Source organism: Bradyrhizobium forestalis (assembly GCF_002795245.1).
GTDB classification, from domain to species: domain Bacteria; phylum Pseudomonadota; class Alphaproteobacteria; order Rhizobiales; family Xanthobacteraceae; genus Bradyrhizobium; species Bradyrhizobium forestalis.
In genome coordinates this window covers 56,476-151,757 of the sequence record NZ_PGVG01000016.1, presented here as the reverse complement: position 1 = coordinate 151,757, position 95,282 = coordinate 56,476, and the positions used below count along the sequence as shown (strand labels likewise).

Genomic DNA, 95,282 nt, shown 5'->3' with positions numbered 1-95,282 from the left:
CGCCCCCCCGCCCACAACACCCGCTGCCGGGGGCGAGCCCCGGCGCCCGCCGCGCCCCCCCCGTTCCGACCCCCCGCGCCACCCGGCCCCCCCCCCCCCGCCGCCCCCGCCGGAGCCGCCGGCCGGCCGCGATCGCCAAGCGGCGCGCCGCCCGCCCGATATGGGACCTCCACCGCCGCTGCCGCCGTCGCCCGGCGTGCGCGGCTTCCGCGACATCACGGCCGATGCCAATGATCTCGGCGGCGCGGCCGCGCAGGCCAGCCGCGCCGCGCGGCGCACCTATGCCAACGTGCCCTCGCCCTCGCCGGAATTCGACCGGCTGGAGCCGAGCCTGGAAAACCGCGCCGGCGAGTCCGAGGCGCCCTATTCCTACGACGAATCGATCGAGGAGGCCGAGCGCTACGCGCCGCCGTCGCCGCGTCCGCGGATCGCGGCCGAGCGCGAGGCCAAGAAGCGCGCCCGCACCGGCTCGGCCTTTCCGTTCAAGAGCGCGATCGCCGTCGGCATCGTGCTGATCCTGGTTGGCGCCGGCATTCTCTGGGGCAAGCCGCTGCTCCAGACCGCCACCAACCTGTTCAAGTCCTCCCCAACCCAGGTGGTGGAGGCGCCCAAGGACACCGCGCAGCCGCAGAGCAAGCCGAAGATTCCCGATCGCGTCGGCCAGCCATCGGCCAGCGATCAGCCGGTCGCGCCGGTGGCGCAGAAGGTCGTGCTCTACGACGAGGATCCGTCCGATCCGAAGGGCAAGCAATATGTCGGCTCGGTGGTGTGGCGGCTGGAGCCGATCAAGGCCTCGGGCAACCAGAAGGCCGACCTCGCCGTGCGCGCCGACATCGAGATCCCCGACCGCAAGTTCAAGATGACGATGTCGTTCCGCCGCAACACCGACTCCTCGCTGCCGGCGAGCCACACCGCGGAGCTCACCTTCATCCTGCCGCAGGATTTTCCGGGCGGCAGCGTCTCCAACGTGCCGGGCATCCTGATGAAGTCGAACGAGCAGGCGCGCGGCACCCCGCTCGCCGGCCTCGCGGTCAAGGTCACCGACGGCTTCTTCCTGGTCGGCCTCTCCAATGTCGATGCCGACCGCTCGCGCAATGTGCAGCTCCTGAAGGAGCGCTCCTGGTTCGACGTGCCGCTGGTCTACGCCAACCAGCGCCGCGCCATCATCGCCATCGAGAAAGGCGCCCCCGGCGAGCGCGCCTTCAACGACGCCTTCGCGCAGTGGGGCGATTGAGCTAAGCGAGCACCATCCTCGTCATTCCGGGGCGTGCGAAGCACGAGCCCGGAATCCATCGTGCAGCGTGTGATGAGCGGAATGGATTCCGGGCTCGACGCTTACGGGCCGCGCTCTGCGCGGTCCAGTCGCGTCGCCCCGGTATGACATCCCCGGATCAGTGCTACTGCGCCGCGGCTTCCCGCTTGCGCGCTGCTGCGGCGGCTGCGTGCTCGCGGTCCATCACGGCGCGGCAGCCGGGGCTGACATGGTGCTTGTTCCGCACCATGCAGGCGGTGATCCTGGGGATGTCAGGAATTTCACTGGAGCACAGCCGCATCGCATCACCCGAGCACATCTGCTGGGCTTCTTGCGAGAAGGCGAGGCCGGGTGATGTCTGGAGTGCGAGGCTAGTGATAGCGAAAGCGAAGAGCGAAGCGATCGTCTGAAGGCGTGTCATGTGGAATGGGTCCCCGAGTTCGGTGGGCTTGAGCCACTTGGTTCTTGGGGCGCCGCACGCGGCTTGATCTGCCGCATGTCACAGCCTTCACGTCGGGAACTTTGGTCCCGCATGTGGTCGCTCGATTACTTGTGATGTCGAATCGAAAGTGCTGCGCCGCCCGAGCGAAGTATGCGCCATTGTCACGAGCCTGCAATGGTCGGCGCAAAGGAATTCGCAATTGTTGCACGCGAGTCACGTCGCGCGATCAGGTCAGCGATCGGAGGATGCGCTCGCTGGTTCCGCGTCGCTCACGCCGAGCGCGGCGGAGTGTTCCTCGACGGCGGTGACGCCCTTGGCCGTGAGCTCGAACAGATCGCCGTCCTTCATCACGTAGCCGTCGGCGATCAGTTGCCCCACCTTGCCCTGCCGGTCGTCCGCAAACGCAACGGATTGGCTGATGTCCCGCAGGATCGAGAGCTCTTCGTCGCGCAACATGGCTTCACTCTCCATTCGCGGGGATGGGTCCGATCCTCACATGCCGTGGCTCTGGAAGACCTTGCTGCAAGCGCGCGACAGCTTGGCCCGATTGGCTTGCAGGCAGCTTTGCACCGCGCCGTCATTGCCGAGGTCCTTGCGGCAGAAGCGCGAGGCATCGCGCGAGCAGGCCTGCTGCTCCTGCGGCGTGCCCTGATGGCCTTGGGCAAGAGCGGGCGCGTCGGACAGGCCGCTCAGGGCCGCCAGCGCGATCGTCGCCAGCAGAAATTTGGCCGGGAGAAATTTGCGGGCCATCGGGCCCTCCAATCCGACAGGGAAAATTCTGGTCCTGTCTGAACTCGTCGCCCTGCCACTTGTTCCCCAAGGACAGCACCCGCGCCCCGGCTGTTCAAGGTTCCCGCTGCACTGCTATAACGCTGCCAAAGTGTGAGGTGCTTGATGAAACGCTATCTGGTGTTTGCGCTGGTCGGCCCGTTCGTCGGCGGGTTCCTGCTGCTGCTGACGACGACCTACCAGTCCGGCTATTGGGCCCAGACCAATCTCGGCGAGGTCGGCAAGCTGTTCGCGGTGTTCTTCAAGACCCTGCAATACAGCTATCTGTTCGGCTTCCTGCCCTCGCTGATGATCGGCGCGGTCGACGACATCCTGATCCACATCCGCCGGGTCGGCCCGGGTTTGCGGATGCTCCTGGTCGGCCTGTTCGCCTTTGTTCTGGCGTCGCTCACCTACAGCTCGCGCGGGCCGGATTCGGGCGCGGTGCAGTTCATCCTGTATGGCCTCGTCGGGTTCGTGCCGGCGGTGATTTCATCCTGGCTCGTGCATCGCTATGTCGAGGAGCCGCAAGCGGCGGCGGCGCCGACCTGACGCGCGGCGTCCGGTCGCGGCAGCAACCTCCGCCGCGCTGGCGCGTTCACCGAAGGCCATGATCATGTCCGAGGACGACATTCTTGCTCCGCGCAAATCCCGTTCCGGGGACCGCTCGCGTGCGAGCGGGCCGATCATCGATCAGGAAGGCCACGAGATCAGGCCGGAAAGCCTGGAGCAGGGGTTTCGTGAGTTTCGCTTCGAGTTCGGCCAAGCGGGCCCGTTCGGCAATCTGACGCGCGAACAGCGGATCGCCCGTCTCGAGGCGATCGCAAAGCTGCTCGACGTCGCCTTCATCCTGCCCGGCACCAACATCCGCTACGGCATCGACGGGCTGATCGGCCTGATCCCCGTCGTCGGCGACATCATCACCACTGCGATCTCGCTGTGGCTGGTGCGCGAGGCCCGCGCGCTGGGGGCGCCCTGGTACATCACCGCGCGCATGCTCGGCAATGTCGCGCTCGACGGCGTGGTCGGCATGGTCCCGTTCGCGGGCGACGCCTTCGACGTGATGTTCCGCGCCAACATGCGCAACGTGCGTCTCTTGCGCCGCTGGCTCGAGAAGCAGCCGCGGATGTAGGGTCTCTTTAATTCCTCCGCCGTGCTCTCGCGTGTCCCGGACAAGGTGCGGCGCGTAAGCGCGGCGCCGCAGAGCCGGGACCCAGGGAACCACGGGGGATGTCGATCCGTGGGCCCCGGCTCTGCAGCGCACCGCTGAAGGAGCGCTGCCATAGCGCGTCGAAGACGCGCGTAAACGCGCTAATGGCGTCCTGGGCACCAGAGTCGCAAACGCAAAAAGCGCGATGACCTTTCGGCCATCGCGCTTTCTGCGCATATCGTAAGGCTCAGCGAAAAGCTTACGCCGCGTCGGCGTCGGGCTCCGCGGCCGGAGCCGGCTTGGGCCGACGGGGCAGCGGGAAGGCATCGCTCTCGTACAGCGAGCGGATGCCGTTCTGGTCGAAGCGCGCTTCCTCGACCTGGAGATAGGCGCCGTTCAGCGAATCCGTCGGCAACTGCTCCATCGCGAACTGCACGGCCTCGGCTGCAGTGCCGAACCGGCGATAGGTGAAGCCCGCGCGCTTCTTCTTGCGGATCGCGGCGGGGAAGAGTTCGGCGGAAGTGTTGAAGTTGAACGGACGCAGTGGACGCATGGTCAAAGACCTCGTGATCTTCTCTGGGGCTTTAAGCGCGTGGGGTTGGGGAGGGCAGGGGCCGCAATCAAGCGGGCCCGCCGCATGTCATCTTCGACCACTAATATAGGCCGATTTGACAAAAATGCGACCCCTGCGATGCGAGATGATGAATCCGCGCATGGCAGCTCCGCCGGCGAAATAAATCTAGTAATATCAAATAGTTAAATCGTTTACACTTTGCCAAGAAGCAGCAGCACGATCAGCACCACGAGCACGACCCCGCCGATGCCCATGCCGGAATGGCCGAGGCCATAGCCGTAGCCGCCGAACCGGCCGGACAGGCCGCCGACCAGATAGATGATCACCAGGATGATCAGGATGGTCCCAAGCGTCATGGCATCCCTCCCTGGCGGCCGCCGAAATGCGATGATCGGCCGCACCGCCAAAGGAGAAAAGCACATCGGAGCCCCGGGTTCCACGGGGGAACCCGGCCGCATGCGCTGTTTATTTCGGCTCCAGCTTCAGCGCCGCCGAGTTGATGCAGTAGCGCAGGCCGGTCGGCCCGGGGCCGTCGGGAAAGACATGGCCGAGATGACCGCTGCATTTGGAGCAGAGCACCTCGGTGCGGATCATGCCGTGACTCGTATCCCGCTCCTCGTCGATATGGCTTTCGACGGCAGGCGCGGTGAAGCTCGGCCAGCCGCAGCCGGAATCGAACTTGGCGTCGGATTCGAACAGCACATTGCCGCAGCCGGCACAGACGTAAGTGCCGGCGCGCTCGTCGTGCTCATATTCGCCGGAGAAGGGACGCTCGGTCGCCTTCTCGCGCAGCACCGCGTACTGCATCGGCGTCAGCTCGCGCCGCCACTGCTCTTCGCTCTTGATGACCTTGTCGTCGGTGATTTTCGCCTTGATGTCGGGCATGGGTCTCCGGTTTCTTCAGTGATCTTGCTTTCGGTGATGTCGCGATCAGTTGGTGGCCTTGCCGGCACTCACCAGCGTCGGCTTTTCAATGTAGTCGTCCGCGAACAGCTTTTTCAGGTTCTGGACCTTCGGGATGTCGTTATAGGCGATGTAGGGCTGGTTCGGGTGCAGCGTCAGATAATCCTGGTGGTAGGCCTCCGCCGGGTAGAACGCCTCCAGCGCGCCGACCTTGGTCACGATCGGCTTGCTGAACACCTTCGCGCTGTTGAGCTGAGCGATATAGGCCTCCGCCACCTTCTTCTGCTCGTCGGAGGTGGTGAAGATCGCCGAGCGATATTGCGGGCCGGTGTCGGGACCCTGGCGGTTGAGCTGGGTCGGGTCATGCACCACCGAGAAGTAGATCTGGAGGATCTTGCCGTAGGAGATCTTCTTGGGGTCGTACTTGATCTCGACCGACTCGGCGTGGCCGGTGCGGCCGCTCGAGACCGTCTGGTAGTCGGCGGTCGCCTTGGTGCCGCCGGCATAGCCGGAGACCGCGTTGACGACGCCGGCGGTGTGCTGGAAGACGCCCTGCACGCCCCAGAAGCAGCCGCCGGCGATCACGGCGGTCTGGATGCCGCTCGCGGGCGCTGCGTCCAATGCGGGGGCGGGGATCACAACCGCATCCTCCGCGGCCCGGGACGGCATCGTGAAAGCCAGCGTCAGGGCAGTGGTTGCGGCGAGCAGGGAGGCGAGGGCGGTTCGGCGCATGGCAATCCTCTTTCGGAAGGGCTGACAGTCTAGGGCGGACGAGACCGGGCGAACAGCCTGCCCGGGGTGATTCCGCATCATCCGAGATACGGGCGCCGCCGGTGATTGTTACGGCGGGGCGGACACGAGGCCGTGAAGACCGCCGGGGCGGGCAGCGCGACTTGGAGCCGACTTGGAGCCGACTTGGAACGCGGCTTGGCGGGATGCGGAACTCCGCGCTAGATGAACCGGCGCGATCGACGATCGACCATACGAAATGGTGGCTGGAGCTGACCTGACAACATGCTGCGCGTCGTTTCCCTGACCCTCGCCGCCCTGGCCGCCTTTATCGCGACTGCCGCGGCCGATCCCCAAACCGGCGACGATCTCGCCATTTGCCGCGACCGCCAGGCCGAGATGCAGGCCCGCGCCGCGGCCTGCGACAATCTGCTGAACGCCGACCGTCTCACCGGCAAGGACAAGGCGATCGCGCTGTCGGTGCGCGGCAATACCCAGCTCAACAAGCGCGACCATGTCCATGCGATCGAGACGCTGTCCATGGCCGTCGACCTCGATCCGGACAACGTCATTGCGCTCAATTTGCGCGGCCTTGCCTATGAGCGCAGCGGGCAGGACGACCTCGCGATGGCCGACTACAACCTCGCGCTCCAGAAGCGCCCGGCCTACGGCGTTCCCTACAACAACCGCGGCGTCATCCATGCACGCCGCGGCGCGCTGCAAAGCGCGATCGACGATTTCAGCCTGTCGATCAAATACACGCCGAAATTCCTGCTCGCCTGGACCAATCGCGCCCGCGCGCGAACGCTGATGAAGGATTTCGACGGCGCGATCGCGGATTTCGCCGAGGCCGAGAAGATCGATGCGGCCGCGCCGCAGATCGCCGGCAACCGCTGCGTCACTTACGGCATGATGGGCAAGTTCGACCGAGCCCTGGCCGACTGCAACGGCCTGATCGAGCGGCAGCCCAAGAACGTGTTCGCGATCAACAACCGCGCTGACGTCAACATGATGAAGGGCGATCTGGAGGCCGCGCTGAAGGATTACAACACGGCCATCCAGATCAACCCGAACAATGTCCGCGCCCATTCCGGCCGTGGCCAGATCTACGAGCGCCGGAAGGATCTCGCGCAGGCCCGCGCCGATTATCGCGCCGCGGCCTATTCGCTGACGAGGTTCGACGAGACCGAGGTTGCGCGCGCCCGCGCCATCGCGCAGGAACGGCTCGCCGCCCTGACGCCGCAGGCGCCGGGGTCCGCGCCCACCGGTCGCCGCGTCGCGCTGGTGATCGGCAACGGCGCCTACAAGAACGCCCAGGCGCTGCCCAATCCGCCCCGCGATTCGAAGCTGATCGCGGGTGTGCTGCGCGACCTCGGTTTCCAGACCGTGATGGATACGAAGGACCTCACCCGCGACAAGTTCTTCCAGACGCTGAAGGTCTTCGCCGAGGAGGCGGAAAAGTCCGATTGGGCCGTGGTCTATTATGCCGGCCACGGTTTCGAGATCGGCGGGGTGAACTATCTCGTCCCGATCGACGCAAGGCTCACCGCCGACAAGGACGCCGAGGCCGAGGCCGTCGCGCTCGAGCAGGTGATCGCTGCCGTCGGCGCCGCGCGAAAGCTGCGTCTCGTGGTCCTCGATGCCTGCCGCGACAATCCGTTCGCGCCGACCATGCAGCGCACGCTGGCGCTGAAGCTGGTCGACAAGGGCTTTTCCAACATCGAGCCCGGCGCCGGCTTCATGGTGGTCTACGCCGCCAAGCACGGCGAGACCGCGATGGACGGCGACGGTGCCGCCAACAGCCCGTTCGCCACAGCGCTGGCGCGCGAGATCAAGCAGCCGCGCGTCGAGATCCGGAAATTGTTCGACATCATCCGCGACGACGTCTGGGCCGCAACCCAGCACGCGCAGCAGCCGTTCACCTACGGCTCGCCTCCGGGGCGGGAGGATTTTTATTTTGTCGCGGGGAAGTAGCTGCGTAATGTGCGGAGCGCCGGCACCACACATCCGGTGTCGTCCCGGACAAGCGTAAGCGCGGATCCTGGACCCATAACCCCAGGGAGGAGTCGCAGCGCGAGCTGGTGACCACGAGTCTTCGCCAAACAACTTCCTGTGGATATGGGTCCCGGATCAGCGCTTCGCCCTGGACAACGCTTCGCGTTGCCAAGAGCTGCGCTTGTCCGGGACGACGGCAGTTCGTAGCCCGCATGAGCGTAGCGACATGCGGGTTGTTCTGTCCCGGATTTCGCTGCGCTCATCCGGGCTACGGCAGCCTCACACCACGACGCTTGGCCGTTTCGCCCGCTCACGCCAGCGAATTGAACCAGTCGAATGCCGTCGAGTGCCCGTTCAGCACGGTCGGCTCGCCATAGAGGCTCGACAGGAACGTGCCGCGATGGCTTGCGCCATTGACCGGAACGCCGGCGGCGAAACGTCCCCCGGCGGCGATCGCGGGCCGGACCAGCCGTGGATGCAACGCCTCGTCCGCCAGGCCGTGATAGAACCGGATCGGGGAATCATAATCCCAGAAGGTCGCGCCATTGGCGCCGAGACGGCGCAGCAGGGCGCTGTTCGTATCGTTGGTGAAACGATCGAAGAAGCCATCGACGAGGAAATCGCCGGCGGGAGGAATGCTCTTCACGATCTCGCCTTCGAGGCTGTAATCGGACCAGTATTTCTCCGCGAACGCCTGATATTGCGGCTTGATCGCGGTCTCGAACAAGTCGCTCAGCCCGTAATAGCGCCGATAGCTGCCGAGCAGGACGATCATGCAGGGCGTGATCCAGGCCGGCGGCATCGGATATGAGCTCTCCGAGGCCGGAATATAGGCTGCGGGGTTCGCCCAGTAGTGAAAGCTCTCGGCGAGATCATTGAACGGGCTCTGTGTCGCGGTCGCCCGCACCTTGATGCCGCGGCGCTGCAGCGCCTGCTTCAGCCATTGCGTGTTCAGGGCGCCCTGCGACCACCCGTTCAAGAACAACGATGATGGGCGCAGGCCCAGCGTCCGCAGTTCGAGCAACCCCGCCGTCAGGATGTCGAGGCAGCATTGCACGGTCGCGCCCTTCACCGCATAGGCTTCGCCCCGGCCATTGCGATAGGGGCCCTTGCCGACATAGTCGGCCGCGACGACCGCGTAGCCGTTGCCGGCGAAGCGCTGGATGTTGAACAAGGTCTCGATCGAGTCGACATTGTCGCGCGGCTCGTACTTCTCGTCCTTCAGCCGCAGCAAGTTCGAGGGGACCTGGTCGAACGACAGGATCGTGCCGTGCTGCCAGGACAACAGCGGCAAGGCGCCGCGCGCGCCGGCCGGCACCGCAAGCAGGCCGCTGACCTTGATGCGTTCACCCGTGTCCGGGATGCGCGTGAAGGTGACGATGCGCCTCAGCTCGACGTCATTGCGCGCCGCATGCTTGTCCGGGAAGGCGGCCGGCAGGATATTGCCCTCGTTGAAGACGGCATAGAACTTCGCGGCCAGCGCATTGAGCCGTTCCTTCGAGACGCGCACCGGCCTGCCGGGCGCAGCAAGGGCAACTTCTGGAGCTGCGATCGACATCGCGAGTGAACCCGCTGCCGCGCTCGCCGATTTCAGGAAGCCCCGACGGCTCGTTGCAAGATCGTCCAGACGGTTATCGTGGTGCTCAGGTCTTGTAGCACGCGCAGTCATACGTTCCGCTCCGATGCAGATGGCGGGCTTGATACACCGCAAACCCTAGCGCCTGGTGAATGCACCTCGGTATGGCCGCTCATCCGCGTACGTTGTCGCCCGCATGAGCGTAGCGACATGCGGGTCGTTCTGTCCCGGATATCGCTGCGCTCATCCGGGCTACGACAGCCTCACACCACGATGCTCAGCCGCTTCGCCGCCCGCGTGATGCCGGTATAGAGCCACCGTGCCCTGGAGTCCTGAAACGCAAAGCTCTCGTCGAACAGCACGACGTCGTCCCATTGCGAGCCCTGCGACTTGTGCACGGTCAGCACATAGCCGTAGTCGAACTCGTCGTAAGGCTTGCGCTGCTCCCAGGCGATCTGCTCGATGCCGCCTTCGAAGCAATCGGCGCGCACCGAGACCTTGGTCACCTTGTGGCCGAAATCCTCGTCCGGCGACAGCCGCATGGAGAGGATACGTGACTTCGAGCGCGAGGTGTTGCGCGACTTGACGCGCCACAGGCCGCCGTTGAACAGTCCCTTCTTGCGGTTGTTGCGCAGGCACACCAGCTTGTCGCCGGCGACCGGAAAGGTGTCCTCGATGTTCTGGCGCTGGCGCACCCGCATGTTGTAGGCGCGGCGGGTGTTGTTGCGGCCGACCAGGACCTGGTCGGCGCCCATGACGCGATCGGGATCGAGCTCCTTGCGCGAGACGACCTCGCTCTCGCCATAACGGCCGATATCGAGCTCGCGGCCTTCGCGGACGTCCATCGACATCCGCACGATCGGGTCGTCCTGGGCCTGGCGATGCACCTCGGTCAGCATCGCGTCCGGCTCTGAATTGGTGAAGAAGCCGCCGCCCTGGATCGGCGGCAGCTGCGCGGGATCGCCCAGCACCAGCAGCGGGCAGTCGAACGACATCAAATCGCGCCCCAGTTCGGCGTCGACCATCGAGCATTCGTCGATCACGATCAGCTTCGCCTTCGAGGCCGGCGCATCGTCCCACAATTCGAAGCTCGGCTGCTCCTCGCCGGATTCGCGGGCGCGGTAGATCAGCGAGTGGATGGTGGAGGCGCCGTCGCAGCCCTTGTTGCGCATGACGAGGGCCGCCTTGCCGGTGAACGCGGCGAACTTCACCTCGCCATCGACGCCATCGGCGATGTGCCGCGCCAGCGTGGTCTTGCCGGTGCCGGCGAAGCCGAACAGGCGGAAGATCGGCGGCGTGCCGCCCCGTCCCGGCTTGGCTTTGAGCCAGTCGCCAACGGCCTTCAGAGCGGCATCCTGATGCGGGGTGAAAGTGGCCATGTCTATCTTGAGAAAGGGCGAAAGGCGGCGATTCGCCACGCTCCAAGTTAACCATTCGACTTCTGCTTTCAAGACGGATGCAGCAGCGAAGATCGGCGCCGGTAACCGTGGTCCGGCGTGGCTTCGAGTCGCTGGAGCGGAGGTAAAGCCCTGGTAAACATCTGGGCCAGCTGACGCAATTTCGTATGGCGAACGACATGCAGCTTGATCGTTGCTTGCGCGCCGCAGCGCTAGCGCTTGATCTAGCGCAATGCGATCTGGACTGCGCGAACCTATCGTCCGCAGCGGTGACAATGGCGTCGACCGAGATGTGCCCGATGGGGGCGCAATCTCTTAGGTTATTCCTGAAGCGGGTATGCCCGCAGGGATTCGGATATGCCGAGACCATTGTCGCGACGCTCGTTATTTTCAGCCGTTCTTCCTTTCGCATCCGGCCGCGACGCGCTTGCGCCGCGCCTGGAACAGCCGTGCGCCGAACAGGTGGCGACCGTCTCCAGCGCGACCACCTGCGTCGAAAGGCATGGCGTGGTCTGTCGCCGTTGCGTCGAAGCCTGTGAGCATTCCGCCATTCGCATTCTCGCGCGCGAGAAGCTGGGCGCCGTGATCGATGCCGCGGCCTGCACCGGCTGCGGTGACTGCATTCCGGTCTGTCCGGTCGAAGCCATCGCGCTCGCGCCGCGGGACCGGATCGAGCTCGTCTCCGAATTTGCAAACCTGATCGTCCACAATGGCTGAAGTCACCAACATTTGCGGCGTCGCCGTCTATCTGGCTCCGGATGCCGGGAGCGATCTGACGGATCGCATCCTTGCTCTGCCCGGCGTCGAGCTCGGAGCCGCATCCGGCGAGCACCGGCTGGCGCTGACCGTGATCGACACGCCGGCCTCGCTCGCGATCGATCAGATCGCAGCGATGCACCGCCTGCCCGGCGTCGTCGCGGCATCGCTGATCTTCCATGCATTCGATGCGCTCGACGACGAAGACGTTGTCGAGAGCGACGGGGCCGAGTGCTGCGGCGGCCTCTGCCAGAATTCCGGCGCGCATGCGCGCCCTTCAGTAGATTGAGATTCGTTGAGCCGGAGAGACCGACGATGGTTACGAAATTGACGAACGGGAATGAAGCCGCGACGACCCGCCGCGATGCGCTCAAGGCGGCCGCTGCGGTTGCTGCCGCCTCGACGATCGGCGTCACGCTGCCGGATGTGGCCGCCGCGCAGCCCGGCAAGACCGACGGCATCCGCTGGGACAAGGGCGTGTGTCGCTTCTGCGGCACCGGCTGCGGCGTGATCGTCGGCACCAAGAGCGGCAAGGTCGTGGCGACGCAGGGCGATCCCGATGCGCCGGTCAATCGCGGCCTCAACTGCATCAAGGGCTACTTCCTGTCGAAGATCATGTACGGCGAGGACCGGCTGACCCAGCCGATGCTGCGCATGAAGAACGGCAAGTTCGACAAGAACGGAGAGTTCGCGCCGATCTCCTGGGACGACGCCTTCAAGCTCATGGCCGAGAAGTGGAAGGCGGCGCTGAAGGCCGGTGGCCCCTCGACCGTCGGCATGTTCGGCTCGGGCCAGTGGACCATCTGGGAGGGCTACGCCGCGGCCAAGCTCTACAAGGCCGGATTCCGCACCAACAACCTCGATCCGAACGCGCGCCACTGCATGGCGTCGGCGGTCGCGGGCTTCATGCGCACCTTCGGCATCGACGAGCCGATGGGCTGCTACGACGACATCGAGCAGACCGACGCCTTCGTGCTCTGGGGCTCGAACATGGCAGAGATGCACCCGATTCTCTGGTCGCGCATCACCGACCGCCGGCTGACGCATGAAGGCTGCGAGGTCCACGTGCTCTCCACCTTCGAGCACCGCTCGTTCGAGCTCGCCGACAATCCGCTGGTGTTCACGCCGCAGAGCGACCTTGCGATCCTCAATTACATCCAGAACTACATCGTCAATTCCGGCGCGATGAACAAGGACTTCGTCGAGAAGCACGTCGAGTTCGCGTCCACCGTCACCGACATCGGCTACGGTTTGCGCCCGACCCACGCGCTCGAGGTGAAGGCGGTCAACGCCTCGCACAAGGCCGGCAAGGACGGCGCGCTCGATCCGGCCGGCTTCAAGGACAAGATCGGCTTCGAGGAATACAAGAAACTGCTCGAACCCTACACGCTCGATTATGCCCACAAGGCCTCCGGCGTGCCGAAGGAGAATCTCGAGCGGCTTGCCAAGCTCTATGCCGATCCCAAGAAGAAGGTCATCTCCTACTGGACGATGGGCTTCAACCAGCATGCGCGCGGCACGTGGGTCAACAACATGATCTACAACGTGCATCTCTTGATGGGGAAGATCTCCGAGCCGGGCAACGGCCCGTTCTCGCTGACCGGCCAGCCTTCCGCCTGCGGCACCGCGCGCGAGGTCGGCACGTTCTCGCATCGCCTCCCCGCAGACATGGTCGTCACCAACCCGAAGCATCGCGAGGCGACCGAGAAGTTGTGGCAGGTTCCCGAAGGCACCATCCCGGGCAACGTCGGCTACCATGCCGTGCAGCAGAACCGCATGCTCAAGGACGGCAAGCTGAACGTCTATTGGGTCCAGTGCAACAACAACATGCAGACCGGGCCCAACATGAACGAGGAGGGCTATCCCGGCTATCGCAATCCCGCCGCCTTCGTCGTCGTCTCCGATCCCTATCCGACCGTGACCACGCTGGCGGCGGACCTCATCCTGCCGACGGCGATGTGGATGGAGAAGGAGGGCGCCTATGGCAACGCCGAGCGGCGCACGCAGTTCTGGCGGCAGCAGGTGAAGGCGCCGGGCGAGGCGCGTTCCGATCTCTGGCAGATGATGGAGTTCTCGAAATACTTCAAGATCGAGGAGGTCTGGCCGGAGGAGCTGATCGCGAAGAAGCCGGAGGTTCGCGGCAAGACCTTGTTCGACGTGCTCTACGGCAACGGCGAGGTGAACAAGTTTCCGATCACCGAATGCCAGAAGGGCTTTGAAAACTCCGAGAGCGCGGCGTTCGGCTTCTACGTGCAGAAGGGCCTGTTCGAGGAGTACGCGAAGTTCGGTCGCGGCCACGGCCACGATCTGGCGGATTTCGAGCAGTACCACCAGGCGCGCGGCCTGCGCTGGCCGGTCGTCAACAACAAGGAGACGCTCTGGCGCTTCCGCGAGGGCTACGATCCCTACGTCAAGCCGGGCGAGGGCGTCTCGTTCTACGGCAAGCCGGACAAGAAGGCGCGCATCATCTTCTGCCCGTTCGAGCCGGCGGCCGAGACGCCCGACAAGGAGTTCGATCTGTGGCTGTGCACCGGCCGCGTGCTGGAGCACTGGCACTCCGGCTCGATGACGCGCCGCGTGCCCGAGCTGCACCGGGCCGTGCCGGCCGCGACGCTGTTCATGCATCCGGATGATGCGGCCGAGCGCAAGCTCCTGCGCGGACAGCCGGTGAAGATCCAGACGCGACGCGGCGAGGTGATCACGCGGGTCGAGACCAAGGGTCGCAACAAGCCGCCGCGCGGCCTCGTCTACTTCCCGTTCTTCGACGAAAGCCAGCTCGCCAATCAGCTCACGCTCGATGCGACCTGTCCGATCTCGAAGGAGACCGACTTCAAGAAGTGCGCCTGCCGCGTGACGTCGGCCTAAACCTCTCGATGGACGAGCCATGTCGGATTCGAGCTCAAGCATCCCGCGCGATCCGCGGCGCCGCAAGGCGCTGCAGGATATGACGCGGCTCAGTGGCGGCGCAGCCGTCGCCGCCGCGATGCTGACGGGATTCGGCGTGTCGTCGCGCGCGAGGCCCGCGCAGACGCTGCGGCCTCCGTGCGCGCTGCCCGAGAAGGATTTCCTGGCGGCCTGCGTCCGCTGCGGTCTTTGCGTTCGCGACTGCCCTTACGACACCCTGAAGCTCGCGGACTGGGCGGATGGCCCGGCCGTGGGCACCCCGTTCTTCGTCGCCCGCAGCGTGCCGTGCGAGATGTGCGACACGATTCCCTGCGTCAAGGCCTGCCCGACCGGCGCGCTCCAGCACGCGCTGACCGACATCGCCAAGGCCAAGATGGGCGTTGCCGTGATCACGAGCCGCGAGACCTGCCTCAATCTGCAGGGCTTGCGCTGCGACGTCTGCTATCGGGTCTGTCCGGCGATCGACAAGGCGATCACGCTCGAGGTCTCGCATAACGCGCGCACCACCAAGCATGCGATCTTCGAGCCCGTCGTCCATGCCGAATATTGCACCGGCTGCGGCAAGTGCGAGAAGTCCTGCGTGCTGACCGACGCCGCGATCAAGGTGCTGCTGGTCGAGGTCGCCGCGCTGAAGCAGGACGAGCACTACAAGCGCGGCTGGGAGGAGAAGACCAAGGCCGGCGGCGCCCTCGTCGATGCGCCGCTGAAGCTGCCGGTGCGCAGGCCGGAAGGAGGCGCGCCATGACGGCGAACGCCAGGCCATATGTCGACGCGCGCGCCGCGAAGGGTCTTTGGGCTTCCACGCGGTTTCTCGTGCTGCGGCGGGCGAGCCAGCTGTTCTTTCTCGCGCTGTTTCTGTCGGGACCGCTTCTGGGCATCTGGATCGCGAAGGGCACGCTGGCCTCGTCCATGACGCTTGGCACGCTGCCGCTGACCGATCCTTTCGTCTTCCTGCAATCGCTCGCGGCGCGCCACTGGCCTGAGGGGCTCTCAGCGGTCGGTGCCGCCATCGTGCTCGCCGGCTACCTCCTGTTTGGCGGCCGCAGCTATTGCTCCTGGGTCTGCCCGGTCAATCCGGTGACCGATCTCGCGGCCTGGCTGAGGCGGCGGCTGGGCATCAATTTCACGGCCAAGGTCCGCCCGGACCTCAGGCTCTACTTTGTCGGCGCGGTGCTCGCGGCCTCGGCTCTGTCGGGCTCGATCGCCTGGGAGCTGATCAATCCCGTGACGGCGCTGCACCGTGCGCTGGTCTTCGGTCTCTGGTTCGGTGCCGGCGGCACGGCCGCAATCTTCGTGTTCGATCTCCTGGTCGCCAAGAACGGCTGGTGCGGTCATCTCTGTCCTGTCGGCGCATTCTACGGTCAGATCGGCAAGGTCGCGCTGCTGCGCGTCGCCGCCGACAACCGTGCCGCTTGCAACGACTGCATGGATTGCTTCGCCGTCTGTCCGGAGCCGCATGTCATCAGCCCTGCGCTCAAGGGCGAGCGCACCGGTGCCACGCCCGTCATCACCGCGGGCGATTGCACGCTCTGCGGCGCCTGCATCGACGTCTGCTCCAAGCAGGTCTTCCATCTCGGTCTGCGCGGCCGCAACGCCGTGCGTCCGGACCCTTCCGCAACCGCGCCGGCGCCAGCGGCGCGCGTCGTGTCTTCCCAGCCGGCCGTCCTTGAAAGGGACCTCCCATGACGTTTGTTCGACTGATTCCGTTGATTGCGGCAGCAGCCGTGGCCGTCGCGCTCGTGATTCCGTTCGCGGCGTCGGGGCCGCTTGCGCAGGAGGCCAAGCAGCCCAAGGCGCTGCGTGAGGCCCCGCTGACCGAAATCTCGCCGCCGCCCGACGTGACCAAGCAGTCGGTGCCGGCGAGCGGCTTCGAGCGCGCCTATCGCCAGCAGCCGCCGCTGATCCCACACAAGGTCGACGGCTACCAGATCACCACCCAGAACAATGCGTGCATGGGCTGCCACGACTGGCCCGGCAATACGCGTGTGAACGCGCCGAAGATCTCGGAAACGCATTATGTCGACCGCCAGGGCGTCCGGCTCGATAAGGTCGCCGGCACCCGCTATTTCTGCCAGCAATGCCACGTGCCGCAGGCCGATGCGAAGCCGCTGGTCGGCAACATCTTCCAGAACGCGACGCAGGCGAAGTGAGGGGGACATGCAAGACACCAGCACTTCCGCCGCCGTCGCAGCCGCGCGGCCGGGTCGTCTGAAGCGGCTGTGGCGATGGTTCTTCTCGCCGACGGCACGCTATGCCTGGGGACTGATCGTCGTCGTCGGATTCGGCGCCGGCGTCGTGTTCTGGGGCGGCTTCAACTGGGCGATGGAGATGACGAACAACGAGCAGTTCTGCATCTCCTGCCATGAGATGAAGGAGAACGTGTATCTCGAGTACCGCAACACGGTTCACTATTCGAATCGCACCGGCGTGCGCGCCAGCTGTCCGGATTGCCACGTGCCGAAGGAATGGGGACACAAGGTGGTCCGCAAGATCCAGGCCTCGAACGAGGTGCTGCACAAGATCCTCGGCACCATCGGCACGCCGGAGAAGTTCAACGCGCATCGTATCGACCTCGCCAAGAGCGTCTGGCGCGGCATGAAGACGACCGACTCGCGCGAATGCCGCAACTGCCACAAGTTCGACCACATGGAGTACGCGGTGCAGGAGCCTCGCGCCTCCAAGCTGCACCAGACCGCGTTCGCACAAGGCAAGACCTGCATCGATTGCCACCAGGGCATCGCACACAAGCTGCCGCCCAAGGCGCAGGAGGAGTACCGCGACATGCTCGACCATATCGACGAGGCCGGCCCCGTGCAGCGCGTCATCGACTTCCTGCAGGATGCGGACGTCGCCAAGGCGAAGGCGGCGAGGTGATGGACATGCTTGCGCAAGGTCGCGATGCGACGGGCGGCGCGGCGGGACATTCCGCCGCCATCTGCGTTGCCCTGGTCTATGACACGAGCGCCGATCTCAACCGGTGGTTCGCAGGTCTCGTCGCCGAGCTTCGCCGCTCCGGCAAGAGCCTCGCTGGGCTGATCCAGGAGGACGTGCCTCAGGCGGGCCGGTCCCGCTGCGACATGGTTCTGCACGAGCTCGCCACCGGCCGGTCGATCTCGATCTCCGAGGATCTCGGAGCAGGGGCGATCTCCTGCCGTCTTTCCACGCCGCGCCTGCTCGAAGCGGCACAATTGGTCGAAGCCCAGCTTGCCGACGCCGAGATCGTCTTTCTCAACAAGTTCGGTAAGGCCGAGGCGGAAGGCGGGGGCTTGCGCGACCTGATTGCCCATTGCATCGAGCCCCGCAAGAGCCTCGTGATCGGCGTTCCCCGCAGCAACCTCGGGGCCTGGACCGAATTCTGCGGCGAGTTCTTCAGGACCGTTGAGGCAACGCCGGAGCCGCGCCGGGAGGTGATCGCGGCGCTTGCAGCTCTGCTTGGTCAGCCCAAGACTGGCAGCGAGCATCTGCACGTGGTCTGAGGCTGCGTTCGTCAGGAGCCGACATATTCGGGTCTCTTCGGGATGAGATGGCGAATCGGGACGGCACCCGGGCCGTTGCCTTACGGCGCTTCTGAAGCAGTCGGGCCGCCGCGGCGTTGATCTGGACCAACCTGTCGACTTGCGCGGATGCTTGCGCCGTGACCGCAAGCACAAGTTTAGATTGTGCATGCGCGAAAGCGATGCGAGAGTTGAGCTCCTGATGGAGACGACAGGTGTGATGGGGCTCACGGCCATTGATCTCGGTCTGCGCGGCGCAACGAGCGGCCTGTTCCTGCTGATCATTCTCGTGGCGCTGCTGCGTCATGCGACCAGCCAGCAGGCTGTGCTGGGCATGGCCATGTCTGCTGGTGGCGTATTCTACGCCATCGCGACGGCCCCGTTCTTCCCCAAATCGTCATGGTGGTGGGTGTTACCGATCCTGTCCGCCCAACCCGCCGTGTTCTGGCTGTGGGCGCGCGCAGCGTTCGACGATGATTTCGCGCTGAGGCGATGGCACGGCGTCCTGTGGCTGGGCATCGTGGCCTTCGGCTTTGCGCTCACGCTGGGCTGGGCTTACTGGCCCGCTTTGGCCGGGGTTGGCGGTCGCGGCCTGGCGTTGGTCAATCTGGTGCTGGCTCTCGCCGCCGCGGTCCAGACGGTCAAGACTTGGCGTGCCGATCTTGTCGCGCGCCGCCGCCGGCTGCGGCTGGCGATGCTGGCGATCAATGTCGGGCTCGTCGCGGTGGTCGCCGGTGCCGGTTTCGCGGCAATTCCCGTCGCGGTCCCCGGCGGGCCCGGCAGTCTCCCGACCGCGCTCGCCCTGTTCGTGGTGGCCATGATAGCCGGGCTAGGATCATTCGCCACGCAGCCAGCCGTGCCCGTCAACAGCGCCACGGCGGCGATTGCATCCAGCGACGCCCGTGCGGCCGATCGTGCTCCCGCGGGCCGGGTCATCGTCGACCCGATGCTGCTGCGGCGTCTCGACCATCTGATGACGGTGGAGCGAACCTACCGGCAGGAAGGTCTCGCGATCGGGGCGCTCGCTGCGAGGCTCGACGTCCCCGAGCACCGGCTCCGCCAGGCCATTAACGAGGGGCTCGGCTATCGCAACTTCAATGCGTTCCTCAACCACTACCGCATCGGAGATGCCAAGCTGGCGCTCTCCGACGCGACGCAGCGGGAAGTCCCGGTGCTGACCATCGCCATGGATGCGGGCTTCCAGTCGATCGGACCTTTCAACCGGGCCTTCAAGGCCGAGACTGGTGTAACCCCGACCGAATTCCGGCGCGAGGCCTTGAGCCGGCCGGACAGGGCTGAGATCAGCGAACCGCGTCGAGAAATCGGCTAGCCGATTTTTGGATCGGGCGAGAGGCCCCGTCCCCGATTGGCCAGACTATCCGGCAGCAACCTCTCGCCAGCCGGAATGAGTCCAGCCATGTCTCCTTCGACCGCCGACCCTGCATCAGAACGACTGCACGCCCTCGATGCGCTGAGGGGAGGTGCCCTGCTGCTTGGCATCGTCCTGCACGCGGCGATGTCGTTCGTGCCTGCCACGCCCCGGTTCTGGTTCATCCAGGACACTCATCCCAGCCTGCTCATGGGCCTGCTGACCTTCACCATCCACGTCTTCCGGATGACGACCTTCTTCCTGATCGCGGGCTTCTTCGCTCGCATGAGCTTTCATCGCCGGGGCATCCAGGGTTTCGTCCGGGACAGGCTCCAGAGGATTGGGTTGCCGCTCGTGATCGGTTGGCCGATCCTGTTCACGCCCATGAGCCTCATCCCGATCTGGGCGTCTCATTTCCCGAATGGCGGTTGGTCCCGCACTTGGCCGCCGGCGCTGCCGAATTTCCCCCTGACCCATCTCTGGTTCATCTATGTGCTACTCGAGCTCTATGTGGCCATGCTGCTGCTGCGCGCCGCATTTGTCTGGCTCGATGCATCAGGCACTTGGCGGGCAGCGATTGATCGCCTCTTCGCAGGAATGATGAGAAATCCGCTGGCCCCCTTGGCTCTGGCGATCCCGATCGGCATCGCGTTCTGTCTCGACCAACGCTGGATCAATGTGATGGGCGTGAGGACGCCGGACCAATCGCTCATCACCAACGTGCAGGCCTGGATCGGCTTTGGCACCGCGTTCGGCGCCGGCTGGCTGCTGCACCGGCAGATCGGTCTGCTGCGGACGATCGAGCGGCGCTGGCTGCCGCACCTGCTGCTCGCGGTCGTTCTGATCCTGATCTGCTTCGTGCTCTCGGGTGTGATGTTGTCCGCGCCGGGCGCACCAAAATTGCCGGTCAGTTTCGCGAGTCTCAGGCTCGTCTCCGCGATCCTCTACGCACCCGCGATCTGGATCTCGACCTTCGCGGTCATGGGTCTCGCGCTCCGCTTCATGTCGGGCTTCAGCCCGACCTGGCGCTACCTCGCCGACGCGTCCTACTGGCTCTATCTGATCCATCTGCCGATTGTGATGGCGCTGCAGGTCGCGCTGTCACAGCTCGACTGGCTCGGGCCGATCAAGTTCGCAATCATCCTCCTCGTTGCGTTGCCTCCGATGCTGGCAAGCTATCACCTGCTGGTGCGCTTCACCTTCATCGGCGTGGTGCTGAATGGCCGCCGTGCGCCACGCGAGGCGGCACCTGCCGCGGCGGTCGCGGGCTCCGCTACGCCATAACGCCAGGCACAGGGCGATTTTTCAAATTAGACCGCCAGCAAAAAGGGGCTCGAAATGGTCAAGCCAAGTGCCTTCGCGCTCTCCGGGCGTCATCGAAGTCGGTGATAGGAGGTCACCGGTTCTGAGCGAATTCCCCTCGCCAGTGGAATTGGCCAACTGTCGGCCCTAGATGGCCGCTTCGGTTTGCGCGTCGAAAACATGAAGCCTGGAAGGCCGCATGGCAACGCGAAGCTTGTCGCCCACCCTCACCCTCGCGGTCGGCTCGACGCTCGCCACCATGATACTCTCGCCGACCTTCATATCGAGCAGGATTTCCGAGCCGAGTTGCTCGACCACCTCAATCACAGCATCGAAGCATGGGTGGCCAAGGTCAGCGCTACCCGCCACGGTGAGGTCCTCCGGCCGCACGCCGAGCATGACCTCGCGTCCGATATGGCCGCGCAGCCGCTGCGCGGTCTCGTCCGGCAGCTTGATGCGCAGGCCGGAGTTCTCGGCGATCAGCGATCCGTTCGCCTCAGTCACCGTAACGGCGGTGAAATTCATGGCCGGGGAGCCGATGAAGCCGGCGACGAACTTGTTGGCGGGCTGATTGTACAGCTCGAGCGGCTCCCCCACCTGCTGCACCATGCCGTCTTTCATGACGACGACCCGGTCACCCAGCGTCATGGCTTCGACCTGATCGTGGGTAACGTAAATGGCTGTAGTGCCGAGACGCAGATGCAGCCTCTTCAGCTCGACGCGCATCTGCACCCGCAGCTTGGCATCGAGGTTCGACAGCGGCTCGTCGAACAGGAACACGCGGGGGTGGCGCACGATAGCACGGCCCAACGCAACGCGCTGGCGCTGACCGCCTGAGAGCTGGCGTGGCCTGCGCGTTAGCAATTCGCGGATGCCGAGGATGTCAGCCGCCTCCAGCACGCGCTTGTCAATCTCGCGCTTTTCGAATTTGCGCATCTTCAGGCCGAACGCCATGTTGTCGTACACGCTCATGTGCGGGTACAGAGCGTAGTTTTGGAACACCATGGCGATGTCGCGGTCCATCGGCGCCAACTCATTGACCACGTTGCCGTCGATGGAAATGTCGCCGGAACTGATCGCTTCAAGCCCGGCAATCATCCTGAGCGTCGTCGTCTTTCCGCAGCCGGAGGGTCCGACGAACACCATGAACTCCTTGTCGCGGATCTGCAGATTGACGTCGTTGACAGCGTGCACGCTGTCAAAGAACTTGTTGATCCCCTTGAGAACGACCTGGCCCATTCGCTTCCACCTGCCTTCCAAGGGTCTATGCGCAGTCTGCATGCGCGCTTTCGAATTCCCTTAATCCGTGGTGCTGTCAGCCCTTCACCGATCCGGTCAGTCCTGCGACGTAGTGCTCGACGAAAAACGAATAGGCGATAGCAACCGGTATCGATCCAAGCAGGGCCCCAGCCATCAGCGGTCCCCAGTAGAATACATCGCCGCGGATCAGCTCCGATGTGACGCCAACCGGTACCGTCTTCTGCTCAGGAGAGGACAGGAAGACAAGCGCATAGATGAATTCGTTCCACGACAGCGTGAAAGCGAAGATGCCGGCCGAGAGGATGCCCGGGATCGCCACCGGGATGACGATGTAGAGCATAGCCTGCCAGCGCGAGGCGCCGTCAATGCGTGCGCATTCCTCGAGCTCCTTGGGTACCGCCTTGAAGTACCCCATCATGAGCCAGGTGCAGAACGGAATAAGGAAGGTCGGATAGGTCAGAATCAGTGACCAAGGAGTGTCACCCAGCCGATAGTTGCGTATGATCTCTGCCAGCGGAATGAACAGCAGCGTTTGGGGCACCAGATAGGTAATGAAGATGCCGGTGCCCAGGCTGCCGGCAAATGGAAAGTTCAGCCGCGACAGAGCATAGCCGGCGAACACGCCGCACACGAGCGAGATAGCGGTTGACGCGAGCGCGATGAACGTCGTGTTCCACAGCCACGATGCGAACAGCGTCTCCTCGAACAGGTACCTGACATGGTCCAGGGTCGGTTTCCAGGTCCAGAACGGATTGTAGTTGACCGAATTCCAGGGCCGGTAGAGCTCGCCGTCCGGCCGCACCGACGTGATCACCATCCAGTAGAACGGGAACAGCAGGAAAAGCAGGAACAACGCCATGGGGACGTAGAAGAACATCCACTTTCGCCACCTTGCGCCTTCGATCATGGCTCAGCGGACCTCCACCCGGCGGATGTAGAGAAGCTGGATGATGACGACCAGAAACAGGACCGGAAACATTGCGAGCGAGATGGCGGCGCCCTCGCTCAAGAGGCCGGTGCCGATGCCGATCTGATAGGCGTAGGTCGCGAACAGGTGCGTTGCGTTGGCCGGCCCGCCGCCCGTCATCACATAGACGATCTGGAAGTCGGCGAACGTCTGAATCACCGAGAACAGCATCACGACCATGGTCACGGGCAGCAGCAGCGGCCAGGTGATATGCCAGAATCGCTGCCACGGCTTGGCGCCGTCGATCGCGGCGGCCTCGTTGAGTTCGGGGCTGATGGTCTGCAAGCCGGCAAGCAGGCTGATGGCGAAGAACGGTACCCCGCGCCAGATGTTGACGATGATAATCGAGATCATGGCGAGGTCCGGATCGCCCAGCCAATTGATCCGACCGGTGATCAAACCGAGATGGTAGAGAAGCCAATTGAGAACGCTGAACGTCGGGTCGAACATCCACTTCCAGGCGAAAGTCGAGAGCACGGTCGGGATAATGAAGGGCAGCAGGATGAAAGCACGGGTAAAAGCCTTGCCGCGGAAATTGCGGTTGAGCAGCATGGCGAGCCACAGCCCGAGCGCCAGCTTGAAGACGGTGGTCACGCCCGTATAGAGGAAGGTGTTGTAGACGGAGGTGCGAAAGATCCCGTCATTGAAGATCTTGTAGAAGTTGGCGAGGCCGACGAAGTCGCCGGGCATGCCGACGCGCGAGCTGGTGACCGACAGCAATATCCCTCGAATGAAGGGATAGGCAATGAACATGCCGAGCAGCACGATGGTCGGCACCAGCAGCACGAATGCCAGCCAGCGCTCGTCCTCGAGCAAACGGTGCCGCCGGGGAGGGGGCGCCTCGCGGAGCGTCGTGTCGGAAACCGCGCTAATCGCCATGTTCGATCCTCGTCGGCCGGAAGATCCCTTGCCCCAGGAAGGGGAGGAGACGGCTTAACCTCAGACGTAGACCTTCCTGAGCTCAGCTTCCGCCCACTTCACGGCATCCTCGGCGGGCATGCCTTGGACGGCCTTTGCGTACATATCAACGATGACGTACTTGGTTACGACTTCGGCTGCCCTGCGCGTTGACGGTCCCTCGTAGCCAGCGAAGCGCCCTGTGCGCGCGGCTTGCTTGTAGGGCAGCATGATCGGGTCGTCGCCCCACAGCTTGTGCTTTTCCCAATCCGTGGTCGGGCCGACCGAGAAGCCCTTCTGGGAGACGAACCATTTGTCGTACACGTCCTTGGAGTGAACCCAGCCAAGGAATTTCTTCGCCGCATCCTGGTTCCTCGAATAACCCATCAGGAGGTTCGAGAACGGGACGTGATAACTGAACTGTCCGCCGGGGCCCTTGGGCAGCGCGGCATGCAGGATGTCGTCCTTCAGCGGCGCGCCGGCCTCCGTCTTGTAGGTATCCGGCTTGCGCAGAGTCTCGATGTAGATCGAGGCGCCATTGAGCGTGGCGCTGCATGTCCCGGACAGAAAAGCGCGGTTGTTGTTGGAATCGTCCCAGGCGAGCCCGCCTTCGTCGAGGGCGTCCTTCCAGAAGGCCGCCATGAATTTAACCGACTCGACGGTTGCAGGGCTATTCAGCACAACCGTCTTGCCGTCTGCTTCGACCTCCTTGCCGCCCCAGGACCACAGGTAGGGGTAGGCGAAGGCGGGGGCATCGCCGAAGGTGTGGCCCAGTGTTTGGCCGATGGGCCGTCCCTTTGCCTTCAGCTTCTTGCCGGCCTCGCGATACTCTTCCCACGTCTGGGGAAATTTTCCATCGGTGTAGCCGATCTCGGCAAACCAGGACTTTCGGTACGCGATCTGCAGGCCGACGATGCACCACGGCACTCCAATCCATTTCTTGCCGTCATTGGCGACAGCGCGGGACGTTTCGTAGAAGCCGCCCTGGCTCTTGCCGAGTGCTTCAGCGATGTCGCTGACGTCTACGACGCTTTCGCCGTAAAGTTGCCCCCAATTGTTGAGGACGCAGACGACGTCGGGGCCGGACCCCGACTGGATCGCCGAGGTGATGCGGGCCTGGATGTCGTTGGCGTTGATGGTCTCGATATTGAGCTTTATGCCGAGCGACTTCTCGCACTCCTTGGCGATTTCGGTGCGCAGAAGCTGATCTGACGCCGGAACGAAGTCGGTCCAGCGCAGCCAGTGCACCGTGGCGGCTTGCGCATAGGCGGGCGCCCTGCCAGTCGCCAGAATGCCGGCCATGCCGCCCGCAAGCGCGGTACCGCCCTTGAGGACGCTACGTCGGGTTACTGTCGTCATGCATCCCTCCCTCGATGTGTTCGACCTGATGCCCCTGCGGCCAGTCTTTTGCCGGCTTGGAGCCCCGTTCAGTCTATTGCGTCTCCGTGGTTCGACGCATGCGCACGGCGTCGCCTGCGCAATACGTTGGCTCGATGATCATGTGGTGGTGCCACTTTTGCGGCGCTGCGGCGGCGAGCGCGCCGCGAAACAGGTTGAATTGTTCGCAGAGCGGCGCGATTGCATCGTTCGCAATCCTACTGCGATAAGACCGGCGGCCTGGATCATGTCGGCGCTGCAGCCAGCGCTCGAACCCTACCGTCATAACGATCCCTCCCGCGCAGCGACGGTATAGCCGTGGCCAAGCGGGTTTTCCCCGTCTTATATGAAGTTCGATACCGGAAGCTGGCGCGACGTCATTGTCGCCCGTCGCAGCAGGAAATCAAGTGCTAGCTTTGACGCGGCGGCCACGGTCTCGCTCCGCGAGATGGCCGGCGACCAACAGTATCGAACCTAGTGCGTGAGGAGATGCCGCAACGTCGTTGCGGGCTTGCTCTTAGCCCGTATTCCTGACCGCCTCAGCTAGCATGGCGTAAAGCTGGCGCTTGCTGAGCTCTTCGGGCTGCCGTTTCTCTATTGGTTTCGACACCTTCTTACCTACCGTGCGGGCACAAGCGGCGGACAGCGGCGGCTTTCGCTTAGGTGCCGACCTGATCTGGGGTTTGGCAGTTGATGGCTTGTGACCACGTTTCAGGCCCAATCGAGTCAGCCGCCCGCAAATCGCGTTACGACTACACCCGAGACGGCGCGCAATCTGCGTGGCGCTGTTCCCGACGGCCCAGAGTTCTTTCAGCAGCGCCAAGTCTCTGTCATCCCAACTCATGGGGACATTATAGCGGCGGCTATCAATTGCTGGCTAGTCTAGTCTTCGTCTGGCTCGCGCACGATCGGGGGCTCTTCCGCTCCTTCGTCCTCGTCGTCTTCTTCATCTTCATCAGGATCTCGCGGCGGCATCATGTGGCCCATGATGACCGGCGCATCGCAATCGATCGAGCTGGTGGGCAGTTCTTCGAAGATGTGTTGCTTCATGTTGTTGCTCCTCCAAATACCCGTGGCCGGATACGAAGTCTGAGATGCGGTCGTGGCGCAGTTCGGACATCGTTAGTTCTACAGGTAGCTTGTCCGCATAGGTCAGAAGCGGTCTCCGACGAACAATGCTTGCCGCGTCCGCTATGGGGCCAACACCGGAAGTCGCTGCCGACCTCTGGTGATCTAGCTTGATTTTTGGAGTGGCCTGATTTGTTAAGCGTGATTTGCTTCGCTATCTCGTCGGTCACCGAGGACGAGGAGCGCTGAGGGCGCCAACGGCCCCCCGCAGAACGCCATCCAAAACCATAGCTTGCGCGATCGTCCACGCTCCCGAGCCATCTCTGTGGCAAGGGGTACCGACGCAAGGAAGACAATGAAAACGAAGATCGACCACGCGTCCATCTGACCGTCTCTGACTGCCATCGCAACCATAACACAGAATCGGCGCTCGAATGCTGGATCTCAGCAAGAAGTGAGGCCGCCTCGGTTGGCGGCCTCTAGCTAGTTCGGATTGCCGAAGGAATCGGTCTCCCGCAGGGCGGAATTGCTGCTCCATAGACAGCGCCGCCTCGCTCATTAAGATGAAGGTGCCCGCAACAATAATAATCGGGAGAGGCGCCATGAAGTTCGGCATCTTCTACGAGCTGCAATTGCCACGGCCCTGGGTGGCCGGTGACGAGCTCGCCCTCTACCAGAACGCGCTCTCGCAGATGGAGCTCGCCGACAAGCTCGGCTACGACCATGCCTGGGTGGTCGAGCATCATTTCCTCGAGGAATATTCGCACTCGCCTTCGCCGGAATCGTTCCTCGCCGCGGCGAGCCAGCGCACCAGGAAGATCAGGCTCGGCCACGGCATTCTCCAGCTCACCACCAATCACCCGGCGCGCGTCGCCGAGCGCGTCGCGGTGCTGGACCTGCTCAGCAACGGCCGCTGTGAATTCGGCATGGGCGAGAGCGCGTCCATCACCGAGCTGGAGCCGTTCGGCCGCGACATGGAGACCAAGCAGGAGGTGTTCGAGGAGGCGGTCGCTGCGATCTTCCCGATGTTCAGGGACGCAGGCAGCGAGCATCACGGCAAGTATTTCGACATCCCGTTGCGCAACGTCGTGCCCAAGCCGGTGCAGAAGCCGCACCCGCCGCTGTGGATGGCCTGCTCGCAGCTGCCGACCATCGAGCGCGCCGGCCGCCACGGTTTTGGTGCGCTCGGCTTCCAGTTCGTCAGCGCGGATGCTGCGCATGCCTGGGTGCACGCCTATTACAACGCCATCACCAAGCGGCTGCACAAGCTGGCCGACTACGAGATCAACCCGAACATGGCGCTGGTGTCGTTCTTCATGTGCGCGAAGACCGACGAGGAGGCGCGTGCGCGCGCCGACGGCGCCACCTTCTTCCAGTTCGCGCTGCGGTTCTACGGCGCCTCCCAGAACCGCCAGCGTCCCGCGCCCTACGCCGTCAACATGTGGGACGAGTACAACAAGTGGAAGCGCGATAATCCGCAAGCCCAGGAGGCCGCGCTGCGCGGCGGCCTGATCGGCTCGCCCGAGACGATCCGAAAGAAGCTGAAGCGCTTTCAGTCTTCGCATATCGACCAGGTCATCTTGCTCAACCAGGCCGGCAAGAACAGCCACGAGCATATCTGTGAATCGCTGGAGCTGTTCGGCCGCGAGGTGATGCCCGAGTTCCAGAACGATCCGGCGCAGGCGGCGTGGAAGCAGGGCGTCATGAGCGGCGAGATCAAGCTGGAAGAGATCGACACCCGGGCTTTTACGGATCGCTACGGCAAGCTCGCGATCAATGTCACCCCGGTGAAAGCGGCCGCGGAATAGACTGTTCGTCAAGTCATGTTGCTGACGCAATCTCTGTCTTAGTCAGTGACAACTTAAAACACTGCGTGGGAACCGCCCTGGTTCGCACAACGGTTCCATAGCCAAGGGGTTGGCTCGAATCCGCAAAATACCGGCGCAAGCTTCATGAACGCTTCCGCGTTCGCTTGCCCTGTTTGCGGTGCCGGGAACCGACGATCGAAAATCACAGGAGTTATGATGACGTTCCGCTCGAGCGCCGCAATCTGCGGCGCCCTGGTTGCGCTTGCCGTGTCTGTTACCGTTGCTAGATGTGAAACGCGTGGGGGTTACTCAAACGCCGTCGTCGATGCCGCCTCCGGGGATGCGGTCGTCGGCGCTGCGTCCATGTACAATCCGTTCAAGCCGGGCAAGGAGGAGGGCGGTCCGCGCACAGCCTCCGGCGAGCGTTATGATCCCTCTGCCTGGACGGCTGCCATCAAGACGAGTCTGCGAAGGAAATTTGGTGGAGTCCAATTTGGCGCGAGGCCGAAATATGCCCTCGTTGAGGCCGCAGGCAAGAAGGTCATCGTCAAGATCAACGACGTCGGACCACTCAGGCCCGGCCGCATCATCGACTTCAACGAGCGCACGATGCGCCATTTCGATCCGAGCCTGGAGCGCGGCGTGATCAAGGACGTGAGAGTCAGCCCGCTTTCGGGGGACGATTGGACACTGGGGCCGGTGGGTTGAACGTCGCACGCGGCTAAACTCCATGACTGGCATGGGCCCCGGCTCTGCAGCGCACCGCTGAAGAGGCGCTGCGCTGCGTACGGGGCACGGGACTGCTTAGCACTCGCGCGCTTACGTGTCCCGGACGCGACGCAGCGCGTAAGCGATGCGGCGCCGAGCCGGGACCCACAGGGCTCTCGCATATGACTCGTGGCGGCAGCCTGCGCGCACGCCTCGTCCTTCGAGACGGCGCTTACGCGCCTCCTCAGGATGAGGCTAATCGGCATCAGTGCTCGTCAAAAATGCGGCCGCACACTCGATCCTCATCCTGAGGGCCCGCCTAAAGCGGGCGTCTCGAAGGATGGCCGCGGGAGAAATGCTCACATGAGTTGCGCCGCGGGGGAGGGGCCTGCTTCCTGCGCGCTCCCCTTGCTGATATCGTCCGCCAAAAGAACGACTTGCGGAGGAAACCAATGCGGCCCCACGCGACGGCCTCAAATCCAGCGGCGGGTAATGTCACGTCCGCGGTGCTCGCCATCGGCCGCTCCGATTTCCCAAATGTCCTGATCGACACGTTGCGTCGGCAGGCCGGGGTCGGCCATTGCATGGTGTTCGCGCTGAGCCGCGCCGGCGCGGCGAGCTGCCTGCTCGACGCCGGCAATATCCCGATCGGCGGCGATCTCGGCGCGGCCTATGCCGGCCAGTTCCACGAATCCGATCCCAATCGCGACGCGATGTTCGAAGGCGAGGGCGGCGCGCCGATCATGCTGCCAATGTTCGCACCCCGCATGTACGGCGCACGTTACCGAAAAATCTTCTTCCAGGATTCCGGCATCGTCGACAAATGCGCGACCGCGATCTGGACGGGTAACACCTGCTTCTACGTCAATTTCTACCGCATCGCCGCCCAGGGCCGCTTCAGCGCTGCGCAGCGTGAACGGCTTGAAGCGATCGCACCGGCGATCGGCGCGAGCGTTGCGCGGCATTTTCAGGAGAAGGCGACGCCCGATCAGTCCCTTGCCACGCTGTTCGCGACGCGCGCCCCGCTCGCCGCTCTCACCCCGCGCGAGCAGGAGGTCTGCCGCCGCATCCTCGCAGGCTACAGCTCCGAAGCGATCTCGAAAGGACTCGGCATCAGCCTGCATTCGACCCTGACCTACCGCAAGCGCGCCTATCAGCGGCTCGGCATCTCCTCACAGAGCGAGCTGTTCGCGATCGTGCTGCGCCTGCTCGCGGGTCCCCGCGGCCTGAACTGAGGGCACCGTAAATCCGCGATATCTGCTTCCGAGAGCAAAGCGGACACGCAGCCCGCCCGCCAGGTTGTCGGCCTTTGACCCAAACCGGACCTTGGACGACCGCATCATGCTTTGCGGCAGCGATCGATGCGTCCCGCCCTGTCCGGAATACATGCGGCGTCGTAGATCGCGTTCGCCTTGTTACCTTGGCCGAACAGATGTTCCTTGTCGGCAAGGTCGCCCACCTTCCGGATCAAAGGCACCCTTCCGTGCTGGAGGAAAAGCGGACCAGGTTCGCGCGACCGTGCTCCCCGCTCCGACCCAAACAAAGAAGGTCGGTGGCGCCTTCTTTGCATTTCAGAGCAGGCTGCGTGCTCCGTGCAATCAGTCGTCTTTACAAGAACGCGAGCCTTAAGCCTTTAGGTCCGTGATCCTCATAATCGCGACCACGCTCCCGTCATTGTACGCCTGCTCTTTTGTGTCCTTGTTGCAGGTCCAGACAAAGTTCTTCTTGGCCGTAAAGGTCTTTCCCTCCTGATCAAGCCGCAGCTCCCCTTCGGTGATATGGCAGATCATGGCATTCATCATCGGGGGGCCCATTGTCTTCGACCCCGGTTGCATGATGACATCGCGCATCGAGACGGTCATAAAACCGGGAATGATGGATGGGGTCTCGCCTTCATAAGCGCGCACCACGACGCCTGGCCATGGCGTCTCATCCTTGTAGCCCGTGGTTTGAGCGGCGGCTGGCTTCACCATGGCCGCCGAGGCCGCTGCCAATCCGAATCCCAATGCTGACCTTCGATCGATCTTGTTCATCGTTTTCTCCCGAGGTTACGGCAACGAGCCGCCGCAGGCGCGGCGCTCGCATTTCGCAGATGGTGGATCGTGGCGAAACCGAAAAAAGGGTCGGTCCCTTGAGTGCGTGCCTGCCGATGGCATTAGTGCTGTTCGGGTTCTCCGAACGACAATCTCGGCACGTCCCGCTTCAACGGCAATTGCATTCTACCTGACGTGAAGAGGAACGGGTGATGCACAATGTCTCACCTTGGAAGACCGGACACGGTGTAGGCAAGCTCAATCCAGGCCAATGGCTAGTCAGCATCACTGACGGGGCCGCGTGGCGCGAGTGCGCGCCGCGTCGTAGCAGCCACAATCCTTGAAATCGTATGAGTGAAGCAACCGGAGCCAATTAGGCTATCGGCTTGTCCCCAACGAAGCGCACGAGAGGCGACGTGTATCGTCAGCCATGCTGTCCTCCTCGTTTGGGCACCTCTATTGTTTGCACGGACACAACGCCTGCATATCACAATCTGGTGCGCCGAGACCGCCAGTTCCGCCTCGCTCTTGGTCAGTGTCGCTTATTGGCCCGACGCTGACACTCGGCGTTGAGAGGCCAATGTCGGCTTGTTGAGGCGTAGCCAACCTGTGCAACGGGGGATTGGCCGGGGCGGAAATTGACGCGAAGCCGCAGTTGGTGAAAGAGCGGAGCGTGTCCGCTCCGCCGGGCCAGAACCTCGACTCGTTCCGCGATGGGAGGCGCGTCGTCCATGTCGCTACCCAAATATCAAGCGGTAGCTCCCAATTTTCATGTTGCCGAACAAAAGTACGGCGTTAACCAAAGCGCACGGTTCCAGTCTGAGCGACATCGCTTCGAAGTTTCTTAAATTTTGCTGGGTACCTCTTCAGGGCATAGTGACCTGGGGAAAGAGTATGAGTAAGCGGGCCAAACGTGGAAAGGCGGAGACGCTCGCAATACCAATGGCCGCGAGAGTTGCAATTGGCGCCGTGGCCGTCGCCGCGTTGGGGTACGGTTTGCTGTCTCGCCCGGCGAGCGTGCAGCCGCCACGGAAGCCCTCGGCTCCCCAAGCCCAGGCATCGTCAACACCGGTTTACGTGGCACCTGCAGTTCATGCATCCGCGCCGGCTCCGGCTCCGATTCCAGCCCCGGCGCCTCTGGTCGAACCACCAAAGGCCGACGCTGATGGTCCCGGAGCATTGGTTCGGCAAGTGGTTGACTACGCCAGCCGCCAGACGCCGGGTACCGTGATCATCGATACCGGAAACACGTTCCTTTATTTCGTCCTGAACGACAGGCAGGCGATGCGCTATGGCATCGGTGTCGGCCGCGAAGGTTTTGCATGGTCCGGTGAGCAGACTGTGGCTCGCAAGGCGGAATGGCCGGATTGGCGCCCGCCCGCGGAGATGGTCTCGCGTCAGCCTTATCTGCCGCGGTTCATGGCGGGCGGTCCCGGCAACCCGCTCGGCGCCCGGGCGATGTACCTCGGCGAGACTGAATATCGAATTCACGGCACCAACAAGCCCGATACGATCGGGAAGCGGGTTTCGTCCGGCTGTATCCGGCTGACCAATGAGGACGTGACGGACCTTTATGAGCGGGTGAAAGTCGGAGCGAAAGTGATCGTGCTTCCGGCAAATGCGGCCCGTCGGCCATCCCAGGGAGCGCCGGCCGACGCCGCTTTCCGATTGCCGGAGCCCGCATCGCCGTCGAACCGGCCCTTGGCGGCCAACGCGCAGATGCTGCCATCCGGACCGAAGACCGCCGAGGCCCGTTAACTCGGTCCTCCGACAGTCCCCATCGCTAGGGACAGACGCCGGCCGCGGAGTTCGCTAGTCTGGCCTGGAACAAACGAGAATCCAGGGGAAACCGCCTTGAGCACGGCGCCGCGCATCGACATCGACCCCGCCGCATTCTGGGCCGACCCCTATCCGATGCTCGCGAAAATGCGGAGAGAAGCGCCGATCGCCTTCGTGCCGCAGCTCGGCTCGACGCTGCTGACGAGCCGCGACGACATCTCGATCTCCGAGAAGCAGATCGACGTGTTCTCCTCGCACCAGCCCGCCGGGCTGATGAACCGGCTGATGGGCCACAACATGATGCGCAAGGACGGCGAGGCGCATCTGGTCGAGCGCCGTGCGATGTTTCCGACGATCTCGCCGAAGACGGTGAAGGCGCACTGGACCGCGCTGTTCCAGGCTCATGCCGACCGCATCCTCGATGCCATCGCGCCGGGACGGATCGACTTCATGCGCGATTTCGCGCTGCCGTTCTCCGGCGAATGCCTGAAGTCGATCACCGGACTCACCAATATCGGCTTTGAGCACATGGACGCGTGGTCGCAGGGCATGATCGAGGGCATCGCCAATTACGCCGGCGATCCCGCGGTCGAGGCGCGCTGTCACGCCGCGACATCGGGCATCGATGCCGCGATCGACGACATCCTGCCGGCGATGCGCAAGCATCCCGACCAGAGCATCTTGGGCGTGCTCCTCGCCTCGGGAATGCCGATGGAGAGCGTGCGCGCCAACGTCAAGCTCGCGATATCGGGCGGCCAGAACGAGCCGCGCAAGGCCATTGCCGGCACGGTGTGGGCGCTGCTCACCCATCCCGAGCAGCTCGATCTGGTCCTGCGCGGTGAGGTGTCCTGGCTGCAGGCCTTCGAGGAATATGCCCGCTGGATCTCGCCGATCGGCATGTCGCCGCGGCGGATCGCAAAGCCTTGGACCATCCGGGACGTGTCATTCGAGGCGGACGAGCGCGTGTTCCTGATGTTCGGCTCGGCCAATCGCGACGAGAAGCATTTTGAGCGCGCCGACCAGTTCGACGTGCGGCGTGACACCTCCAAGAGCGTCGCCTTCGGCGCCGGTCCGCATTTCTGCGCCGGCGCCTTCGCCTCGCGCGCCATGATCGCCGACGTCGCCCTGCCGACGGTGTTTGCGCGCGCGGGCCGCATCGAGATCGCCGATGACGAGCCGGTGCGGATCGGCGGCTGGGCCTTCCGCGGGCTGCAGAATCTGCCGGTGACGTGGCGGCAGTAGCTCGCACGGTATCTGTGCTTCGGATCAAAGCACGCGCCCGCCACAGCTTCGGTGTCATCGCCCGCGAAGGCGGGCGATCCAGTACGCCGCGGCAGTCGTGTGGAACGTTTGACGTCTCGGGAATACTGGACTCCCCGCCCCAGTGCGCAATTGCACACAAGGCGGGGAATGACAGCGGAGAGTGGAAGGAGCTTCGCGCCCCAGCCCCTAGTCCGCGATGATGCCATTCTGCTCCTGCTTTGCCCGACGAGTCAAACGAACTTCGGATAATGCGTAAGCCATTGTTTTCGCACGCCCCGGCTACTGTGCATGGGGTTGTTTTGCGACTTTTTATGTTGCGGTGTCTCGGCTCGGACGGACTCCGTGCGGCTCTCACATTCGCGTGCGGAAAAATTCCGTCTGCATCGTCGCGACCGCTTGAAAGATTAATCATGCACTCCGCCACACGTGCAGTGCTCGCATCGCTATTTTTCCGCACGTCTCGACACCTCCGATCACCCGCACCATCATTCCTGAAAGATGAATGATGACGGCCGCTGACGGCCGGGAGTGTGGAATGCGACGTCGGGACTTTCTCAAACTATCTGCCGGGACTGCTGCGCTGGCGGCGCTGTCTGCGCCTGCATCCGCGCAAGGCGCGGTGAAGGAAATTCGCATCGGCTACCAGAAGACCGGCGTGCTGGTCATCACGCGGCAGCAGGCGGCCCTGGAAAAACATTTCACGCCACGAGGCATCGAGGTGAAATGGATCGAGTTCTCCTCGGGCCCGCCGATGATGGAGGCGATGAATGTCGGCAGCGTCGATTTCGGCGCGGTCGGCGATTCCCCGCCGGTGTTCGCGCAGGCGGCGGGAGCTGCGATCGTCTATGCCGCGGGGCAGCCGATCACCAACGGCCAGGGCATCCTGGTGCCCAGGGATTCGCCGATCCGCGACATCACTGAGCTGAAGGGCAAGCGTATCGGATTCACCAAGGGCTCCAGCGCCCACAACATCGTGGTGCAGACGCTGGAAAAGGGCGGCCTGACCTATGCCGACATCACGCCGGTCTATCTGACGCCGCCGGACGCCGGCCCCGCCTTCGCCAATGGCAGCATCGAGGCCTGGGCGATCTGGGATCCCTATTTCGCGATCGGCGAGACCAGGCAGAACGGCCGCATCCTGATCAATTCGCGCGAGGTCACCAAGACCAACTCCTTCTACATCGCCAATCGCGACTTCGCGAAGAACCACGGCGCGATCCTGCAGCAGATCGTCGACGTCACCACTGCGGCCGGAAAATGGGCCGAGCAGCACCGCGACGAGGTCGCCAAATCGCTCGCCGCGATCACCGGCGTCCCCTTGGACATCCAGACCGTCGCCGCCAATCGCGCGAACTTCGTGGTCGGTCCCGTCACCGACGACATCGTCGCCACCCAGCAGGGCGTCGCCGACCGCTTCCACAAGCTCGGCCTGATCCCGAAGCCGATCGTCATCCGCGACATCGTCTGGCGCAACCCGGCAGCCTGATCGTGCCGACTGATCTTCCCATCCAAAAAGGTCTGAACATGAAGCGTATCGTTCAACGCGTGATCGCCGCCATCGTGCTGTCGATCGGCATCGTCGCCGCCGCCGTCGGCACGACTTACGGCTAGGGGCACATCGATGAGCCAACCCGGCACCAACATCCTCTGGTTCCTGCCGACGCACGGTGACGGCCGCTATCTCGGCACCGGCATCGGCGGCCGCGAGGTCAATTTCAACTATCTGCGCCAGGTCGCGCAGGCCGCCGATCAGCTCGGCTATTTCGGCGTGCTGCTGCCGACGGGGCGGTCCTGCGAGGATTCCTGGATCGTCGCGTCCAGCGTCGCGCCGTTCACCGAGCGGCTGCGCTACCTCGTGGCGGTGAGGCCCGGCCTGCAATCGCCAAGCGTGGCGGCGCGCATGACGGCGACGCTCGACCGCGTCACCAATGGCCGGCTGCTCGTCAATGTCGTCACCGGCGGCGATCCCGTCGAGAACAGGGGCGACGGCGTCTTCCTCGCTCACGACGAGCGCTACGAAGTCACCCGCGAGTTCCTCAACGTCTATGGCGATCTGCTCGCCGGCAAGACGGTGAATGTCGAGGGCAAGCACATCCATGTCGAGGGCGGCAAGCTGCTGTTTCCTCCCGTTCAGTCGCCGCGGCCGCCGCTCTATTTCGGCGGCTCGTCCGATGCCGGCATCGACGTCGCCGTCGACACCGTCGACAAATATCTCACCTGGGGCGAGCCGCCGGCTTTGGTTGCGGAGAAGATCGCCAAGGTGAGGGAAGTCGCCAGCGCGCGTGGCCGAAAACTCTCCTTCGGTATCCGTCTTCACGTCATCGTCCGCGAGACCAATGAGGAGGCCTGGCGCGCCGCGAACGAACTGATCAGGCATGTCAGCGACGACACCATCGCGCTGGCGCAGAAGAACTTTGCCCGCATGGATTCCGTCGGCCAGCAGCGCATGGCGCAGCTTCATGGCGGCAAGCGCGACAGGCTCGAGATCGCGCCGAACCTGTGGGCCGGCGTCGGCCTCGTCCGCGGCGGCGCCGGCACCGCGCTGGTCGGCGACGCCCGGACCGTCGCGGCGCGCATCAGGGAGTATCAGGATCTCGGCATCGATACCTTCATCATGTCGGGCTATCCGCATCTGGAGGAGGCCTACCGCTTCGCCGAGCTGGTGTTCCCGCTGCTCGCGCTGGAGCAGCCGAGCAACGTGGCCAGGCTGCACTTCAACGGCGGTCCGTTTGGCGAGACGGTCGGCAGCGATTTCCGTCCGCAGCACCGGGTGTCGCAGTCATGAGCCTGATCGACAGCATCTCGCTCCCGCGCAGCCTCCGCCTGCCGCGGGTCGACGGCTTGATCCAGTGGATCGTGCCGCTCGCCATCATCGCGATCTGGCAGGTCGCGAGCGTCGCCGGCTTCGTGCCGACGCGCGTGCTGCCGGCGCCGAGCGACGTCGCGCTGGCCGGCTGGAAGCTGCTGCTCTCCGGCGAGCTGGTCCGCAACATCTGGGTCTCGTTCTGGCGCGCCTCGATCGGCTTTTTGATCGGCGGCAGCATCGGCTTCGCCTTCGGCCTTGCCAACGGCCTGTCGCAGCTCTCGGCCAAGCTCACCGACACCACGCTGCAGATGGTGCGCAACGTGCCGCATCTGGCGCTGATCCCGCTGGTCATCCTCTGGTTCGGCATCGACGAGAGCGCAAAACTCTTCCTGGTGGCGCTGGGCGTGTTCTTCCCGATCTATCTCAACACGCTGCACGGCATCCGCACCGTCGACCCGCAGCTGATCGAGATGGGCCGCATCTACGGCATGACCGACGGCGAATTGTTCCGCCGCGTGATCTTCCCGGGCGCGCTGCCGTCGATCTTCGTCGGCATCCGCTTCGCGCTCGGCATCATGTGGCTGACGCTGATCGTCGCCGAAACCATCGCGGCGTCCTCAGGGCTTGGCTACATGGCGATGCAGGCGCGTGAGTTCATGCTGATCGACGTCGTCGTGCTTTCGATCCTGATCTACGCCCTGCTCGGCAAGCTCGCCGACAGCGCCTCCCGCGTGCTGGAGCGGGCGACGCTCGCCTGGCACCCCGCCTTCCAGAAACGTTGAGCAGAAATACTGGGAATCACATGCAGACAGCGCTTCGTACCTCCCTTCCCGAGACCGAGCTCGCCAGCCGCGCCAATTTCGCGCCACACGCCCGCGTGGTGCGCGAGGAGCGGCCGGCGCAGACCACCGGCCTGCCGCTCAGCATCCGCGGCCTGCGAAAGTCCTTCGGCGACAACGAAGTGCTGCGCGGCGTCGACCTGCATATCCCCGCCGGCCAGTTCGTCGCGATCGTCGGCAAGAGCGGCTGCGGCAAGAGCACGCTGCTGCGCCTGATCGCAGGCCTCGACAAGATCGATGCCGGCAGCATCAGCTTCGGCCAGGACTTTGAGCCAAGGGACATCCAGCCCGAGGACATCCGCGTGATGTTCCAGGAGCCGCGGCTGCTGCCCTGGGCCCGCGTGCTCGCCAATGTCGAGGTCGGCCTCGGCCGCGATCGTGCGTCCGGCGATGCGCATGCCCGCGCCGAAAAGGCGTTGACCGAGGTCGGCCTCGCCGACAAGCGCGACCAGTGGCCTTCGGTGCTCTCGGGCGGCCAGAAGCAGCGCGTCGCGCTCGGCCGCGCGCTGGTCTCTCGTCCGCGCGTGCTCGCCTTCGACGAGCCGCTCGGCGCGCTGGACGCGCTGACCCGCATCTCGATGCAGCGCCTCCTGGAGCGGGTCTGGCGCGACCAGGGGTTTACGGCGATCCTGGTCACCCACGATGTCTCGGAGGCGGTCGCCCTGGCAGACCGGGTGCTTGTGATCGAGGAGGGCCGGATTGCCCATGACGTCGTGGTTAACGCAGGCAGGCCGCGCCAGCGCGGCTCGGCCGAGCTTGCCGGCCTCGAAGGCTCGATCCTGAGCCACCTGTTGTCGGCGGACGATCGTACCTAAATACAGGGAACCCCGCTTGCGGGGAGCAACGCCATGAATGTAGTGCCCCGCGATCTCATGACTGAAATCCCCGTCTCGTCCGCCGATTTCCGCGGCGCCATGCGCCACCTCACCGGCGGCGTCAGCGTCATCACCGCCGGGCGGGGCAGGGACATCACCGGCATGACCGTGACCTCGGTCACCTCCCTGTCGGTCGAGCCGCCGACGCTGCTGGTCAGCATCAATCGCGACGCCTCGTCGTTTCCGCTGATCCGCCGCCACGGCGCCTTCGGCGTCAACATTCTCAACGCCGACCAGCTCGACATTGCCGAGCGCTTTGCCGGCAAGGGCGGGTTGAAGGGCGCCGATCGTTTCGCGGGCGCGCAGTGGATCACGTCGGTCTCGGGCGTTCCGCTGCTGGTCGGTGCGTTGTCGGTGTTCGACTGCGAGGTCGAGGAGATCGTCGAGCGGCATTCGCACGGCATCGTCATCGGCCGCGTCAGGGACGTCAGGAACTCGACGCGCAATGCGGCACTCGCTTACTGGCATGGCCAGTACGTGGCGGTCGACCAGGACGAGGACGCCGCAAGGCTCGCCGACGTCAGCGTTCCCGCGCGCGGCCGCCGCGGCATTTGATCGCCGCCGTCCCCTCGCGCAAGGCTGGTCTTTTTCTCGTCGTCGCTCTAGAAGCACCTCGGCCTTCCCGCCGGGACGGCAATGGAGCGGAACGATGAAGCGCGTGGCGACCTGGGTCTTCTACGCCATTGGTGCGCTCGCGATCGCCTATCTCGCGCTCTACGCCTACGCGACGTTCAGCGGCCAGCCGATCGTGCCGGGCGATCCCATCCACATCTTCCGCAAGCCCGACGCGCCGAGTTATTCGTAAGGCTCGGGAGGTCTCGTAGGTCCCGTAGGGTGGGCAAAGGCGCACTTGCGCCGTGCCCACCATCTTTCCGCGATGGCAGAAGTGGTGGGCACGCTTCGCTTTGCCCACCCTACGGCACCTGCGTTCACCCCCGCAAAATCGCCAGCGCCAGCGCTTGTGCGCGCGGCACGATGCTGTCGACCTCGAGATATTCTTCCGGCGTATGCGCGAGGCCGCCGACGGGTCCGAGGCCGCAGATCGTCGGCGTGCCCACAGCGGCGGTGAAGCCGGAATCGGCGCAGCCGCCGGAGAACTCGCCCTGCAGCGTGGTGAGGCCGACCTGTCTTGCGGCGGCCTGATATTTTTCGAACAGCGCCTTCGACTCCGCGCTCTGCACCACCGGCACGAACTCGCCCTTGATGGTGAGCGTCGCGCTCGTGCCCGGCACGTAGGAGGTCGCGACGATCTTTTCGATCGCGGCCATGATCCTCGCGCGGTCGGCGGGATCGACATAGCGCAGATCGATCTGGCCTTCGGCGTAAGGCGCCGTCGTGTTGACGGACTGCCCGCCGGAGACGAGGCCGACATTGAGCGTGATGCCCTTGTCAAGATTGGTCAGCGCATGGATCTGTACGATCTTGTGCGCGAGCTCGCCGATCGCGCTGACGCCCGCAGCGAAGTTCGCGCCGGAATGCGCGGCCTTGCCGGTGATGGCCATGTGCATGAAGATGCCGCCCTTGCGCCCAGTGACGACGTTGCCGGTGGGACGGCCCGGCTCGGAATTGAACACGGCGCGCGCCGAGCGCCCCTCGCGTTCGATCACCGGGCGCGAGGAGGGCGAGCCGATCTCTTCGTCCGAGGTGATCAGCACCTTGATCGGATGCGGTGCGCCGCCGAACTTGTGGAAGGCCGTCGCCACGAACACGTTCATGACGAGGCCGGACTTCATGTCGGCGACGCCGGGTCCATAGGCGCGGCCATCTCGAATCGTGAACGGACGCCGCCCGGCCTCGCCCTTGCCGAACACGGTGTCGCGATGCCCCATCAACAGCACCGGCTTCTCGTTGCTGCCGGGCTTTGCCACCTCGGCATGGATCGCGTCGCCAAACGTGCTGTGGCTTTCGCGCCGGAACGGAATGCCGTGCTCGGCAAAATGCCGCTCGAACCGCACACCGACCGCATCGACGCCTGCCTTGTCGTAGGATCCGGAATCGATGCTCACGACGTCGCGCAAGAGATCAATCATCGCCTGCTTCTGCGACGCCAGCCAATCCGTGATTTGAGCTTCAGCCATGTTTATCCTCGCGTTGTTGTCATGCGGCGTTATAAAGCCTGCCCCGGGGAGCACCTAGTCGCCGGATGCGATGCGGCTCTGCGCTGTGTGCTGAGTTATCCGTCACCCTGAGGTGGCCGCTTCTTCAGCGGCCCTCGAAGGGCGACGGCCCGACTGTGGCCGTTCATCCTTCGAGGCTCCGCGCGCGATGCTCTTGCATCGCGCGCACCGCACCTCAGGATGACGGGGCGCAGGCCAGCGCAACCGTCCGCAAACGAATGCCCGGGACCAGGCCCGGGCATTCGCATCTCACCTTCTTCGAAGGCGCCGCCTACGCTCCCACCATCGGCATCCGCGGATACTCACCCGGCGTTCCCGCAGGCGGGATCGGGATGCCGCCGTCGGCGTATTCGTTGAGCTTGTTGCGCAGCGTACGGATCGAGATGCCGAGGATGTTGGCGGCATGGGTGCGGTTGCCGAGGCAGTGCTTCAGCGTCTCCAGGATGAGGTCGCGCTCGACGTCGGCCACGGTGCGTCCCACCAGCGCGCGCGTCACCTGCTCGGCGGCCATGGTGGCATGCGCCACGGCCGGGGCGGTCTTGGCGAGGTCGAGCCGGTCGCCGTCCGGCGTGATGATGGCGTCGGGCCCGATCTCATCGCCCTGCGCCATCAGCACCGCGCGGTGCATGGTGTTTTCGAGCTCGCGGACGTTGCCCTGCCAGCGGTTGGCGGAGAGCACGCGGCGGGCTTCCGTCGAGATCGGGCGCAGCGGCACGCCGTTGGCCTCGGCGTATTTCTTCACGAAATGCTGGGCGAGCTCGAGGATATCGGCCGGGCGCTCGCGCAGCGGCGGGATCTTCAAATTGACGACGTTGAGGCGGAACAGCAGGTCCTCGCGGAACGTGCCTTCGCGCACGGCCTCGGCCAGGTTGCGGTTCGAGGTCGCGATGATGCGGATGTCCACGGCGACAGGCTTGGTGCCGCCGACGCGGTCGATCACACGCTCCTGGATGGCGCGCAGCAGCTTGGATTGCAGGCGGACGTCCATCTCCGAGATTTCGTCGAGCAGCAGCGTGCCGCCGGTCGCTTCCTCGAACTTGCCGATGCGGCGGGCGACCGCGCCGGTGAAGGCGCCTTTCTCATGGCCGAACAGCTCGGATTCCAGGAGGTGCTCGGGGATCGCGGCGCAGTTGATGGAGATGAAGGGACGCTTGGCGCGCGCCGAGCGGGCATGGACGTAGCGGGCCAGCACTTCCTTACCCGTGCCGGATTCCCCGGTGATCATCACCGAGGCATCCGAGCCCGCGATTTGCTGGGCGAGCTTGATCACCTTTGCCATGGCTTCGTCGCGATAGACCAGCTCGCGGGAATCGTTGGCGACCGCGGCGAGCACCGCGGCGATCAGCTCCGGCTCCGGCGGCAGCGGGATGTATTCCTTGGCGCCGGCGTGGATCGCGGCCACGGCGGCACGGGCGTCGTTGGTGATGCCGCAGGCGACGATCGGGGCGTGGATGTGCTCAGCTTCCAGCCGCAGCACGAGGTCGCGGATGTCGAGCGCGACGTCGACCAGCAGGAGGTCGGCGCCCTTGCCGCCGCGCAGCACGCGCATCGCCTGCTCATGATCCTCGGCATGGGTCACGGTGGCGCCGTTCTCCATCGCGATCTTGGTGGCGGTGGTGAGCTGGCCCTTCAATGTGCCAACGATGAGAAGCCGCATATGAGTCTCCTGTTCGTCTGTTCGCGCTGCCGCGCTCTATTTTCCGTGGCGCTAGCTGCGTTCGGCCTTGATGATTTCCGTCATGGTCACGCCGAGCTTGTCCTCGACCAGGACGACCTCGCCGCGGGCGACCAGCTTGTTGTTGACGTAGATGTCGATGGCTTCGCCGACGCGCCGATCGAGCTCGAGCACGGTGCCGGGCCCGAGCTTGAGGAGCTCGCCGACGTCCATCTTGGAGCGGCCGAGCACGGCCGAGACCTGCACCGGAACGTCGAATACCGCCTCGAGGTCGGCGGCGGCACGCGCCGCATATTCGTCCTCGTTGTAGCCGACGTCGGTGCCGGTTGGCGGCATCGGGCCGTTCAGATCGGGCAGCGGGACCTGTCCGTCAGTGTCGCTCATGGCTTAGCTCCCCCTGCGGGACGCGATATAGCGTCCGACCATGTCATCGATCTTCGCCATGATGGCGCTGCGCTCCAGCACGACGCCGCCATCGGCCCATTCGATCCGGCAGTCGCCGGTGGCAATGTCCGGCTCGGCCAGGATCACCAGCCGGCCCTCGAAGCCGCTCTGCTTGGCGAGCCGCTCGACCTTTTCGCGCGCGGCGTCGTAAAGCGCATCGTTGATGCGGACGACGAGATGCGGCGTCGCGACCAGATGCGAGAAGCAGTCCTTGACCAGCGCGATGACCTCGCCGAGCGGTTCGGCCGCGATGAGATCGGCGCACAGCTTGCGCGCCACCGCGACCGCGACCTCGACCGCCTCGGTCTCCATCTTGATCTCGATGTTGCCGATGCCGGAAGCGACGCCCCGAATTGCGATGTTGATCTCTTCCATGGCGAGCGCGACGCGGCGGTCGCTCTCGGCCTTGGCCTCGCGCTGGCCGGCGGCAAAGCCCTCCTGGTAGGCACGCGCCTCGGCTTCCGCGACCTTCTGGGCGATCTCGGCTGCGGTCGCGGCCTTCTCGCGCGTCGTCCGCTCGGGTGCCGCGAAGTCGGTGTCGAACAGGAATTTTGCCGGAGCGGCCATCAGTACACCAGCTCGTCGTCGGCGCGGTTCTTGGTCAGCATGATCTCGCCCTTGGCGGCGAGATCCTTGGCGAGGTTGACCAGCAGTGCCTGGGCCTCGTCGACGTCGCGCAGGCGGACCGGGCCCATCGCTGCCATGTCGTCCTGGAGCATCTTGGCCGCGCGCGAGGACATGTTGCCGAAGAAGAAGTTGCGGACGTCCTCGTTGGCGCTCTTGAGCGCGACGCCGAGCTTGTCCTTGTCGACGTTGCGCATCAGGGTCTGGGCCGAGCCGGAATCGAGCTTCACGAGGTCGTCGAAGGTGAACATCAGCGCCTTGATGCGCTCGGCGGATTCGCGGTTGTCCTCTTCCAGCGAGGTGATGAAGCGGGTTTCGGTCTGGCGGTCGAAATTGTTGAAGATTTCGGCCATCACCTCGTGGGCGTCGCGGCGGCGGGTCTGCGACAGGTTGGACATGAATTCGGTGCGCAGCGTCTTCTCCACGCTCTCGATCACCTCCTTCTGCACGGCCTCCATCTTCAGCATGCGGTTGACGACGTCGAGCGCGAGCTCCTCGGGCAGGATGCCGAGCACGCGGGCGGCGTGCTCCGACTTCAGCTTCGACAGCACCACGGCGATGGTCTGCGGGTATTCGTTCTTGAGATAGTTGGCGAGAACCTCCTCCTGCACGTTGGAGAGCTTCTCCCACATGTTGCGCCCCGCAGGGCCGCGGATCTCGTCCATGATGCCGTTGACGCGCTCCGGCGGCAGGTATTGCTGGAGCAGGCGCTCGGTGGCGTCGAAATTGCCCATCAGCGCACCCGAAGCCGACATGCGCGAGACGAATTCGAGCAGCATATCCTCGACGGTGTCGACCTCGACGGTGCCGAGCGTGGACATCTCCAGCGAGAGCTGACGCACCTCGTCGTCGTCGAGCAGGCCCCAGATCTTGCCGCCATATTGCTCGCCCAGCGCCAGCATCAGGATCGCGGCACGCTTCGGCCCGGCCAGCCCTTCGGTCTTGGCACCGCCCGCCCGATTGCCGGCACGCTGACCGAGCGTGGAGATCACGCTGGTGATGTCGTTGGAATTGGCGTTTTGCAGATTGGCGGCCATGTCAGATCACTTCTTGATTCACTTGGCAGTTACTTGGCTGGCTCGGTGAGCCACTGGCGAATGATGGCGACGGTTTCGTTGGGGTTGCGCTCGGCGAGCTCGCCGACGCGATGGACGGACTGGGCGTGGACCTGGCCCTGGATGGTGGCGACGTCGATGGCGCTGGCGGCGCCGCTCGGCAGCAGGGCCGGGGCGGCGGCCGCTGTCTCTTCCGAGGCGGCGGGACCGGCGAGGACGCCGGAGATGGCGGCGGCGACTTCGTCGGAAGCGAGGATGCGCTTGACCAGCGGGCGGATCACCAGGAACAGCACGACCAGGCCGAGCAGCATCATCACGCCGAGCTCGACGAAATACATGACGTCGTCCTTGGTGAACTGCAGCATGCCGAGGAAGCCTGAAGGCTCGCCGATCGGAGCGGTGGAGGGGGCGTCGGCAAAGCGCAGATTGACGACCTCGACCTGGTCGCCGCGCTTCTGGTCGAAGCCGATCGCCGAGCGCACCAGGGCGGCGATGCGGTCGAGCTGCTCCTTGGTGCGGTCCTGGTAGGCCAGCTCGCCCTTGTCGTTCTTGCTGTAGATGCCATCGACCAGCACCGCGACCGAGATGCGGTTGACCCGGCCGGCCTCGGTCACCTCGGTCTTGGTGGTGCGGGAGATCTCGTAATTGTTGGTCTCCTCGGTCTTCTTGCTCTGGTCCTTGGCGGCGACGCCGTTGTTCTGCTGGTTGCCGGGCAGCTCGTTGTTGACGGTGACCTGGCCGTTATTGTCGGCGGTCATGCTCTGCTCTTCGCGGGTCTGGCTCGAGCGCAGCACGCGGCCTTCGGGGTCGAACTTGTCCGAGGTCTGGGTCACCTTGTTGAAGTCGAAATCGGCGGAGAGCTGCACGCGGGCGCGGCCCGAGCCGACCACGGAGGAGACGATGTCCTCGACCTGCTTGCGCATGCGCTTTTCGAAGGCGATGCGGCGCTCGTCGCCGACGGCCTGCTCCGGATCGGTCGCCGCGCCGTCGGCCAGCAGCTGGCCGGCCTCATCGACGATCGAGACCCGCTGCGGCTTCAGCCCGTTGACGGCGGAGGCGACGAGATGGCGGATGGCACGGATCTGCTGGGCTTCCAGCGAGCCGCGGACGCGCACCACGATCGAGGCCGACGGCTCCGGCGCCTCGCGCGCGAACAGCGGCCGCTCGGGCAGCACCAGATGGACGCGGGCGGCCTGGATGCGGTCGATGGCGCGGATGGTGCGGGCGAGCTCGCCTTCCAGCGCGCGCAGATGATTGATGTTCTGGACGAAGGAGGTGGTGCCGAGCGCGTCCGACTTGTCGAACACCTCGTAGCCGACGCCGCCGCCCTTGGGCAGGCCGCCCTCGGCGAGCTTCATCCGCAGGCGCGTGACCTTGTCCTTGGGCACCATGATGATGGAGCCCTCATTGCGGATCTCGAACTGGATGCCCTGGCGTTCCAGGTCCTTGATGATGCTGGAGGAATCCTCGACGGACAGGTCCGTGAACAGCGTCGTCATCTGCGGCGTGGTGACGCGCATGATAACGAAGGCAAAGAAGCCGATGAGCGCGGCAGTGACCGCGATCATCGCCCCGAACCGGGCGGCGCCGATACTTTTTAAGAAGTCCGCAAGACCTTGCAAGCAACCGCCCCAACCAATTCGACCCGCAACCGAGCGGTCGACTGGGCAATTATTGCCTAGGGGATGGTTTCGATATGGTTAACGGAGGTTAAGAGGTCGGACAAAAGTGCATCGTGAAAAAAATCGGCCTCGCAGGGCGAGGCCGATTTTCGTCAAAAGCCGCAGATTTCCGGATCGCCTACTGGCGATATTGCTGGATGCGGGTGGTGCGAAGACCCGCCAGACCGTGCTGGTCGATGGAAAACTGCCAGGAGAGGAATTCGTCGACCGTCAGGGTATAACGGCTGCAGGCCTCCTCGAGGGAGAGAAGTCCGCCACGGACAGCGGCGACGACTTCGGCCTTGCGGCGGATGACCCAGCGTTTGGTGCCGGGTGCAGGCAGATCCGCGATCGTCAACGGACTGCCGTCCGGCCCGATGACGTATTTTACCCTCGGGCGATGGGGTTCTGTCATGGCGTACTCACAAACTCTCAACCACTGAACTCACGCCGTAACCGTAACCCCCGCGGCTTAAAAATCCGCTAAGCCTAAGGCTTCAATACAATTCTCGTTGAAACTTGCGGGAACGCGGCTGTCGCGGCCGGCGGGAGACGTGATCTCGGCCGGCTGAGGGGAGTATTCGTAAATACTTTACTAACGAATGAGGCCGGAGCGGGCTCTCTCAGCCGTCGTCCCGGCGAACGCCGGGACCCATACCGCGTGATCTCTCGATGAGACGCAGGTAGCAGTACCAGGAACGAGTTCTTAACCGCGAGGTCTCCGCCAAACTTCTCCCTGTGGTTATGGATCCCGGCTTTCGCCGGGATGACGCCGAAGGTTTGGTACGGGGTCGTTTCTCAATTGCTGCTGGTGGCGATGATGCTCTTGACCTGACTCAGCGTGTAGCTGGCGCCGTCGATGGTGAGCAGCGGCGGTGACTGGGTCAGGTCGACCGACGACACCACGCCCTGCACCTGCGCGGCGATGCCGACATTGTTGTTCGCGACGTCCTTGCCGGTGGCCGAGATCGTGTACTTGCCGTCGGGCCATTGCGTGCCGTCATTGCCCATGCCGTTCCAGGTGAAGGGGATGTCGGTGCCGGCGGAGGCGGTGTATTTGCCGGTGAACACGGTCTGGCCGCTGGAATTGGCGACGGAGATATCGACAGTGGAGTCGGTCGGCACGTTGAGATGCCAGGTCGCCGACGAGTTCTTCATCGTCGCGGTCGAGCCGTCGACCAGGGCGGTCTTGCCGACGAAGCCCAGCGCCTGGGTGGCCTGCGTGGTCTGCTGCAGCGTGACGAGCTGGGCCAGCGAATCGTTGGTCTTGAGCTGCTGCTCGACGCCGGCGAACTGCACCAGCTGCTGGGTGAATTGGTTGGTGTCGAGCGGATCCAGCGGGTTCTGGTTCTGCAGCTGCGTCGTCAGCAGCGTCAGGAAGGTCTGGAAGTTGCCGGCGAGCGTCGACCCCGTGGTCGAGCTCATCGACGAATTCGACGAGGATTTCGGGATGTCGGTCGTCCCGGAGACGGGCGTCGGGGCGGTGGCGGCATTCGTGGTGGTCATTGTCGAATACTCCTCACACTCTGATGTCGACGCCGCTGCTCGATCCGAGCATGCGGCCGTAGCCGCGCCCGACAGGCGCGGCAGCAACGGTTTCGTCCTCGCTGATGATCAGCCGGCGGGCGTTGCCGCCATTGTCGTTATTCTGGCCGGACTGCTGGCCCGATGAATTCTGGTCGCGCAGGCTGAAGGACAGCCCGTTGCTGCCGGTCTTGAAGCCGGCATCGTCGAGCGCGCGCTGCAATTGCGGCGCGTCCTGACGCAGCATTTGCAGCGTCTCCGGCTTCTCCACCGTGAGATGCGAGGTGACCTGACCGTTGCGGTCGACATTGATGCGCACGTCGATGCGGCCGAGCTCGGCCGGGTCGAGGCTGATGTCGAACCGGGACTTGCCGGCGCGAATGGCGGCTGCGATCTCGATCGGCACGCCGCTGATCGGCACGGCCGCATGGGTCGCCGCGGTCGCGGTGAGCGTCGCGGTCGATGCCGTGGCGGCCGAGGTCGTATTGGTCAGCGGCGCTTGCACCGCGGACGCGGCCTGCGCGCCGGTGTCGGTCGGAGCGACGGCGGCTTGCGCACCCGCATGCGTGGGCGCGGCCGGCGCGCCTTGGGTCGGATCGGCGGTGCGGTCGGCGGGACCTGCCTTCGCGTCGCTCGCTCCGCCATCTGCCTGCGGCTTGAGGTCTTGCGCATGCCCCGCGCTGGCCGGTGCCGGAGCCTGCGCCGTCGCGGCGTTCGCCTTGCCGGTGTCCTGGCCGATATTCGAGACGTCGGTCTGGGCCTGCGCCGTGACGGCGTCCTTGAACGAGGTTTTCGGCATGCCCTGATTGGCGACGGCGATCAGTCCGCCATTGGCTTTCGCATCGGTCGTGGTGGCCTCGCTCGGGCCGGTTGCGGCCTCGCCGAGCGTCGTCGTGGTGTCGGCGTCGACCTCGGCGCCGGCGGCCTTGGCGCTCTTGTCGCCGGCGGTGGCGGTGTCGGTCTTGGTGCCGGCGATCTGCGCCGCAGTGGAGGCACTGGCGGCAAGGCCGGCGGCGGCGATCGTCAGCGGCGAGGCGGCGGCATCGCCGGCCTGGCTCGCAGCCGCGTTCGGATCGGCCGGGACGACCGGCGCGGCAACGACGACGTTGGGATCGGGCACGGCGATCTGCGTCGCATCCGTCGGCACGGCGGCAGCTGCATCGGCGGCGGCGGTGACGGCGTCGCTGCCGTCGCTCTTGTCGCCCTTGGTCTCGTCGGATTTGTCGGCCGATTTGGCGTCTGATGTCTCGGACTTGTCCTTGATCTTGCCGGCGTCCTTGCCCGCGTCCCTGGCCGGATCGCTGGTCGCGTCGCTCTTGTCATTCTTCGCCGGCGCAGACGGGTCGGTGTCGTCGCTCGCCTTGCTCTGCGAAGGCTGGTCCGTGGAAGCGGCGTCGCGCGGGCTGCGGTCGGACGCCGTGGAATCGCTCCGGCGCGGCGCGCTGTCCTGCGCATTGTTGCTGATCGCCTGGCTGTTGCTGTCGACCAGCGCGCCGAAGGAGTCGGTCGCGGGCGCGTCCTTTGGCCCTTGCGACCGCGCAGGCTTTTGCTGCGCGCTCGGGACTTGCACGCTTGCCACGACATCTGACGTACGACCAACCACAGGCAACCCCTTGGAAGCAACTTCGGACAAGGGGTAGCAAGGAGCGGGCCAGCGCCCCTTCACGTTGATTTATGCAATGAAAACAACAGGTTGTTTGCTTGAAGCTGCCGCCGGGCAGCCCGCCGCGACCCGCCATTTCTGCCGCCCCCGGCAAGAATTGCCCTAAGCCGGCCGCCCGCGTGATTGCTTCACCGGAATGCCGCCTATATTAAAGAGGTTACTCAGCCGCTTTCGACTTGGGCAGTCGTGCTCTTCGGGAACTAAAGTTCCGGGGGATTGCCGATGTCCCGCGAGAAGGCACAGAAAATCGCGGATCGCGCTACGCCGCCGTCACAACGCTTTAGGGCCCATGCTCAACAGTCTGGATCTCGAAGGCCGTCCCGAGGACACCAGGGTCGTCGTCGCCATGTCGGGCGGTGTCGATTCCTCGACCACGGCTGCGCTGCTGAAGGCTGAAGGCTACGACGTCGTCGGCATCACACTGCAGCTCTACGACCACGGCGCGGCGACCCACCGCAAGGGCGCCTGCTGCGCCGGCCAGGACATCCACGACGCCCGCGACGTCGCCGCCAAGCTCGGCATTCCCCATTACGTGCTCGACTACGAGGACCGCTTTCGCGAGTCCGTCATCGACAACTTCGCCGACTCCTATGCTCTTGGTGAAACGCCGGTGCCCTGCATCGAGTGCAACCGCAGCGTCAAATTCCGCGACCTGCTGAAGACCGCCCGCGAGCTTGGCGCCCAGGCGCTCGCCACCGGCCATTACGTCGCCTCGCGCCCTCAGGGCGACGGCTCGCGCGCGCTGGTCTGCGCGGCAGATAGCGACCGCGATCAGAGCTATTTCCTGTTCGCGACCACGCAAGAGCAGCTCGACTTCCTGCGCTTTCCGCTCGGCGACATGACCAAGCCGCAAACGCGCGAGCTCGCGCGCCGCTTTGGGCTCGCGGTCGCCGACAAGCACGACAGCCAGGACATCTGCTTCGTGCCGACGGGCCGCTACACCGACATCATCACGCGCCTGCGGCCGAACGCGATGGACCCCGGCGACATCGTCGATCTCGACGGCCGCGTGCTCGGCCAGCATCACGGCATCGCCAATTTCACCGTCGGCCAGCGCCGCGGCCTCGGCATCGCCTCCGGCTCACCGCTGTTCGTGGTGCGGCTGGAGGCAGCCAACCGCCGCGTCGTCGTCGGCCCGCGCGATGCGCTGAAGATGCACCGCATCAGCTTGCGCGACGTCAACTGGATCGGCGGCGGCGACATCGACCGCGCCATCGGCGGCGGCCTCGAGATGTTCGTGCGCGTGCGCTCGACCCGCAGCCCGCAGCCGGCCTGGCTGCGCGGCAGCAATGGTCACTACGAGGTCGAGCTCGTCGCCGGCGAAGAGGGCGTCTCGCCGGGACAAGCCTGCGTGTTCTATGACGCGCCTGGCGGCCAAGCCCGCGTGCTCGGCGGCGGCTTCATCCAGAGCGCCGCGGCAAAGGTCGGCGCGGGCGCATCGCGCCCGCTCGCGGAAGCCGTGCGCGGCTGAGCGCGATGAAGTTGGGCGACGCACTCACCACGACGGCAATGCGCCCCCTCTCCCGCTTGCGGGAGAGGGTAGGGGAGAGGGCTCTCTCCACGCGCGATATCTCGCGAGCGGATAGAACCCTCACCCGGCGCTGCGCGCCGACCTCTCCCGCAAGCGGGAGAGGCGCTAGACCGCGCGCGGAGCCGGTATCGATTTCACCAACACGCATCACACTCTAGAAACGCGTAAGGGCAGGGGGCATGGCAGCAGACATCTCGCGGGCCGGGGTCGAGAAGGCCTATGGCCGCTGGGCGCCGGTCTATGATCTCGTGTTCGGCAAGGTGTTCGACGCCGGCCGGCAGTCGACCATCGCCGAGGCCGACCGCATCGGCGGCCGCATTCTCGACGTCGGCGTCGGCACCGGCCTCTCGCTCTCCGACTACGCGCGCACCACGAAGATCTGCGGCGTCGACATTTCCGAGCCGATGCTGCGCAAGGCACAGGCGCGCGTGCGTGCGCTGCGCCTCTCCAATGTCGAGGTGCTCTCGGTGATGGATGCGAAGAACCTCGCTTTCCCCGACAACGCCTTCGACGCGGTGGTCGCGCAATATGTCATCACTGCCGTGCCCGATCCCGAAGGCACGCTCGACGAGTTCGTGCGCGTGCTCAAGTCCGGCGGCGAGCTGATCCTCGTCAATCACATCGGCGCCGAGAGCGGCCCCCGAAAGCTGTTCGAGCTCGCTTTCGCGCCCATCGCCCGCCGCCTCGGCTGGCGCCCCGAATTCCCGTGGGCGCGCCTCGAGGGCTGGGCCGCCAAGCACGGCGGCATCACCCTGACCGAGCGCCGCCCCATGCCGCCGATGGGCCATTTCTCGCTGATCCGCTACCGCAAATCGTGATTGAGAGTTTGTCGGGGTCGCCGCCAGGCCGGCGGTGCGCCCCCTCTCCCGCCTGCGGGAGAGGGTAGGGGAGAGGGCTTTCTCCGCACGCGATATCTCGCCAGTTGCTCCGTCATTGCGATGGGGGACACCGGGCATTCGAGCCCCCGATCACATCGCATTCCGGCCGGGAACAGCCCACCCAACCCGCGCGTTTCCCTTCCATGCGCACGACATCAAACATCATTCTGGCCGGCCTCCTGATCGCCGCTTCCGGCGCTGCGATCGCGCAGGCCCCGCCCGCCCCGGCGACGCCGCCGCAACAGACCGCGCCGCAATCCCCGCAACATGCGACGGGCTGCACCCCGCAGGATCGTCCGAACCGTTCACCCGACGGCACCACCACCGGCCAGTCCCGGGAACTGCTCGGCGACAAGCTGACGAAGTCCGAAGGCGTGCTCTGCCCGCCCTCCGGCATCGACCCCGAGATGCACGCCCCGGCCCCCGGCACCGGCGGCAACACCCCGGTGATTCCGCCCCCCGGCAGCCCCGGCGGCGACCCGAATGTGAGGCCGAAATAGGCGGCTTTTCGCCTCTCCCCGCCTGCGGGGAGAGCCCGAAATCCGCGCAAGAGCGCGGATTTCGGGTGAGGGGGACTCTCCGCGAGTCTGGTGCGAGAAATTCCACAAATCCGGCGAAAAACCGTCGTTTCCGCCGACTTGTCCGCCGAAGCCTTGGCGAAGGCGGAAGCTTTTAGCAAACGCGGATTGACTTCCCGCCGCCCCCTTCCTTATATGCCGCGCGTTCGCGAGATCGGCCTTATTCGCCGCCGCGATCCCTGTGGCGGGGTAGCTCAGCTGGTTAGAGCACGGGAATCATAATCCTGGGGTCGGGGGTTCGAGTCCCTCCCCCGCTACCACCTTTCCCCACACTCCTTTGACGTGGTTGGGATAGGCCTTTTCCCCGAGCAGGGCATTTAGCCGGCCTGCTATCTCCACGGCTACACCACCTGGGCGCGCTGGATCGCGGAACACAGTGACCCTCTCGACCAGGTCTCTGATGGCTTCTGCGGCCTCTCCGTCGCCCGCACGGGCACCTTTTGCTAGTGCTCCTTCAAGCCGACCGAGTTGATCCTCGTATCGTTTGAGGATGGCCGGATGCGGCGCGACTTCCTTCAGGGCAAGCGGTTCACTTTGCAACTCCTCGGATATCCGCTTTCGTTTGGCATCCAGCGCGGTTGATCGCGGTCCGAGAATAGACGGATCGCCATGTCCTTTTGCGATCGCATCCACCAGTCGTTCGATTTCCCGGTTCAATTGCCCAAGCTGCTGCTCAAGGCGCTGCCGCTTTGCGTTTGATGTAGCTGCGAGGCGCTTCCGCTCCTCTACATATGTGCGCACGTACTCCGAAAGAACGTTCGGCGCACGCAATTCGGCCTTTAGCCCGCTGAGGACTGCAGTCTCGACCGTGTCTAAATAGAACGTCTTGGCGTCAGGACACGTGCCACTTTCGGTAGCCGCTGAGCAGCGAATCCGAACGCGCCCCGATTTGTCCCGTCCATTCGTTGCCATACCCGAGCCGCATGAACCGCAATGGAGTAAGCCAGATAGCATCCGACGGGGCCGACGTTGATGGCTGGGGTGGCCGTGGCTGCGATCCCCTTTGCGTTGCTGGGCAGCTGTGAACAACTCTGGACTGACAATTGCAAGATGCGGCACTTCAGCAATCTGCCAATCACTCCTCGGATTCGGTCGTGACAGGCGCTTTCCCGAGTCGGGATCTTTCACCATCCTGACCTTGTTCCAGACGAGGCGCCCTACATAAAGCTCGTTCTGCAGAATTCCGGCGCCACGCTGAACGTTGCCATTGATAGTTGAAGCATTCCATGCGCGCCCTCGCGGAGGTGATACCCTTTCCTTGTTGAGATCGTGTGCGATCTCGCGAGGCGTTCGACCGTCCACGTATTCCTGAAAGATGCGCCGGATCACCTGTGCCTCGGTCTCGAGGACGACCCGTTCGCCGCTTTTTCCGGCAACCGGGGCGTATCCGTATGTCAGGCCACCTCCAGCCAAACCTTGCTTGACCCGCCCTGCTAGGCCACGACGCACCTTGTGAGCGTTGTCTTCACGATAAAGTTGTCCGACCAAGCCGCGAAGGCCGACCAGCACGGTGTTGACAACACCTTCGTGAACCGCCCGGATCTCGATTCCGAGAAAAGTCAGCCGCTTATGGATGCCTGCGAGATCCTCCATGTCGCGAGAAAGACGATCGAGCGCTTCGACGATTACTACGTCAAAGGATCTCTCCCGCGCTTGGTCAAACATCCGAAGAAGGCCTTCGCGTCCCATGACTGAGCCACCCGAACGGGCTCGATCCTCATAGGTGCTGACAACAGTTAAGCGTTCGCGTTCTGCATAGCTCTGACAAAGTGAAAGCTGATCCTCAATCGATCTCTCGTTCTGTAGATCGGTTGAGAATCGAGCATAGATCGTCGCTCTTTTCCTTATCGCTTCGATCGATGAGCTGTCTTTCATGATCTTCCCTCGCGGCCACACGGGCAAGTACTCGCGCGAGACGTAAGATCGCCTTGTCGGGATTCGTCTGCAAGCAAAAGTTGCGATCGGCTTCCCGCACGATCGAACCTTTAGGCCATCGCTCTGCTCAACGAGGTGCACGCACCTGCGCTGGGGCCAGTCAACAAGACGTGGGGGGAACTGATCATGTCGAGCATCCTGCTCGGATGAAAACTTAGTGCAACGGCCGCTATTAACTCGTCGTACAATCGGATGCCCAAGCGAAGAAAAAGAGAGGAGCCAATGGCTTTGCTTGCGCGGAATTGATACCGCCGGGAAGCGCACGCCCTCTCCATCTACCGAATACCTGAGTGGAAACTCCGGGCCTCGCCAGAGCTCTATTCCGGCCATCGATTTCGCCACCACCTTGGCGTGATTAGAGCCAGTAGCTAGACCTTAGGCCAGGGTGGGGTTCAACGGTCCTTAGGCAGGTCTATCCAGGCGAGCGGAAATGGCCTGTGAGGGGAGCCCACCGATCAAATCTGGCAGGTTCCTCGCGGGACCGGTTTCGAAGATACACAGGAAAGACCCTCATAGGGCGCAACCGCAATAAGCATATGGCCAGGTACGATTTTCTGTCGAATTTTTGTCTCAGATGAAGGGCCCATATACTATAGCCAATTCTGCGAAATGCCTTCAGGTTCTGACATTTTGATATTCCTGAGAGTTGGCCGGTGGCTTCACGTTGATGCGGAAGTCGCGAATCAGATCCGTGCCTACTGTGAACAAGCCAGAAGCTCCTCATTGCCCCTCGCGATAAGCGGCGTCAGGCTTGGATGCGGGGCAGGAGTGGTCGGCACAACGACTCGTTTTCACTTCAGTTTCTTCTTGGTAACCAGCTCAACCGACCAAATCTGGTGGGTGCCTTGCGGGACTTCTCTACGATAAAAAGGCAGAACGCCCCGGGCAGCCGCCCAAGGGTGCTAGGTGGCAGCGTTGCAATACCGTGACGCTGGCGAGCGAAGTGGCGCACGTGATAGGGACAGCGCTTTCCAAGGGCCTCTTCGACGAGCGCCGAGTCACATCGTCATTTAACTTCGCTGGCAGCGCGGAGCCGGTAGTTTCAGAGCTTTGAACAGCGCGGAGCGCCGGCCCGCGCTGCCTCCCCTCTTGTTCTAGACCTTCCGGGCTCAGAATACTTCAAAACATTCACAGGTGAGCCATGCCCGATCCCTGCCCGCCGATTCCTGTCAGCCAGAGCCTTGAGACGCTGAAAGGCGGGCAGCCAGTTACGCTGCGCTGCGTCACTCTCGCGATCTGCTGCATAAGTGGGCGGACACGTTCCTTGGCAAGCGACATCATGAGCCGAGGCGGCTGCCGAACGATACCTGGCGCCGCTGAGATCGGTTCTGTCACCAATGGACAATGTCTCTGATCTCGATCTGCGACGTCGATTTGCGCCCTCTTAGATCGACAGGTCACAGCTTCCTTGACCCGGCTAAGCTGCAGAGGACGCCGAATTATGCTGGTGCCGCCAAACGCCGCCGATTGATGCGCGCCTTTGCGATCCGGCAGGCGAGCGGATCTTTGCAGCACACCTTTCCGATCATCGTCGCCAAACAAATCTGGCAGATCCTAAGGCCGACGAGGGCCGGCAGCGCACTTCTCTTCCGCGCCTAGTTCCGCAGCCGATCCCGCATTCACAATTTGCCATATTCCCGGTTATTCCGCCGAGTCCCGACGAAGCAAATGGTGGCATAGCGTCGACGCACCGGCAGACGCGACTTTCAGAGCTGTGCTGAGCACAGATAACATCAAGACCGATCGCCTCCCAGCCTCACAAGTTGAGGCCGCGCCAATTCTCGCAATCCATCGCGAAAGATCCTACCAGACTCCGGAGCCACGCGCTGACAGTACGCAAAAGGCCCGGCTGCATTGCGGCACGCATAGCCGTTATCGCGTTGCTGGCGTAGCTTCATTTTGGGAACGAAAGCGGTTCGGTCGACCGCGAGAGAAGGAATTGACCGATGCTTAGTGATAAGAAGGGCATGGATGCTTGCGCCTCTCTACAGAGCTCTGCTTGACAGCGAGCTGTTCGCCGCGAACTTCATCGCGCAACTGCGCTCCCTAACGGCAGGAGCTTGCTGCAGACGCCACCTCGAGGGACAAACGCCTCTAAGCCAATGCTCGCCGCCGCAAGCCGTGGTCGTCGTACCTTGGTCTCTCGCAAGCAAAGGGAGCGTGGAGGTGCTGGGGAACGAGAGGTTCGCCAGAATCGCAAACAGCGCCGGGAGCTATATCGGCGCGACAAAGCCGCGGTGTAGTGAGGGGGCTCCAATGCTTGTACGCAAAGATGCTCTGCAACGGCGTAACGGAGCGCCTGATACCCCGAACCCGGTATGAAGCGTGCTGCCATCGTAAAGGTCAGAAGCTCACGATGGGCGGCATGAGCGACATCGCTGCGGTCTCGTTACCGGCCGCGTCTTCGCTGGCGCTCGACGCTGAGACATTGGTTTATGAACCGACGCGAACTGAGAACCTTGCTGAGGTGACGACGAAACCCGATGTCGCAACGCAGTGGAGACAGCGTCGCGGCAGTGTCACGCCCGCACCGATTTTCGAGCCGGGGACTGCGTCATTGGTGCCGAAGAATGTTGACAAGCAGAATACTATCGCTGCGCCAATCGACGATGCACGAACCGTCATCATAGTCGGTGGCAAGTGATCCAGGGGTGCGCAAGATCGCTCCCACAGGTAGCGCTAGGCGGTCGGCGCAAACCGCCCTCCGCTTGTCGAGGAGCTGCCTCAAGTCTCGTTGCCAGCTCGCGCCATCCGCGTTGTGACGAAATGCTGGGCTGGCCGATGCTTTAGGGGGCGCTCGGATTTATTTTACTCACGGCAGCTGAAACCGAGATGTGGCGAAATAGCGGCGACCCCGGCTTCGTCTGATCGTTCGGGAGGACTGAGCGGCGTTAACTCGCCCGGTCGTCAAGTTTGACCAACAGTTTCTCCATTGCTGTGCATCACCACCAATGCTGGTAGGTCACCCGACGCCGCTCTCTTGCTAAACTCCCACCGCCCTGAGGCGACGGGCCTCACGGGGAAGTCGGGTGGGTTAGCCTTGTGATCCCCGAGGCTGACTATTGAGCCAGCGGCACATGATAGGGACAGCGCCTTCCTTCCTCCAATGGAGGGTGCCGAGTCATGTCGCCCCTAGGTTCCCGGCGAAGCGGATGCGGCAAAATAGCGCATTTATCCACCGTCCCCCGGTGGACATAGGCGCCGAGTCGCATCCGCGCTGCTTTCTCTCGAACTCGCCAATTGCGTCTAGTTTTCGCATTACCGGCTGATCGCCGCGATCGAGCTCAGTAACGCATTTTGACAAATCGGGACCCAATCGTCCTCGACACGCGAAACCAGCGACCTGGTAAGCGGCGCGACGTATTCGGGTTCGAAAGCAACAGATGCGCGATCCGAATGGCCAATCCTGCCACGGTCGAAGAGCCGCACGAGCCGGGGGCGTGAGGTCATAGCGACGATCAGTCGCAAACGTGCAGTGGATTGGGGCTGAGCGTCAATCCGGCGCGTAGCCCCGGTGCGGCTGCCGCTGATCGCAAGCGCGCCGAATGGCTATTGTCCGAGGCGTAAACGTCGATATTGCTGCCGACGGCAAGCGGCCCACATGGCTTTTCGTTTTGTAAATTGCTTCGCAGCCGTGTCAGCTTTCGGTAAGCCTGCCCCGATAAAGAATCGTTGGGTTTAACGGGGGCGTGGCAGGGACAGCGCATGAGCTGAAGGACCACCATGTGCCGAGTCACGCTTCCGTTAAGCTCATTGCACTGCGGATGCGGCAGGATAGTGCCTCATGAGCCCCCAGACCGTCAGGCGCCGAGCCGCGTTCGCATCGCTTCCAACTCACGGATTAGTTCTCGTTCTGTCGATTTTGCTCGTTTTGCGAGCGATAAAATTCCGATCAGCTTCTTGCCGCCACTTCAAGCTGAGTTCGGAACAGTAGCTGGGTGGCCGGGGCAGCGGTGCCCCTGTGTACGCGTTGGGGGACAAGCGCTGAACCAAGTTCTGCTAAGCTCAACTGGCAGTGCGGGCGGGGTAGGGACAGCGTCTGCTCCAGCGCAACCAACGACGCCGAATCGCGCTCGCACTGCTTCCGATAATCATCAGCAACACTCAGAGATTGCCTGGCTGCATTCCGTCCGCTGTTGTCTTGATGCAATTGTCCCCGCCCATGTGCGGCGACTACGGCGCCGACACCTCTCCGATTCTTCAATGCGGTACTCCCTGGCGCGGCTTTCGAGGTCTTGGATAATCTCTCCAACGGACTGCTTCTATCGCGGTTCGAATTTACTCCGCCAACATTTTTGCGTCTCTCATGTGCGTTTGGCCTATCATTCTTGTTTATGCAATGCGCACGTGTCTGGACATGCTGGTGTCTCCAGTTTCTTCAAGGCAAAGATCCAGCTACCCAGCTTGGAGAGTCGCCGATGAGGACGGGACCGACCGATTTTGGTAGGTGGCCTTCGTTACTTCTCGAAGATACAGCTTGGTAGCCCTTGAGAATTTGAGCCTCTCAGCAAAGGTGGCCAGCCCCAGTCTTTGGACCGGGTTGCCACGAGCGCTTGCGACACCTGCCCACAGGGCGGCTACAGGCCAACAAATGCATACTATCGAGCGGCATATCGCGTCCCTGCGGTCGCAAGCGCTTGCGGTGCTTGTGTCCAATCAGGTCCGTGCCGCCGATCAGTCGCTGGGACTATCAGATCGCAAGGTCGCGACATTAAACATCGACGAAGTTCGGGCGATGCTAGCCATACTCGATTGCATGAAACCCAACCTGCGGCCCAACGAAGCACGGCAGATCGCCGCGCGCATACGCGCGCTTTTAGAGGAGCCGCCTGGGTGTCAGCCGGTTCGGGTCGGATGTCTGTGAGACCACTAGTGTGAGCTTTCGGTAAGCTGTCCAACCGGTCCTGAACGAGGGAGAAAAGTTGTCAAAGCTTTAGCCCACTCCCGGAGGATCGATGGGCACCCATAAGGATGCACCTCTGACGCCGAAGGCTGAGAGGCCATGGCGCGGAGCGTCATCGTAGATGACCTGACAAAGGGTGCACTTTGATATTTCGGCGAAGTCCGTCGCCAAGTGGGTCAAGCGTTCCGCGAGGCAGGCGTCGATGGACCGTGATCGCTCCACAAGACCTCTTTCATGCCAAGCCAAACCCTGCCTACCACATGCGCCGAAGGAGTGCGACGACAGCGCCACACAAGCAAATAGATCGCAACCGAGGCCGGCTTGTCGCCGGCGACCACCAGCCCTATCCAGCGGCGGCTAGGATTGAGCCGATTGCGTCCGGCCGAGTCGGTGCGGCGCTATGAACGTGAACATCCCGGCGACCTGATCCAACGAAATCAAAACAAGCTCTGCAAGTTCAACCGTGTAGGCCATCGATCAACATGTGGCGGAACCGACAGAGCAGCCTGCGGCTCGCCGCGAAGAGCCTGGCGGACATTATGTCGAAATCTGTCTCGACGATGCCTCCCGAAATTCCTTCGGAAAGGTGATGAAGAGCGAGCGACACGGCAGCGCCGTGGTCCTCCTCAAGGCTGCGTTCGCCACAAGCCTCCGCATCAAGGTCACCGCGTCATGACCCTGGCTGTGTGAAAAGCCGCGAGCGGCTGAGATTCTTCCGTTTCCTGATGGGGGATAAGGATGGGACGCTTCGTTGAAGGCGCGGACAGATCCCAGCTGACGCTCTTGCCGGAATGTCTGGAGAATTGGGTAAGCGAGGGACAACGCGGTCCGTTATCGATGTGTTTGTCGAGGCGCTCGATCTGCACAGACTGGGTTTTGAGCGTGTGATCGCCTCGGAGGCGTGCCGCAATATCGAGCTGATGTAGCTGATCGGCCGCCTGGCTCCCGATCATAAGACGATCGCCCAATTTCCGGAAGTACAATGGTGCGGCGATCCGGAAGGTTTGTGCGAAGTTCATTGCACTATCCGGCAGACCGGCCTGTTGCAGACACCAAGCGTCGCAATCGACGGCGGCAAGTTCAAGGCGGTGAACAACCGCGACCGCAACTTCACGCATGCCAAGATGGTGAGGCGGAAGGCGCAGATCGAGAAAGCGTCGGTCGATATCTGCGTCAACTCGATAGCGCCGATCGGCAGGAGCCATCGGAAGCGATCAGCATCAAAACGATGAGGATCAAGGAAAAGATCGCTCGGCTGAAGCAGGAGATGAGCCCCCTGGAAGTGCTTGAGCGCAGATGTGCGCCGCCCCGCGGCGCTTTGTGCGGCAGCCTACGTCGGCTCAACGCAGCTGATCGACAATGTAATACTGGGTTGCCAACTCGGTAGCGCTATGCGTGGCGCAAACCGCGCGCAGCATATTGAGCGGCAAGGAATGCTCAAGGCACTGCTCGGAAAAGGGGCGTCGAGCTAGTAGCCAAGGGCCAACTCCGAGGCGACTTTGTTTAGCGACCTAGCGAAGCGATAACGCGTGCGTACGGAATATTGTGGGGACGAGAACTTTGTGTCCTGCAACATCACGAGTTGCGCAATGGCGATCAGCGACCAATTCGACAAACGTTGGTATAGTGCTTTGCAGCCCAGGCTATATCACCCATTTACCTTTGTAGAGTTGAGCACCCGTCAGATCGTTTGTACTTTCGATGTTGAACCCGGATCATTCGGTCTGCGGGTCAGTGCGAAACCTGATGCCTTGCTATAAGTCGTTGAGTTCCGATCAGGTGTCGCACCTTTGGCCGATTGCACGCAAAAAGACAGGGGCTTTATAGAAGGTGCCATCGAGGTCGCGATCTGCCATCAGAGCAACGGAATAACATTCACTCGAGCGACCAAGATGGAAGCGAAGGATCGGGCGTCCGAGCTCGCGAGCACGTGAGCCCTTAGGGTAGCCAATAGCACGTCCCTCATACTGGGGGGCTCTAGCACAGCCGCCGCATTGTGATCATTGCCGCTTGAATTTGCATCCCACTCTTCAAACGGGTCGATATGGCATTTACTGAGCTTTTCATCAGACGTCCGGTATTGTCTATTGTTATCAGTTCCTTGATTTTGCTGATCGGCTTGCGCGCGGCCACCGTACTGCCGATCAGGCAATATCCCAAGCTATCCAATACGGTCGTCACTATCACAACTTCCTATCCTGGCGCCTCCGCCGACCTGATCCAGGGGTTCATCACCACTCCCCTGGAGCAGGTAGTCGCGTCCGCTGAGGGCGTCGACTACATCAATTCCTCGTCTGTGCTTGGTATCTCGACCATCAGAGTCTACATCAAGCTCAATTTCGATCCCAACGAAGCGCTTACGGAGGTGCTCTCTAAAGTCAATTCAGTCAAATATTTAATCCCGAAGGAATCAAACGATCCGGTCGTCACTAAGTCGACCGGTCAGGCCACCGCTGTCATGTATATCGCCTTCTCCAGCGAGGAACTGGCGGCCAGCGCGATCTCCGACTACCTCTCGCGCGTCGTGCAACCCGTTATGTCAACCGTCGACGGTGTCGCAGCGGCAGACATCCTGGGGGGGCAGAGTTTTGCGATGCGGCTATGGCTCGATCCTGGGAAAATGGCAGGGTACGGCGTGTCGCCAGCCGAAGTTTCGGCTGCAATCGCGGCTAACAACTTCCAGGCCGCGGCCGGCCAGACCAAGAGCTATTTCACTATCTCCGATGTCACGGCAAACACGGATCTGCGGAGTGTCGATGAATTCAAGCGCATGATCGTCAAAGCCAATGACGGTGGTTTTGTGCGCATGGAGGACATTGCGGTAGTCGAGCTTGCCGCGCAGACCGCAGACACTAGCGTCGCAATGAACGGCGAGCACGCGGTCTTTATCGGCGTTCAGGCGAGCCCGCAAGGCAATCCGCTAAACATAGTGCGAGGCGTTCGGGCGCTGTTTCCAGAAATGGAGCGTAACCTGCCGCCATCAATGAAGATGAAAGTGGCCTACGACTCCACCAAATTCATTCAATCGTCGATCGATGAAGTGGAGAAGACGCTCATCGAGGCCGTCGTGATCGTGGTGGTAGTAATCTTCCTATTCCTGGCCTCGCTGCGGTCGGTCATCATTCCGGTGATTACTATTCCGTTGTCGCTCGTCGGTGTCTGCAGCATGATGCTGGCGCTGGGGTTCTCATTCAATCTCCTGACTCTCCTTGCGATGGTCCTCGCGATCGGTCTCGTGGTCGATGACGCGATCGTGGTGGTGGAGAACATTCATCGCCATTTAGAAGAAGATGCGCCGCCACTACAGGCTGCCATAAGGGGCGCGCGCGAAATCGTCGGCCCCGTAGTCTCCATGACGATTACCTTGGCTGCGGTGTATGCCCCAATCGGATTTCTCGGCGGCCTCACTGGTGCGCTGTTCCGCGAGTTCGCGTTTACGCTAGCGGGAGCTGTGATCGTGTCGGGCGTGATCGCTTTGACGCTGTCGCCGCTGATGTGCTCGCTCTTCCTGAGGCGCGCTGACGGGGGGCGGTTTGCAAGATTTGTGAATCGCGGGCTCAGCGCCATCACACGATGGTACGGCAACAAGCTCGACCGCTCGCTCGACTATCGTCCGATTACCGGCCTGTTTGCGCTGACTATGCTGGGCCTCGTCGGCTTTCTCTATTTGCATACTCCCAAGGAACTCGCACCCGAGGAGGATCAAGGTATCGTATTCGCTCTAACCAAGGCGCCGAAATATGCCAATATCGATTACCTCGACTATTACGGCGCCAAGCTCGAACACGCGCTCCAGAAATTTCCAGAGACTGATTTGAGCTTTGTACTCAATGGCGTTAGCGGCCAGCAGACTGGCATAGCCGGCATGCTGCTCAAGCCATGGGACGAGCGCAAGCGATCATCCATTGCACTAAAGTCCCTTGTCCAGACCGAGCTGTCCAAAATCGAAGGCATTAACGCGTTTGCGTTTAGCTTGCCGCCGCTTCCTGGCGGTTCGGATGGCCTACCAGTGCAGATGGTGATCAATTCGACGCTGGGCTTCCAATCCGTCTACGAGGAGATGTCGAAGCTGAAGGATGCCGCGCGGAAGAGCGGTCTGTTCATGGTGAGCGACTCCGACCTCGAGTTCAACCAGCCGGTGGTACGAATCAAGGTTGATCGATCCAAGGCCAACGAGCTTGGCATCACCATGCAGACAGTCGGTAACGCGCTCGCCACTCTACTTGGCGGAAACTACGTCAACCGCTTCAATCTACAGGGCCGCTCCTACCAGGTGATCCCGCAGGTGCCACGCGAGGAACGCCTGGCGCCGCAAGCAATCGGGAGCTATTATGTGAAGACTGCGACGGGCTCGGTGCTCCCGTTGTCTACCGTAGTGTCCATCGAGGCTGCAACCGATCCGAACGCGCTCACACACTACAACCAGCTCAACTGCGCGACCTTTCAGGCCGTGCCGATGCCCGGCGTCACGATCGGGCAGGCCGTGGACTTCCTGGAAGCGGAGGCGAAGAAACTGCCCGCAGGCTTCAGCCACGACTTCCTCGCCGACGCCCGCCAATATGTGCACGAGGGCAACCAACTGGCCATTACCTTTGCATTTGCACTCATAATCATATTCTTGGTGCTTGCGGCGCAGTTTGAAAGTCTGCGCGATCCCCTTATCATCCTGATCAGCGTGCCGATGGCAATCGTCGGCGCGTTGATCCCGCCATTCTTTGGCTGGGCGACGATGAACATCTACACCCAGGTGGGACTGTTGACCCTGGTCGGGTTGATTTCCAAGCAAGGCATCCTGATGGTTGAGTTCGCCAATGAGCTGCAGCTCAAGGAGAGACTTGACCGTCGCTCGGCTATAGAGATGGCGGCGCGCGTCCGACTGCGTCCAATCTTGATGACAACTGCGGCAATGGTCGCGGGCTTCATACCCTTGATGACCGCAACGGGAGCTGGCGCTGCGAGCCGCTTCTCGATCGGGCTCGTGCTCGTCGCGGGAATGTCCATAGGCACGCTGTTCACGCTCTTCGTGCTGCCGGCGGTCTATGTCGCGATCGCGTCCGATCATCGTGCCGATGCGAGCTCCGGCCGCGCGAAGATCGCCGCCGAGCGCGACCTCACCGGCGCTGCTGATGCTCAGATGGTCAAGCAATGACGATAAAATCAATCCAGCTTCGCTCAGTGTAGTGAGCGAAGCAGCCTCCGAGCGCTTCACGCTCCCTTACGCGTCGAGATCTTCACGCCCGTGGTGCCGAGCTTGGCGACCATCAGGTGCTCGGTGAAGAACACGTGGGTGATCCGCGGCTGCTCCGCTAAGGTGAACTACAAAAATCGATCTCGCCGAGGAGAAGAGAATTCATGCTCTCTCGTAAAAGATGGCGTTACCACTTACGCTACGGGCTCTAGAACGACAACTATTTGCTTCCGTCTGACGCGCGTTGCGTTGCTAGCTGAAAAAGATGACGCTGGTTTGAACCCTTTAGGACTAATTGACACGAGTTCAATTCCCTGGACCAACGGGTCGAGAACGGTCGTCGTCAGGGGCCCGTATACATGACCGACGCAGGTCATCATTGAGTCTTCGTCAATGTCTACGTCCTTCTCGTCAATCTGAAGGGCGTGCCGGCGGTTTGAGACGAGTGTTTCCCATCTTGCTTCTCTTGCCGGGCCTTGCGCGCGCCGGCCATGCCTTGACCTCGCTCCGGCCGGGCTGGATCAAATTTTCCCACACGATTTTGGCCCTGATCGTGCTGCAAGCTGCGGGTTGACGCCGCCCTATCGAGGCAAGCTGGCGGATCCGCCTGCCATTCGGGTGGATGCTGGGTATCCGCTCGTTCGGTGACGACTATCTGCGGCCCTCCCTTATCGATGTTGTTTAATAATCAGGGCTGGCTAAACACGAATTCCGCGCCGGCCTAGCCCTGGACTCGCGTGGTAGAATCAAGCGTGACCCCCTTCGTCTACTATCACCTCGGCTCGTTCCCGAGAGCGGCAGCTTGCTCTATGTTTTTATACCCATTGTCATGCTTGATATCCTGCTGGGCTCCTACCTCATGCGTCGGCTGCATCCGGAGATATTTCGACGGATCTGCTTGAGCTTTGATGCGGGTGCGCGCGCGCTGTCGGTTGGTCACTGGTGATGATCGAGCTCGATCTAATGCAGAGCACCTGGGCTTATAACGTGAGGGCGGCGATACTGATGGATCTGTACCTGCTACACTTGCTCATTCCTGCCCACAGTCCGATTTGGTTGGAGCGACGGTCTCGGCGAACTGCGGATATAGGCGCTCGAACGATGCCGGCGGGCACCTCGGTATCGAATGTGCGCGCGTCGTGGACCTGAGCGACGCTGCCTCTTCCGCGGCGCGAATGATGTCATGAAAGCTACCTGGCCGCCCGAAACCAGGAATAATCGAATATCAAGAGTATGGACCGACATTGACGACTTGCGCGTGATAGCGGTCTTGTATTGGTCCCGTGAGTCAGCGCCGCTACTCGTCATGAGAGCTCCCGATTGTGCAAGAGCTGTCGAAAAACTACGGCGGTGTTCGCGGCAAGTACACAGTGGCGTCCGGCGCCGTTGGCTTTGCGGGGTTTGTAGGCTTTACGACAAAGCCACAGTTAGGGGGTTGCGACTCCGGTTGTCGCAGATCAGCAAAAACTGTCACCCTCTTATGGCCAGCTTAACCGGGAAGGAATAAGCGAAACACCGTATCCACGGGCTCGACGATCACCGCCCGCTCGCCTAGTGACGAATCCAGTGATTTCTGTGACGGCATTGCATTTGCAGGGATAAAGAACGCCAGCTTGAGGCCATCATAGTCGATAGCGTCGCTAGCAGGCGACGCACGCAGGATGAGGGGCGTCGCGCTCGCGAGCCCGTTCTCTCAGGAGCGCCTGTGATACTGTCTGCTAATTGGTCTGCCGGCCTGCTTGGGACACGGCTCGCATTTTTTGTGGCCGGATTCGGCCTCGCGGCGTGGGGGCCTTTGGTGCCACTCGCTAAGGTGCGGATCGCGGTCGATGACCGCACGCTTGGTCTTCTGCTGCTCTGTCTCGGAACGGGATCCGTTGTCGCGATGCTTTTGACCAGCGTATTGAATGCGCGGTACGGCAGCAAGCCCATTATCCTCGGGGGTGGACTTGGACTCGCAATCATGCTGCCGTGCCTTGCAATTGCCGACACACCTGTCAGGCTCGGTGCTTCGCTGTTTGCTTTCGGCGTTTCACTCGGCTCGATTGATGTAGCCATGAACATTCATGCGATTGAATTGGAGCGCGACACGGGCCGTCCATTGATGTCTGGCTTCCACGCCCAGTACAGCATTGGGGAATTCACCGGCTCTGCCGCCGTGACCTCGTTCCTGTCGCTGCAGCTTGGCCCGCTTTTTTCGACGTTGGTCTGTTCGGCGTTAATGACGATCGCGATTGTATCGGCCTGGCCGGGGTTGCTCGCGGCGGGGGCGGGGCAGCAGGGGCAATCGTTTGTTTTGCCCCATCGCAGTGTGCTGCTAATAGCTGTGCTCGCGGCCATCACCTTTCTTGTCGAAGGTGCAATGCTCGATTGGAGCGCTTTGCTTCTCATTGAACGAGACCTTCTCGCGGAAGCGCACGGGGGCATTGGTTGTATGCTCTTCTCAATCGCAATGGCCGCAGGGCGTCTCAGCGGAGATGCCGTGGTGGCGCGAATCGGAGACCGTGCCACATTGATACTCGGGACTCTGCCGATCGTAACAGGCTTCTTGGCTGTGGTGGCCGCGCCAGTTGCGTTGATTGCTATGGCGGGGTTCCTGCTTATTGGATTGGGTATTTCAAATGTTGTACCTGTACTTTGTCGACGCGCCGGCAAACAGAAAATGATGCCAGCAGGCGTTGCTATCGCGGTCATCACGACGGCCGGCTACGCGGGTATACTCGTTGGGCCCTCCGGCATTGGGCTCGTCGCACACATGTTTGGCTTGCGCTTGGCGTTTGGGATGTTGGGCGCGCTCATGTCCATCGTTACGCTGTCAGCGAGGATGATGATGACAGACCATCGCTAAGGCGTTGGCCGAGAGGAAAGGGACACCAGTACGCTTCCGGCTAATGACCGTCCAGCGGTCGCCGCTTAGCGGCTTAGAGACGATGAGCTCTCACTTCATGGCAGCAGGATCAATCATGGCCATTCTCCGTTTCCTGCAAGTGGCTGGCTGCGTCGTAGGTAGGATACACCGCGTCACTTGGGTTCTTGGCGTCCGACCGAGCCCGGTCATTGACAATAACGCTTGTCAACTGCGAAGCAAAGTTGGTCGTTACGTGAGCGGCAAGTCCGCTAGGCTGGACATTCACCGCCGATTGATAGCTAGGATTGGCCCGTTATTCCGGCCAGGCAGATCACTCTGGTGCCGTCCATCGCTGTCGGTGCGATACGCCCGGTATGCGAGCTGAATGCCGTCCTCAAGCGAGGTCGTGGCGCGCCAGCCGAGCCCGGACAGCCGCCCGACGTCGAGCAGCTTGCGCGGCGTGCCGTCAGGGCGCGACGTGTCGAATCTGATCTCACCGCGAAAACCGATGGCGGCCGCGACCATGAGTGCTAACTCGGCGATGCTGATGTCCTCGCCGGTACCGATATTGATCAGTTCCGGCGAGGAATAGGTCTTCATCAGATGGATGCAGGCGTCGGCGAGATCGTCAACGTAGAGAAATTCGCGGCGCGGCGTGCCGGTACCCCAGACAACCACGCTCTTCGAGCCCGCGAGCTTCGCCTCGTGGAAGCGGCGGACCAGGGCGGCAACTACATGGCTGTACTCGGGATGATAATTGTCGCCGGGACCGTAGAGATTGGTCGGCATCACGCTGATGAAGTCGCTGCCATACTGCCTGCGATAGGCCTCCGCCATCTTGATGCCGGCGATCTTGGCGATCGCATAGGGCTCGTTGGTCGGCTCCAGCGGGCCTGTCAGGACCGAGTCCTCGCGCAGGGGCTGCGGCGCGAGCTTCGGATAGATGCAGGACGAGCCGAGGAACATCAGCTTCTCGGCACCGCTTTGCTGCGCGGCCTGGATCACGTTCGCCGCGATCGCGATGTTGTCGTAGATGAACTCGGCGCGCAGCGTGTCGTTGGCTACGATGCCGCCCACCTTCGCGGCGGCGAGGAATACGACCTGCGGGCGCGCCTTTGCGAACCAGTCGAACACGGCGGCCTGGTTGCAGAGGTCGACCTCACGCCGGTCCACCGTGACGAGCTTGACGTCCTCGCGCGCCAGCCGGCGCACCAGCGCGCTGCCAACCATGCCACGATGGCCGGCGACATAGACGCTCTTGCCGGTCAGGTCAAATGCAGCGCTTGCCATGGACCGCGTCCCGTTTCGCCTCGGCGAGGTCGCTCGCCATCATCTCCTCGACGAGCTGGGCAAAGGTCCGCTTCGGCTTCCAGCCGAGCTTCTCGCGCGCCTTGCTGGCATCCCCGACCAGGAGATCGACCTCGGTCGGCCGGAAATAGGTCGGATCGATCTTCACCACGGTCTTGCCGCTCTTGGCGTCGACGCCGGTCTCATCGACGCCCGTGCCGCGCCATTCGACTCGGCGGCCGACCTCCGCGAAGGCAAGCTCGACCATCTCGCGCACCGATCGGGTCTCGCCGGTGGCGAGCACGAAATCGTCCGGTTTGTCGGCCTGAAGGATCATATGCATGCCCTCGACGTAGTCTTTCGCGTGGCCCCAGTCGCGCTTGGCGTCGAGATTGCCGAGATAGAGCGTCTGTTCGAGACCGACCTCGATGCGGGCGACACCACGGGTGATCTTGCGGGTCACGAAGGTCTCGCCGCGAATCGGACTCTCGTGATTGAACAGGATGCCGTTGGCCGCGAACATGCCATAGGCTTCGCGGTAGTTCACTGTGATCCAATAACCGTAGAGCTTGGCCACGCCATAAGGCGAGCGTGGATAGAACGGCGTCGTCTCCTTCTGCGGGATCTCCTGCACGAGGCCGTAGAGCTCGGAGGTCGAGGCCTGGTAGAACAGCGTCTCCTTCTCCATGCCCAGGATGCGGATCGCTTCCAGGAGGCGTAGCACGCCGATCGCGTCGGCATTGGCGGTGTATTCGGGGCTCTCGAAGCTGACGGCGACGTGGCTTTGAGCTGCGAGATTGTAGATCTCGGTGGGGCGGATCTGCTGCATGAGGCGGATCAAATTGGTCGAATCCGTCATGTCGCCGTAGTGCATCAGGAACCGCACGTTGCCGGCATGCGGATCCTGGTAAAGATGATCGACCCGCGCGGCGTTGAACGAGGACGATCGGCGCTTGATCCCATGCACGGTGTAGCCGAGACCGAGCAAATACTCAGCGAGATATGCGCCGTCCTGCCCGGTGACGCCCGTAATTAGCGCAATGCGCCGCTTTGAGTCCTGAGCCGGCATGGTCTCTCTTGGTTGCGCCGCAAAGAGCCTCGCTGTGAAACACAATTTCGAAGCCGTTTCTCGAAAAATCTAGATGTGCTCGCGCGCTCCACCCGCAATTAAAGGAACGCGATCGTTAGCTCCAGTCATACACATCATGCAGGAATGCACACTATATACATTGATTTATATTTGGACTGAAGGATGCCAACACATTGAGCGTCAAAAATCCAGCCCAGTAACCCTAGCCGCGCGGATCCTAAGGCGAGATGAATGGGAAAACGCCCTTACGCGCGCCCAGGACGCGCTTACCTCTCGGCGATGTTTCCAATGAGAGAGGAGCGACGGTTCTGTGCTCCTTATCTATCCTCAGGCGCACGTGTGCATTCGCGTGGTCTCCTCATGGCGTGGGAGAGCGACAAGCTGAGGTCACATTCGTCAATGCATTTGTTGGAATGACGGCATGCAAGTCAGCACACAGCCAAGGCTGCTCATAGAGCCGCGGTCTACAAAGCGCTGTTAGCTTCCGAACAGAACACGCAGTCTTCTAGGTCGACTCATCAACCATGATCGGCGCCGTTGCCTATATCCAACCGCGGCAGGCAGGGGACGGTCGACGCAAGGCAAAGTGAGAAAGAATAGCAAACGTTGGTATAGATGGTCGAACGTTTCGATATCGAGAGCTTACTTTCGTACAATGGAGCTTCGACGGCAATCCTTTAACCTTGACCGAGCGTAAGTTGCCTCGGTTCGAGTATGATAAGTCTGTTAAACCCGCGCCGGAAAAATGTCTCCAGTAAGACAGGACAATTCAAGCTAGAGCTGCTGCGCCGTTTGTACTCGATCGGCGGACGAAGCGATGATGGCTGAAAGAGATCTAACTCACGCTTGTGAATGCGGCGGCGATACAGGGGGGCGCGAAAATCGAACTTGACACCTGTTACCATCCGGCAAGCGAATTTCATGACCGGGTTCCTGTAGGGGGACGTCGGATCCTTAAACTTGGGCTGCATTGATCGATATGTGTGGAATTGTTGGCATTTTGGGGCGTGGTCCGGTCGTTGGGCAGTTGGTCGCGTCGCTCAAGAGATTGGAATATCGTGGCTACGACTCCGCAGGCCTCGCGACTCTCGAAGGTCTCCGTATCGAGCGCCGCCGCGCTGAAGGTAAGCTGAGAAACCTTGAGGAGCAGCTGCGGTATTATCCGCCGTCGGGTCATACCGGCATCGGTCATACCCGCTGGGCGACTCATGGAAAGCCGACCGAGAGCAATGCTCACCCGCATGCGACGGAAAATGTCGCGGTCGTTCATAACGGGATCATTGAGAATTTCCGCGAGCTGCGAGCCGAACTGGAGCGGAATGGTGCCCATTTTAGCTCAGAGACAGACACGGAGGTGGTGGCGCATCTCGTCGAATCTTATCTCAAGAAGGGTTACTCGCCGCAGGATGCGGTACAAGCCTCGCTGCCGCGGCTGCGCGGTGCCTTCGCCCTGGCATTCCTTTTTAAGGCCCACGATGATCTTTTGATCGGTGCGCGTAAGGGGTCGCCCCTTGCGATCGGACATGGTAACGGCGAAGTATATCTAGGATCGGACGCGCTCGCGCTCGCGCCTTTGACCGACACCATCACCTATCTTGAAGACGGCGACTGGGCCGTGCTTACGCGCACGACGTGCGTGATTTATAGCGCAAACGGATCTGTCGTCGAGCGGGAAACTTCAAAGTCTGGCGTATCGTCACTCCTTGTGGACAAAGCGAATTATCGCCACTTCATGGCCAAGGAAATCCACGAACAGCCGACAGTGGCCGGCAAAACATTGGCGCATTATCTCGACATGGCGGCTAAGCGCGTCGCCCTGCCGCTCACATTGCCTTTCGACTTCAAATCCATTCAGCGCATCTCAATTACCGCATGCGGCACTGCCAGCTATGCCGGTCACATCGCCAAATACTGGTTCGAGCGGCTGGCGCGCTTGCCTGTCGAGATCGATGTAGCCTCCGAGTTCCGCTACAGGGAGGCGCCTTTGCGCCGGGGCGATCTCGCGATCGTCATCTCCCAGTCGGGTGAAACCGCTGACACGCTAGCTGCATTGCGATACGCCAAGGACCAGGGCGTGCACACGATATCTGTGGTCAATGTCCCGACATCGACGATTGCGCGGGAGAGCGAATCCGTTCTGCCGACGCTGGCGGGGCCAGAAATCGGCGTCGCCTCCACCAAGGCATTCATCTGTCAGCTGATGGTGTTGGCGGCGCTCGCCGTCGCAGCAGGCAAAGAACGCGATAAACTGTCTGAAATCGATGAATCGAAGCTTGTGCGTGAGCTTGTCGAAGTGCCGCGGTTGATTGCTGCAACACTGTTGATTGAGCCGCAGATCGAGAAGCTCGCGCGTTATATCGCCGACGCAAGGGACGTGCTCTATCTCGGTCGTGGCACATCGGCCCCGTTGGCGCTGGAGGGCGCACTCAAGCTGAAGGAAATTGCCTATATCCACTCAGAAGGTTATGCCGCCGGCGAGCTCAAGCACGGACCGATCGCACTGATAGATGAGGCCGTGCCTGTGGTGGTGATCGCGCCTTATGACGCGGTCTTCGAGAAGACCGTCTCGAATATGCAAGAAGTTGCGGCTCGGGGCGGCAAGATCATCCTGATCACCGATTCGAAGGGTGCTTTGGAAGTGACGGTGGACACACTCACGACCATTGTGCTGCCGGAGATGGTCGCAAGCTTTACGCCGATGGTCTATGCCATTCCGGTTCAGCTCTTGGCTTACCATACCGCGCTCGTAAGGGGCGCGGACGTGGATCAGCCGCGTAATCTAGCAAAATCTGTGACTGTGGAATGAGGCGGCAGTGTTATTTCGAAGCATTGAGGCCACTAATGGCGTGGGCGAGTTCAAGGAGAACGATCCCAGTATCAACAGGTCCATCATAGACCGATCCAGCTCGATGAGCAGAGTCAGTCCTGCTTGCGTCATCATCGTCAACCGACTAACGCCAATGGGGGCGAGCGTTACCTTCCTGTCGTTCGAGAGGAACGGTCGATGGGAATTACTGACCATTGGGAGATCCAAGTCGGCTCTCGGTTATCCGGCCTGCCATCTGCCTTGCAGGGCCAAATCAGCTTGAAGCTCGATGGACAAAAGATACTCTCTGATCCATCCTCCCACCTGCTGAAGCCGAAGTCGGTGCACACAACAGCTTCGGGCCGCCCGTCGCGGCTTATTCACTGGCAGCGCATACGCGCGACAACTTACGTTCATCCATCCTATGTCGTGCACGTTGAGCGTGCGCTTCCACCACGGGGACCATTTCTTAGGATGCAGTGCAGTTTGCCGCTTAAATCGCGCGTACCAGCGGCTCACGCAATCCTGTTGGACCATACGCGTCGCGGCGGCGCTCCCAGCTGCTACGTGTCACCAAATGGATTGTTAGAAACCGGACATTCCCGCGCAAGGTCGAGGGCCTAAAACCAAGTGCAGGGGGCGCCGCACCGGAAGGACGCGGCACCCGGCTGTAGCGGCAGGAGAGTACTACTAGTTATTATATAATCCAGCGACGGCTGACACGCTCGTATAGCAAGAGCGACCAGCCTTGCGGCGACGCGGGATTTAGCACGACTGGCAAATCCTGTTGGTGGGCCAGCGATCGCATCAGTTCCTACGGCGAGCCGCAGATCTGGTTGACCAGAAGAACCGCTTCTTATTCTGGGCACGGGATTTGCTGTCCCGCTCCTCGACCGACTGGTGTCAACGCATGTCTGGGATGGCGGCGCCTTAGGGCAGCCTCTCCATTTCTATCGTTTTGAAGCTTCGCACCGAGAGTACGAGTGTGCAGCCGCAAATCTCAGGACGACAAGCTCAATAACGCAATCGTGGTGAGGTGGCTTGCCGGGCTATTCTCCGTTCGCCACACTCCAAGGAGGAACGCGATGAATGATCCGAGTGTGGCCGAAGTCGATCTTCAGAACCTACAGGTCTCGGATCCACTGATTGGGCAATGCCAGCAGCTGGTCAGGGAAGTGGCAATTCCCTACCAATGGGAGGTGCTAAACGATCGCGATCCCGAGGTGATACCGAGTCACGCGGTAGAGAACTTCCGCCTTGCTGCCGGACGTGCGAGGGGCGAGTTCCATGGCACGGTTTTTCAGGACAGTGACGTCGCAAAATGGCTTGAGGCGGCTGCATGGTCGCTATGCCAGGCACCAAATCCAGAACTGGAGAAAGCCGTCGATGAGCTGATTGAATTGATTGCGGCCGCCCAATGCGGCGACGGTTATCTCAATACTTATTTCATACTGAACGCGCCTCAGGAGCGCTGGACCAACCTAACGGAGTGCCACGAGCTTTATTGTGCTGGCCACTTGATTGAAGCGGGTGTCGCATTCTTTAAGGGGACTGGCAAACGGCGATTGCTGGAGGTCGTTTGCAGGCTTGCTGACCATCTCTGCACAGTTTTCGGCCCAGAGCGCGATCAGTTGCACGGCTATGATGGCCATCCGGAAATCGAACTTGCGTTGGCACGACTCTACGAAGCGACAAAGGAACAGCGATATCTCACGCTAGCCAATTATTTCGTGGAGCAGCGCGGCAGGGAGCCACACTTTTACGACATTGAGTATGAGAAGCGCCAGCAATCCTGCGTCCACAAATCCGACGGCACGCCTTGGATGATAAAAAACAAAGCATATAGCCAAGCGCACTTGCCGCTTTCGGAGCAGCGGACTGCGACCGGTCATGCGGTTCGTTTTGTATACCTCATGACGGCAGTAGCTCATCTCGCGCGTCTGCGCCAGAACGAGCAGCAGCGCCAAACTTGCCTACGGCTATGGCAAAACATGGTTCAACGCCAGATCTATATTACCGGAGCCATCGGCTCGCAAGGCGCGGAAGAAGCGTTCAGCAGCGATTACGATTTGCCAAATGATACGGCGTACGCGGAAAGTTGTGCGTCGATTGGCCTGATGATGTTCGCGCGCCGTATGCTGGAGATGGAACTGGACGGTAGCTATGCCGACGTGATGGAGCGCGCGCTCTACAATACCGTTCTCGGCAGTGTCGCGTTTGACGGGCGTCACTATTTCTATGTTAACCCGCTCGAAGTGCATCCCAAAACGCTGAGGTCTAATGGCGTCTACAATCACGTCTCGCCGGCGCGACGACGCTGGTTTGGTTGCGCGTGCTGCCCACCGAACATCGCACGCCTTTTCACATCGATTGGTCATTACATCTACACGCCAAGCACCGACGCGCTCTATGTAAATCTCTACGTTGGTAATAGGGTGGCAGTATCCGTGGACGGACATGCGCTGCGGTTGCTCATAAGCGGCAGCTATCCCTGGAGAGACGAGGTGGAAATCGCAGTCGAATCCGCGCCGCAAATTGCCCACACGCTCGCCCTGCGCCTGCCGGAATGGTGCAGCGCGCCGCAGGCGAGCGTGAACGGCGAGTCTGTGAATTGCGAGCCGCGCAAGGGCTATTTGCACATTCGCCGAACATGGCGGCAGGGAGATCGCGTCAAACTATCGCTGCCAATGCAAGTGCGTCGCGTATACGGCCATCCACAACTTCGCAATTTGGCCGGCAAGGTGGCCATCCAGCGTGGCCCTTTAATTTATTGTCTGGAGGAGGCCGACAACGGGACCGAGTTACACAACGTTTGGCTTAATGCAGACACTCGGTTTTCCCTTGTCGAAGGAACTGGTCTCTTTAGTGGCAAGATCTTGCTTCAGGCCGGCGGGCGCGGTTGCAACACACGCATTCTGGAGATGCGGCGCTTTATCAGTACGACAAAGTGCCTGGACAGCTAGAACCGCAGCGGCTGACATTCATTCCGTGGTTCAGCTGGGCTAACCGCGGCGAAGGCGAAATGCGGATTTGGATAAATGAGCGTTGAAGCCGAACGCGCGGTCGCGCTTCCAGGAATCGACGTTAGACTACGTCTCTGGGGCAGGCGAATGCTCAAAGTCTGGAAATCGGCCAGTCTATGGAAGGCGGTCCGCGAGCTCAACTCGAACGTTGAAAAGAAAACCTGGATATAAGGCGGCGCGGCGGAACTCCGAAAAGAGTACGATCCGATTGGCGTCGGTAGGTCAATCAGCGATCAACCAAATTCCCTGATAAAGGAGCTTCCTCGGAGCTGTTCGTGGCCTCTCATCAAACCTGACGAATGCCGATGGCACGTACGCATACGACGAAGCCCCGTCGGATGCGTACGATGGCACGAGCGTGCCCCCGTGTCGTTTAGAAGGAAGCCCTATGACAAGTCAACGTGAGGGCGGCCACGTCAGGTTTTGGTAAGCCAGGCTCCCTATCAGCGCCGCTGGGCCTACCAAGCCTAAACTAGATGCGGAAATGTATGTCCGGCGGGGGCACCAATCGCCATGTATAATCGGATCAATGGCTCGTCCTACTTCCAATCCGCTCACCTTGCCGAAACTGATGAGCAAATGGACGCAGCCAATGTTGCGGATGCGTTCGCCAATATGCGCTTAGCCGAATCTGGCTCGAGTGGCAGTTCATCTTCGGCAACAAGACCGTATTCGCTCGTTTCAACCCCTCCCATAATAGAGTTCGAGGATCGTCACTCATTGCGAGAAGCCGCGAAGGCCTATCATGGCGATGAAATCAAGTACATCGCCTGAGTACTCCGACTTCGTCTCCGCCAAGGCGAAGCGAACTGCAGAAGTTGCCAAAGACTACGGGACGACCCGAGATTCCGAGAATGCGCGGTACTTCAGCCACCAATTGGGCAACAAGAGCGTCGGACTTCTAAGAATGGAAGGCGGCGACAGCATGACCGAGTTCGACGTCAAAAGGTGGAAGAAGCTGTTTCCTGGACGCCACGGGACTACCTCTACTGTGGATCTTCAAGTCGTTCATCCACTTGTCGAGAACGCTGGCGATATCCTGCTCGAGCACCAGCTTCGACTAGACGGCGAACAGCCGCTGCTCAATTCGCGGCCGGCTAATCCGGAAGCAAGAGCCCGTGCGGCAAAGATGGGCTTCGTCGAGGTTGACGCCGACAACATGGTTCTCGACCCAGAGAAGTCAGACAAGTGGGTAAGAAATAGCGACGGCGAATGGCAGCGAAAAGGCACTGCTGCGCGGTATCTTTCCAAAGCTGACGACAGTGAAGGTAGTGGTACGGAGATCCCAGCGAGCACCTCAACATACGATTATCAGGATGATTTTATGTGACCATGAGATCACCGCTGATTGGGTCCCGATCGAGTAGACTAGACTAATCTGGCCTGCTCCGGGCTCCTCTGCGTTTATCGCCTTTTCGGCTGAGAGTTCCTCCGAGTTGGCTCAGAAGACTGCCCAAGAGTCTACTTGGCCTAGCGCTTGCTGAGTTGTGTGAGCGTTGGAAGTAGGAGCGCACTGCGCAAGGCAATTGCGGCAATGCTCGCTGCGGCGAGGACCTGCATGGGGTGCCGCCAAAGTGCGCCCCGCCGCCGAGGGGCCGGGCGTGTGTGCGCCGAGCACGTTGGACGGCTTGGAGGCAGAAGTCTTCTACAGATAACGGTCTACGAAGTAGTAACGGCGTGGGCGCCTGCCGTGAGTCGGTGGGCAAAGAAATATACAGCGAGGCGGCGCCCGATGGACAAGACGGCCGGCACGCGTCAACGGATATAACGGCGCCGTGAGCACGAGCATCGTGCAGTGCTCTTTTGCCAGAAAAGCCTCAATACAACACGCGAGGCGGTTGTCCTGGGCGAAGGTCCGTTATCATCGTCACTGCCGTCGGGCTCCGAACAGCCAATCTCTTGCTTTGTCGAGCGCTCTCGCGCCTTCCCCGACTGCAACGGAGTATATAGCCTCGATCCGGACGAGTTAAGAAGTGCTTAGGGTCGTCGATTGCTTTGGGTGAGCATTACGTTGACCGTCGACCTACAGAATGAGACAAGCTAGTGTGCCCTTCCAGCCCTCGAAGTAGGTTGATCGGTGGCGAGATCGACGCGTGGAGCGTTTAGTTCGGACATCAATTCAAGCCGCAGGTTGATTGCATCAGATGCCGCCTCGGCCGTCATACGCGTTCAGTGCGGTGTCGAGGCACTCGATCAACGCTTGTCCGGCAAAGGGTTTGGCGAGGAAGCCAATCGCTCCGGCGCCCAGCGCTGACGCGCGCACGCGGTCGTTGGGGAAAGCCGTAATGAAAATGAATGGTGCGTCGTAACCACGTGTCCGCATCTCCGCCAACAGCTCCAGGCCGTTCATAGCCGACATCTGCACATCGGTAATGACACAGGATGTCTCGTCCAATTGCGGGGACCTCAGGAGTTCCTCGGCCGACGCAAATATTTGGGCGATGTAGCCACGCGATTTCAAAAGATTTTCTGCCGCCGCACGGACTGAGGCGTCGTCGTCAACGACGGAAATCAAAGGCGTGAACACGACGAGCCCTCCTGAAGGGGGAATAGCGGCGCCAAGCATTAGCGACCTTCGGCGCAAAGTGGGCTCGACTGATGAAATTGTAAAATCATACTTGGGTTTGTTCGGGACGATTGGCGCGAATTCCCAGCGTCTCAGTCATTCTGATCAAGTCGGCCAGCGACCGCGCACGCATCTTCTTCATTACGTGTCCTCGGTAGATCTTGACCGTAATCTCGGCGAGCCCAAGCTCGGCGGCTACCTGCTTGTTCATCAGGCCGGCAGCGACCAGTTTCATCACCCCCTGCTCGCGTGGGCTTAAGGTCTCAAATAGAGACTGCAGGTTCGCGACGATCTGCTGAGCCTCCCGTCTTTTGCGATCGCGTTCGGTCGCCGCAATCACGGCATCAAGCAGTTCCTGATCGCGAAACGGTTTGCTGAGAAAGTCGACCGCTCCTTCCTTCATGGCCCTGACAGTCATGGGAATGTCGCCATGGCCGGTAATGAAAATGATCGGAATATGTATGTTCAACCTTGCTAGCTCGGTCTGGTAGTCAAGGCCGCTCAAGCCCGGCAGCCGGACATCAAGAACTAGACAGCTAATAACGTCTGGAATTGTGCTCTGCAGCATTTCGCGAGCCGATCCGAATGCAACGACGTCTAACCCTACCGATTGAAAAAGGTTCGTAAGCGAGCGACGCATCGAGATGTCATCCTCGACGACGAAGACGATCGCCTTTGTCGAGGCCTTGGCGTTGCTGCGTTCACCTGGCGAGTCAAATCGTCCTGTCACGAGACCTCCTTATGCAGCGGCAGGGCAAACTGGAACGTCGCGCCCGGTCCATTTTTGTGGACCAGTGACAGTCGTCCTCCATGAGCTTCCACGATCGACCGGCAGATCGAAAGACCCATTCCAAGGCCAGTCGATTTGGTGGTGAAGAAGGGATCCAAGACGCGGTCCGCGTCGTTCTCGGCGATGCCGACGCCGCAATCGGTCACGGCAAGCTGGACTTGTCCCACATCGTCCTTTGATGATTGAATCAGCAGTTCGCGCGTCCGGTCTGTAACTGCGTCCATGGCTTCTATTCCGTTCATCACCAGATTGATAATCACCTGTTGTAGCTGAATCCGATCGCCAAGGATCGTAGGCAGCCCTGCCGTCAACTCGGTTCGTAACGTCACTCGGTGGCTCACCAGCTCTCGTGTTACCAGCGCAATGACGTCCTTAACGACCTCGTTGATATCGAGCGGCACCATCTCAATCTCGCCTTTCTTCGCGAGCGCGCGAACACGACGGATCACCTCGCTTGCCCGGATTGCGTCTTCGATGATCCACTCCACCGAAGAGCGCGCGGCGGGAAGATTAGGAGCTTTCCGCCCCATCCAACCGAGGCACGCATCGGCGTTGCTGATAATAGCGGCGAGTGGCTGGTTTATTTCGTGGGCGATGGAGGTTGTCAGCTCTCCTAACGTCGTTACACGCGTCACATGGGCAAGCTCCGCCTGTGCCTTTCGTAGTTCTTGTTCGGCTTGATCGGCGCGAATGGTAGCGGTGATGTCAGTGCTGACGCCACGGTAGCCGAGAAAATTGCCCTTTCCATCGAAAAAAGGCTTGCCACTCGTGCGGACGTAGATCGGAGAACCAGTCCGATTCACGGTGCGGTAGACGAGATCCCGGAACGGAAGATGGGCCTCCAACGTCGCCCAATGCTGCCGCCACTTCTCGGGTTCCTCTTCGACGTCGCACGCAATGTCCCAGCGAAGCAGGCCCATCAATCCTGTCGCCAAAATTCCCGCAGCGCTGGTGTGCTCGGATAGGTGAGTGACCTGATGATCCGGCCCGGTCTCCCAGAGCCAGTCGGAAGCTGTTTCGGCGTAGTCGCGAAAGCGCTGTTCGCTTTCGCGCAGCGCGGCAAGTGTGTTTTCCAGGCGTTCCCTAGCTGCGTGTTGCTCGGTCACATCCATATGTGTTCCGATCAACTCGCTGACGTTACCATCGCTGCCGACCACCACGTGCGCAACGGAGTGTATGCGTCTCATCCCGCCATCTGGTAGAAGGATACGAAAATCATATTCGAACCGGCCCTCCTTGTGTTCAATCGCCTGACGTTGCACCTCCTGTAACAGTGGCAAGTCTTCCGGATGGATGCGCGATCGAATAGTGTCTATCGAAACCGGCTCTTGTGGGTTAAATCCAAACAGGCGATCGACCTCAGCGGAGCGATAAATGAAATCTACAGCGTGGACGTCCCAGGACCAGCTGCCCGTGTGAGTGAGATGCTGGGCTTCGGCCAGATAGGCCTCGCTGCGGCGCAGCTGTTGTTCTGCTCGCCTCGCCGCCGTAATATCCGTAGCCGCCCCAACAAACTCGATGTCACCAGAGGCTGTCCTGGTCGCTCGTGCCTGCGCATGAATGTGCTTAACCGAGCCGTCCGGTAGCAGAAGCCGGTATTCGTGCTCGAAATCGCTCAGGTCTCGCATCGCGCGATCGATAATTTCCTTAACCGAAGCCCTATCATCTGGATGAGTGCGCTCAACGACGAGCTGCGGCCCCGGCGGCACCGTCTCTGGAACTAATTGGAAAATCCGAAAGGTTTCCCTTGACCAGAAGGCTTCGCCCGTAGCGGGATTCCAGCTAAAGCTGCCTGTGTGGCTCAACTCCTGCGCCTGGGCCAAATGTGCTTCGCTCCGCTGCAGGGCAAGTTCGGTCCGCCTTCGCTCCGTGATATCTTCGCAGGCGATAAGGACAATGGGCTGCTCATCGCCCCAGAGCATGGCTTTGGCGTTTTCACGCACCCACAACACCGAGCCGTCCTTCCTGACTTTCTGGACGTCCCACGTGCGCGTTTGTCCGACATCCTCAAGGCACGTCCGAACGCATTCGCGAACGAACGCGCGATCCTCCTCGAGAAATACGTCCAGCACGGATCGACCGATCAGTTCGGTACGAGGATAGCCTAGTTGTGTCGCGCCGAGCGTATTGACGTTGAGGACAATGCCGGCTTCATCGACCATGAAGTACATAGCCGGATTGTGCTCGAAGATGGCGCGCCAGCGTTTTTCGCGATCCTCCAAATCGGCCGCACTCCGCTGAAGCTTGGCCGCAACCACACGCGCAGCCTCTCTTTCCTGGCGGAGCTTTCCGATCAGGTGCGCTCCCACAATCGAGGCGATAAAGAATGCAACAACCACCGGCAGATCTTGGGGGTCATCGATTCGCAGGCTGAACGCCGGCGGCGCAAAGTAGTAAGCGAGGGCAGCGATGGCTACGATGCAAAGCGCGGACGACGCGATGAAGCTGCCCATCAACGAAAACAGCAATACCACTAACAAATAGGCGAACGCCGTCGCGGCGAAATGCGCGTGAAGGTACAAGCAAGCCAGTGTTACCACGGCCAGCGCTATGCTGCCGATGGTAAACTGAGGGGCTGAACGTTCTAAACCGCTGATCGGGCTACGCATTTTGATGCCGTCCGGCTTGTTCTCCGGCGGGAGACCTATAACATTTTAGGCAAAAATAGGGCAATACTCGGCACCAGCACCCGCTGGTGAGCGGTTCCGCTCGATTGCTTGGTGGTGAGCTGAGCACGCGCCGAGAAAAATTGCATCACAGACGTACGTATAGTTGTCCTAAACCTTTCAATATGGCGCTCTGACACGCCTGCAATCGATGCTCAGATGTCTGCTTTCCTCCGCTGCCGATACCTCCGGGCAGGCGCTTCAGGCTGCAGCCGAAGATAACTCCCTTACCCCGACGCACGAGGACCCCGGCTGCAGTTCAGTCGAGACATTGAGCCGGAGCAATCGGGGCGCCCCTCGCCGAACCGGAAAGGACAAAGACAAGCTGCCGGACCACTCATCTCGCCGGTACGATCGGTCATGCGGAAAGAAAGCGCAACGGTGATGTGCCGAGATATGAAGGCGAAGTTACGCGAAGCTTTGTATGTCCTAGGGGCATCACGCCGTGGTGCGGGGGACTTGTCTCCGGGTCGTTGGCCGGAATCGAGCGCGCGCAGCGACGCCGAACCGACACTAGCCGTCTGCGAGCCGCCACGGTTCTGCGAGGTGCCATCTAATCCGTGCTGATCACACACCATCTGATCTAATGCGGCAGCGCGGACCGACAAGGGATGATGTGTTGCGTGCAAGATCGCTACCACTCGTTGGTCGGACGAGGCAAGCGCAGTGACCGCGCACATGCGATTGTAGGCAAAGCAACACCTAGTTCGTCAGGCTGGGCACCTTCTGTCACAGTCCTATTATCCTGCACGGCAAATGTCGCAGAAGAGTTCAGATGGCCGCAAGCTTGACGGTGAAGACGCCCTTGAAAATGACTGTTAAAAAAGCCCGACTCTTTTGCTCGGCGGGCCCGGCTGCCGGGGGCGAGGCGGGCAAGGGCTGGCGCACTGGAGATCGCGCGTGAAAGTTCCGGCTCGTGTCAAGTCAGCTGTCTCGGTTCGAACTACGAGAAATGTCGCTGCGCTCGCATTCGACGCGTCTTGGAATGGCGGCGGTTAGGATCCGGGACTATCTCATCGTGTATCGATAGTGGTGGAGACGTTGGGCTGGTTGAGCCGAGCTTGCAGCGTCGCGTGCTCGAGCTCATCCTCCCACCAGGACACGAACACGGCGGCGATGCCATTGCCGGTGATGTTAGTAAGGGCGCGCACCTCGCTCATGAACTTGTCGATCGAAAATACGATTGCCATACCCGGCACCAGCGCTGGGTTGACCACCGACAACGTCGCAGCGAGCGTGATGAAGCCCGCGCCGGTGACGCCGCTTGCTCCCTTCGACGTTAGCATCGCCACGAGCAGGATCGTGAGCTGCTGGCCAAAGGTGAGATCGACCCCGAGTGCCTGGGCAATGAACAATGTCGCAAGTGTCATATAGATATTGGTGCCGTCGAGGTTGAAAGAGTAGCCAGTTGGCACCACCAGGCCGACCACGGGCTTGGAGCAGCCCAGCCGTTCCAGCTTCTCCATTAATTGCGGCAGCGCGCTTTCAGAGGACGATGTGCCGAGCACGATCAGAATCTCGTCCTTGATATAGACAATGAACTTGAAGATTGAAAAGCCGACGAGGCGCGCGATCAAACCGAGTACCACCACGACAAATAACGCCGCCGTCGCGTAAAACAGCGCGATCAGACCGATCAAATTGCCGAGTGCTGCCGGCCCGAACTTGCCGACAGTGAAGGCCATGGCCCCGAAGGCGCCAATCGGAGCCGCTTTCATGATGATAGCGATCACGCCGAACACCGCGTGCGCGACGTCGTCAATCATGCCTCGCAGCCGCTCCCCACGGTTTCCCAACGCCATCAGCGAAAAGCCGAATAGGATCGCGAACAGGAGAACCTGCAGAACATCGCCGCGGGCGAAGGCGCCGACGACGGTATCGGGAACGATGTTGAGAAAGAAATCGACGGTCTTCGAGGCTTCCGCCTGCTTGACGTAATTGGCGACCGCCGCAGCATCCGGCTTGACCGCAAGGCCATGACCGATTTGGACCAGATTGCCCATAAGAAGGCCCAACACCAAGGCAAAGCTGGAGACGATCTCGAAATAGACCAGCGCCTTGACGCCAACGCGCCCGACTTTCTTCGCATCCTGAATATGCGCAATACCAGATGTGACGGTGCAGAAAATAATCGGCGCGATCACCATCTTGATAAGCTTGATAAACCCGTCACCGAGCGCCTTGACCCAGTCGTTGGTCGCGACAGACGGCCATAGGCTACCGACCATGGCGCCAATCAAGATCGCGATCAGCACCTGCACGTAGAGAATCTTATACCAAGCTTGCGACGCGCGTGCGGGCGCCGCAGTTGCCATGGTGGTCATGACGCTTCCTTCCCGAATATACTCGAATGTGAGCCGCCGCGTCGTTGAGAGACGACAGCGTCATACGAGACTCATCATTTTTAGCCGTGTCCGATTGAAGACGGTTCCGAGAGCCGGTGGCGTCGTTCCAAAGGCAGGCGTTTAGTTGCGTTATCCTTTGTCGTTAAGCAAGATATGCACCAGTTGCCCAAAGTGCGCCCGATTAAGCAGTCTCGAACAAACCGTCTGTCTCCGGGCGGCATCGGTTTGAGTGCTCGGCTCGCGTTCGCAAGGTGGAACAAAAGTTGCGGCGAGACGCGTAATTGGTCGGCTGAGCGCATTAGCGGAGTCCCGTCTCGGGATGCTAGCCCGAGCGTGATCGATATGCGCCAACTGCTGAGATCGATGCAACAGTAGAGGACATTGGTAAAATTGATAGTTTGGATTGTACTCATCCACGCGATGGAAGCCTGGTTTGGGAGCTCGACTGCGCGGCGTAATTTTGAATCGATGCACGGCCTTGTCGCTGGCGGCAAAGCTCGTCCGAGGCATTTGTCTCTAGGCCTGTGCCAACGATACGTATTAGGCAGGTTGATCGAGAGGCGGCCTTCGCTCTCGGCCCGTCAGCGCCTTTTTGCCGCGTCGCAGAAGCAGCGTCACGATGATTACTCAGCTAGATCGTTCGCGCTCTGCCAAGGGCAGGCTTCCTGCGATCCTTTCCATTACCGGCCCGGCGAGTGCGGCGTTTGAGCCACCGCCAAACCACATGGCATTTCTGGTGGCGTCAAATTCTGCCGTTCCGTTGCGCGGCCGTCGCTGTCTACTCGGCAACAGAGATGCCAGAAATCTGACATAGCGTTAGGTTCACGCCACAGCGACGTCGAGGTCTGTGCGAATTTCCCCCATCTTGCGCATAGCGCGTCCCGCAGTTCGGCCGCGGCATAGGAATTGCTGATTTCAAACGAGGAGGTGCCGCGGTCAGATGGATGGAAGCGGCCCTGTCACAGGAGTTGCCGATGAGACTTGCGACGCTGCTCTTGCTCGTAGAAACGACGCGCGTGAATGTGGCGGCCGCCATGAAGTGCGGCGCGACGAAAAGGGGATCCGCGCCACATACCTGGGCGAGCTGGACGTGCAGGCGATCACCGGGCCGGTAATACGACCCGCTTTCACTCTTGGGCTGACGCACATGGATGTATTTTCGGCAGAGATTGCGCAATCCGTTGCGCTCACGATTGAGCTCGCCAGCGTAACGACCGTGATCCTCCTCTTGATTGGTGTGCCCCTCGCTTGGTGGCTAGCGCGCTCAAAGACGCTTTTGAGCGAGGCGGTGACGACGATGATCGCCCTGCCGCTAGTGCTACCGCCGACGGCTCTCGGCTTTTGCTTACTCGTGTTGCTCGGCCCAAACGGACCGGGTGGCGTTCTCGCCTCTTTGTGGGGCGAGCGCACGCTCGCTTTTACCTTCGCGGGAATCGTGATCGGATCGGTCCTCTCGGCGCTGCCGTTGGTGGTGCAGCCGATCCGTAACGCCTTTGTTGCGATAGGAGGTCGCCAGTTGGAAACTACGGGGCGCGTTTCGTCGTTGTGCGCCCTCATTACCATCAGGGGGCCGCTGGCGCGATTGGAGTTTGTTAAAGCCGCCGTGGTTGGCTTTTCTCATACGATCGGCACATTCGGAGTCGTGATGATGATCGGCGGCAACATCCCTGGGCGCACCAAGGTTTTGTCAGCCTACGTCGTAGACTACGTCCAAGCATCGCGCTGGCGCGAGGCGAGTGTGGTTGCCGGCGGTATGGTGATGTTCGCCTTTGTGGCAATCTTCACCTTAGCCCTCATAGACAGACACTGTGCCAGGAGAGGCAACGAACCGTCTTAGGTTCGCCGGCTGGACATATCCGATCACGGCCGAGCAGTAGTATTGCAAGCCGGATCCATCAATCTTTGCGAGGCTACAATGAACAAGCTTGTTATGGCCGCTGCGGTTGCTGGAATCGGCTTCAATTCAGTCCACCCCGCGCCTCTGCCCGAAGCGACGGCCCAGGACCTCGGCTTTTCTCAGCAGCGCCTCGCCAAGCTCGACGAGTTCTTCGCTCGCGAAATCGCTAGTAAACGCGTGCCGGGTGCGGTGGTTGCAATCGCCAGGGACGGCAAGCTGATTCACTACAAGGCGTATGGGCAACTCGATCCTGCAAAAGGAACGTCGATGCGGCTCGACGCGATGTTCGGGCTTGCGTCTATGACCAAGCCGATGGTGGCCGTTGCGGGACTTATCCTCATGGAGCAAGGTCGCCTGCCTCTACGGGCCAGGCTTACGGATTATTACCCGGAATTCGCAAACATGAAGGTGGGAGTGCCACAGCATGACGGCTCATTGGAATTTCAAACGCAGAGTTCTCCGATCTACATCCACGATCTCTATCGCCACACATCCGGGCTCACCTACGGCGTGCCCCCTGACAGCTCAGACCAAGTGGCGCGGCTCTATCCCGATTTCGCCGCTCCGCCACTAAGGGGCGATAAGCAGGCGTTCATCGAAACCATTACCAAGCTGCCGCTGGCGCACCAACCGGGTACGGAATTCGAGTACGGCTTCTCGACCGATGTGCTGGGAGCTGTCGTGGAACAGGTCAGCGAACAGCGATTGGGCGACTATCTTGCCAGCAATCTGTGGAAGCCCATCGAGATGCAGGATGCCACTTTCCATTTGTCTGAATCGCAACGCGAACGCCTCGCACGTCCATTTCCAGCCGACCCGCTTACGGGAAAGCCACAAGACATCGAGCTCCTCGAAAGTTCGACGAAGTTTGACTGCGGGGGAGCCTGCGCATTTGCGACAGTCGGTGACTACGTGCGCTTTGGACAAATGCTGCTCAACGGCGGGGAGCTCGATGGGCAGCGCATTCTCGGTCCGAAGACGGTGCGCCACATGATTTCCGACCACCTCGGGGCAGAGATCAAAAATAAGGTCGCCAATGTGGAGGCGCACCGTGCCGGTTTCGGCTTCGGGCTCGGAGTAGCTGTACGTATAAACGAGGGTCTCTCGGCGGTTCCGGGTAATCCAGGTGAGTTCACTTGGACTGGCGCCTACGGCACACAATTTTTCTGCGACCCAAAGGAGCGTCTCGTCGTGGTGGTCGGAACGGCAGCACCCGGAGAAATCCGGAAGTATTACCGCGAACAAGTCCAATATATCGTCTATGCTGCAATAATCCGATAATCCGCTTCTGGCCGAAAGGCTCGGCCAACCGTTTTGGGTGGTCGGCAGACGTGCTGCTACGCATCGATGTCGACTGAAGTCGGCGCCGTTACCTGATATCCGCGTTTGGCGCGGGTCGCGCCAGTGCTTCAAGAACGTGATTGCCTCCGCTATCGCGAAGAAGCGATGCGCCAAGACGATCGCGAATTGCTATCGATCGGCTCGCGCGACGAGCGCTCGTGATAGCTCTCCAGGCTCTCGCTTACATCCTGCAGCGATGCCGTGCGGCGCGGCACTTTGAATCAAAGGCAGATTGGATCGATCAGACCTAAAAAGCGACGGCGGTGTGCGCGCCGCGGCTCGCCTTCGTCGCTCGACAGGCGCTTTGGTACAGACTGCTTGCGCGGTTGCGACTATGAGCGGATTAACGCCCCATTGGCCAGCAATCGTCAAGTCTGACTAAGACTGGAGGGCAGTCCGGTGCCCGTCAACTGCACCAATTCCATTGAGCGACCGGCGCGACGCGTGAGCGTCGCGGTCGTGCAAACGCGAGCAAGGCGTAGTCGCCGTGCAGTAGTGAACCATCGTGCTGCTCTGTTGAAGTGCTCACATGGACGTCCAAAACCGGACACCATTGGCATGACACACCAATCGCGCAGCTTGTGGTTCGCTGGCTGCTTTCGACAGTCCGCAGATCTCGAAGCGGTGACATGGTATCTGTCAAATGTTTCGCTTCGGTGGCTTGGTTCTTGCTGAACGTCAGTAATTCGCTATGGCCGACGACAACTCACATGGAACGCTTGATGGGTGGCGCAACGGAAACGTTCTACAGCGTGATCAGACGTCAGGGTATGACGCGCCGTAGTTTCCACAAATTCTGCAGTTTGACTGCCGCGAGCTTGGGACTTGGTCCGCTCGCCGCAAGCAGTATTGCCAACGCCCTGGAGACCAAACCGCGTTTGCCGGTTATTTGGCTGCACGGGCTCGAGTGTACCTGCTGCTCGGAAAGCTTTATCCGCTCGGCCCATCCCTTGATCAAGGACGCGCTGCTGTCGATGATTTCGCTCGACTATGACGATACGATCATGGCGGCGGCGGGACACCAGGCCGAAGCCATCTTGGAGGAAACTCGTGCCAAGTACAGAGGCAGGTATGTGCTCGCCGTCGAAGGCAATCCACCGCTGAACGAGGGTGGCATGTTCTGCATTGACGGCGGCAAGCCGTTCGTTGAAAAGCTCAGGTCCATGGCGGAAGAGTCCATGGCGATCATCGCTTGGGGCACGTGTGCGTCTTGGGGATGCGTGCAAGCGGCCAAGCCCAATCCAACTGGCGCGGCCCCGATCGATAAGGTGATCACCAACAAGCCGATCATCAAAGTGCCCGGGTGCCCGCCTATCGCAGAGGTCATGAGTGGCCTCGTGACTTTCATCACCACGTTCGGAAAGCTTCCGGAGCTCGATCGCCAAGGGCGCCCAAGTATGTTCTATTCCGAGCGCATTCACGACAAGTGCTATCGGCGTTCCCATTTCGACGCTGGCCAATTCGTCGAGGAGTGGGACGATAAGTATGCACGCAAGGGTTATTGCCTGTACAAGATGGGCTGCAAGGGACCAACCACCTACAATGCCTGTTCGGCCCTTCGGTGGAACGGCGGCGTTTCATTTCCGATTCAATCCGGCCACGGCTGCTTTGGCTGCTCCGAAGACGGCTTCTGGGATAAGGGGTCATTTTACGACCGACTCACAACCATCAAGCAGTTCGGGATCGAGGAGAACGCCGACCAGATCGGCATGGCCGCTGCCGGCGTAGTTGGGCTAACCGTCGCTGCCCATGCGGCGGTCACCGCCGTGAAGCGGTTGACCCACAAGCCGGATCGCGCAGCCCACAAAAGCAAACCGAGTTGAGGAGGGGGCGACGGTGGCCGTCCAGACACCGAATGGGTTCAATCTTGATCGTTCAGGCAGGCGAATCGTCATCGACCCGCTGACGCGGATCGAAGGCCACCTGCGTGTCGAAGCCAATCTCGATTCCGACAATGTGATCCGCAATGCGGTCTCAAGCGGGACGATGTGGCGTGGCATCGAAGTCATCCTGCGCGGGCGCGATCCTCGCGACGCCTGGGCGTTCACTGAGCGGATTTGCGGGGTCTGCACCGGCACCCATGCGCTCACCTCCGTGCGCGCGGTTGAAAATGCACTAGGAATTGCGATTCCGGAGAATGCCAATTCGATCCGCAACATCATGCAGCTGTGCCTGCTCGTGCATGATCACCTCGTACATTTCTATCACCTGCACGCGCTGGATTGGGTCGACGTTGTCTCCGCGCTCAAGGCCGATCCGAAGTCCACCTCGGCGCTCGCGCAGTCTATCTCGCCCTGGCCGCTGTCGTCCCCTGGCTATTTTAAGGATTTGCAGATCCGGCTCACCAAATTCTTCGGATCAGGACAACTCGGTCCGTTCAAGAACGGCTATTGGGGGCATCCGGCCTACAAGCTGCCACCGGAAGCGAACCTGATGGCTGTAGCGCATTATCTGGAAGCGCTGGACTTCCAGAAGGAGATCGTCAAGATCCAAGCTATCTATGGTGGTAAGAACCCGCATCCGAACTGGCTGGTCGGTGGCGTGCCCTGCGCGATCAACATCGACGGACCCGGTGCGGTGGGTGCGATCAATATGGAGCGACTGAACATCGTGGCCTCGATCATCGAGCGCTCGATCGAGTTTGTCGAGCAGGTCTACCTGCCCGACATTGCCGCGATCTGCTCGTTCTACAAGGACTGGCTCCATGGCGGCGGACTTTCAAGCAAGAGCGTGATGTCCTATGGCGACATCCCCGAAAACGCAAATGACTGTTCCGCCAAAAGTTTCAAGCTGCCGCGCGGGGTCATTCTTGGTGGCAATCTCAAGGAGATACTGCCGATCGACCATGGTGATCCCGAGCAGATCCAGGAATTCGTCGCGCATTCATGGTACAAATACCCCAGCGATTGCTGCGGGCTGCATCCCTGGGACGGTATCACCGAGCCGCATTTTGAACTTGGGCCAAAACTCAAAGGCAGCAAGACAGATATTAAGGAACTCGACGAAGGCGGCAAGTATTCCTGGATCAAAGCGCCGCGCTGGCGCGGCCACGCCATGGAGGTCGGGCCGTTGGCGCGATACATCATCGGTTATGCGCAAGGCAAAGCCGAGTTCAAGGAGCCGGCCGAGAGACTGCTCAAGGGGCTCAATCTTCCCCTGACTGCGCTGTTCTCGACGCTTGGCCGTACTGCGGCGCGGGCGCTCGAATGCCAGTGGGCGGCGCATCAGATGCGTTATTTCCAGGATAAGCTGGTAATCCACATCAAGGCAGGCAATACGGCAACTGCCGATGTGAGCAGGTGGAAGCCGGAAAGCTGGCACAAGGAGGCCAAGGGCTACGGGTTCAGTGAGGCCCCGCGCGGTGCGCTTGGGCACTGGATCAAGATCAAGGGCGCCAAGATCGACAATTATCAATGTGTCGTGCCGACGACGTGGAACGGATCTCCTCGCGATCCCAAGGGCAATATTGGCGCTTTCGAAGCCTCCCTGATCGGTACGCCGATGGTCGATCCGCAGCGGCCTCTGGAGATCTTGCGCACGATCCATTCCTTTGATCCGTGCTTGGCTTGCTCGACCCACGTGATGAGTCCTGACGGCCAGGAAGTGGCCTCAATCAATGTTCGGTAACGACATTGGGGACAGAGCTCGGAAGCTCTTTGCCGCCGTCGATGCGAAACCCACTGAATGGAGCATCGGCATTGCCATCAGTTACGCGCCGGTGCGACTGTGGCATTGGGTTAATGCGGCGGCCATACTGATGCTGAGTTTAACCGGCTATGTCATTGGAACCGGGACACCGGCGATGTCGGGAGAGGCAAGCGGCAATTTCCTGTTCGGCTATATCCGCTTTGCTCATTTCTCGGCGGGATATGTGCTCAGTATCGGCTTTCTTCTGCGGATCTACTGGGCTTTAATCGGAAACGCGCATGCCATGCAGATCTTTTGGGTGCCGCTCTGGCGCAAGTGCTTATGGCGAGAGGTGTACCACGAGATTCGCTGGTATGCGTTCCTTACAGTTGAGCCCGAGAGGCCCGTCGGGCGCAACCGTCTTGCTCAGCTCGCGATGTTCTTCATGTTTACGCAGACGATCACGTTCATGGTCGTCACAGGCTTTGCACTTTATGGGCAAGGTGCCGATACTGACAGCTGGCAGTACAAGCTGTTCGGCTGGGTATTTTCAATTTGGCCGAACAGTCAGGACGTCCATACCTGGCATCATCTCGGCCTGTGGGTGATCGTGACCTTTGCGCTGGTCCATATCTACGCGGTGGTCCGGGAAGACTCATGGCGCGCCGGAGCATCTCTTTGATATCGGGTGAGCGCGGTTTCGCGATTGACTGGGAAGCAGATGCTGAATCCGAAAGACAAGAAAAGGATCCTGGTGCTCGGCATCGGCAATATCCTGTGGGCCGACGAGGGATTCGGCGTGCGGGTGGTCGAGGAGTTTCATCGCCGCTACGCCACCGATGACAACGTAACCGTCCTCGATGGCGGCACACAGGGGCTCTACCTCGTCAGTTTTCTTGAGCAGTCCGATTGCCTGATCGTGTTCGATGCCATCGATTATGGATTGCTGCCCGGGCAGTTGAAGCTTGTGCGAGATGACGAAGTGCCAAAATTTACCGCCGCCAAGAAGGTGAGCCTGCATCAGACCGGCTTTCAGGAGGTCTTGAGTGCGGCCGACCTGCTTGGCCGCCGCCCGCGAGAGCTCGCTCTCATCGGCTGTCAGCCGCTGGACCTGGAGCACTGGGGCGGTCCGCTGACCACCCCGGTACGCCTTCAGATTGCGCCTGCGATTGAACTGGCTTGCAAACTCCTGGCGCAGTGGGACTCGCCGGCAAAGCCGCGGACCGCGCCGCTGCCTGCATCAGAACGGCTGTTGGCGAACAATATCGACCATGCAAACTATGAGATCGGGGCGCGGCCGATCTAGCGGCCCGAGACTGACCATGTGCCTTGGCTTGCCAATGACGATTGTCGAGACCGACGGCATCACGGCGCTGTGCGAGTATGGCAATGAACGGCGGCGCGTCTCGATCTTGCTGCTCTCCGACGCCTCGGCCGGCGCCAAGGTGCTCGTTCATATCGACAGCGCGGTGCGGCTTTTGACCGAAAATGAAGCGAGGCTGATCTCGGAAGCACTTCACGGGCTTGAGGCCAGCCTCAACGGCCAGGACTGCGATCGCTTCTTTGCCGACTTGATCGGTCATGAGCCGCAATTGCCGGAGCACCTACGCTAGCAGTTCCCCTCGCCGGTTGCGCCGACCAGGCTTGCTCACGAATCGCATCCCGTCGCACGTAACCTTGCATCGAAATGTCAGGTTTCGAGCCGTTGCTTCGAGCGCGGGTCGCGGCCAGACCGTGATTGGCATACGCCTTGCTAATACCCTGCTAGCAGACCGAACATTTTCAGGAAGGCGTGTGATGAAATTGCAGCCGTCGAAACATGGTCTTGCGCGGCCCGCTTGGTACGACGTGGAGGGCGTCAGCGTCGATGCGCGCCTGGTCGTGCACGCTCCCGTGAGAACGGCCGTGATGCAGCTGCCGGCGGCCGATCCCCTATATTTGCTCCGGATCATCCACGTCGCACTCCTACTTCCTAAGATGGTCAAGGCGTTTCGGCGGCGCCTGCAAGGTGCAGTGCCTGCGCGCGGCGTAGGTGGCGAACTGGTTGGGTGGCTCGGCCGCGTCCCGGTACCGATGGTTCGGCCACACGCCGGCAACGCTTGTGTCGGCAAGTGCATTGCCTCTCGATGCAGCCAACGGATCATCGCATCATGAAAACGGCGATCCGCGTTGTATCCGCCGACGCCGACGGGACGGCGAGTGACCTCGCTACGGGCTTTCGAAGTCTCGATGTATTCTATAGCGGGTTGACGAGCGCGAGTGCGCTCGCCAAGCGCGCTTGGCGCGAGGGCGACGAGCTTGCAAGGAACTACCCAAATGCCATGGCGCTGCTATCGAATGCCGCTGCTGCCGTTGGCAGCCAGAGAAGCTGCGCTCGGACACAACTGTACGGACTCGGGAATCTCAGCGATCCCGAGCGCAAGCTGATTGGCGAAGTGCTCGGAGAAGGTGAGGTCGCCGGCGTGGTTGCGCTGCCAGATGGCTCTTTCGCGCAAATCCGGGAGTCTGCGCTTGCGGGAATCTGGCGCGTGCGCATCGGGAGCGAGCCGGCGCACGAATATCTTGAGGTCGGAGCGATCCCGCAGATTGTCTTCCGCGCCGCAACTGACCTGACGTCCGCCGATCTTGCGATTGGCGCGGCGCCGGATGGCGCGATGAACGTGCAACCGGTGCTCGCCGAAATACGCGAGCGGGCGCGCGTCTGGCGCTTTGGGATGCGCACGCATGTCATCAATCTCACCTTGCTGCCGATGAGCGTTGTCGACCTGACATTCCTGCAGCAAAGCGTGGGCAATGGCCCGGTCCAACTCATCTTCCGTGGCTACGGCTCGTGCCGAGTGCAGGCGACCGGGATCAGGAACGTCTGGTCGGTGCAGTTCTTCAGTTCTACGGACAACATCATCCTTGATACGCTGGAGGTCGGCGGCGTGCCGATTGTTGCGTTGGCTGCCGACGAAGATTTCCAGGACTCGGCCGAGCGCATGCAGGAAATCATTAAGGCGTATTTCACATGAAGACCTTGGAGAATGTTCGGTGTCGGGTGGGACCCCCTAGACGGCGCGGACGCAGCGACCGCCGGCATACCTCGCGCAGGAAGTTGGTGGAGCGGTGCTCATGAGCCTCGCTGCCCTAAACAAAATCGATGTCACCGTATCGCTAGCTGCCGACGTAGTCGCCGCGATCGAGATCCAGCCGCGAGTCCGGCCGCCGCTGGCGCGACTGTTTGCTGGCAAACAAGTCTCGTTGCTGCTCGAGGTGCTGCCGCGGCTCTTTGCGTTGTGTGCCGCTGCGCAGCAAATTGCACTGCTGTCCGCGATCGAGACGGCGCGCGACCAAGTGGCCACCCGCACAACAGAACAGCATCGTATTGCGCTTATCGTAATCGAGCGCATCACGGATTTGCTTCGGGGCCTGTTTGTCGGACATGTTGCGCAAGACATCGCCAGTGCGGCGGCAATCCGCGTTCTTATGCGGAGAATGTCAGCCCTTCTCGGCAGCGCCCAGCCAGCCTGGGGCTCCGCTCAATGCGAAGAAACAGCGCGGATCGTGGCTGCGCTGAACGCTCTCGGCATGTCGAATGAGCGGGACGCGGTGAGGTCCGGTAGCCCATTGGCGCTTCGCATTGCAGCGCTTGATGAGATCGACCTGAAGTCAATTCCGGCGGGGCACTCGTTCCTGTCCGTTGCTGACGACCTCAACATTATTAAACGGCTGCTCGTGGATGGCGCGACATTTTGCTATTGTCCGGATCTTGACGGACATGTGCCCGAGACGGGCCCATGGGCGCGCCGAGTGACGCGTGATCGGCTCTCGCCGAGCCCCACCGGTGCGGCCGAGCGGCTGAGGGCCAGAATTGCTGAAGCGCTCCGGTTATGTGCGTGGCTCAAGGCCGGTGCTCAGATTGACTCGGCGGAGCATGGGATTATCGAAAGATATAAGTTAGGGCCCGGCCGTGCCGCGGCCGCGGTCGAATGCGCCAGGGGGCGTCTCTACCACGCGGTTGAGCTTGATCCTCAGGGCCGGATATCCCGCTTCGAATTCCTTGCGCCGACGGAGTGGAATTTCCACCCGCGCGGACCGCTTGTCCGCAGCCTGCAGGGCGCGGTGCTGACGGCTAGACGGCGTCGGGATGCAGTCGATGCGGTGATTGCATCGCTGGATCCGTGCGTCGGGTTCACTCTCAATTTTCGCGAAGTTGGCGATGCATGAAGTGGCGATTTGTCTTGGCATCATTCAAATCGTCGAGGAGGAGGTGCGTCACCGATCGTTTTCGCGGGTGCGGAGTGTCTGTCTAGAGGTCGGAGCGCTGAGTCATGCCGCGCCGGAAGCGATCAGGTTCTGCTTTGCTGTCGTCGCGACGCGGACTGTTGCCGAGAGTGCAGTCCTTAATATCGTCGAACTGCCAGGTGCTGCCTGGTGCATGAGCTGTTCGAAGAGCGTCGAGATTGCGCGACGCGGTGAATGCTGTCCTTGCTGCGGCAGCTATCAGTTGCAGGTAACCGCGGGCGAACAGATGCGCGTGAAAGAGCTGGAGATCGATTGATGTGTACCGTTTGCGGCTGCACCGAAGAGACGCCATCGACCAAACGCGCCAAAGCGCATGATGCGGAGAGCCATCAGCGATACGATGCCCACGTGCTGGACGATTGCGATCGCCATCGTGCCTATCCGCATGGCGACCAAGGCCCGCAGCGTTCAAACCATGCAGGCGATAGTCATAGTCGCCATCCCTCTGCCCATCACCAGGCTCATGGTGGGCAGGCGCTTCTGAGTGGCGGCGCTGGCCCGGCTGGCTTGAAGGTCGCGGGCAAGAGCAGAGAGCGGGTCATTCAGATCGGGCGCGATATTCTTGGCAAGAATAATGGAATTGCGGCGGACAACCGCGCGCTCTTTGTCGCCGAGGACCTGCTTGTACTTAATCTTTTGTCC

82 protein-coding genes, 1 tRNA gene and 1 pseudogene (1 of these 84 running past the window's edge) are annotated in these 95,282 nt (G+C 61.8%); 49 read left to right on the top strand and 35 right to left on the bottom strand.

Annotated elements, in window-relative coordinates:
• Positions 1 to 1,234: hypothetical protein (locus CVM73_RS20430; protein WP_100233675.1), on the top strand; the 1,234-nt coding region annotated here is incomplete at its 5' end.
• Positions 1,235 to 1,397: 163 nt separating this feature from the next.
• On the opposite strand, the gene CVM73_RS20425 is transcribed toward CVM73_RS20430, so the two are convergent.
• The 3 genes from CVM73_RS20425 to CVM73_RS20415 form a co-directional block, all read right to left on the bottom strand.
• Positions 1,398 to 1,673 (bottom strand): hypothetical protein, encoded by a 276-nt coding sequence (locus tag CVM73_RS20425; RefSeq protein WP_245452381.1) that lies wholly within the window; start codon positions 1,671 to 1,673, stop codon positions 1,398 to 1,400.
• A 252-nt stretch (positions 1,674 to 1,925) separates the two neighbouring features.
• Positions 1,926 to 2,150, bottom strand: coding sequence for a hypothetical protein (locus CVM73_RS20420; protein WP_100233674.1), 225 nt, complete (start codon positions 2,148 to 2,150; stop codon positions 1,926 to 1,928).
• Positions 2,151 to 2,186: 36 nt separating this feature from the next.
• Complete coding sequence (locus CVM73_RS20415; protein WP_167406939.1) at positions 2,187 to 2,444, bottom strand: hypothetical protein; 258 nt, start codon at positions 2,442 to 2,444, stop codon at positions 2,187 to 2,189.
• Between the two features lie 144 nt (positions 2,445 to 2,588).
• On the opposite strand from CVM73_RS20415, the gene CVM73_RS20410 reads away from it, so the two are divergent.
• Both CVM73_RS20410 and CVM73_RS20405 read left to right on the top strand, forming a co-directional pair.
• Complete coding sequence (locus tag CVM73_RS20410; protein WP_100233654.1) at positions 2,589 to 3,014, top strand: DUF5413 family protein; 426 nt, start codon at positions 2,589 to 2,591, stop codon at positions 3,012 to 3,014.
• 58 nt (positions 3,015 to 3,072) lie between these two features.
• A complete protein-coding gene (locus tag CVM73_RS20405) occupies positions 3,073 to 3,594 on the top strand; it encodes a DUF4112 domain-containing protein (protein WP_100233673.1) in 522 nt (173 codons plus the stop codon).
• 277 nt (positions 3,595 to 3,871) lie between these two features.
• Here the strand turns inward: CVM73_RS20405 and CVM73_RS20400 are convergent, their stop codons facing one another.
• The 4 genes from CVM73_RS20400 to msrA form a co-directional block, all read right to left on the bottom strand.
• On the bottom strand, positions 3,872 to 4,165 hold the full coding sequence (locus CVM73_RS20400) for a hypothetical protein (protein WP_100233653.1): 294 nt from the start codon (positions 4,163 to 4,165) through the stop codon (positions 3,872 to 3,874).
• A gap of 212 nt (positions 4,166 to 4,377) precedes the next feature.
• On the bottom strand, positions 4,378 to 4,542 hold the full coding sequence (locus CVM73_RS20395; protein WP_100233652.1) for a DUF3309 family protein: 165 nt from the start codon (positions 4,540 to 4,542) through the stop codon (positions 4,378 to 4,380).
• A gap of 109 nt (positions 4,543 to 4,651) precedes the next feature.
• Positions 4,652 to 5,071, bottom strand: coding sequence for a peptide-methionine (R)-S-oxide reductase MsrB (msrB, locus tag CVM73_RS20390; protein WP_100233651.1), 420 nt, complete (start codon positions 5,069 to 5,071; stop codon positions 4,652 to 4,654).
• A 45-nt stretch (positions 5,072 to 5,116) separates the two neighbouring features.
• Complete coding sequence (gene msrA / locus CVM73_RS20385; RefSeq protein WP_100233650.1) at positions 5,117 to 5,821, bottom strand: peptide-methionine (S)-S-oxide reductase MsrA; 705 nt, start codon at positions 5,819 to 5,821, stop codon at positions 5,117 to 5,119.
• A gap of 282 nt (positions 5,822 to 6,103) precedes the next feature.
• Here msrA and CVM73_RS20380 point away from each other — a divergent pair, with 282 nt between their 5' ends.
• Positions 6,104 to 7,792, top strand: a complete 1,689-nt coding sequence (locus CVM73_RS20380) for a caspase family protein (RefSeq protein WP_100233649.1) — start codon at positions 6,104 to 6,106, stop codon at positions 7,790 to 7,792.
• Between the two features lie 331 nt (positions 7,793 to 8,123).
• On the opposite strand, the gene CVM73_RS20375 is transcribed toward CVM73_RS20380, so the two are convergent.
• The gene (locus tag CVM73_RS20375) at positions 8,124 to 9,482 is read right to left on the bottom strand and encodes a twin-arginine translocation signal domain-containing protein (RefSeq protein ID WP_146006639.1); all 1,359 of its coding nucleotides are present in this window, start codon (positions 9,480 to 9,482) and stop codon (positions 8,124 to 8,126) included.
• 170 nt (positions 9,483 to 9,652) lie between these two features.
• Positions 9,653 to 10,768 carry an ATP-dependent DNA helicase gene (locus CVM73_RS20370; protein ID WP_167406938.1) on the bottom strand — a complete coding sequence of 372 codons (1,116 nt, stop codon included), beginning with the start codon at positions 10,766 to 10,768 and terminating at the stop codon, positions 9,653 to 9,655.
• A gap of 375 nt (positions 10,769 to 11,143) precedes the next feature.
• Between CVM73_RS20370 and CVM73_RS41790 the strand changes: the two genes are divergently transcribed.
• The 10 genes from CVM73_RS41790 to CVM73_RS20320 all read left to right on the top strand — a co-directional run bounded on the left by CVM73_RS41790 (position 11,144) and on the right by CVM73_RS20320 (position 20,593).
• The gene (locus CVM73_RS41790; RefSeq protein WP_100233647.1) at positions 11,144 to 11,503 is read left to right on the top strand and encodes a 4Fe-4S dicluster domain-containing protein; all 360 of its coding nucleotides are present in this window, start codon (positions 11,144 to 11,146) and stop codon (positions 11,501 to 11,503) included.
• Complete coding sequence (locus tag CVM73_RS20360; protein WP_100233646.1) at positions 11,496 to 11,831, top strand: chaperone NapD; 336 nt, start codon at positions 11,496 to 11,498, stop codon at positions 11,829 to 11,831. Before CVM73_RS41790 ends, CVM73_RS20360 begins: the two co-directional genes overlap by 8 nt.
• 26 nt (positions 11,832 to 11,857) lie before the next feature.
• Positions 11,858 to 14,407 carry a nitrate reductase catalytic subunit NapA gene (gene napA, locus CVM73_RS20355; protein ID WP_100233645.1) on the top strand — a complete coding sequence of 850 codons (2,550 nt, stop codon included), beginning with the start codon at positions 11,858 to 11,860 and terminating at the stop codon, positions 14,405 to 14,407.
• Positions 14,408 to 14,426: 19 nt separating this feature from the next.
• Entirely contained in the window at positions 14,427 to 15,191 is a 765-nt protein-coding gene (napG, locus tag CVM73_RS20350; RefSeq protein WP_100233644.1) for a ferredoxin-type protein NapG, read from the top strand.
• The gene (napH, locus tag CVM73_RS20345; RefSeq protein ID WP_100233643.1) at positions 15,188 to 16,132 is read left to right on the top strand and encodes a quinol dehydrogenase ferredoxin subunit NapH; all 945 of its coding nucleotides are present in this window, start codon (positions 15,188 to 15,190) and stop codon (positions 16,130 to 16,132) included. The genes napG and napH overlap by 4 nt, the downstream gene beginning before the upstream one ends.
• Positions 16,129 to 16,596, top strand: a complete 468-nt coding sequence (locus CVM73_RS20340) for a nitrate reductase cytochrome c-type subunit (protein ID WP_100233642.1) — start codon at positions 16,129 to 16,131, stop codon at positions 16,594 to 16,596. The genes napH and CVM73_RS20340 overlap by 4 nt, the downstream gene beginning before the upstream one ends.
• Positions 16,597 to 16,603: 7 nt before the next feature.
• A complete protein-coding gene (locus CVM73_RS20335; RefSeq protein ID WP_100233641.1) occupies positions 16,604 to 17,320 on the top strand; it encodes a NapC/NirT family cytochrome c in 717 nt (238 codons plus the stop codon).
• A 5-nt stretch (positions 17,321 to 17,325) separates the two neighbouring features.
• Complete coding sequence (locus CVM73_RS20330) at positions 17,326 to 17,922, top strand: DUF2478 domain-containing protein (protein WP_158237594.1); 597 nt, start codon at positions 17,326 to 17,328, stop codon at positions 17,920 to 17,922.
• 238 nt (positions 17,923 to 18,160) lie between these two features.
• Complete coding sequence (locus CVM73_RS20325) at positions 18,161 to 19,270, top strand: AraC family transcriptional regulator (protein ID WP_167406946.1); 1,110 nt, start codon at positions 18,161 to 18,163, stop codon at positions 19,268 to 19,270.
• Positions 19,271 to 19,357: 87 nt separating this feature from the next.
• Positions 19,358 to 20,593 carry an acyltransferase family protein gene (locus tag CVM73_RS20320; protein WP_167406937.1) on the top strand — a complete coding sequence of 412 codons (1,236 nt, stop codon included), beginning with the start codon at positions 19,358 to 19,360 and terminating at the stop codon, positions 20,591 to 20,593.
• Positions 20,594 to 20,758: 165 nt separating this feature from the next.
• On the opposite strand, the gene CVM73_RS20315 is transcribed toward CVM73_RS20320, so the two are convergent.
• The 7 genes from CVM73_RS20315 to CVM73_RS40400 form a co-directional block, all read right to left on the bottom strand.
• Positions 20,759 to 21,850, bottom strand: a complete 1,092-nt coding sequence (locus CVM73_RS20315) for an ABC transporter ATP-binding protein (RefSeq protein WP_100233638.1) — start codon at positions 21,848 to 21,850, stop codon at positions 20,759 to 20,761.
• A 76-nt stretch (positions 21,851 to 21,926) separates the two neighbouring features.
• Complete coding sequence (locus tag CVM73_RS20310) at positions 21,927 to 22,778, bottom strand: carbohydrate ABC transporter permease (protein ID WP_100233637.1); 852 nt, start codon at positions 22,776 to 22,778, stop codon at positions 21,927 to 21,929.
• A 3-nt stretch (positions 22,779 to 22,781) separates the two neighbouring features.
• Positions 22,782 to 23,717: a carbohydrate ABC transporter permease gene (locus CVM73_RS20305; protein WP_100233636.1), complete on the bottom strand. Its 936-nt coding sequence runs from the start codon at positions 23,715 to 23,717 to the stop codon at positions 22,782 to 22,784.
• Between the two features lie 60 nt (positions 23,718 to 23,777).
• Positions 23,778 to 25,094, bottom strand: coding sequence for an ABC transporter substrate-binding protein (locus CVM73_RS20300; RefSeq protein ID WP_100233635.1), 1,317 nt, complete (start codon positions 25,092 to 25,094; stop codon positions 23,778 to 23,780).
• Between the two features lie 73 nt (positions 25,095 to 25,167).
• On the bottom strand, positions 25,168 to 25,398 hold the full coding sequence (locus CVM73_RS20295) for a hypothetical protein (protein WP_100233634.1): 231 nt from the start codon (positions 25,396 to 25,398) through the stop codon (positions 25,168 to 25,170).
• Positions 25,399 to 25,629: 231 nt separating this feature from the next.
• Positions 25,630 to 25,956 (bottom strand): GcrA family cell cycle regulator, encoded by a 327-nt coding sequence (locus CVM73_RS20290; protein ID WP_100233633.1) that lies wholly within the window; start codon positions 25,954 to 25,956, stop codon positions 25,630 to 25,632.
• A gap of 38 nt (positions 25,957 to 25,994) precedes the next feature.
• Entirely contained in the window at positions 25,995 to 26,162 is a 168-nt protein-coding gene (locus CVM73_RS40400) for a hypothetical protein (RefSeq protein WP_167406936.1), read from the bottom strand.
• Positions 26,163 to 26,782: 620 nt separating this feature from the next.
• Between CVM73_RS40400 and CVM73_RS20280 the strand changes: the two genes are divergently transcribed.
• The 3 genes from CVM73_RS20280 (at position 26,783) to CVM73_RS20270 (ending at position 29,931) form a co-directional block, all read left to right on the top strand.
• Positions 26,783 to 27,988, top strand: coding sequence for an LLM class flavin-dependent oxidoreductase (locus CVM73_RS20280; RefSeq protein ID WP_167406935.1), 1,206 nt, complete (start codon positions 26,783 to 26,785; stop codon positions 27,986 to 27,988).
• A gap of 213 nt (positions 27,989 to 28,201) precedes the next feature.
• Complete coding sequence (locus CVM73_RS20275) at positions 28,202 to 28,696, top strand: septal ring lytic transglycosylase RlpA family protein (RefSeq protein ID WP_208639229.1); 495 nt, start codon at positions 28,202 to 28,204, stop codon at positions 28,694 to 28,696.
• A gap of 452 nt (positions 28,697 to 29,148) precedes the next feature.
• Positions 29,149 to 29,931 carry a helix-turn-helix transcriptional regulator gene (locus CVM73_RS20270; RefSeq protein ID WP_100233631.1) on the top strand — a complete coding sequence of 261 codons (783 nt, stop codon included), beginning with the start codon at positions 29,149 to 29,151 and terminating at the stop codon, positions 29,929 to 29,931.
• 104 nt (positions 29,932 to 30,035) lie between these two features.
• Here CVM73_RS20270 and CVM73_RS41500 read toward each other — a convergent pair whose 3' ends face one another.
• Both CVM73_RS41500 and CVM73_RS20265 read right to left on the bottom strand, forming a co-directional pair.
• A complete protein-coding gene (locus tag CVM73_RS41500) occupies positions 30,036 to 30,167 on the bottom strand; it encodes a hypothetical protein (protein ID WP_283809931.1) in 132 nt (43 codons plus the stop codon).
• A 154-nt stretch (positions 30,168 to 30,321) separates the two neighbouring features.
• Positions 30,322 to 30,729 (bottom strand): hypothetical protein, encoded by a 408-nt coding sequence (locus tag CVM73_RS20265; RefSeq protein WP_100233630.1) that lies wholly within the window; start codon positions 30,727 to 30,729, stop codon positions 30,322 to 30,324.
• 894 nt (positions 30,730 to 31,623) lie between these two features.
• Here CVM73_RS20265 and CVM73_RS20260 point away from each other — a divergent pair.
• The 9 genes from CVM73_RS20260 to CVM73_RS40395 all read left to right on the top strand — a co-directional run bounded on the left by CVM73_RS20260 (position 31,624) and on the right by CVM73_RS40395 (position 39,096).
• Positions 31,624 to 32,487: a L,D-transpeptidase gene (locus tag CVM73_RS20260; protein ID WP_100233668.1), complete on the top strand. Its 864-nt coding sequence runs from the start codon at positions 31,624 to 31,626 to the stop codon at positions 32,485 to 32,487.
• 96 nt (positions 32,488 to 32,583) lie between these two features.
• Positions 32,584 to 33,750, top strand: coding sequence for a cytochrome P450 (locus tag CVM73_RS20255; RefSeq protein WP_100233629.1), 1,167 nt, complete (start codon positions 32,584 to 32,586; stop codon positions 33,748 to 33,750).
• 556 nt (positions 33,751 to 34,306) lie between these two features.
• Positions 34,307 to 35,257, top strand: coding sequence for a sulfonate ABC transporter substrate-binding protein (locus tag CVM73_RS20250; RefSeq protein ID WP_100233628.1), 951 nt, complete (start codon positions 34,307 to 34,309; stop codon positions 35,255 to 35,257).
• 2 nt (positions 35,258 to 35,259) lie between these two features.
• Positions 35,260 to 35,382: a hypothetical protein gene (locus CVM73_RS41495; protein WP_283809930.1), complete on the top strand. Its 123-nt coding sequence runs from the start codon at positions 35,260 to 35,262 to the stop codon at positions 35,380 to 35,382.
• A 10-nt stretch (positions 35,383 to 35,392) separates the two neighbouring features.
• On the top strand, positions 35,393 to 36,556 hold the full coding sequence (ssuD, locus tag CVM73_RS20245; protein WP_100233627.1) for an FMNH2-dependent alkanesulfonate monooxygenase: 1,164 nt from the start codon (positions 35,393 to 35,395) through the stop codon (positions 36,554 to 36,556).
• Positions 36,553 to 37,359: an ABC transporter permease subunit gene (locus CVM73_RS20240; RefSeq protein WP_100233626.1), complete on the top strand. Its 807-nt coding sequence runs from the start codon at positions 36,553 to 36,555 to the stop codon at positions 37,357 to 37,359. Before ssuD ends, CVM73_RS20240 begins: the two co-directional genes overlap by 4 nt.
• Before the next feature lie 20 nt (positions 37,360 to 37,379).
• Positions 37,380 to 38,231: an ATP-binding cassette domain-containing protein gene (locus tag CVM73_RS20235; protein ID WP_100233625.1), complete on the top strand. Its 852-nt coding sequence runs from the start codon at positions 37,380 to 37,382 to the stop codon at positions 38,229 to 38,231.
• A 33-nt stretch (positions 38,232 to 38,264) separates the two neighbouring features.
• A complete protein-coding gene (locus CVM73_RS20230) occupies positions 38,265 to 38,846 on the top strand; it encodes a flavin reductase family protein (protein ID WP_100233624.1) in 582 nt (193 codons plus the stop codon).
• Positions 38,847 to 38,940: 94 nt separating this feature from the next.
• Positions 38,941 to 39,096, top strand: coding sequence for a hypothetical protein (locus CVM73_RS40395; protein ID WP_167406934.1), 156 nt, complete (start codon positions 38,941 to 38,943; stop codon positions 39,094 to 39,096).
• 124 nt (positions 39,097 to 39,220) lie between these two features.
• On the opposite strand, the gene CVM73_RS20220 is transcribed toward CVM73_RS40395, so the two are convergent.
• The 9 genes from CVM73_RS20220 to CVM73_RS20180 form a co-directional block, all read right to left on the bottom strand.
• The gene (locus CVM73_RS20220) at positions 39,221 to 40,369 is read right to left on the bottom strand and encodes a M20 family metallopeptidase (RefSeq protein ID WP_100233623.1); all 1,149 of its coding nucleotides are present in this window, start codon (positions 40,367 to 40,369) and stop codon (positions 39,221 to 39,223) included.
• 310 nt (positions 40,370 to 40,679) lie between these two features.
• A complete protein-coding gene (gene flbD, locus CVM73_RS20215; protein ID WP_100233622.1) occupies positions 40,680 to 42,065 on the bottom strand; it encodes a sigma-54-dependent transcriptional regulator FlbD in 1,386 nt (461 codons plus the stop codon).
• 51 nt (positions 42,066 to 42,116) lie between these two features.
• Positions 42,117 to 42,467, bottom strand: coding sequence for a flagellar motor switch protein FliN (gene fliN, locus CVM73_RS20210; protein WP_100233621.1), 351 nt, complete (start codon positions 42,465 to 42,467; stop codon positions 42,117 to 42,119).
• Positions 42,468 to 42,470: 3 nt separating this feature from the next.
• Positions 42,471 to 43,094: a FliH/SctL family protein gene (locus CVM73_RS20205; RefSeq protein WP_100233620.1), complete on the bottom strand. Its 624-nt coding sequence runs from the start codon at positions 43,092 to 43,094 to the stop codon at positions 42,471 to 42,473.
• Entirely contained in the window at positions 43,094 to 44,188 is a 1,095-nt protein-coding gene (fliG, locus tag CVM73_RS20200; protein ID WP_100233619.1) for a flagellar motor switch protein FliG, read from the bottom strand. Before fliG ends, CVM73_RS20205 begins: the two co-directional genes overlap by 1 nt.
• Before the next feature lie 29 nt (positions 44,189 to 44,217).
• Positions 44,218 to 45,828 (bottom strand): flagellar basal-body MS-ring/collar protein FliF, encoded by a 1,611-nt coding sequence (fliF, locus tag CVM73_RS20195; protein WP_100233618.1) that lies wholly within the window; start codon positions 45,826 to 45,828, stop codon positions 44,218 to 44,220.
• 178 nt (positions 45,829 to 46,006) lie between these two features.
• Positions 46,007 to 46,282 (bottom strand): CtrA inhibitor SciP, encoded by a 276-nt coding sequence (gene sciP, locus CVM73_RS20190; RefSeq protein WP_002714638.1) that lies wholly within the window; start codon positions 46,280 to 46,282, stop codon positions 46,007 to 46,009.
• A 383-nt stretch (positions 46,283 to 46,665) separates the two neighbouring features.
• On the bottom strand, positions 46,666 to 47,373 hold the full coding sequence (locus CVM73_RS20185; RefSeq protein ID WP_100233617.1) for a flagellar hook assembly protein FlgD: 708 nt from the start codon (positions 47,371 to 47,373) through the stop codon (positions 46,666 to 46,668).
• A gap of 13 nt (positions 47,374 to 47,386) precedes the next feature.
• Entirely contained in the window at positions 47,387 to 48,994 is a 1,608-nt protein-coding gene (locus CVM73_RS20180) for a flagellar hook-length control protein FliK (RefSeq protein WP_100233616.1), read from the bottom strand.
• Between the two features lie 349 nt (positions 48,995 to 49,343).
• Here CVM73_RS20180 and mnmA point away from each other — a divergent pair, with 349 nt between their 5' ends.
• The 4 genes from mnmA to CVM73_RS20160 all read left to right on the top strand — a co-directional run bounded on the left by mnmA (position 49,344) and on the right by CVM73_RS20160 (position 52,301).
• Positions 49,344 to 50,525, top strand: coding sequence for a tRNA 2-thiouridine(34) synthase MnmA (gene mnmA, locus CVM73_RS20175; protein ID WP_100233615.1), 1,182 nt, complete (start codon positions 49,344 to 49,346; stop codon positions 50,523 to 50,525).
• Positions 50,526 to 50,764: 239 nt separating this feature from the next.
• Positions 50,765 to 51,403, top strand: coding sequence for a class I SAM-dependent methyltransferase (locus CVM73_RS20170; RefSeq protein ID WP_100233614.1), 639 nt, complete (start codon positions 50,765 to 50,767; stop codon positions 51,401 to 51,403).
• 203 nt (positions 51,404 to 51,606) lie between these two features.
• Positions 51,607 to 51,963: a hypothetical protein gene (locus tag CVM73_RS20165; protein WP_100233613.1), complete on the top strand. Its 357-nt coding sequence runs from the start codon at positions 51,607 to 51,609 to the stop codon at positions 51,961 to 51,963.
• A gap of 261 nt (positions 51,964 to 52,224) precedes the next feature.
• Positions 52,225 to 52,301, top strand: a tRNA-Met gene (locus CVM73_RS20160).
• Here CVM73_RS20160 and CVM73_RS20155 read toward each other — a convergent pair.
• Positions 52,258 to 53,916, bottom strand: a complete 1,659-nt coding sequence (locus CVM73_RS20155; RefSeq protein WP_100233667.1) for a recombinase family protein — start codon at positions 53,914 to 53,916, stop codon at positions 52,258 to 52,260. The genes CVM73_RS20160 and CVM73_RS20155 overlap by 44 nt on opposite strands.
• A 2,425-nt stretch (positions 53,917 to 56,341) precedes the next feature.
• Between CVM73_RS20155 and CVM73_RS20145 the strand changes: the two genes are divergently transcribed.
• Positions 56,342 to 56,620: a hypothetical protein gene (locus CVM73_RS20145; protein ID WP_146006638.1), complete on the top strand. Its 279-nt coding sequence runs from the start codon at positions 56,342 to 56,344 to the stop codon at positions 56,618 to 56,620.
• 2,921 nt (positions 56,621 to 59,541) lie between these two features.
• On the opposite strand, the gene CVM73_RS20130 is transcribed toward CVM73_RS20145, so the two are convergent.
• A complete protein-coding gene (locus tag CVM73_RS20130) occupies positions 59,542 to 60,084 on the bottom strand; it encodes a hypothetical protein (protein ID WP_146006637.1) in 543 nt (180 codons plus the stop codon).
• 839 nt (positions 60,085 to 60,923) lie between these two features.
• On the opposite strand from CVM73_RS20130, the gene CVM73_RS20115 reads away from it, so the two are divergent.
• A complete protein-coding gene (locus CVM73_RS20115; protein ID WP_100233605.1) occupies positions 60,924 to 64,028 on the top strand; it encodes an efflux RND transporter permease subunit in 3,105 nt (1,034 codons plus the stop codon).
• 1,747 nt (positions 64,029 to 65,775) lie between these two features.
• The gene (locus tag CVM73_RS20110; protein WP_167406945.1) at positions 65,776 to 66,915 is read left to right on the top strand and encodes an MFS transporter; all 1,140 of its coding nucleotides are present in this window, start codon (positions 65,776 to 65,778) and stop codon (positions 66,913 to 66,915) included.
• A gap of 282 nt (positions 66,916 to 67,197) precedes the next feature.
• Here CVM73_RS20110 and fcl read toward each other — a convergent pair whose 3' ends face one another.
• Positions 67,198 to 68,205 carry a GDP-L-fucose synthase gene (gene fcl / locus CVM73_RS20105; protein ID WP_100233603.1) on the bottom strand — a complete coding sequence of 336 codons (1,008 nt, stop codon included), beginning with the start codon at positions 68,203 to 68,205 and terminating at the stop codon, positions 67,198 to 67,200.
• Entirely contained in the window at positions 68,186 to 69,271 is a 1,086-nt protein-coding gene (gmd, locus tag CVM73_RS20100) for a GDP-mannose 4,6-dehydratase (protein WP_100233602.1), read from the bottom strand. The genes fcl and gmd overlap by 20 nt, the downstream gene beginning before the upstream one ends.
• Before the next feature lie 1,000 nt (positions 69,272 to 70,271).
• Here gmd and glmS point away from each other — a divergent pair.
• From glmS to CVM73_RS20085, 5 genes are all read left to right on the top strand, one after another.
• Positions 70,272 to 72,098 (top strand): glutamine--fructose-6-phosphate transaminase (isomerizing), encoded by a 1,827-nt coding sequence (glmS, locus tag CVM73_RS20095; protein WP_100233601.1) that lies wholly within the window; start codon positions 70,272 to 70,274, stop codon positions 72,096 to 72,098.
• A gap of 1,085 nt (positions 72,099 to 73,183) precedes the next feature.
• Positions 73,184 to 75,061, top strand: a complete 1,878-nt coding sequence (locus CVM73_RS20090; protein WP_208639228.1) for a glycoside hydrolase family 127 protein — start codon at positions 73,184 to 73,186, stop codon at positions 75,059 to 75,061.
• Positions 75,046 to 75,147 carry a hypothetical protein gene (locus tag CVM73_RS41785; protein WP_430641314.1) on the top strand — a complete coding sequence of 34 codons (102 nt, stop codon included), beginning with the start codon at positions 75,046 to 75,048 and terminating at the stop codon, positions 75,145 to 75,147. Before CVM73_RS20090 ends, CVM73_RS41785 begins: the two co-directional genes overlap by 16 nt.
• 487 nt (positions 75,148 to 75,634) lie before the next feature.
• Complete coding sequence (locus tag CVM73_RS41115) at positions 75,635 to 75,895, top strand: hypothetical protein (RefSeq protein WP_245452379.1); 261 nt, start codon at positions 75,635 to 75,637, stop codon at positions 75,893 to 75,895.
• A complete protein-coding gene (locus CVM73_RS20085) occupies positions 75,867 to 76,451 on the top strand; it encodes an effector protein NopP (RefSeq protein WP_245452378.1) in 585 nt (194 codons plus the stop codon). The genes CVM73_RS41115 and CVM73_RS20085 overlap by 29 nt, the downstream gene beginning before the upstream one ends.
• 810 nt (positions 76,452 to 77,261) lie before the next feature.
• Here CVM73_RS20085 and CVM73_RS20080 read toward each other — a convergent pair.
• The 4 genes from CVM73_RS20080 to dctA form a co-directional block, all read right to left on the bottom strand.
• The gene (locus CVM73_RS20080) at positions 77,262 to 77,687 is read right to left on the bottom strand and encodes a response regulator transcription factor (RefSeq protein ID WP_100233600.1); all 426 of its coding nucleotides are present in this window, start codon (positions 77,685 to 77,687) and stop codon (positions 77,262 to 77,264) included.
• 46 nt (positions 77,688 to 77,733) lie between these two features.
• Positions 77,734 to 78,417 (bottom strand): response regulator transcription factor, encoded by a 684-nt coding sequence (locus CVM73_RS20075; protein WP_100233599.1) that lies wholly within the window; start codon positions 78,415 to 78,417, stop codon positions 77,734 to 77,736.
• On the bottom strand, positions 78,414 to 81,086 hold the full coding sequence (locus CVM73_RS20070; protein ID WP_100233598.1) for a PAS domain S-box protein: 2,673 nt from the start codon (positions 81,084 to 81,086) through the stop codon (positions 78,414 to 78,416). The genes CVM73_RS20075 and CVM73_RS20070 overlap by 4 nt, the downstream gene beginning before the upstream one ends.
• 1,070 nt (positions 81,087 to 82,156) lie before the next feature.
• Entirely contained in the window at positions 82,157 to 83,467 is a 1,311-nt protein-coding gene (gene dctA, locus CVM73_RS20065) for a C4-dicarboxylate transporter DctA (RefSeq protein WP_100233597.1), read from the bottom strand.
• 1,168 nt (positions 83,468 to 84,635) lie between these two features.
• Between dctA and CVM73_RS20060 the strand changes: the two genes are divergently transcribed.
• The 11 genes and pseudogenes from CVM73_RS20060 to hypB form a co-directional block, all read left to right on the top strand.
• On the top strand, positions 84,636 to 85,325 hold the full coding sequence (locus CVM73_RS20060) for a molybdate ABC transporter permease subunit (protein WP_167406943.1): 690 nt from the start codon (positions 84,636 to 84,638) through the stop codon (positions 85,323 to 85,325).
• A gap of 78 nt (positions 85,326 to 85,403) precedes the next feature.
• Positions 85,404 to 86,666, top strand: coding sequence for a serine hydrolase domain-containing protein (locus tag CVM73_RS20055; protein WP_100233596.1), 1,263 nt, complete (start codon positions 85,404 to 85,406; stop codon positions 86,664 to 86,666).
• A gap of 782 nt (positions 86,667 to 87,448) precedes the next feature.
• Entirely contained in the window at positions 87,449 to 88,549 is a 1,101-nt protein-coding gene (locus CVM73_RS20050) for a hydrogenase small subunit (RefSeq protein ID WP_100233666.1), read from the top strand.
• Positions 88,550 to 88,562: 13 nt separating this feature from the next.
• Positions 88,563 to 90,353 carry a nickel-dependent hydrogenase large subunit gene (locus CVM73_RS20045; protein ID WP_100233595.1) on the top strand — a complete coding sequence of 597 codons (1,791 nt, stop codon included), beginning with the start codon at positions 88,563 to 88,565 and terminating at the stop codon, positions 90,351 to 90,353.
• Positions 90,343 to 91,055 (top strand): annotated as a pseudogene (gene cybH / locus CVM73_RS20040) (Ni/Fe-hydrogenase, b-type cytochrome subunit); the annotation flags it as partial. The gene CVM73_RS20045 and the pseudogene cybH, both read left to right, overlap by 11 nt.
• 19 nt (positions 91,056 to 91,074) lie before the next feature.
• Complete coding sequence (locus CVM73_RS20035; RefSeq protein WP_100233593.1) at positions 91,075 to 91,659, top strand: HyaD/HybD family hydrogenase maturation endopeptidase; 585 nt, start codon at positions 91,075 to 91,077, stop codon at positions 91,657 to 91,659.
• Positions 91,660 to 91,675: 16 nt separating this feature from the next.
• Positions 91,676 to 91,966 (top strand): HypC/HybG/HupF family hydrogenase formation chaperone, encoded by a 291-nt coding sequence (locus CVM73_RS20030; RefSeq protein WP_100233592.1) that lies wholly within the window; start codon positions 91,676 to 91,678, stop codon positions 91,964 to 91,966.
• A gap of 537 nt (positions 91,967 to 92,503) precedes the next feature.
• Positions 92,504 to 93,367 (top strand): hydrogenase expression/formation protein, encoded by an 864-nt coding sequence (locus CVM73_RS20020; protein WP_167406933.1) that lies wholly within the window; start codon positions 92,504 to 92,506, stop codon positions 93,365 to 93,367.
• Between the two features lie 100 nt (positions 93,368 to 93,467).
• Positions 93,468 to 94,562, top strand: coding sequence for a hypothetical protein (locus CVM73_RS39765; protein ID WP_158237593.1), 1,095 nt, complete (start codon positions 93,468 to 93,470; stop codon positions 94,560 to 94,562).
• Positions 94,555 to 94,896, top strand: coding sequence for a hydrogenase maturation nickel metallochaperone HypA (gene hypA / locus CVM73_RS20005; RefSeq protein WP_100233590.1), 342 nt, complete (start codon positions 94,555 to 94,557; stop codon positions 94,894 to 94,896). Before CVM73_RS39765 ends, hypA begins: the two co-directional genes overlap by 8 nt.
• Positions 94,896 to 95,282, top strand: partial view of a hydrogenase nickel incorporation protein HypB gene (hypB, locus tag CVM73_RS20000; RefSeq protein ID WP_167406932.1) — the 5' portion only. 570 nt of this gene lie beyond the right edge of the window; 387 of the gene's 957 nt are visible here — the first part of the coding sequence; it begins with the start codon at positions 94,896 to 94,898; its stop codon lies off the right edge, out of view. Before hypA ends, hypB begins: the two co-directional genes overlap by 1 nt.

Bases quoted from the DNA above. Each gene is read 5' to 3' on its own strand.
- CVM73_RS20300 (WP_100233635.1), bottom strand. From the start codon at position 25,094: ATGACGACAGTAACCCGACGTAGCGTCCTCAAGGGCGGTACCGCGCTT.
- sciP (WP_002714638.1), bottom strand. From the start codon at position 46,282: ATGACAGAACCCCATCGCCCGAGGGTAAAATACGTCATCGGGCCGGAC.
- CVM73_RS20275 (WP_208639229.1), top strand. From the start codon at position 28,202: ATGATGACGTTCCGCTCGAGCGCCGCAATCTGCGGCGCCCTGGTTGCG.
- mnmA (WP_100233615.1), top strand. From the start codon at position 49,344: ATGCTCAACAGTCTGGATCTCGAAGGCCGTCCCGAGGACACCAGGGTC.
- CVM73_RS20415 (WP_167406939.1), bottom strand. From the start codon at position 2,444: ATGGCCCGCAAATTTCTCCCGGCCAAATTTCTGCTGGCGACGATCGCG.
- CVM73_RS20265 (WP_100233630.1), bottom strand. From the start codon at position 30,729: ATGAACAAGATCGATCGAAGGTCAGCATTGGGATTCGGATTGGCAGCG.
- napH (WP_100233643.1), top strand. From the start codon at position 15,188: ATGACGGCGAACGCCAGGCCATATGTCGACGCGCGCGCCGCGAAGGGT.
- CVM73_RS20050 (WP_100233666.1), top strand. From the start codon at position 87,449: ATGGGTGGCGCAACGGAAACGTTCTACAGCGTGATCAGACGTCAGGGT.
- CVM73_RS20130 (WP_146006637.1), bottom strand. From the start codon at position 60,084: ATGGCTCCTGCCGATCGGCGCTATCGAGTTGACGCAGATATCGACCGA.
- CVM73_RS40395 (WP_167406934.1), top strand. From the start codon at position 38,941: ATGAAGCGCGTGGCGACCTGGGTCTTCTACGCCATTGGTGCGCTCGCG.
- CVM73_RS20145 (WP_146006638.1), top strand. From the start codon at position 56,342: ATGAGCGACATCGCTGCGGTCTCGTTACCGGCCGCGTCTTCGCTGGCG.
- CVM73_RS41115 (WP_245452379.1), top strand. From the start codon at position 75,635: ATGTATAATCGGATCAATGGCTCGTCCTACTTCCAATCCGCTCACCTT.
- CVM73_RS20250 (WP_100233628.1), top strand. From the start codon at position 34,307: ATGCGACGTCGGGACTTTCTCAAACTATCTGCCGGGACTGCTGCGCTG.
- CVM73_RS20155 (WP_100233667.1), bottom strand. From the start codon at position 53,916: ATGAAAGACAGCTCATCGATCGAAGCGATAAGGAAAAGAGCGACGATC.
- CVM73_RS40400 (WP_167406936.1), bottom strand. From the start codon at position 26,162: ATGAAGCAACACATCTTCGAAGAACTGCCCACCAGCTCGATCGATTGC.
- CVM73_RS20425 (WP_245452381.1), bottom strand. From the start codon at position 1,673: ATGACACGCCTTCAGACGATCGCTTCGCTCTTCGCTTTCGCTATCACT.
- CVM73_RS20315 (WP_100233638.1), bottom strand. From the start codon at position 21,850: ATGGGCCAGGTCGTTCTCAAGGGGATCAACAAGTTCTTTGACAGCGTG.
- CVM73_RS20085 (WP_245452378.1), top strand. From the start codon at position 75,867: ATGGCGATGAAATCAAGTACATCGCCTGAGTACTCCGACTTCGTCTCC.
- CVM73_RS20290 (WP_100233633.1), bottom strand. From the start codon at position 25,956: ATGAGTTGGGATGACAGAGACTTGGCGCTGCTGAAAGAACTCTGGGCC.
- msrB (WP_100233651.1), bottom strand. From the start codon at position 5,071: ATGCCCGACATCAAGGCGAAAATCACCGACGACAAGGTCATCAAGAGC.
- CVM73_RS20080 (WP_100233600.1), bottom strand. From the start codon at position 77,687: ATGCTTGGCGCCGCTATTCCCCCTTCAGGAGGGCTCGTCGTGTTCACG.
- CVM73_RS20320 (WP_167406937.1), top strand. From the start codon at position 19,358: ATGTCTCCTTCGACCGCCGACCCTGCATCAGAACGACTGCACGCCCTC.
- CVM73_RS20055 (WP_100233596.1), top strand. From the start codon at position 85,404: ATGAACAAGCTTGTTATGGCCGCTGCGGTTGCTGGAATCGGCTTCAAT.
- CVM73_RS20060 (WP_167406943.1), top strand. From the start codon at position 84,636: ATGGATGTATTTTCGGCAGAGATTGCGCAATCCGTTGCGCTCACGATT.
- CVM73_RS20360 (WP_100233646.1), top strand. From the start codon at position 11,496: ATGGCTGAAGTCACCAACATTTGCGGCGTCGCCGTCTATCTGGCTCCG.
- CVM73_RS20165 (WP_100233613.1), top strand. From the start codon at position 51,607: ATGCGCACGACATCAAACATCATTCTGGCCGGCCTCCTGATCGCCGCT.
- fliG (WP_100233619.1), bottom strand. From the start codon at position 44,188: ATGGCCGCCAATCTGCAAAACGCCAATTCCAACGACATCACCAGCGTG.
- CVM73_RS20030 (WP_100233592.1), top strand. From the start codon at position 91,676: ATGTGCCTTGGCTTGCCAATGACGATTGTCGAGACCGACGGCATCACG.
- msrA (WP_100233650.1), bottom strand. From the start codon at position 5,821: ATGCGCCGAACCGCCCTCGCCTCCCTGCTCGCCGCAACCACTGCCCTG.
- CVM73_RS39765 (WP_158237593.1), top strand. From the start codon at position 93,468: ATGAGCCTCGCTGCCCTAAACAAAATCGATGTCACCGTATCGCTAGCT.
- CVM73_RS20170 (WP_100233614.1), top strand. From the start codon at position 50,765: ATGGCAGCAGACATCTCGCGGGCCGGGGTCGAGAAGGCCTATGGCCGC.
- ssuD (WP_100233627.1), top strand. From the start codon at position 35,393: ATGAGCCAACCCGGCACCAACATCCTCTGGTTCCTGCCGACGCACGGT.
- CVM73_RS20220 (WP_100233623.1), bottom strand. From the start codon at position 40,369: ATGGCTGAAGCTCAAATCACGGATTGGCTGGCGTCGCAGAAGCAGGCG.
- hypA (WP_100233590.1), top strand. From the start codon at position 94,555: ATGCATGAAGTGGCGATTTGTCTTGGCATCATTCAAATCGTCGAGGAG.
- fliN (WP_100233621.1), bottom strand. From the start codon at position 42,467: ATGAGCGACACTGACGGACAGGTCCCGCTGCCCGATCTGAACGGCCCG.
- CVM73_RS20270 (WP_100233631.1), top strand. From the start codon at position 29,149: ATGCGGCCCCACGCGACGGCCTCAAATCCAGCGGCGGGTAATGTCACG.
- CVM73_RS41790 (WP_100233647.1), top strand. From the start codon at position 11,144: ATGCCGAGACCATTGTCGCGACGCTCGTTATTTTCAGCCGTTCTTCCT.
- CVM73_RS20380 (WP_100233649.1), top strand. From the start codon at position 6,104: ATGCTGCGCGTCGTTTCCCTGACCCTCGCCGCCCTGGCCGCCTTTATC.
- CVM73_RS20295 (WP_100233634.1), bottom strand. From the start codon at position 25,398: ATGACGGTAGGGTTCGAGCGCTGGCTGCAGCGCCGACATGATCCAGGC.
- CVM73_RS20070 (WP_100233598.1), bottom strand. From the start codon at position 81,086: ATGCGTAGCCCGATCAGCGGTTTAGAACGTTCAGCCCCTCAGTTTACC.
- CVM73_RS20185 (WP_100233617.1), bottom strand. From the start codon at position 47,373: ATGACCACCACGAATGCCGCCACCGCCCCGACGCCCGTCTCCGGGACG.
- CVM73_RS20420 (WP_100233674.1), bottom strand. From the start codon at position 2,150: ATGTTGCGCGACGAAGAGCTCTCGATCCTGCGGGACATCAGCCAATCC.
- CVM73_RS20020 (WP_167406933.1), top strand. From the start codon at position 92,504: ATGAAAACGGCGATCCGCGTTGTATCCGCCGACGCCGACGGGACGGCG.
- CVM73_RS20405 (WP_100233673.1), top strand. From the start codon at position 3,073: ATGATCATGTCCGAGGACGACATTCTTGCTCCGCGCAAATCCCGTTCC.
- CVM73_RS20205 (WP_100233620.1), bottom strand. From the start codon at position 43,094: ATGGCCGCTCCGGCAAAATTCCTGTTCGACACCGACTTCGCGGCACCC.
- CVM73_RS20375 (WP_146006639.1), bottom strand. From the start codon at position 9,482: ATGACTGCGCGTGCTACAAGACCTGAGCACCACGATAACCGTCTGGAC.
- CVM73_RS20115 (WP_100233605.1), top strand. From the start codon at position 60,924: ATGGCATTTACTGAGCTTTTCATCAGACGTCCGGTATTGTCTATTGTT.
- dctA (WP_100233597.1), bottom strand. From the start codon at position 83,467: ATGACCACCATGGCAACTGCGGCGCCCGCACGCGCGTCGCAAGCTTGG.
- CVM73_RS20335 (WP_100233641.1), top strand. From the start codon at position 16,604: ATGCAAGACACCAGCACTTCCGCCGCCGTCGCAGCCGCGCGGCCGGGT.
- CVM73_RS20230 (WP_100233624.1), top strand. From the start codon at position 38,265: ATGAATGTAGTGCCCCGCGATCTCATGACTGAAATCCCCGTCTCGTCC.
- gmd (WP_100233602.1), bottom strand. From the start codon at position 69,271: ATGCCGGCTCAGGACTCAAAGCGGCGCATTGCGCTAATTACGGGCGTC.
- napG (WP_100233644.1), top strand. From the start codon at position 14,427: ATGTCGGATTCGAGCTCAAGCATCCCGCGCGATCCGCGGCGCCGCAAG.
- napA (WP_100233645.1), top strand. From the start codon at position 11,858: ATGGTTACGAAATTGACGAACGGGAATGAAGCCGCGACGACCCGCCGC.
- CVM73_RS20260 (WP_100233668.1), top strand. From the start codon at position 31,624: ATGAGTAAGCGGGCCAAACGTGGAAAGGCGGAGACGCTCGCAATACCA.
- CVM73_RS20035 (WP_100233593.1), top strand. From the start codon at position 91,075: ATGCTGAATCCGAAAGACAAGAAAAGGATCCTGGTGCTCGGCATCGGC.
- CVM73_RS20400 (WP_100233653.1), bottom strand. From the start codon at position 4,165: ATGCGTCCACTGCGTCCGTTCAACTTCAACACTTCCGCCGAACTCTTC.
- CVM73_RS20090 (WP_208639228.1), top strand. From the start codon at position 73,184: ATGAATGATCCGAGTGTGGCCGAAGTCGATCTTCAGAACCTACAGGTC.
- CVM73_RS20340 (WP_100233642.1), top strand. From the start codon at position 16,129: ATGACGTTTGTTCGACTGATTCCGTTGATTGCGGCAGCAGCCGTGGCC.
- CVM73_RS20370 (WP_167406938.1), bottom strand. From the start codon at position 10,768: ATGGCCACTTTCACCCCGCATCAGGATGCCGCTCTGAAGGCCGTTGGC.
- CVM73_RS20330 (WP_158237594.1), top strand. From the start codon at position 17,326: ATGCTTGCGCAAGGTCGCGATGCGACGGGCGGCGCGGCGGGACATTCC.
- CVM73_RS20325 (WP_167406946.1), top strand. From the start codon at position 18,161: ATGGGGCTCACGGCCATTGATCTCGGTCTGCGCGGCGCAACGAGCGGC.
- flbD (WP_100233622.1), bottom strand. From the start codon at position 42,065: ATGCGGCTTCTCATCGTTGGCACATTGAAGGGCCAGCTCACCACCGCC.
- fcl (WP_100233603.1), bottom strand. From the start codon at position 68,205: ATGGCAAGCGCTGCATTTGACCTGACCGGCAAGAGCGTCTATGTCGCC.
- CVM73_RS20240 (WP_100233626.1), top strand. From the start codon at position 36,553: ATGAGCCTGATCGACAGCATCTCGCTCCCGCGCAGCCTCCGCCTGCCG.
- CVM73_RS20310 (WP_100233637.1), bottom strand. From the start codon at position 22,778: ATGATCGAAGGCGCAAGGTGGCGAAAGTGGATGTTCTTCTACGTCCCC.
- CVM73_RS20305 (WP_100233636.1), bottom strand. From the start codon at position 23,717: ATGGCGATTAGCGCGGTTTCCGACACGACGCTCCGCGAGGCGCCCCCT.
- CVM73_RS20395 (WP_100233652.1), bottom strand. From the start codon at position 4,542: ATGACGCTTGGGACCATCCTGATCATCCTGGTGATCATCTATCTGGTC.
- glmS (WP_100233601.1), top strand. From the start codon at position 70,272: ATGTGTGGAATTGTTGGCATTTTGGGGCGTGGTCCGGTCGTTGGGCAG.
- CVM73_RS20280 (WP_167406935.1), top strand. From the start codon at position 26,783: ATGAAGTTCGGCATCTTCTACGAGCTGCAATTGCCACGGCCCTGGGTG.
- CVM73_RS20410 (WP_100233654.1), top strand. From the start codon at position 2,589: ATGAAACGCTATCTGGTGTTTGCGCTGGTCGGCCCGTTCGTCGGCGGG.
- CVM73_RS20235 (WP_100233625.1), top strand. From the start codon at position 37,380: ATGCAGACAGCGCTTCGTACCTCCCTTCCCGAGACCGAGCTCGCCAGC.